Source organism: Streptacidiphilus sp. PAMC 29251 (assembly GCF_054208735.2).
Genome location: NZ_CM135725.2, coordinates 7,532,720 through 7,648,062 on the forward strand (window position 1 = coordinate 7,532,720; position 115,343 = coordinate 7,648,062).

Genomic DNA, 115,343 nt, shown 5'->3' on the forward strand with positions numbered 1-115,343 from the left:
CTCGGCGGCGCGGCCATCGCCCACGGCGGCGACATCGCCACCGAGGAGGGCGCGTCCAGCCTGGTCAGCGCTGCCCTGGAGACCTTCGGGCGACTGGACACCCTGGTCAACAACGCCGGCTTTCTGCGTGACCGGATGCTGGTGAACCTGTACGGCGACGACTGGGACGCGGTGATGCGGGTCCACCTCAAAGGCCACTTCCTGCCGCTGCGCCACGCCGCCGCGCACTGGCGGGCCGAGGCCAAGGCGGGCCGCCGGTGCGCGGCCAGGATCGTCAACACCAGCTCGGGCGCGGGCCTGCTGGGCAGCGTCGGGCAGGGCAACTACTCGGCCGCCAAGGCGGGCATCCTCGGCCTGACCTTTGTCGCCGCCGCCGAGCTCGCCGGCTACGGCGTCCAGGTCAATGCCATCGCTCCGGCGGCCAGGACCAGGATGACCGAAGGGGCGATCGCCGCCGCGCTGCCCGCCCCCGAGGATGTGTCCCCGCTGGTGGTCTGGCTGGGCAGCGACGCCAGCGCGGGCGTCACCGGCCAGGTGTTCGAGGCAGAGGGCGGCAGGATCACCGTGATGCAGGGCTGGCGCCCCGGTCCCACCGCCCACAGCCCCGCCCGCTGGACCCCGGCCGAGGCCGGCGACGCCACCCGGCAACTGCTCGCCCAGGCGGAGCCCCCGCTGCCCCCGTACGGGGCGCGGTGACGTCCGAATGACGCAATGTCAGTCCCGGCGCGCCGCGGTGAGCAGATGCCCGCCGGCGCCCAGCAGCGACGGCGCCGACTCGGTCCTGCGCATCGCGTCCAGCAGCAGGGCGCTGCGGGCCGGGTCGGCCATGGTCTCGGCCAGGTCGGCCATCCAGCCGAACGCACCCTCGACGGAGTACTGCCCGGTGACGGTCAGCCCCGCGTCCGCGCACTCGTCCAGGACCTCGGCCGGCTCGTGGAAGTAGGCCGTGGTGAAGTCCACGCCCGAACTGCGGTGCAGCCCGTCCGCCAGCACCGCGTGGATCAGGCTCCGGCGCTCGTCCGTGGCCTCGAAGTAGACGCCCTTCTGGACCATGTCGTGCAGCCCCGCGAAGCGGTTGATGGTCGCGGCCACCACCAGCCCCCCGGCACGGACCACCCGGCGGGCCTCGGCCAGCGCCCGGACCCGGTCCGCTACTTCGGGGAGATGGTAGAGCGGGCCCAGCAGCAGGACGACGTCGACCGATCCGTCCGCCGCGTCCAGGGCTCGGGCGTCGCCGAGCCGGGCGGTGACACCGGGCAGCCCGGACGCCTGGGCGATGTGCAGCGGCACCGGGTCGACCAGCTCGACCTGGTAGCCGTCCTGGGCCAGCCATCCGGCGTGGACGCCGCTGGCGCCGCCGACGTCCAGTACCCGGGCGGGCGCGGGCGGCAGCAGCCGGCGCAGCACGTCCTGGGTGCGCCGGAATTCCCACAGCCCCTTGCCGTCACGCAGTCGGCCGTCCTCCCGGCCCTGTTCGTAGAAGGCGAGGATGTCCTGACGAATCGTGCTCCCGGTCTCTGTCCCTGTCATCGGATACCTCCAAGGAAACCCCGGCCTTGAGGCCGGGGAGGAATTGGGTCGCCCGTGTAGCGGGTCGGTGGCAGTTGAATCGCCGTCAAGGCGATCCGGCGTAGCGGGAGGTGACTGTCGGTCAGGCAGTCACAAGGTATGGTGCTATCGTGTGATCTGTGGAGGCCATTCACGTGAAGCGGGCTTTTAAGTACCGCTTCTACCCGACGGATATGCAGGCGGCTGAGCTGTCGCGCACGTTCGGGTGCGTGCGGAAGGTCTACAACATGGCGCTGCACGCCCGGACCGAGGCGTGGTACCAGCGGCAGGAGCGGGTCACCTACAACGCCACGTCGGCGATGCTGACCGGGTGGAAGAAGACCGAGGAGCTGGCCTACCTGTCCGAGGTCTCGTCCGTCCCGTTGCAGCAGTCGCTTCGGCATCTGCAAGGGGCGTTCACCAACTTCTGGACCAAGCGGGCCAAGTACCCCACCTTCAAGTCCAAGCACAAGTCCCGCCGGTCCGCGGAGTACACCAGCTCCGCGTTCCGGTTCCGGGACGGCCAGATGACCTTGGCCAAGATGGCGGAGCCGCTTGCTGTCGTCTGGCACCGCCCACTGCCCGTGGACGCGGTGCCGTCCACGGTGACCGTCTCGCAGGACAGCGCGGGGCGCTGGTTCCTCTCTCTGCTGTGCGAGGACCGGCCCTCGATGCCCGCACCCGTCAACAAGGCCGTGGGAATCGACGCGGGCATCACCAGCCTGGTCACGCTCTCCACCGGGGAGAAGATCGCCAACCCGAAGTTCGAACGCGCCGACCGCCGACGCCTCGCCAAGGCCCAACGCGACCTTTCCCGCAAGGCCGAGGGCTCCAACAACCGGGCCAAGGCCCGGCTCAAGGTCGCCCGGGTGCACGCCCGGATCGCCGACCGGCGCAGAGACTTCCTGCACCAGCTCACCACTCGACTCGTCCGCGAAAACCAAACGGTCGTGATCGAGGACCTCACCGTCCGCAACATGCTGGGGAACCGCAAGCTCTCCCGAGCCATCTCGGACGCGAGCTGGACCCAGATGCGGTCCATGCTGGAGTACAAGGCCGGATGGTATGGTCGGGACCTGGTCGTGGTCGACCGTTGGTTCCCCTCCTCCAAGCGGTGCTCCACCTGCGGCACCTTGCACTCCAGGATGCCGCTGAGCGTCCGCGAGTGGACGTGCGGCTGCGGGGCGACCCACGACCGGGACGTCAACGCGGCCATCAACATCCTGGCCGCCGGACTGGCGGTCGCAGCCTGTGGAGACGGCGTAAGACCTCAACGGAGCACTCCGGGCGGGCAGTCGTCTGTGAAGCAGGAAGTAGTCCCACCGCAGCGCACACGCGCAGCGGCTCAGCCGCAAGGCTGAGGGGAAACCCTGTCCTTCAGGACGGGGAGAAGTCACGGTCAGACGATGCCCGCCCGGCCCGGACCCGGGCAACGGATTTTTGCGGTACCACGCACAAAGGCCCCGACGTTCCCGGTGGTCGGGAGCGGCAGGGCCTTCGTGGTGCTTCGGGCGATCCGGTGCGGGCTTCGGCGGTGAGGCCGAGTCAGGCTGAGGACGGCGGGTACATCTCCGCGGGCAGCTTGGCGGCTGCCGCGCGGTCCAGCAGCCACAGGGTGCGGTGCTGGCCGTAGGCGCCGGAGGCCGGCGCCTGGATCTCGCCCGGGCCGCTGAGGGCCAGGGCGACCGCCTCGGCCTTGTCCTCGCCCGCGGCGAGCAGCCAGACCTCGCGGGCCGCACGGATCGCCGGGAGGGTCAGCGAGACCCGGACCGGCGGCGGCTTGGGCGCTCCGCGCACACCGACGACGGTACGGGTGGTCTCCCGTACGCCGGGGTGCTCGGGGAACAGCGAGGCGACATGGGTGTCCGGGCCGACGCCGAGCAGCAGCACGTCGAAGGCCGGGACGCCCAGGTGGTCCTCCGGGCCGGCCGCCTTGGCCAGCTCGGCGGCGTAACGCTCCGCCGCCGCCTCGGGATTGTCGCCGTCCGCGCCGTCCGAGGCGGGCATGTAGTGCACCCGCGACGGATCCAGCGGCACCGAGTCGAGCAGCTCGTCCCTGGCCTGGGTGGCGTTGCGTTCCGGATCGCCGGCGGGCAGGAAGCGCTCGTCGCCCCACCAGAGGTCGAGCCTGGACCAGTCCACCGCGTCCCTGGCCGGGGACGTGGCGAGCGCCGCGAGCAGCGCGTTGCCGTTGCGGCCGCCGGTCAGCACCACCGAGGCGGCGCCGCGGGCGGACTGCGCGTCCACGATCCGGGTGATCAGCCGGGCCGCCGCGGCAAGGGCCATCAGGTCCTTGTCGCGGTGGACCACGAGTTGCGGCGCTGTCACTTCTGGGTCCGGCTCGCCGAGGCCGCGGTCCCGGGCTTCTTGGCGGTGGACGCCGCCTTGCCCTTGGCCGGAGCCGCCGCAGCACCCTTCGCGGAAGCCGAGCCGGGAGCCGCGACGCCGGCGCCGGCCGCGCCCTCCTCCGCCTTCTCCGACGCGGCCTGCCCGGCCGGAGTCCTGGCGTCGATGACCTCGTGCTTGGGACCGTCCGCGTGGAGCTTCTCCACGCCGTAGCGGACGGCTGACGCGTATATGTCGTCAGGGTCCAGCCGGCGCAGCTCCTCGGCGATCAGCTCGGACGTCTCGCGGCGCTTCAGCGCCACCATCCGGTCCGGCTGGTCGGGCATGGAGAGGGTGGCCAGCAGGCCGTCGGTGCGCTCCAGGGTGACGTCGCCGCCCGCGGTGCGCAGCCGTACCGCGGTCAGGCCGGGGCCGTCGGTGACGACCCGGTCGACCTTGATGTTCAGCCGGTCGGCGAGCCACAGCGCCAGCAGTTCCGCGCTGGGGTTGTAGGACTCGCCCTCGACCACGGCCGAGGTGACCTTGACCCGGCGCTGGTCCAGGGCCGCCGCGAGCATGGAGCGCCACGGGGTGATCCGGGTCCAGGCCAGGTCGGTGTCGCCGGGGGTGTACGAGGCGGCCCGGGTGGCGAGCTGCTCGACCGGGGACTCCGCCGAGGTGGCGTCGGTGATCCGGCGCTGGGCGAGCGCGCCCAGCGGATCCTTGGCCGCGTTCTCGGGGGCGTTCTCCGGCCACCAGACCACCACGGGGGCGTCCGGCAGCAGCAGTGGCAGCACCACCGACTGGGCCTGCGCGGCGAGTTCGCCGTGCAGCCGGAGCAGCACGGTCTCGCCGGTGCCGGCGTCGGAGCCGACCCGGATCTCGGCGTCCAGGCGGGCCTCGGCCCTGGCCCGGGGCGAGCGCCCGGGGCGGCGGATGACGGCCAGGATGCGCGAGGGGTGCTCGCGCGAGGCGTCGCCGGCCGCCTTGAGGGCGTCGTAGGCGCTGCCCTCGTCGGTGACGATGACGAGGGTGAGCACCATGCCGATCGCACCGGTGCCGATGGCCCTGCGGGCCTCGACCAGACCGGAGTTGATCTTGCTGGAGGTGGTGTCCGTAAGATCGATCTTCATGGCCGGCGCCAGCTCCTACCGTCTCGTGCGAGCATCTCGTCCGCCTCGGCCGGGCCCCAGGTGCCCGACTCGTAGGGGGCGGGCTTGCCGTGCTTGTTCCAGTACGCCTCGATCGGGTCCAGGATCTTCCAGGACTCCTCGACCTCCTGATGGCGGGGGAAGAGGTTGGCGTCGCCGAGCAGGACATCCAGGATCAGGCGCTCGTACGCCTCGGGGCTGGACTCGGTGAAGGACTCGCCGTAGGCGAAGTCCATGCTGACGTCGCGGACCTCCATCGAGGTCCCCGGCACCTTGGAGCCGAACCGCATGGTCACGCCCTCGTCCGGCTGCACCCGGATGACCAGGGCGTTCTGCCCCAGCTCCTCGGTGGCGCTGGAGTCGAACGGCAGGTACGGAGCGCGCTGGAAGACCACCGCGATCTCGGTCACCCGACGGCCGAGCCGCTTGCCGGTGCGCAGGTAGAACGGGACGCCCGCCCAGCGGCGGTTGTTGATCTCCAGCTTCACCGCGGCGAAGGTGTCGGTGGTGGACTTGGGGTCGATCCCCTCCTCCTCCAGGTAGCCGAGCACCTCCTCGCCGCCCTGCCAGCCGTGCGTGTACTGGCCGCGCACGGTGTGCCGGCCGAGATCCTTGGGGATCCGCACGGCCGAGAGCACCTTGAGCTTCTCGGCGACCAGGGCCTTCGGGTGGAAGGACGCCGGCTCCTCGATCGCGGTCAGCGCCAGCAGCTGCAGCAGGTGGTTCTGGATCACGTCACGGGCGGAGCCGATGCCGTCGTAGTAGCCCGCGCGGCCGCCGATGCCGATGTCCTCGGCCATGGTGATCTGCACGTGGTCCACGTACGAGCGGTTCCAGATCGGCTCGAACATCGAGTTGGCGAAACGCAGCGCCAGGATGTTCTGGACCGTCTCCTTGCCCAGGTAGTGGTCGATCCGGAAGACCTCGTCGCGCGGGAACACCGAGTGCACGACCGCGTTGAGCTCCTGAGCGCTCTTGAGGTCGTGGCCGAAGGGCTTCTCGATGACCGCGCGGCGCCAGGCGCCCTTGGGCGGGTCGGCCAGGCCGTGCGCCTTGAGCTGCTGCACCACCTGCGGGAAGAACTTCGGCGGCACGGAGAGGTAGAAGGCGAAGTTGCCGCCCGTCCCCTGCTCCTTGTCCAGCTCCTCGATGGTGACCCGGAGCTTCTCGAAGGCGTCGTCGTCGACGAACTCGCCCTGGACGAAGCGCATGCCCTTGGCGAGCTGCTGCCAGACCTCCTCGCGGAACGGCGTGCGCGCGTGCTCCTTGACGGAGTCGTGCACGACCTGGGCGAAGTCCTCGTCCTCCCAGTCGCGCCGGGCGAAGCCGATCAGCGAGAAGCCGGGCGGCAGCAGGCCGCGGTTGGCCAGGTCGTAGACGGCCGGCATCAGCTTCTTGCGGGAGAGGTCACCGGTGACACCGAAGATGACCAGACCGGAGGGGCCCGCGATGCGCGGCAGCCGGCGGTCGGCCGGGTCGCGCAGCGGGTTGATCCAGGCGTCGACGACGTCTGTCTCCTCCTCGAGTACCTCTGAGGCGTCCTCGCTCACTTGGCGGAGCCCCCCTTCGGGGTGAACTTCGCCAGCGAGGCGGAGACCGTGTCCAGCAGTTCCTTCCAGGACGCCTCGAACTTCTCGACGCCCTCGTCCTCCAGCACCTGCACCACGTCGTCGTAGGAGATGCCGAGCTGGGCCAGCGCGTCGATGGCGGCCTGGGCCGCGGCGTAGGAGCCGGTGACCGTGTCGCCGCGGACCACGCCGTGGTCGGCGACGGCGTTCAGGGTGGCCTCGGGCATGGTGTTGACGGTGCCGGGGGCGACCAGCTCGACCACGTAGAGGGTGTCGTCCAGGGCCGGGTCCTTGACGCCGGTCGAGGCCCAGAGCGGACGCTGCGGCTTGGCGCCCTCGGCGGCCAGGGCCTTCCAGCGGTCCGAGGAGAAGACCTTCTCGTAGGCCTGGTAGGCCAGCTGGGCGTTGGCGACGGCGGCCTTGCTCTTGGCGGCCTTGGCCTCCGGGGTGGCCAGCTTGTCGAGGCGCTTGTCGATCTCGGTGTCCACCCGGGACACGAAGAAGGAGGCGACCGACTCGATCGAGGAGAGGTCGTGGCCGTTGGCCTTGGCCTTCTCCAGGCCGCTGAGGAAGGCGTCCATCACGCCCTGGTAGCGCTCCAGCGAGAAGATCAGCGTGACGTTGACGCTGATGCCCTGCCCGATCACCTCGGTGATCGCGGGCAGCCCGGCCAGCGTCGCCGGGATCTTGATCAGCGTGTTGGGGCGGTCCACCAGCCAGGCCAGCTGCTTGGCCTCGGCGATGGTCGCCTCGGTGTTGTGGGCCAGCCGCGGGTCGACCTCGATGGAGACCCGGCCGTCCCGGCCGTTGCTGGCGTCGTAGACCCCGCGCAGCACGTCGGCGGCCTCGCGGACGTCGGCCGAGGTCATCATCCGCACGGCCTCCTCGACGGTGACGCCGCGGACCGCGAGGTCGCGCAGCTGCTCGTCGTAGGAGTCGTCGCTCCCGCCGATGGCCTTCTGGAAGATGGTGGGGTTGGTGGTGACCCCCACGACGTGCTTGTCACGGACCAGCTCGGCCAGGTTGCCGGAGGTCAGGCGCTTGCGGCTGAGGTCGTCCAGCCAGATCGCCACGCCTTCGTCGCTGAGGCGCTTCAGAGCGTCAGTCATGATCGTCTTCACTTCTCTCTACTGGTTCGTACGTGTCTCGACTGGTTCAGCGACCTGCGGCGACATCATCCAGCGACTTGTGCGCGGCGTTCACCACGGCGTCGTCGGTGAGGCCGAACTCCTTGTACAGCACCTTGTAGTCGGCCGAGGCGCCGAAGTGCTCCAGGCTGACGATGTGACCGGCGCCGCCGACGTAGCGGTGCCAGGTCAGGCCGATGCCGGCCTCGATCGCGACCCTGGCCCGGACCGAGGGCGGCAGCACGGCGTCGCGGTAGGCCTGGTCCTGCTCCTCGAACCACTCGACGCAGGGCATCGAGACGACCCGGGTCGGGATGCCCGCGGCCTGCAGGGTCTCCCGGGCGGCGACGGCGATCTGCACCTCGGAGCCGGTGCCGATCAGGATCACCTGGGCCTGCCCGCCCTCGGCCTCGAACAGCACGTAGCCGCCCTTGACCGCGTTCGGGTTGGCCTCGTACGTGGGGACGCCCTGGCGGGTCAGCGCCAGGCCGTGCGGGGCCGGCTTCGCGGCGTGGCGGCGGAGCACCTCGCCCCAGACGGCCGAGGTCTCGTTGGCGTCCGCCGGGCGGACGATGTTGAGGCCCGGGATGGCGCGCAGCGCGGCCAGGTGCTCGACCGGCTGGTGGGTCGGGCCGTCCTCGCCGAGGCCGATGGAGTCGTGCGTCCACACGTAGGTGACCGGCAGCTTCATCAGCGCGGCCAGGCGGACGGCGCCGCGCATGTAGTCCGAGAAGGTGAGGAAGGTGCCGCCGTAGATCCGGGTGTTGCCGTGCAGCGCGATGCCGTTCATGGCCGAGCCCATGGCGTGCTCGCGGATCCCGAAGTGGATCGTGCGGCCGTACGGGTCGGCGGACGGCAGCGGGTTGCCCTCGGGCAGGAACGAGGAGTTCGGGTCGATGGTGGTGAGGTTGGAGCCGGCCAGGTCGGCCGAGCCGCCCCAGAGCTCGGGCACGATCGCACCGACGGCCTTGAGCACCTCGCCGGACGCCTTGCGGGTGGCGACCTCCTTGCCGGCCGGGAAGGACGGCAGCGCCTTCTCCCAGCCGTCGGGCAGCTCGCCCGCGGCGATCCGGTCGCACTCGGCGGCGCGCGCCGGGTTGGCGGAGCGCCACTCCTCGTAGCCCTTGTTCCACTGGGCGTGCGCCTCGGCGCCGCGGTCGGCGACCTTGCGGGCGTGGGCCAGCACCTCGTCGGTGACCTCGAAGGACTTGGTCGGGTCGAAGCCGAGGACCCGCTTGGTGGCGGCGACCTCGTCCGCGCCCAGGGCGGAGCCGTGCGACTCCTCGGTGCCCTTGGCGTGCGGGGCCGGCCAGGCGATGATCGTGCGCATGGCGATGATCGAGGGGCGCCCGGTCTCGGCCTTGGCCTTGACCATGGCGGCGTGCAGCGCCTTCGGGTCCAGGTCGCCGCTCTCGGCCGGGGCGACCCGCTGGACGTGCCAGCCGTAGGCCTCGTAGCGCTTGAGGACGTCCTCGGAGAAGGCGGTCTCGGTGTCGCCCTCGATCGAGATGTGGTTGTCGTCGTACAGGAAGACCAGGTTGCCCAGCTTCTGGTGGCCGGCCAGCGAGGAGGCCTCGCCGGAGACGCCCTCCTCCAGGTCGCCGTCCGAGCAGATGCCCCAGATGGTGTGGTCGAACGGGGAGGTGCCCTCGGCCGCCTCCGGGTCGAACAGGCCGCGCTCGTAACGGGCCGCCATCGCCATGCCGACCGCGTTGCCCACCCCCTGGCCCAGCGGGCCGGTGGTGGTCTCGACGCCGGTGGTGTGGCCGTGCTCGGGGTGACCCGGAGTCAGCGAGCCCCAGACGCGGAAGGACTTGAGGTCCTCCAGGGTGAGCCCGTAGCCCGACAGGTAGAGCTGGATGTAGAGGGTGAGGCTGGTGTGCCCGGGGGACAGCACGAAGCGGTCGCGCCCGGTCCAGGCCGCGTCGGACGGGTCGTGCTGCAGGAACCGCTGGAAAATCAGGTAGGCAGCCGGGGCCAGGGACATAGCCGTGCCCGGGTGGCCGTTGCCGACCTTCTGCACGGCGTCCGCCGCCAGAACGCGCACGGTGTCCACCGTCCGCTGGTCGAGCTCGGTCCACTCAAAAGTGTTGCTCGGCGTCGTACTCACCCTGTATCAGGGCTCCTTCCGTATCGTCTTTCGACCCGGTGCCGGGGGACCGTCGACGGTGGCGGACCTGGTCACAGAGCGTTGACCCGCTGTACGGTGCGAGCCTACCGCTGATGCGTACGCCCGTTCCCGGCAGAGCCCAACAGGCGGTCATCACGGCGCATTCCCTCAGGCCAGTAGCCCATTCCTGTATGCCAGCCTGAGGGATCGTCCGGGGAACCGCCCGCTGAACGGCGCAACACGGTTACCTGAAGCAGGACCCCGCGACGAAGCAGCTATAGGCAACGTCTAAGGTGGCGTGGTACGCGCAGGGCTGCCGGGGCGGTTCACGTCCCGGTCCTGCGGATCTCCATCAACCAGGGGTGTTCGTGACCGCCGTCGAAACCCGCCCGGCCGGGCTGGTCAAGGCGAACCCCGGGCATCGGCCGTTTCCGGCCCGTGTCGGGGCATTCGTCGCACTGACCAAACCGCGGATCATCGAGCTGCTGCTGATCACCACCGTTCCGGTGATGTTCCTCGCGCAGCACGGTGTCCCGGACCTGCTGCTGGTGCTGTACGTCGTGGTCGGCGGATATTTGTCGGCCGGTGGCGCCAACGCCCTCAACATGTACATCGACCGCGACATCGACGCGCTGATGCACCGCACCGAGCGCCGCCCGCTGGTCACCGGCATGGTGTCCCCGCGCGAGTGCCTGGTGTTCGGCATCGCGCTGGCGATCGGCTCCACGGTCTGGCTGGCGCTGCTGGTCAATCCGCTGTCCTCGGCGCTGGCGCTGGCGGCACTGCTGTTCTATGTCTTTGTCTACACGCTCGGTCTGAAGCGCCGCACCTCGCAGAACATCGTCTGGGGCGGCATCGCCGGCTGCATGCCGGTCTTCATCGGCTGGGCGGCCGTCACCGGCTCGCTGAGCTGGGCCCCGGTGGTGCTGTTCCTGGTCATCTTCTTCTGGACGCCGCCGCACTACTGGCCGCTGTCGATGAAGGTCAAGGACGACTACGCCAATGCGGGCATCCCGATGCTGCCGGTGGTCGCCACCAACGAGGCCGTCGCCAAGCAGATCGTCGCCTACAGCTGGGTGATGGTCGCGGTGTCGCTGGCGCTGTGGCCGCTGGCCCACACCAGCCTGGTCTACCCGGTCTCGGCGGTGCTGCTGGGCGCGTTCTGGCTCAAGGAGGCGCACGGGCTGCTGGCCCGCGCCAGGAACGGCGTGGTGGGCGCGAAGCTCAAGGAGATGCGGCTGTTCCACTGGTCGATCACCTATCTGACCCTGCTCTTCGTCGAGATCGCACTCGACCCCTTCCTGAAGTAGCCAGGCTGAAGTAGCCGGGCTCACATAGGCAGGACTTCTACTGATGGGTAGCATCAGCCCCATGAGCGAAAAGTCTGACGAGCGCTGCGCGGCGCGTATCGCCAAGCACATCCGGACCTTCGCCGCCGCCCACGGCGGCAGCGCCGACGGGGTCGTCGAGTACGTCGGGGGGATCTCCACCCGGATCGTCCTGGTCGGCGCCGACGGCGCCTGGGGCGACCAGGTCGCGCCCAGCCCGGCGGTGGCCGCCCGCGCGGTGGAGCTGTCCGGGATCACCCTGCACGAGTCCTTCGAGGGCGAGCTGGGCCTGAAGGTCCGCACCAGCTCCTACGAGTGGAAGCGCATGGCCGGGCTGCAGCTCGGCGGCACCCAGGCCTGACGCAGGACAGCACAGCAGAGGGGCCGGTCCGCTTCGTGCGGACCGGCCCCTCTGCTGTGCTGTCCTGGTTGCTCAGACCGCGGCGAGGTCCGTCACGGTCTCGATGTTCGCGGGCCGCGGCAGCGCGCCGACCTCGGGGCGGGTGCGCAGCGAGAGGTGCAGCCGCAGCACGGCGATCCAGACCAGGGCCGCGCCGAGCAGGTGCACCCCGACCAGCAGCTCCGGCAGGTGGGTGAAGTACTGCACGAAGCCGATCACGGCCTGGGACATCAGCACCACGAAGAACTCCAGCGCCCGGCGCCGCGGCCCCTTCGGGGCGTCCACGGCCAGCAGCACGAACATCATCGCCAGCGAGAGCCCGATGGTGACCATCGCGAAGTCCGCGTGGAACTGGCTGATCTTCTCCCAGTCGAAGGGCATCCGCTTGACCTCGGTGCCGTCACCGGAGTGCGGCCCGGTGCCGGTCACCAGGGTGCCGGCCACGATCAGCGCCGCGGTCACCGCGATGGTCAACCGGGAGAGCTGGATCACCGGCCGGCCGACCGTCCGCACCGGCGCCCCGTCGCCCTCGCGGCTGCGCTGCCACATCGCCAGCGCGGTCAGGATCAGCACGGTCGAGGCGAGGAAGTGGCAGGAGACCACAAAGGGGTTGAGGTGGGTGAGCACGGTGATCCCGCCCAGCACGGCCTGCGACACGGTCACCCAGAACTGGGCCCAGCCGAGCCGGGTGAGGCTGCGCCGCCACGGCTTGGCGCAGCGGGCGGCGAGGATGGCGAGACCGATCACCCCGCACAGCACGTCGGTGAGCATCCGGTTGCCGAACTCGATGATGCCGTGGATGCCCATCGCCGGGGTGGTGGCGATGCTGCTGCCGGTGCAGGTCGGCCAGGTGGGGCAGCCGAGCCCGGAGCTGGTGAGGCGGACCGCGCCACCGGTCACCACCACCAGCACGCTCATCACCAGGGTCGCGAACGCCGTCCAGCGGACGACCCGGTCGGAGACCGTGACGCGCTCGGCGAGGAAGGAGAAGGGGGTACGCACCCGTTCATCGTAGATTGCGCCCCTGTGCGATCTTCGGACGGGGGGCGGCCCGTCAGTCCGCGCCGTCAGTCCGCGCCGTCAGTTCGCGGCGGCCGCCCAGGCGGCGAAGCAGCTGCGGATGGCGTCGGCGGCCGGGCGGCCGACCCAGGAGTCGGTGCGGTCGTGCAGCGGGTCGGCCGCCGCCGGATCCTGGTGCAGGTCGTAGCGCCACCAGTAGAGGCCGGCCATGTCCCGGCCGCGGGCGACCTGGCAGGCGGCCTTGAACCAGTTCTGCTGGACGGTCAGGTCGAGCCGGTCGGCGTTGTTCCCCCAGACGCCGGGGTGCTGGTAGGCCCCCTTCTCGGCCGGTGCGCCGACCTCGTAGAACAGGGAGTCGGGCAGCGGACCCGAGGTTTTGCGGTCCAGCCAGCTGTTCCAGCCGGCCACCAGTTGGGCGATGCCGGCGTTGTCGCCCAGCTTCTTCAGCGGGGGGTAGGCGTCGACGCCGATCCGGTCGACCGGGACGCCCACGGCGGTGTCCACATAGCTGTCCCAGTTGGCCGCGTAGGTCAACTCGCCCCGGTAGACGGCTCGGGCGCTGCGGACCAGTCCGGCCCAGCGCTTGTCGCCCTGCAGCGAGCTGAACTCGCTGCCGATCGCGAAGCTCTGCACCCCGTCCCGCTGGGCCAGCGCCAGATAGGGGGTCAGAAACCTGGTGTAGGAGGCGAACCAGGCGGTCCGGTCGGCGGGTTGCAGACTGCCGCGCCACTGGTTCGGCCCCGCCGCGACCAAGGTGGTCTCGTCCAGCAGCGGGCGCAGGGTGATCCGCAGCCCGGCCGCCTTGGCCCGCTGCACGACGATGTCCAGCCGCCTGGGGGAGGGGGTGTCGCTGCCGGCCGCGACGGTGTCGGCGTGGGGTCCCGGGGTGTGGAAGGGGAAGGAGAGGGAGATCGAGTTGGCGTCGAGCGAGGTCACATAGGCGATCATCCGGTCGGCCTTGAGCCGCAGCGTGCTGTCGCTGTCGGCGGAGCTGTCGCCCCAGTAGACCTGGATCCCGAGCTGCGGCCGCCCCTGCTTCCAGGGGGTCGCGACGGTGCTGGTCGGGGTGGGCGCGGCGGTCGGGCCGCTGTCCGCGTGCGCGTACTTGCCGAGCTGGGAGGAGCAGCCGGCGGCGGTCAGGGCCAGCAGCAGGACGGCGGCCAGGGCCCTGCTGAGCCGGCCGGGGGCGGCGGTCATGCGGGCTTCGCTATCACGACGAACTTGTTCTCCGTTCGGCGGAGGAACCGCAGCAGGCCGCGGAAGACCGCGATGCCCTCGTAGAGCGAGAAGAAGGGGATCAGCGCGACCACGGCGACCGGCTCCCACCACAGCCGGCGGCCGTTGGCGGAGGCGGTGGCGTTGATCTTCAGCCCCTCCCAGTACATCCACACCCCGGAGGCCACATTGAGCGCCCACAGCGGCAGGATCAGCGGACTGGCCGGCGAGGTGTTGAGGTCGCCGATCAGCGCGCCGAACGCGAGGATCACGCCGACGTGCTGGAACAGCCCCAGGGTCCAGGCGGAGACGTTGTAGAGCAGCAGCAGGCGGCTGCGCAGCGGGACGGTGGGGTTGAAGGCGAGCGCGATCAGGCCCCAGGCCCAGCGCTCGCGCTGCTTCATCAGGTCCCGCATGGTCGCCGGGGAGGCTCCGTAGCAGGAGCCGGAGAACCAGTCGCTGCGGCCCTTGTAGCGGGCGCTGAAGTTGAGGGCGAGCTGGGCGTCCTCGACGATCGCCTTGGGGCCGAAGTCCCAGCCGATGGTCGCCTCGACGGAGGACCGGATCAGCAGCAGCTCGCCGTGCAGGCCCGCGCGCGGGGTGCCGCGCCCGGTCATGGCGGCGAACAGGGTGATGTCGCAGGAGGGGCGCACCGCGTCGCACAGCCAGGTCATCCGGTTGACGGCGTACTCGCGCGGATAGGTGAGCACCCCCTGGGCCAGGTGCTTCGCCTGGTCCGGGCCGACCCGGCGCTGGGCGTTGATGAAGCGGGCCATGGACGCCCCGGTGTCGGGCCCCACCCCGGTGTCGTCGTCCATGTGCAGCACCCAGACGTCGTCGCGGTCCTCGTGGTGGGTGATCCGGAGTTCATGGGAGTAGTTGTTGGCGCGGGCCTTGAACCTGGTCCCGTTGGGCGTCCGATAGCTCTTCGGCACCACGACCACCCTGAGCGCCTGGTTCCTGGCGGCCAGGGCGTCGATCGAGGCCGCGGCCTCGCAGCCCTCCTCGACCACGATGTCGATCCGCAGGAAGGGGAAGTACTCGGGCAGGTACCTGGCGTAGCTGAGCACGGCGCGTTCCAGGGCCGGGTAGGTGTCGTGCCGCCCGATGGTGGGGACCACCACCACCAGCACGTCGTCCCAGGCGGGCGCGACCTCGCTCCAGCCGCGCTGGCGGCGTACCCGGCGCAGGGTCAGCAGGGCCCCGTACAGGCCGACGGCGGAGGCGGCGCTCGGCACCGTCCACAGCACGGTGGTGACCCAGCCGAGCAGGTGGGTCCGGTCGCTGTAGGTGACGACGGAGATGTACAGGCTGATCACAAAGGTGAACAGGAAGGGGAGGAACGAGGGGGTCCAGGCTGCTTGACGCTTCAACTGCTTGGCGTCCAGGCGGGTGAGGCTCAACCCTCGGCCCCTTTCCCTCGCGACCCTCGAAGTCGCTAACCGGAAGGGGTCGATCTCATTTAGCTGCTCGCCGATTGATATCACGCAAACGTTCGGCAAAGGCTTCCCGAGCCGGGAAAGCCCGGGACCGTTGGCGAACCGTGACCCTCGGCCCTGCCCCCTAGTGGAATCCGCTACTCCCAGCGGAAGAAGCGGGCCGCCGCCGCCAGCGCGAGCACGGCCCAGACAGCGAGGATGCCCAGGTCGCCCCAGGGCATCGCGGCCCCCTGCTGGAGCACCGTGCGCAGCCCGTCGGAGAGGGCGCTGATCGGCAGCGCCTCCAGCACCGGGCGGACCGCGCCTGGGAACTTCGAGAGCGGGACGATCACACCGCCGGCCAGCAGCAGCAGGATGAAGACCAGGTTGGCGGCGGCCAGGGTGGCCTCGGCCCGCAGCGTCCCCGCCATCAGCAGGCCGAGGCCGGAGAAGGCGGCGGTGCCGAGCAGCAGGAGCAGCAGCACCGACAGCGGGTTGCCGTGCGGATGCCAGCCCAGCGCGAAGGCGATCGCGGACAGCAGCGCCACCTGCAGCACCTCGGTGACCAGCACGCTTCCGGTCTTGGCGGTCATCAGCGCCCAGCGCGGCAGCGGGCTCGCGCCGAGCCGCTTGAGCACCCCGTACCGGCGTTCGAAGCCGGTGGCGATGGCCTGGCCGGTGAAGGCGGTGGACATCACCGCCAGCGCGAGCAGGCCGGGGGCGAGGAAGTCCACCCGGGCCCCGGGCCCGGTGGTGGTGACGATGTCGACGGCGCTGAACAGCACCAGCAGCACGCTGGGGATGATCACGGTGAGCAGCAGCTGCTCGCCGTTGCGCAGCAGCAGGCCGGTCTCCAGCGCGGTCTGCGCCCTGAGCATTCGGCCGATCGGCGCCGCGCCCGGGGCCGGTGTGTACATGGCGTCGCTACTGGCGTCGCTGCTCATCCGCGGAGGTCCTGTCCGGTCAGTTCGAGGAAGACGTCTTCGAGGGTGCGTCGGCCCACCGCGAGCTGCTCCGGCATGACACCGGACTGGGCGCACCAGCTGGTCAGGGTGGCCAGCAGCTGCGGATCCACGGTGCCTTCGACCAGGTAGCTGCCGGGGGTGGCCTCGGCCACGGCGGTGCCGTCCGGCAGGGCCTTGAGCAGCGAGCCCACGTCGAGTCCGGGTCGAGCCCGGAAGCGCACGGTGTTCTGGGCGTCGCTCCGGCAGAGTTCGGCGGGGCTGCCCTCGGCGATCACCCGGCCGCCGTGCACGATGGCGACCTGGTCGGCGAGCTGCTCGGCCTCGTCCATGTGGTGCGTGGTCAGCACCACGGTGACGCCGTCGGCGCGCAGGTCGCGGACCAGGTCCCAGGTGGCCCGGCGGGCGTGCGGGTCGAGCCCGGCGGTGGGCTCGTCCAGGAAGACCAGTTCGGGGCGGCCGACCACCGCCATGGCGAGGGCGAGCCGCTGCTGCTGGCCGCCGGAGAGGCGGCGGTATGCGGTGCGACCGCAGGAGTCCAGGCCGAGCCGGGCCGAAAGGGCGTCCACGTCCAGCGGATGGGCGTGCAGTTTCGCGGTGTGCCGCAGCATTTCCAGGGCGCGCACGCCGGGGTACACGCCCCCGGACTGCAGCATCACACCGATCCGTGGACGGAGTTTCGCGGCCTCGGCCGGAACGCCGGGATCGAGGCCGAGCACCCTGACCGTGCCGGCGTCGGCGCGGCGGTAGCCCTCGCAGGTCTCGATCGTCGTGGTCTTCCCCGCCCCGTTGGGACCGAGCACCGCGGTGACACTGCCGCGGGCGACGGTGAGGTCGAGGCCGTTCACCGCCGTCTTCTCGCCGTAGCGCTTGACCAGGCCGGTGACCGCGACGGCAGCCGCTTCGGATTGCATGGCGCTGAGTCTATTCAGGATCGAAATCCAAGGACAGGTTAGGCAAACCTAAGTGATTGATCAGACAGCCGGTGATCGCGGAGCGGGTTGTTTCGGTGGAATGAATTACGCAACAATGGAGTTGTGAAAAACATGCGAGAGCGTGAGGAGGGGCCCGCGGCAGTCGAATCGACGACTGCCCATGTCGGCGTGGCCGCCGTCTCCTCCCGTGATCGCGTGGCCCGCTCGATCCTGGACCACGGCCCCAGCAGTGCCGCCGACCTGGCCGAACGCCTCTGCCTGACCCAGGCAGCGGTCCGCCGCCACCTCGACGCGATGCTCGCCTCCGGCCTGGTCACCGGCCGCGAGCAGAAGGTCTACGGGCACCGCGGCCGCGGCCGTCCGGCCAAGGTCTTCCTGCTCACCGACTCCGGCCGGGACGCCTTCTACCAGGCCTACGACCAGTTGGCCGCCGACGCGCTGCGCTTCCTGGCCGAATCGGCCGGCGGCGGCGAGGCCGGCCAGGAAGCCCTGGCCGCCTTCGCCCGGGCCCGGCTGGCCCGGGACGCCGAGCGCTACCGCACGGCCCTCGGCGACGACGGCGAAGCCACTCCGACCGAGCTGCTTGCCGCCGCCCTGACCACCGACGGGTACGCTGCGACGGTGCGGCGCGCCCCGCTCGGAGAGCAGCTCTGCCAGCACCACTGCCCGGTCGCGCACATCGCCGAGCAGTTCCCGCAGTTCTGCGAGGCCGAGACCGAGGTCTTCTCGCAGGTGCTCGGCACCCATGTGCAGCGGCTGGCCACCATCGCCCACGGCGACGGGGTCTGCACCACCTTCGTCCCCGCCGCGGCCACGCCGGCCCCCATCGAAACGTCCGCACCCACCGAACCGCACGCCTCCGGGAGGAACCCCGTATGACCACCACCGCGCACCCGGAGCTCGAGGGCCTCGGCACGTACGAATTCGGCTGGTCCGACTCCGACACCGCAGGCGCCACCGCGAAGCGCGGCCTCTCCGAGGCTGTCGTCCGTGACATCTCGTCGAAGAAGTCCGAGCCGGAGTGGATGCTGAACCTGCGGCTCAAGGGGCTGAAGCTGTTCGGCAAGAAGCCCATGCCGACCTGGGGCTCCGACCTCACCGGCATCGACTTCGACAACATCAAGTACTTCGTCCGGTCGACCGAGAAGCAGGCGGAGTCCTGGGAGGACCTGCCGGCCGAGATCAAGAACACCTACGACCGGCTGGGCATCCCGGAGGCCGAGAAGCAGCGCCTCGTCGCCGGTGTCGCGGCCCAGTACGAGTCCGAGGTGGTCTACCACCAGATCAACGAGGAGCTCGAGGCGCAGGGTGTCATCTTCATGGACACCGACACCGCGCTGAAGGAGCACCCGGAGATGTTCCAGGAGTACTTCGGCACGGTCATCCCGGTCGGCGACAACAAGTTCGCCTCGCTGAACAGCGCGGTGTGGTCCGGCGGCTCCTTCATCTACGTGCCGAAGGGCGTGCACGTCGAGATCCCGCTGCAGGCCTACTTCCGGATCAACACCGAGAACATGGGCCAGTTCGAGCGGACGCTGATCATCGTCGACGAGGACGCCTACGTCCACTACGTCGAGGGCTGCACCGCCCCGATCTACTCCTCGGACTCGCTGCACAGCGCCGTGGTCGAGATCATCGTCAAGAAGGGCGGCCGCTGCCGCTACACGACCATCCAGAACTGGTCGAACAACGTCTACAACCTGGTCACCAAGCGGGCCGTGGCCTACGAGGGCGCGACCATGGAGTGGGTCGACGGCAACATCGGCTCCAAGGTCACCATGAAGTACCCGGCCGTCTACCTGATGGGCGAGCACGCCAAGGGCGAGACCCTGTCGATCGCCTTCGCCGGCGCCGGCCAGCACCAGGACGCCGGGGCCAAGATGGTCCACATGGCGCCCAACACCTCGTCCAACATCGTCTCCAAGTCGGTGGCCCGGGGCGGCGGCCGTACCAGCTACCGCGGTCTGATCGAGATCGGCGAGGGCTCCAAGGGCGCCAAGTCCAACGTGCTCTGCGACGCGCTGCTGGTGGACACCATCTCCCGCTCGGACACCTACCCCTACGTCGACGTCCGCGAGGACGACGTGTCGATGGGCCACGAGGCGACCGTCTCCAAGGTCAGCGAGGACCAGCTCTTCTACCTGATGAGCCGGGGCATGACCGAGTTCGAGGCGATGGCGATGATCGTCCGCGGCTTCGTGGAGCCGATCGCCAAGGAGCTCCCGATGGAGTACGCGCTGGAGCTCAACCGGCTGATCGAGCTGCAGATGGAGGGCTCGGTCGGCTGACCGGACCCGCCCCGGCACTGTCGTTTCCTACGCGCTTCCATACGAGAGAGAGCAGTTCTAGTAATGGCTGAGGCCACCAACACGCCCGGTGGGTCGACCACGGCGGGTTCCATCGAGGTCGGCACGGCCGGCCCCGGCGCGCAGCTGGCCGGTCCGGGGACCGGGCGCGACACCGTCGCCCAGCCGGTGGACGCCCGCCTGGACGCCGTCGCCTCCTACGACGTCGCGGACTTCGCGGTCCCGACCGGTCGCGAGGAGAACTGGCGGTTCACCCCGCTGAACCGGCTCCGCGGGCTGCACGACGGCAGCGCCAAGGCCGACCCGGACGCGGTCAAGGTCGACGTCAGCGCCCCGGCCGGGGTCCTCGTCGAGCTGGTCGACCGCACCGACCCCCGGGTCGGCAAGGCCGGCAAGCCGGTGGACCGGGTCGCCGCCCAGGCGTTCAGCGGCTTCGAGAAGGCCGGACTGGTCTCCGTGCCGCGCGACACCGTGCTGACCGAGCCGATCCGGATCTCGGTGCACGGCCAGGGAGGCACCGGCTACGGGCACCAGGTGATCGAGCTGGGCGCGTTCGCCGAGGCGCTGGTGGTCATCGAGCACACCGGTGACGCCGTGCTCGCCGCCAACGTCGAGTACCTGCTCGGCGACGGCGCCAAGCTCACCGTGGTCTCCATCCAGGACTGGGACGACACCGCGGTCCACGTCGCCCAGCACACCGCGCTGATCGGCCGGGACGCCTCGTTCAAGTCGGTGATCGTCAGCTTCGGCGGCGACCTGGTCCGGCTGCACCCGCGGGTGGTCTACGCCGGCCCCGGCGGCGAGGCCGACCTGTTCGGGCTGTACTTCGCCGACGCCGGCCAGCACCTGGAGCACCGCCTCTTCGTCGACCACGAGGCGCCGCACTGCCGCAGCAACGTCGTCTACAAGGGCGCGCTGCAGGGCAAGGACGCGCGCGCGGTGTGGATCGGCGACGTGCTGATCCGGGCCGCCGCCGAGGGCACCGACACCTACGAGCTCAACCGCAACCTGGTCCTCACCGACGGCGCGCGGGTCGACTCGGTCCCCAATCTGGAGATCGAGACCGGCGAGATCGTCGGTGCCGGACACGCCTCGGCGACCGGCCGCTTCGACGACGAGCAGCTGTTCTACCTGCAGTCCCGCGGGATCGCCGCCGACGAGGCGCGTCGTCTGGTGGTGCGCGGCTTCTTCGCCGAGCTGGTCCAGCAGATCGGGCTGCCCGAGCTGCAGGAGCGCCTGATCGCGACCATCGACACGGAGCTGGAGGGCTCGGTCGGATGAGTTTCGTGCGTGTCGCCGCGCTGAGCGAGCTCGAGGCGGACACCCCCAAGCGCGTCGTGGTGGAGGAGGTCCCGGTGTCGCTGGTGCGCACCGGGGGCGAGGTGTTCGCGATCAACGACATCTGCTCGCACGCCAATGTCTCCCTCTCCGAGGGCGAGGTCGACGACTGCTCCATCGAGTGCTGGCTGCACGGGTCGAGTTTCGACCTGCGGACCGGCAAGCCCTCCGGACTGCCCGCGACCCGGCCCGTCCCCGTGTACCCCGTAAAGATCGAAGGGGACGATGTGCTCGTCTCCGTCACCCAGGAGTCCTGAGCCCTATGGCAACCCTTGAAATCAACGACCTGCACGTCACCGTCGAGACGGAGAACGGTCCCCGCGAGATCCTCAGCGGCGTCGACCTGACCATCAAGCAGGGTGAGACGCACGCCATCATGGGCCCCAACGGCTCCGGCAAGTCCACCCTCGCCTACTCCCTGGCCGGCCACCCCAAGTACACCGTCACCCAGGGCACCGTCACCCTGGACGGCGAGGACGTGCTGGCGATGACCGTGGACGAGCGGGCCCGGGCCGGCCTCTTCCTGGCCATGCAGTACCCGGTGGAGATCCCCGGCGTCTCGGTCTCCAACTTCCTCCGCACCTCGGCCACCGCGATCCGCGGCGAGGCACCCAAGCTGCGCACCTGGGTGAAGGAGGTCAAGGCAGCCATGACCGAGCTGCAGATGGACCCGGCCTTCGCCGAGCGCAACGTCAACGAGGGCTTCTCCGGCGGCGAGAAGAAGCGCCACGAGATCCTCCAGATGGAGCTGCTCAAGCCGAAGATCGCGGTGCTGGACGAGACCGACTCCGGCCTGGACGTGGACGCGCTGCGGGTGGTCTCCGAGGGCGTCAACCGGGTCCGCGAGGCGGGCGAGGTCGGCACCCTGCTGATCACCCACTACACCCGGATCCTGCGCTACATCACCCCGACTACGTGCATGTCTTCGCGGCCGGCAAGATCGTCAAGTCGGGTGGCCCCGAGCTCGCCGACGAGCTGGAGAACGAGGGCTACGAGAAGTACGCGAAGGGTGGCGCGTCCGCGTGACCTCCTCTCCCCGCCCTGGTGGCGGCTTCGACGTCGAGGCGGTCCGCAAGGACTTCCCGATCCTGCAGCGGCAGCTCCACGACGGAAAGCCGCTGGTCTACCTGGACAGCGCGGCGACCTCGCAGAAGCCGCGCCAGGTGCTCGACGCCATGACCGAGTACTACGAGCAGCACAACGCCAACGTCCACCGCGGCGTGCACGTGCTCGCCGAGGAGGCCACGGCGCTGTACGAGGGCGCCCGTGACAAGGTCGCGGCCTTCATCAACGCGCCCAGCCGGGACGAGGTGATCTTCACCAAGAACGCCTCGGAGTCGCTCAACCTGGTCGCCAACATGCTGGGCTGGGCCGACGAGCCGTACCGGGTGGACGCCGAGTCCGAGATCGTCATCACCGAGATGGAGCACCACTCCAACATCGTGCCGTGGCAGCTGCTGTCGCAGCGGACCGGCGCCAAGCTGAAGTGGTTCGGGCTGACCGACGACGGCCGGCTCGACCTCTCCAACATCGACGAGATCATCACCGAGAAGACCAAGGTGGTCTCCTTCGTGCTGGTGTCCAACATCCTGGGCACCATCAACCCGGCCGAGGCGATCGTCCGGCGCGCGCAGGACGTCGGCGCGCTGGTCGTCATCGACGCCTCGCAGGCGGCCCCGCACATGCCGCTGGACGTGCAGGCGCTGGAGGCCGACTTCGTCGCCTTCACCGGGCACAAGATGCTGGCTCCGACCGGCATCGGCGTGCTCTGGGGCCGGCAGGAGCTGCTGGAGGACCTGCCGCCGTTCCTGGGCGGCGGCGAGATGATCGAGACCGTGTCGATGAGCTCGTCCACCTACGCCCCGGCGCCGCACAAGTTCGAGGCCGGCACCCCGCCGATCTCGCAGGCCATCGGCCTGGGCGCGGCGATCGACTACCTGACCGCGATCGGCATGGACAACATCGCCGCGCACGAGAAGGCGATCGTCGAGTACGCGGTCCGGCGGCTGCTTGAGGTCCCCGACCTGAAGATCATCGGCCCGGCCACGGCCGAGGACCGCGGGGCGGCGATCTCCTTCACCCTCGGCGACATCCACCCGCACGACGTGGGCCAGGTGCTGGACGAGCAGGGCATCGCGGTCCGGGTCGGGCACCACTGCGCCCGGCCGGTCTGCCTGCGCTACGGAATTCCGGCGACCACGCGGGCGTCGTTCTATCTGTACTCCACCGAGGCGGAGGTGGACGCCCTGATCGACGGGCTGCACCACGTCCGGAACTTCTTCGGCTGAAGGGAGGTAGGAAGACATGAAGATGGACTCGCTGTACCAGGACATCATCCTCGACCACTACAAGCACCCCCACGGCAAGGGCCTGCGCGACGGCGACGCCGAGGTGCACCACGTCAATCCCACCTGCGGTGACGAGATCACCCTGCGGGTGCGGCTGGACGGCGGCAAGGTCGCCGACATCTCGTACGAGTCGCAGGGCTGTTCGATCAGCCAGGCGAGCGCGTCGGTGCTGAACGACCTGCTGGTCGGGAAGCCGCTGGGGGAGGCGCGACAGATCCAGGAGGCCTTCCTGGAGCTGATGCAGAGCAAGGGGCAGTCCGAGGGCGACGAGGAGGTGCTGGAGGACGCCATCGCGTTCGCCGGTGTCTCCAAGTACCCGGCGCGGGTGAAGTGCGCGCTGCTCAGCTGGATGGCCTGGAAGGACGCCACCGCCCGGGCGCTGGCCGAGAACCCCGTGAAGGAGAGCGCATGAGCGACACCACTGAGACCTCACCGGCGGTCAACGCCGAGGCCGAGGCCGAGAGCCACTTCGTCGGGACGACCGCGGGCACCGTCGCCGTGGACGACCTGATGGAGGCACTGCTGGACGTGGTCGACCCCGAGCTGGGGATCGACGTCGTCAACCTGGGCCTGATCTACGGCGTCCACATCGACGAGTCCGATGTGTGCACCCTCGACATGACGCTCACCTCGGCGGCCTGCCCGCTGACCGACGTCATCGAGGACCAGGCCCGTTCCGCCACCGACGGCCTGGTCCAGGATCTGCGGATCAACTGGGTCTGGATGCCGCCGTGGGGCCCGGACAAGATCACCCCCGACGGCCGGGACCAGCTGCGGGCCCTGGGCTTCAACGTCTGAGCCCACCCGTGCTTGATGCGTGCCCCGCCGCGCGGTTCACCCCTTCTGGGGGATCGAACCGCGCGGCGGTCGTATATCCGCCCGTGCGCGGCCGCTGCGGCTAGTGTCAGCAGGGGCAGCGGCGGGCGGGTCCGCCGCGCCTCCATCCAATGGAGAGTGAGCGTCCGATCATGGCGGGTCCGAGCCGTAGGAAGAGTGACAAGGCATCCGAGGAGCAGGGCGGGGCGGCGGTGCCGCTCCCCTCGGAGATGGATCTGGAGACGCTCTACGGCGCGTCTGCTGTCGACAGCGTGTTCGGCCGAGGTGCGGATGAACTCGTCGACGTCGGTGACGGCGACGGGAGCGACGAGGAGCTCGACGACCAGCCGCTGTTCCCGCCGGTCCGGCTGCTGGAGCGGGAGGAGCTGGCCGAGGCCGCGCTGCGGGTGCCGCTGTTCGAGCGGGCGATCCGGCTGGCCCGCTGGGTCGGCCCGCAGCGCCCGGTGGACGAGTGGGGCGAGCTGGGCCCGGAGCTGGAGGCGCAGGCCGCCGCCGAGCTGGGCTTCGGCGAGGGCGACGAGGGCCTGGGCGCCGTGGTCAGGGCCTGGGTGCTGGCCGTCGACCTGGAGCTGATCGCGGTCGGCGACAGCCCGGAGGACGGCGGCGGCGAGGTGGCCGGCGTCACCACCGGGGTCGAGGCGCTGGAGCAGGGCGACCCGGAGACGGTGCTCTCGGCCTGGGAGTCCGCCGCCTCCATCGTCGCCGGGATCACCGTGGAGGCCGAGCTCGACCTCGGCGACCTGCCCGAGGGCGCCGACACCGAGGCCGTGGCCGGCAGCGGCGAGGAGGAGACCGAGGAGGAGTACGCCCAGCTGGAGGAGGCCCGCGAGCAGGCCGAGGGCCTGCTCGACGAGGCGCTGCAGGTGCTCTACGAGGCACGCGCGTTCGCCACCACCGAGAGCGAGGAGACCGTCCCGCTGGGCGTGCTCTCGGCGCTGCTGGTGGTCCCCGACGGCGAGGACCCGACCGAGGAGATGCTCGGCGACATCACCTCGGTGATGGTCGCGCTCGACCCGATGCTGCAGGATCTCGCCGACATCGGGATCCTCGACTACCGCCGGATCGACCCGAGCCTCTTCGACGAGTCCGAATCCGAGTCGGGTGCCCCGGAGCTGCCCACCGAGCCGTTCGACCCGGAGGCGCCGGTCGCGGAGACCGAGGCGGCCCGGTTCGGCCTGGCCCGGCTCACCGCGCTGGGCGTGCACCAGGTGCGGCAGTGGCTGCTGGAGGACGGCTACGACGCCCCGCTGATCGGCGCCCACGCCGGCGGCTCGGCGGAGGAACTGCTGACCGGCATCGCCGGCTCGGCTAATGTGCTGCCGGGGGAGGAGATCGCCGAGTGGCTGGTCGGCCGGGAGCCGCTGGCCGCGGCGGCCGAACTGCTGGCCGCGTCCCGGGGCAACGACCTGGTCGGGCCGATCCGCCGGCTGTTCTGCGCGCTGGCGCTGTCCCGGCTCGGCGAGGAGGCCGAGCCCTCGGTCCGCGAGGTGCTCGGCGACCCGCATCTGACCGGCCTGGCCACGGTCTGGCTGACCGAGCAGGGGGCCACGGACGTGGCGACCCCGGAGCGTCCGGTGGCGCTGTGGACCATGGTCGACTCGCTGGCCGCGCAGCTGATCGACCCGGGTCCCGAGGACGAGGTCTTCCTGGAGTCCGTGGTGGAGGCGGTCGAGGTCGAGTCGGCGACGGAGCTGCTCGCCGAGCTGTGGCGGGTCGACCACCCGTACACCACGGCGGTGCTGGAGGCGATCGGCGACCAGCACCCGGACCGGGGGACCGCGAAGGAGGCCCGCAAGGCCGCCTACAAGGCCCGGTCCCGGATGGGCTCGGCGAAGTAGAGCAGTGAAGGGGGGCGCACCGCCGATGCGGTGCGCCCCCCTTGCCTGCTGACGAGGTATCAGCCGGTGATGGTGAAGACCGTGCTGCGGGACTTCTCCCACTCCGGCTGGTCCAGGTCCTTGGCCTCGGTGCCGTCGCCGTAGAGGTCGGCGGAGCCGTTGTCGGCGATCAGCTGGGCGGTCGCCCCGGAGGTGGTGAGGTCGGGGACGTCCACCACGCCCTCCCAGCCGCCCTGGTTGCTGGTCGGCAGGTCGATCAGCTTGACCGGGGCGTCGGCGGCCACGCCGTCCCACTGGTACAGGGCGAACGGCAGGGTGTTGTCGCCGCTCCAGGAGCCGGCCACGATCAGGTACTGGTTCAGCGCGTTCTTGCGGATGTCACGGACGTTCAGGCCGCCCAGGTCCAGCTCGATCGGGGTGCCGAAGGTGGCGTGGGTCTTGGTGTTGGGCAGGCCCGAGGTGAGCTTGTCCATGTTGGTGACCGGCACCAGCAGCGCCTTGCCGCCGTTGGCCGGCGGGACCAGCGGGGCGCGGAAGCCGATGTAGGCGGTGGTGCTGCTGCCCGGGGCGAACTCCAGGCCCTCGACATTGAAGCCGTTGATCTCCTTGGGGATCTGGCCGGAGGCGGTGGCGGCGGCGAAGCCGTACTTGTTGCCGTTGGCCTTGTCCCAGGCGACCAGGTCCGCGCGCAGGCCGGAGTACTCGCCGGCCACGGACAGCGTGGTGGAGGCGCCGGAACCGCTGACCGTGGTGGTGAACAGGGTCGACCGCTCGGCCTTGATCTTGCCGTCCTTGTTGTTGCCCATCGAGCCGGTCCAGTAGATGGTGTTGCCGACCCTGGCCCCCGCCTCGATGTCGATCTCGTCACTGCTGTCCAGGCCCAGCGCGGAGCTGAAGTCCCAGCTCTTGACCGCGGCGCCGCCGTTGGCGCGGTCGTACATCCGGAGGGTGTTGCTCTCGTCGTCGGCGACCACCATGTAGCCGCCGCCGAGGTCCACCGCGGCGGAGCCGTCCGCGGCGCCGGTCAGGTAGCGGGTGGTCGCGGCGAACTGCACCGCGGGGGAGGCCGCGTAGTGCAGGGTCTTGGTGGCCGTCTTGCCGCCGAGCCCGGTGACCTTGAGGGTCAGGTCGGCGTACCCCTGGGCGTGCGCGGTGACCGCCACCGTGCGGGTGCCGCCGGTGCCGGTGACCGCCACATCGGTGAGGTTGGCCACCGAGGTCTTGCTGCTCTTGCTGGCCGCGACGGTCAGCGCCGAGGCGTCCGCGCCGCTCTGACTGATCGTCACGGTGACGGTCGGGTCGCCGGTGCTGCCGACGGCGCCGGAGAGGTAGGCGTCCGAGAGCGAGATGCTGGGCGTTCCGTACGAGGTCGCTGACGCCTGGCCGCCCAGCAGCGGCACCCCGAGGGCGAGCGCGGCGACGGCGGTGCCGGCGGCGACTGCGATCCTGCGGGGACGGCGCGACTGCTGGGCGGTGGTAGCGGCGGTGGCGGCGCTGGAGCGCATGTGGCAGGCCTTCCGGCTGGTGGCGGGGGGTGTCGCCGAAAGATTGGAGCACCAGTCGCAACGCGCGGCCACGGGCGGAGGGCTGAAAGGTGAACAGCTCTCGCACGAAGCGCGTCCACCGCCGCCGGGCGGGATCAGTGCACCGCGGGAGCGAGTTCGTCCAGGTGCCCGTGGTCGCTGTCGTGGTCGCGCATCCGCCGGTCGGGCCGGCGGGCCAGCAGATAGAGTCCGCCGGCCCCGGTGACCAGGCCGACCCCGAGCAGGGCGCCCCACACCTGGTACCAGGGGGCGCCGACCGGGGCCAGGATCGCCCGCGGCCAGCAGATGTTGACCACCTCGAAGCCGGTCCACAGCACCGCGAGGGCGTTCAGCAGGGTGCCGAAGCGCCCGTACGAGACCGCGCCGGAGGGGGTCCAGCGGCCGCGCAGCCTGGCGCTCAGCGCGACCGCGGTGAGCAGGAAGAACGGGACGAAGGTGGCCGCGCTGCCGAAGGTGATCAGGGTGCCCATGGCGGAGCTGTTCAGGCCGAGCGGCAGCGCGGCGCAGCTGACCGCGGTCGCCGCGACCAGGCCGCCGATCGGGGCCTTGTGCCGGTTGACCTTGCGCACCTGCCGGGAGAACGGGAAGACCTCGTCCCGGGCCAGCGAGTAGAGGCCGCGGGCGGCGCCGCCCTGGGAGGCCATCAGGCAGGCGGTGAAGCTGATCAGCACCACCACCACGAAGGGCTTCGCGGCCCAGCCGCCGAAGTTGCTGACCACGGCGGTGGTGACCGGGTCGAGGTCCTGCCCGGCGATGACCGCGGCGGGGTCGGGGTGGGCCAGTTCGACGGCGACGGCGTTGAGGATCACCACGGCGCCGACGCTGAGCAGCGCCCACCACATGGCCCGGGGCACCTGCCGGGCGGCGTCCTTGGTCTCCTCGGCGGTGGAGACGCAGGCGTCGAAGCCGATGAAGGCCCAGCCGCCGACCGCGATCACCGCGAGGAAGGCCTTGAGGTCGGTGCTGCCGAGCGCGGCGGGCGCGCCCAGGGTCTCGGTGAGCAGGGAGAAGCCGTGCTGCCGGAACACCAGCAGCAGCGCGAGCCCGACCAGGATCGAGGCGACCGCCTCGGCGGCGATGCCGAGCGAGACGAACCAGCGCAGGAAGTTGATGCCGTAGGCGTTGACCAGGGTGCAGAACAGCATGAAGCCGAGCGCCACCAGCACCAGGTCCCGCGGCGACGGGGTCGTACCGAACAGGGTGAACACCCAGGGCGCGGCCAGGTAGGCGACGGTGGTGTTGGCGAACATCACCGCGAACTGCCACATCCTGCCGCTGAGCCAGGCGAAGGCCGGGCTGGTGAGCCGGCGGCTCCACTGGTACGCGCCGCCGGCCAGCGGCCACTGCGAGGCCAGCTCGGAGTAGACGCAGACCACCAGGGCCTGGCCGAGCAGGCAGATCGGCAGCGCCCAGACCCAGGCCGGTCCGGCGATGCCCAGGCCGACCACGGCGACGGCGTAGAGGCCGACGACGGGGGAGACGACGGCGAAGCCCATGGAGATGTTGCCGAGGACGCTGAGGCTGCGGCGCAGCTCCTGGCGGTAGCCGAGGGCCTCTAGCCGGGCGGCGTCGCTGTGTTCGCTCATGGTCCACCTTGCCGTGGTCGAAAAACTAACTTTGTTAGTTAGCTGTGGTAGACAGGGACGATAGCCGCCAGGGGCCCTCCATGGAAGAGCCGAAACCAAGCGGTAACGTGGCGGCGGGCAGGACTCAGTGAAGGGGTGGACCGGGCCATGGGGCGACCGAGTCGTGCGCTGCTCAGCAGGCAGGTGATAGCGCGGGCCGCGCTGGAGGTGGTGGACCAGGCGGGGGCGGACGGGCTCACCATGCGCGCCCTGGCCGACCGGCTGGGGGTCAAGGCCGCCTCGCTCTACAACCATGTCACCGGCAAGGACGAACTGCTGGACGCGCTGGCCGAACTGGTCAACCAGGAGATCGACCTGGCACCGCTGGCCGAGCGGGAGGACGGCGACTGGCGCCTGGGCCTCGCCGCCTACGCCCGCGGCTACCGCGCCGTGTTCCTGCGCCACCCCAACACCATCGCGCTGCTGGCCCGCCGCCGGGTCGAGGCGGAAGGCCAGCTGCGCGGCTACGACACCCTGCTCGCCGCGCTGGCCAGGGCCGGACTCTCCGCCGCCGACGCGGCCGAGGCCGCCGCCGCACTGGACTACCTGGTGCTGGGATCCGCACTGGAGACCTTCACGGCCGGCTTCACCCGCGCCCCGGACGGCTACCGTCCGCACTACCCGGCCCTGGCCGACTCGCTGGAGGCAGCGTCCGGGAGGGGCGGCGGCCCGACCGGGCTGGACGAACGCGGCTTCGAGCTGGCGCTGCGGCTGCTGCTGGACGGCCTCGGCGCCAGGGCCACGGCCGCCGGAACCTCGGCAACTGGGACCTCGGCCGCCGGGACCTCGGCCACCGGGGCTACGGCTGCGCAGCCGGGGGCGTGACCGTGACGCTGAACGGGGTGTGGTGCACCCCGGCGCAGTCCCAGGGGTTGGCGATGGTCAGCTCCCCGCCGTCGAGGACCGTGCCGGGCTCGACCTGGGGGTCCAGGGTCAGGTTCGGCCACTGGGCCTCGTCCCGCCAGACCAGCGGTGAGCCCTGGTAGCCGCAGCTGAGCCGCAGCGAGGCCGGGTCGGCGGTGCAGCCGTAGGGCAGCGGCGCGGACCAGTGGGTGTGCCGCGGGGCGGTCATGGTGATCGCGGTGGTGCCCTGGTAGGCGTTGGACGGGCCCGCGTTGTGCTCCACCACGCCGAAGTTGACGGTCGCTCCGGGCGCGGCGGCGACCGGCTGGTAGGTGCGGATGCCGAGGCTCACCACCGGATCGCCGGTCACCACGTCGTAGGGCACGGTGGCGTGGTCGTTCCCGGTGAAGGAGGTCACGTCGCAGTGCTGGGTGGTGTTCGGCGGGTCCTCGGCGTGCACGTCCAGGGTCAGCACGGTGCCGGCGGTCGCGCCGGGGGCGAGTCCGGCCGGGACGGTGTAGGAGCCGCCGGTGCCGAACAGGGTGAGGTCGGTGCCCGGCTCCGCGCTGATCGAGTTGGGCGCTGGCAGGTGCACCACCACCAGGGTGGGATCGGTGGTCGGGGTGGCGCCGGTGTTGGTCACCCGGATCCCCAGGGCCGGTGTGCTGCCGGGCGCGACCGCCGCCGCCGACCAGTCCAGGGCCACCCGGACCGGTCCGGTCGCGCTCGCGCCCGCGGGCGGGACGCACTGGTCCGGGTCCGCGTCCGAGGGCGCGGCCTGCGCACGGGCGGGCAGCAGCAGGGCCGAGGCGGCGAGCAGGACGGCGGCGGTGCGCCGGGCACGTGTAGTCACGTCGTCACTGTCGGTATCATGGAGCTGTTCCTGCCAGTCGGGTGGTCCGGACGGGGTAGCAGTCGCTTTGCCCTGAGCGGGTCCAACCCACTGCCCGATGGGCATGAAGCTCCGTAGGCTTGAGTCGACGGCCTGGCGGACCTGGAGGGGGACTCGGCGTGCAGTTCAGGAGTGGCGGCAGCGGAGGCTTCGAAGGTCCACGCGACATCTGGCGGCAGATGGCCGAGGCGGACCTGCGCACCCTCGGCAGGCGGACCTTCCGGGTCTACGGCCCCTCCGCCCCGCTGCTCGACGCCCCCACCCTCGCCTCCTGGGAGCGGCACGACAGCAAACTGGTCAAGGTGGTCCTCTCGCACGGCAGCCTGTTCGACGCGGAGGGCCCGTACGTCGCGGTGCAGAGCACTCTGACCGACGCGGGCCACCGGCCGCGCCCGCTGCAGGACGTGATCGAGGACGAGCGCGACCGGCTGTTCGAGCACGCCGGGATCGACGAGGGCGACGGACCCGACCTGGCCGTGGAGTCCGAGCCCTGGTTCACCGTGGACGGCATCCCGATCCGGGCCGCGCTGCGCGGCGAGGGCCCGCTCTGGGCGGCCAGGTTCGATGTCGGCGGCCCCGACAGCCCGCTGCGGAACCGCGGCGGCGAACCGGTCACCATCACCGTGACCGGGCGCGGCATCGCCCCCGAACGGGTGGCGCTGCGCACCGTCGAGGACCTCCAGCCCTACGCCGTCGGCCGCCAGGAGCGGCTGAACGAGCTCTCCGAGCGCCGGCAGCGGGCCCATGCGGTGCCACCGGCCGCGGCCGCCCCGGAGCCGGCCGGTCTGGAGGCGCACCGGCGGCTGGTCGACTTCTCGGTGCAGCACGCGCTGCGGGTGGAGGCCGCGACCAGGGCCGGGCACCTGCCGCGCGAGCCGCGCGGCAACCGCACCGACCGGGGCGACCTCTGGGAGAGCGCGGTACGGCAGCAGATGCGGCTCGCCGGGGAGGACCGGGACGCCGCCAATGAAGCGGTGACCGCCCTGGTCAACCAGATGGTCCGGCTCGCCGAGAACGCCGCCTGGTTCCCCGGCACGGAGGACGGCCGCGCCGCCGTCGAGGAGAGCATCCGCTACACGGTCTTCGACAGCGAGGTGCCCAGCGTCGCCGCCCAGCGCGCCTGGCGCGCCGACTGGGTGCGGGAGCTGCGCTCGCGCGAGGACGCCCATGAGCGGGCCCTGGCCCGGGAGCGGATGGTGGGGTCCTGGCTGGAGCAGTGGCAGAGCTGGCTGATCGAACGCGCGGCGGCGCACAGCTGACGTAACGTCACTGCGATTGCTGTTGTTGCTGGTTCCGGGGCGGGAGCCGCAGCTGGAGCATCGCCAGCAGCCGCTGCTCCGGGCTGCGCAGGTCCAGGCCGGTCAGCTGCTCGGCCCGGCGGATCCGGTAGCGCACGGTGTTGGGGTGGACATGCAGTTCGTCGGCGGCCTCCCTGACGTCGCCGAGGTGGTCCAGCCAGGCCAGCACCGAGTCCGCCAACTGGCCGCCGTGCTTAGCGTCCTGGGCCACCAGCGCGGTCAGTCGGGGGTCGCGTATCTCGGGGTTGGCGGCCAGCAGCGCCAGCAGTTCCCCGAGCAGCACCTCCGCCCTCACGTCGGAGAGCGCGGCCACGGCGGCGGCGATCCGGCCGGAGGCCATGGCGTCCAGCACCCGGTCCGCCTCGGCGCGGGACGCGGGCGCGGCGGCCAGGGTCGGCACCACCCGTCCGACCGCACCCCGCAGCGGGGCGGCGAGATGGCCGCGGGCCGCGTCGGAGACGTCCTCGGCCCAGCCGCGCAGCAGGTCGGGGGAGATGTCGCGGGGCAGCTCCGCCAGCAGCACGTAGACCCGGTCGCCGACCGGGGCGACCAGCGCGCCGCGGTGCCGGGCGGCGGCGTGCACCGCGATCACATTGAGGGTGTCCGCCCTGGTCAGGCCGGTGCCGTGGGGGAGTGCGAAGCCCAGCACCGCGGCCGGGCGGCGGACGTCCAGGGCCAGGTGGCCGGCCAGCGACTGCGGCCCGGTCGCCCCGTCCAGCAGTCCGGCGAGCAGGGTGCGGGTGAGCCGGAGGTCGGCGCTGAGCTCGCTTCGGCGGCGGACCAGGTGCAGCGCGGCGACCCTGGCCGCGCCCAGCAGCGCCTGCTCGGCCCGCTCGGCCAGCGGATGCGACCCCTCCTGCACCCAGATGGTGCCCAACTGCCGTTCGCCGGAACGGATCCCGACCACCAGTCGGCGGCGCAGGCCCAGCTCGGGGTGGGCGTCGATGGCGACCACCGCGTCGGCGGTGCGCAACTGCTGGAACACGCCCCACTCGCGCAGCTTGGACAGGTACGGCTCGGGGCCCTGCCAGCCGAGGATGGTCAGCCGCCGCAGGTCGTCCGCCTCGTCGGAGTCCGCCGAGCGGGAGTAGGCCAGGATCCGGTTGGCGGTGTCCTCGATGCTGACGATGCCGCCGGTCAGCACGGCTGTGGTCTGGGCCAGGCCGAACAGGTCGCCGCCCTCCGACTCCGGGTCGGGCCGGGGCGGGGCGCCGGCCGCGAGGGCGGCCCGGACCAGCGCGTCCAGATGGCCCCAGTGCGCCTCGGGGCGGACCGACAGCAGCGCGACGCCGGCCTCCTCGGCGGCGGAGCTGAGGGATTCCAGGCTGTCCGAGGGGCTCGGCTTCAGCGCGACCGCCGCCGCCCGGTCCCGCCCCGCCGCGCGCAGCACCGGGAGCGCGGCCCGGCCGCGGACGCCCAGGGCCAGCACCAGGTCGCCGGGGCGGGCAGCGGGGGGCTCCTCCGGATCCAGCAGGGTGATCCCGCTGACCACGGCGTCCAGGTCGGGGGCGTACTGGAGTTCGGCCAGCGGCTCGCCGAGGGACATCAGCAGCTGGCGGAGCGAGATTCCGTCGGCGGTTCGCAACGTGTCCTCCCTTGTCCGGTCGGCCAAGCCTGGACCATGGATCCTATCCGTTCGTCCACATCGGTGGACCGCCGCACGGGCCTAGCCTGCTGCGTGACAGAAGTCGCTGCTCAGAGGAGAACGCGCGTGTTGGACGCTGTGACCAGGATTCCCGCGCCGGTCAACGAGCCGGTGCACAGCTACGCCCCCGGCAGCGCCGAGCGCGGCCGACTGGAGGCCGAGCTCAAGCGGCTCGGCGAGCAGGGTCCGATCGAGCTGACCATGGCCGTCGGCGGGGTCCGCCGACTGGGCCGGGGCGCGCCGGTCGACGTGGTCCAGCCGCATCGGCACGCGGCCGTCCTCGGCACCCTGCGCAACGCCACCGCCGAGGACGCCCAGGAGGCGGTGGACGCCGCGCTCAAGGCCGCCCCGGCCTGGCGGGCGCTGTCCTTCGACGACCGGGCCGCGATCTTCCTCAAGGCCGCCGACCTGCTGGCAGGACCCTGGCGGGAGACCCTGGCCGCGGCGACCATGCTGGGCCAGTCCAAGACCGCGCAGCAGGCCGAGATCGACTGCCCCTGTGAACTGGTCGACTTCTGGCGCTTCAACGTCCACTTCGCCCGGGAGATCCTGGCCGAGCAGCCGCAGTCCTCGCCGGGCGTCTGGAACCGCAGCGACCACCGGCCGCTGGAGGGCTTCGTCTACGCGATCACCCCCTTCAACTTCACCGCCATCGCCGGCAACCTGCCCACCGCGCCGGCGCTGATGGGCAACACCGTGGTCTGGAAGCCCTCGCCGACCCAGCAGTTCTCGGCGCACCTGCTGATGGACCTGCTGGAGGAGGCCGGACTGCCGGCCGGGGTGATCAACATGGTCACCGGCGACGGCCTCGCCGTCTCCGAGGTCGCGCTGACCCACCGCGACCTGGCCGGGATCCACTTCACCGGCTCCACCCCCACCTTCCAGCACCTCTGGGGACGGTCGGTGCCAACATCGGCAACTACCGGACCTACCCGCGGCTGGTCGGCGAGACCGGCGGCAAGGACTTCCTGGTCGCCCACCCCTCGGCCGACCCGGACGTGCTGCGCACCGCGATGACCCGCGGCGCCTTCGAGTACCAGGGGCAGAAGTGCTCGGCGCTGTCCCGCGCCTACGTCCCGGCCTCGCTCTGGGAGACGATCAAGGACGGCTTCCGGGACGAGGTGGAGCGGCTGAGCGTGGGCGACGTCACCGACCTCGGCAACTTCATGAGCGCGGTCATCGACGCCCGCTCCTTCGCCAAGAACCGGGCCGCGATCGACCGGGCGACGGCCGACCCGCAGGTCGAGATCCTGGCCGGCGGGACGTACGACGACTCGGTCGGCTACTTCGTCCGGCCGACCGTGCTGGTCTGCGCCGACCCGGCCGCGGAGTACTTCCGCGAGGAGTACTTCGGCCCGGTGCTGGCCGTCCACGTCTACCAGGACGCCGACTACGAGGCGGTGCTGGAGCAGCTGGACGCGGTCTCCTCCTACGCGCTGACCGGCGCCGTGGTCGCCCGTGACCGCGCCGCCATCGCGCTGACCATGGAGAAGCTCCGCTTCGCGGCCGGGAACTTCTACATCAACGACAAGCCGACCGGCGCCGTCGTCGGCCAGCAGCCCTTCGGCGGCGGGCGCGCCTCCGGCACCAACGACAAGGCCGGGGCCGCGCAGAACCTGCTGCGCTGGACCTCGACCCGCTCCATCAAGGAGACCTTCGCTCCGCCGACGGACTTCCGCTACCCGCACATGGGCTGACCCTCCCCCACTTCTCCTCCGCACTTCTCCTCGGCACTTCTCCTCCGCATTGGAGTCGGCATGCTCCGCACCCCCCTGCTCGCCGCCGCCCGCTCGCCGCGCACCCGTGCCCTGGTTGAGCAGCTGCCGCCCACCCGGGCCCTGGTCCAGCGCTTCGTCGCGGGCGACAGCCTGGACCAGGCCGTCGCCGTCACCGACGAACTCGTCGGCGCCGGCCGCCGGATCTCGCTGGACCACCTGGGCGAGGACACCCGCGACGCCGCCCAGGCCGCCGCCACCGCCACCGCGTACGAGCATCTGCTCGGCGCGCTGGAGGAGACCGGGCTGGCCGAACGGGCGGAGGTCTCGGTCAAGCTCTCCGCCGTCGGCCAGTCGCTCGCCCGGGACGGCGAGCGGATCGCCCTCGACAACGCCCGCCGCATCTGCGCGGCCGCGGCCGCGGCGGGCACCACGGTGACCCTGGACATGGAGGACCACACCACCACCGACTCCACCCTCGGCATCGCCCGCGAGCTGCGCGCCGACTTCCCCTGGGTCGGGGTGGTGCTGCAGGCCTATCTGCACCGCACCGAGGCCGACTGCGTGGACTTCGCCGGCCCCGGCTCGCGGGTCCGGCTCTGCAAGGGCGCGTACCAGGAGCCCGCCTCGGTGGCCCACCAGGCCAAGGGCGAGGTCGACCGGGCGTACGTCCGCTGCCTGAAGACCCTGATGCAGGGCGAGGGCTACCCCATGGTCGCCTCGCACGACCCGCGGCTGATCCGCATCGCCGGGCAGCTCGCGCACTGGCAGGACCGCAAGCTGGACACCTTCGAGTACCAGATGCTCTACGGCATCCGTCCGGAGGAGCAGCAGCGCATCGTCGACACCGGCGCCACCATGCGGATCTACCTCCCCTACGGCGGCGAGTGGTACGGCTACTTCATGCGGCGGCTGGCGGAGCGCCCGGCCAACCTCGCCTTCTTCCTCCGCGCGCTGGCCACCCGCGACTGACCGGCCTGCGTTCGGCCTGCTGCTTGGCCTGTGCTCGGGCCTGTGGTTGGGGCTCAGCCGCGCCTGCGGGCCCTCGCGGCGAGGATGATCGGGGTGGGGCTGCCGGTCTCGGCAAACTGTTCGAACGTCAGATCAGCGGCCAGGAAGGCGTTCAGCAGGGCGGGGAGCGGGAGGTGGGTGGCGCCCACCTTGTCGCGGACGCCCTGGGCGGTCCAGGACTTCTTGGTCCAGGCGCCGTCCAGGTAGCCGGGGCCGATGACCACGGCCTCCGGGTCGCCCCGGTCGGCGAAGCCCCCGCAGAAACAGGGGTGGACGCCGACATGGACGAACACCCCGCCGGGCCGCAGCACCCGCGCCGCCTCGCATAGCACCGCTGGGTAGGCGGGCATGTCGGTGTGCACCATCATCGCGATGGCGGCGGAGACCGACCCGTCCCGGAACGGCAGCCGGGCGGCGTCGGCGCGGGCGACCGGGAGCCGGCCGTCCGCGTGCCGCAGCATCCCGGCGGAGAGGTCGACCCCGACCGGGGTCCAGCCCAACTCCCTCACCTGGGCCGCGTGCACGCCGGTCCCGCAGCCGATCTCCAGGCAGCTGCCGCTGCCCGTGCCGAGGAGCTCGCGCAGCACAGGCCCGAGGCTGAGCGGGCTGCCGTCCCCGACCGGGCCGCCGAGGAACTCCTGCTCGTACCAGTCCGCGATCTCGTCGTACGCCGCCGCGGCCGCCGCCATGGCTCAGAGCGCCTTGGAGGCGGGCTTGACCATGCCCCGGGCGCTCTTGGCCTCGTGGTACTCCTCCAGCGCGGTCATCACCCACTCGCCGGACTGCATCTTCACCAGCTTGCACATCAGCACCCCGGTGCGGGGCTCGGCGTGGGTGAGGTCGAAGCGGACCAGTTCGGCGTTGGTGTTGCCGTCGAGCAGTCGGCAGTAGGCCTTGGCGACGTCGGTGAACTTCTGCCCCGAGAACGAGTTCACCATGAAGACCAGGCCGGTGACCTGCGGCGGAAGGTTCTGCAGATGGACGCTGATGACCTCGTCGTCGCCGGAGCCGTTGCCGGTGAGGTTGTCGCCGTGGTGCTGGATGGCGCCGTTGAAGGCCTGCAGGTGCATGAACCAGGCCTTCTCCAACTCCTTGCGGTGGCCGTCGAAGGCGATCACCGAGGCGTCCAGGTCGACCGCGCGGCCGCCGTAGGCGGGCTCCCAGCCCAGGCCCATCTTGACCGTGGAGAGGAACGGCCGGCCGTCCTTGACCAGGGAGACCGAGCCGCCCTTGGTGAGCGAGACCCGACCCTTGTCGAGGGTGACCTTGCCCCCGCCGGCGCCGGGGGCCGGGGCCTGGGCGGCGGGCGGGGCGTAGGCGGGGGGCGCCGGCTGGGCGTAGGCGGGCGGGGGCGGCGGGGCGTACGCGGGGGGCGGCGGAGGCGTGTAGGCCGGCGCGGCGGGCGGGGTGGGGGAGGCGAGGTGCCAGTCCTCCGGCTCGTGCGCGGTGAAGGGGTTCGGCGGGGGCTGGTTGTAGGTGGGCGGGGGCGCCTGGTAGGTGGGGGCCGGTGCGCTCGGGGCGGCGGCCTGCGCGGGCGGCTCCTCCTCGACGTCGATGCCGAAGTCGATGGCGATGCCGGCCAGGCCGTTGGCGTAGCCCTGGCCCACTGCGCGGAGCTTCCACTCCCCGGCGCGCCGGTACAGCTCGACCACGATCAGCGCGGTCTCGCTGGTCAGCCGGGGCGGGGTGAAGGTGGCCAGCACCGCGCCGCTGTTGAGGTCGGTGACGGTGGCGGTCGGCTCGGTCCCGGCGAAGGTGGCCCGGCGGTCGTCCAGGCTGGCGGTGATCACGATCTTCTCGATCCCGGCGGGCACGCCGCCGGTGTCGACCGTGATGCCGGCCTGGCTGTAGGTGACACCGGGGCCGTTGGGCGCGTTGAAGAAGATCAGGTCGTCGTCTGAGCGGACCTTCCCGGCTGCGGTGAGCAGCAGCGCGGACACGTCCAGCTGCTTCGCTGCGGCGACCGCGACGCTGACGCGTGCGCTGGTCAGCGGGGTATTGCCGCCGGGCGTGAGGACTGCGGTCACGGTCGATCTCCCAGGGACGCACGATGGCCGGATCTGCACCCGGACGCCTACGGGACCAACCGTAACCGCAGTGGACGTCGGAGAGGCGTCAACGTCTAGAAAGACTCCGGCTGCACCGTGGTGAAGGCGCCGCCCAGGTAGGTGTGCTCCGGCGTTCCGGGGACCAGCTCGCCGTGCTCGGCGACGACCTCGGCCGCGTACACCTCGGAGTCGTCCTGCGGCTCGAAGCCGAGCGCGCGGGCCGGGGCGAGGTCCCACCAGCCGCGGGTGTTGGCGGAGGTGCCGTAGACGATGCTGTGGTGCACGTCGGGGGCGGTGAGCGCGGCGTGCATCAGCCGGGCGCAGTCGGCCGGGCTGAGCCAGGTCTCCAGCATCCGGGTGTTCTTGGGCAGCGCGAAGCAGGAGCCGATCCGGATCGAGACCGTCTCCACGCCGTACTTGTCCGCGTAGAGCGAGGCCAGCGACTCGCCGAAGCACTTGGACACGCCGTAGAAGGTGTCGGGGCGGAACGTCGTCTCGACCGGGAGCAGGTACTTCTTCTCCTCCGGGTGCTCCGGGCGGGCCGCGAAGCCGACCACGTGGTTGCTGCTGGCGAACACCACCCGGCGGATGCCCTCGGCGCGGACGGCCTCGTAGAGGTTGTAGGCGCCCTCGATGTTGGCGGCGAGGATGTTGTCGAAGGTGTTCTCCAGCGAGAGCCCGCCGAGGTGGATCACCGCGTCCACGCCGCGGACGGCCTCCCGTACGGCGGCCCGGTCGCTGAGGTCCACGGCGAGCGCGTCCGGCGCGCCGTCGACCGGGACCAGGTCGCTGAGGCGCAGGGTGTAGCCGTACCCGGGGAGGCTCTCCTTGAGGAAGGTGCCGACCCCTCCGGCGGCACCGGTCAGCAGCACGTGCTTGGGGGTGGTCATCAGTGGCCTCCGGGCTCCGGCATGCAGAGAAGAAGATTGAACAAGAATGTGGATCGTATTCACATATATGGCTAGCCTAGGAGTCGCTGCATCATGCAGTCAACAACCTCAGCAGCCCACCAGGGAGAACGCCACATGCCGGACCGCGCCGCCCCGCCCCTCGCCGACCGGCTGAACGGCCTTCTCTTCTTCCCGGTGACCCCCTTCGCGCCGGACGGCTCGCTGGACCTGGACGCCCTTCGCACCCATGTCGCCACCGGTGTGGACGGCGGCGCGGGCGCGGTCTTCGCCGCCTGCGGCACTGGCGAATACCACGCCCTCGACCTGGACGAGTACGAGGCCGTGGTCGCCGCCGCGGTCGAGACCGCGGCCGGACGCGTCCCCGTCGTCGCCGGGGTCGGCCACGGCACGGCCCTCGCCAAGCACTTCGCCGTCCGCGCCCGCCGGGCCGGCGCGGACGGGCTGCTGGTGCTGCCGCCCTACCTGGTCAACGCGGACCAGGACGGCCTGCTGCGGCACTTCGCCGAGATCGCCGCCTCCACCGACCTCGACATGATCATCTACCAGCGCGACAACGCCGTGCTCACCCCGGAGTCGGTGGTCAGGCTGTCGGCGCTGAAGCAGGTGATCGGGATCAAGGACGGCTGCGGCGACCTCGACCTGATGCAGCGGATCATCAGCGCGATGCGCACCGAGGTCCCCGAGCGGCGGTTCCTCTACTTCAACGGCCTGCCGACGGCGGAACTCACCGGCCTCGCCTACCGGGGGATCGGCGTCACGCTCTACTCCTCCGCCGTCTACTGCTTCGCGCCGGACATCGCGCTGGCCTTCCACCGCGCGCTGCTGGGCGGGGACGACGCGGTGGTCAACGCGCTGCTCGACGGCTTCTACCGGCCGCTGGTGGAACTGCGCAACCTGGGCCGCGGGTATGCGGTGTCGCTGGTCAAGGCCGGGGTGCGGCTGGAGGGGCTGGACGTGGGTGGGGTCCGCCCCCCGCTGTCGGAGCCTGCCGCGCAGCACGTCAAGGACCTGGCCGAACTGATCGAACGCGGGCGGGCGGTGCTCGCCGGGAAGCCTGCGGGCAAGCCTGCCGGGGAACTCGTGGGGAAGCTCGCCGGGAAGCTCACTGCGGAGGGAGAGCGGTGATCTCGATTCGAAGCAGTGCTTTCCTCTACCCCTGGGACGTCCTCGGCGACCCGGACGCCTCGGCGCGGCTCGCCGACCTCGGCATCGACGGCGTCACCCTGGCCTCGGCCTACCACAGCACCCGCGCGCTGACGCCCCGTCACCCCCGCACCAGGATCGTCACTGCACCGTACGCCGCGGTCTACTATCCGCCGTCCGCCGCGCACTGGGCGGGCGCTGCGCTGCGCCCGCACCAGCAGCAGTGGCTCGACAGCCCCGACCCCTGGGGCGAAGCCGCCGAGCAGCTGCGGGCAGCCGGGCTCGAGGTCGCCACCTGGGTGGTGCTCGCGCACAACTCCCGCCTGGGCGGCGAGAACCCGGACAGCACGGTGCGGAACGCCTACGGCGACCGCTACCCCTGGGCGCTGTGCATCGCCCGCCCCGAGGTGGTCGCCTACTGCGCCGCGCTCGCCGCCGAGGCGGGGGTGCGGCCGGGCGCGGTGGGCACCGAGCTGGAGTCCTGCGGCTGGTACGGAATGGCCCATCTGCACGCCCACGACAAGATCGGCGGCGTGCCGCTGGACGGCGCGGCGCAGTACCTGATGTCGCTCTGCTTCTGCGACGTCTGCACGGCCGCTTATGCGGCGGCGGGTGTGGTCGACTTGGACGTCGCGGTACGGGCGGCGCTGGAACCGGTGTGGGCGGGGAAGGCTGAGCGGTTCGCGGAGGAATGGGCCGGGGTGGAGAAGCTGCTCGGCGTGGAGCTCGCCGGGTTCACGCTCCGCTATCGGCGGGAGCAGGCCCGGGTCGTGCAGGCGGGCTCTGTCGCGGCGGTACGGGCTGCGGCGGGAGCGGCTGGTGCGGGGGGCACCGGAGGCGCGGACTTCCGGATCCTGCTGCACGCGGACCCGGCCTCGCACCGGGTCGGCGCCAACGTCGGCGTCGAGGCGGAGTGGTTGCTGGGTGCGGCTTCTGTGGGCGGCGGGGACGGGGATGGCGGAGCTGCGGGCGGTGGGGGCGCGGACGGTTTGGTGCTGCCGTGCACTGGCTCGACCGCGACCCTGGACGCGGCCCCGCGGCTGCCGGGGCGGACCCTGGCGGCGAATCTGACGGTCGTCACCGGCATGGGCGGCGACCCCGCTGCCGCGGTCCCCGCCGGGGCGGACGAACTGCGGCTCTACCACGCGGGGTTGGCCTCGGACGCGGACCTGGCGGTGCTGCGGGGGCGGTTGCGGGGGACGCGGTAGAGAGCGGGAGGCAGGCGGGAGGCGGGAGCGGGGACGCCGTCGCGGGGGCGGGGCTGACGCGGTGGCGGGGTGCGGGTCTCTGTGGGCGGGCGCGGGGGGCGTCTGCGGCTGAGCCCCCGTCCCGGCGCCGTGCTCCCAGTGCGTGTTTGTGGACCGGGGCTTCGCCCCCGGTGCTCGCTGCCGCTCGCGGGCAACAGGCGAGCGGGGGCGGGCCCGGGGCCCGTCGCTGGCCTGCGGGGCAACGGCGGTCCGCCTGGCGGCCCCCCTCCGTCCGCGTTGTTGGCGCCTTGCGGCGAAGCCGCGAGACGGTGCAGGGGCGCCGCGCGGACAAGGCCGACCCCACGCAACGCGCGCCCCCGGCACCGCCCGTCGCCCGGCAACGGCGCCCCGCCCAGGCACCCCCTCCGCGTAGTTGGCCGCTTTGCGTCGGAGACGCGAGACGGCGCCGCCACCGCCCCGCCGACAAGGCCGACCCCACCCAAGGCGCGCCCCGCCCCCGCCCGGCGGTCCCCCCGGCTACAGGTGCCGGGTTGCCAGCGTCAGTCGGTCTCGGGCGTCGAAGAGGGCGTCGCGGATCATCTGTTCGCGGCCCGGGGTGAGGCGGGCGACGGGGACGGAGCAGCTGACGGCGTCGCGGGCCGGGGTGCGGTAGGGGATGGCGATGCCGAAGCAGCGCAGGCCCACCGTGTTCTCCTCGGCGTCGATGGAGTAGCCGCGTTCGCGGATCGCGTGCAGGTCCTCGATCAGCGCCTCGACGTCCGTGTGGCTCTGCTCGGTGAGCGGTTCCAGCTTGGCCGGGAGGAGCTTGCGCACCTCCTCGTCGCTGTAGGTGGCGAGCAGCGCCTTCCCCAGCGAGGTGGAGTGGGCCGGCAGCCGGCGGCCGACCCGGGTGAAGGGCCGCAGGTAGTGCTGGGACTGGCGGGTGGCCAGGTAGATGACGTCGGCGCCGTCGAGCCGGGCGAGGTGGATGGTCTCGGTGGTGTCGTCGGCGAGCCGGTCCAGGGTGGCCTTGGCGGCGGCGACGACCTCGTCGCCGTCGATGTAGGAGGTGCCGACCAGCAGCGCGCGGACGCCGATGCCGTACCGGGTGCCGGTGGACTCGGTCTCGACCCAGCCCAGCTCGACCAGGGTGCGCAGCAGCATGTAGAGGCTGCTCTTGGGGTAGCCCACGGCTTCCTGCACCTCGGCGAGGCTGTGCATGCCCGGCCGCCCCGCGAAGTACTCCAGCAGTTCGACGGTGCGGACAGCAGACTTGACCTGGGCGCCGCCGGCGTCCGCCGAGGCGCTGCGCTGGGGGGAGGGCTGGGGCATCGGGGTTGACCCCTTTTCTAGACGGGACGTATTGTCGAGATTGTTCAGCATACTGGACAGCGTTCAGCATATGGAATGCTTCTGTATGGAGCCCGCCGGTCATGGAGGCCACCCCAGATGAACACCACCCCAGTGTGGAGCGTCGACGCCCGTACCGGTGCCCGGACGGCGCAGGTGACGGTCGAAGCGAGCACGGAAGGTGTCGATGACGCGGTACGGGCGGCCCACGCCGCCCACCCCGCGCTGGCGGACCGTACCCTGCGGGCGGCCTTCCTCCGCGCCGCCGCGGACCGGCTCGAGGCACACGGCGAGGAGCTGATCGCCACCGCCGACGCGGAGACCGCGCTCGGCACCGGACGGCTGACCGGCGAGCTGGCCCGGACCACCTATCAGCTGCGGGCGTTCGCCGCGGTCGTCGACGAGGGCGCGTTCCTCGACGTGGTGATCGACCACGCGGACCCCGCCGCCGCGCCCGCGCCGCGTCCTGACCTGCGGCGCTGGAAGGTGCCGGTGGGCGTGGTCGCGGTGTTCGCGGCGAGCAACTTCCCCTTCGCCTTCAGCGTTCCCGGCGGCGACACGGCGAGTGCGCTGGCCGCGGGCTGCGCGGTCGTGGTCAAGGCGCACCCCGATCACCCCGCCACCAGCGAGCTCGCGGCCAAGGCGCTGCGGGAGGGCGCGGAGGCGGTCGGTCTTCCGGCCGACGTGGTCCGGCTGGTGCACGGGCGGCAGGCCGGGGTCGACCTGGTGCAGCACCCGCTGGTCAGCGCGGCCGGGTTCACCGGCTCCATCGCCGGCGGCCGGGCCCTGTACGACCTAGCCACCGCGCGGCCGACCCCGATCCCGTTCCACGGCGAGCTTGGCAGCCTCAACCCGGTCGTGGTGACCGAGGCGGCGGCGGACGCACGGGCCGAGGAGATCGGCGCGGGGCTGGCCGGGTCCTTCACGCTGGGCATGGGGCAGTTCTGCACCAAGCCCGGGCTGGTCCTGGTGCCGGCCGGCGAGGCCGGTGACCGACTGGAGAAGTCGCTCACTGCAGGGGCCGGGGACGCGGCCTCCGGGCGCTGCTGGACGCGCGGATGCGGGACGGCTTCCTGGCCGGCTTCGCCGCGCGGGCCGGGCTGCCCGGGGTCACCGCGCCGGTCCAGGCGGGGGAGGCCGGGTATGCGGTGCGGCCCGGGTACGTGACGGTTCCGGCCGCGCTGCTGGCCGGCGACGCGGGTGGGGCCGGCGACGCGCACGATGCCTATGAGCTGCTGCTCGAGGAGTGCTTCGGGCCGGTCACCGTCGTCGTCCGCTACAGCGACGCGGCGGAGGTGGCAGCGGTCCTCGGCAGGCTTCCCGGCAACCTCACCGCCACCCTGCACGCGGAGCCGGGGGAGCCCGGCGCGGCCGACCTGCTGGCCCGGCTCACCCCGCTGGCCGGACGGATCCTCTTCGGCGGCTGGCCGACCGGGGTCGCGGTCGCCCCCGCCATGCAGCACGGCGGCCCGTACCCGGCCACCACCGGCACCAGCACCTCGGTGGGCGGTACGGCGATCGAGCGCTGGCTGCGCCCGGTGGCGTACCAGAGCGTCCCGCAGGCCCTGCTGCCGGTGGAACTGCGCGACGGCGCCCCGGACACGGACGGACCCGGCGTCGTCGTCCCCCGCCGGGTGGACGGCGTACTGCAGCGCTGACGCCGTTGCCTGGGCTCCGTCCGCCCCCCGCCACCCCGCCTCAGGGCCTGCGGTGGGTGACGGGCGGGCCCGGGCAGTGGCAGCATGATCCCCATGCCTGCACTGACTCGCGCTGAAGCCGTCGAACGCCGCCGTCTGCTGGATGTCCGCAGCAGCACCGTCGATCTTGACCTCACCCGGGGGGACGAGGTCTTCGGATCGGTGACGGTGATCAAGTTCGCCTGCAGCAGCCCCGGCGTGAACAGCTTCGTCGACGTCAAGCCGCGCGCCCTGCTCCGGGCCGTGCTGAACGGGCAGCAGCTGGACCCGTCCGGGCTCGAGGACGGGCGGCTGCCGCTGGAGGGCCTCGCCGCCGAGAACGAGCTGCTGGTCGAGGCCGAGATGGCCTACTCGCACACCGGCGAGGGGATGCATCGCTTTGTCGACCCCGAGGACGGCGAGGCCTATGTCTACTCGCAGGCGTTCCTCGACGACGGCCCGCGCATCTTCGCGAGCTTCGACCAGCCCGATCTGAAGGCCGCCTTCGAGGTCAGCGTGACCGCCCCGGCCGAGTGGACCGTGGTCGGCAACAGCCTGCCGGTCCAGCAGGGGGACGGCCGGTGGGTGTTCGCGCCGACGCCGCCGATCAGCAACTCCCTGATCGCGGTCGTCGCCGGCCCGCTGCACAGCGTCCGCTCCGAGCACGACGGGATCCCCCTCGGCCTGCACTGCCGCCGCTCGCTCGGCAGCTACCTGGACGCCGACGCGGAGGAGATCCTCGACACCACCCGGCGCAGCTTCGACCACTACCACCGGATCTTCGACCAGCGGTTCCCGTTCGACTCCTACGACCAGTGCTTCGTCCCGGAGTTCAACGCCGGGGCGATGGAGAACCCCGGCTGCGTGACCTTCCGCGAGGAGTTCGTGTTCCGCTCGGCGGTCACCAGCACCGAGCGCGAGGAGCGGGCGATCGTCATCGCCCACGAGATGGCCCACATGTGGTTCGGCGACCTGGTCACCATGCGCTGGTGGGAGGACCTGTGGCTGAACGAGTCCTTCGCCGAGTACATGGCCTACCAGGTCGTCTCCGAGTCCACCCGCTGGACCGGCGCCTGGACCGGCTACACCGCCGGACGCAAGACCTGGGGCTGCGAGGCCGACCAGCGCCCGTCCACCCACCCGGTCGCCCCCGAGGTGGTGGACGACACCGCCGAGGCGCTGCAGAACTTCGACGGCATCAGCTACGTCAAGGGCGCGTCCGCGCTGCGCCAGCTGGTCGCCTGGCTCGGCGAGGAGTCCTTCTACAAGGGCGTCAACGCCCACTTCCAGCGGCACGCCTACGGCAACGCGACCCTCGCCGACCTGCTGGAGGCGCTGGGCGCGGCCAGCGGCCGGGATGTGCACAGCTGGTCCGACCGCTGGCTGCGCACCAGCGGGATGGACACCCTGCGGATCGAGGACGGACGGATCCTGCAGACCTCCGCCGACGGCCAGCTGCGTCCGCACCTGATCACCGCCGCCGCGTACGAGCGCTCGCCGCAGGGGCAGCTGGTGCTGCGCGGGCGGCGCTCCTACGACCTCCCGGCCGAGCCCGAGCACGAGTTCGAGCAGCCCGGCGCGGGCGACCCCGACCTGCTGCTGCTCAATGACACCGACCTGGGGTTCGTCAAGATCCGCTTCGATCCGCGCTCCTGGCAGACCGTCCGCGAGTCGCTGGGCGCGATCCCGGAGGAGCCGGCGAGAGCAGTGCTCTGGAGTGCGGCCAGGGATCTCGTCCGGGACGGCGAGCTGAGCCCGGTCGAGTACCTGCAGCTGGTCGCCCTGCACCTGCCGGGGGAGGAGTCGGTGCACCTGGTGCAGTCGGTGCTGGGCTTCGCCCGGGAGAGCGTGGCGGACCGGTTCCTGACGCCCGATCAGCGACCGGCCGCCCTGGCCCTGCTGGCCGGGGTCTGCCGCGACCTGCTGCGGCGCACCGAGGGCGGCGCGGACGAGACCGGGCTGCGGCTGGTCGCGGTCCGCACCCTGATCAGCGTCTCGTCCACCCCGGCCGAGCTGGCGGTGCTGGAGTCCTGGCGCGAGGAGGGCGGCGTCCCCGGCGGTCCGCTGCTCGACCCGGACCTGAGCTGGGCGCTGCTGCTGCGGCTCTGCGTCCTCGGCGCGGCCGGGGAGGACGAGATCGCCGCCGAGCTGGCCGGCGACCCCAGCGCCACCGGGCAGGAGGGCGCGGCCCGCTGCCGGGCCGCGCTGCCGGACCCGGCGGCCAAGGAGGCGGCCTGGGCGGTGCTGTTCGAGAGCGACCTCTCCAACTACCTGGTCCAGGCCACCGTGCAGGGCTTCTGGCAGCCGGAGCAGGCCGAGCTGCTGGGCGACCGCCCGCAGCGCTACTTCGCCGCGGTGGTCGCGGCGGCGGAACGGCGCGGGCCCGCGCTCGGCCGGGTGCTCGGCCGCTACGGCTTCCCGGCCTTCGCCGCCACCCCGGCGACGGTGACCGCTGCCGAGGACTGCCTGGCCAGGACGGACCTCACCGCGGCGCTGCGCCGCGCGCTCGCGGACCAGCTCGACGACCTGCGCCGCGCCGTCGCCGCGCGGCAGGCGGCGGAAGCCGCACCTGCGGCCGTGAGCGGGGGCGGCGCGGAGTGAGCGCGAGCACCGATGTGCTGCATCTGCGGGGGCGGATCCTGGTCGGGCCGGAGGAGGTGCGGGACGAGCTGTGGGTGGTCGGCGGCCGGATCAGCTACGACCGGCCCACCGGCGCTGCGGCCGCGCCCCCGGCCGAGGTCCGCACCGTCCGCGGCTGGGTGCTGCCGGGACTGGTGGACGCGCACTGCCACGTCGGCCTGGGCGCCGAGGGCGCGGTGGACCGCGACACCAGCGAGAAGCAGGCGCTGACCGACCGCGACACGGGCACCTTGCTGCTGCGGGACGCCGGCTCCCCGTCCGACACCCGGTGGGTGGACGACCGCGAGGACCTGCCCCGGATCATCCGGGCCGGACGCCATATCGCCCGCACCCGCCGCTACATCCGCAACTTCGCCCATGAGATCGAGCCCGGCGACCTCGCCGCGTACGTCCGGCAGGAGGCGCGGCGCGGGGACGGCTGGGTGAAGCTGGTCGGCGACTGGATCGACCGGGAGACCGGCGACCTGGCCCCCTGCTGGCCGCGCTGGGCGCTGGACGAGGCCATGGGCGCGGCGCACGCGGAGGGGGCCAGGGTCACCGCGCACGTCTTCGGCGAGGAGTCGCTGGCCGACCTGGCGGCGGCCGGGATCGACTGCGTGGAGCACGCCACCGGGCTCACCGAGGAGACCGTCCCGCTGTTCGCCGAGCGCGGCATCGCGGTGGTGCCGACCCTGGTCAACATCGCGACCTTCCCCTCGATCGCGGCCGGCGGGGAGGCCAAGTACCCCCGCTACGCCGAGCACATGAGGGACCTTCACGCCCGCCGCTACGCCACCGTCGGGGCGGCGTACGAGGCAGGCGTCCCGGTCTTTGTCGGCACCGACGCGGGCGGGTCGCTGCCGCACGGCCTGGTCGCGGCGGAGGTCGCCGAACTGGTCCGGGCCGGGCTGCCGCCGCTGGCCGCGCTGTCGGCCGCGAGCTGGGGGGCGCGGGAGTGGCTGGGCCGTCCCGGGCTGGACGAGGGAGCCCCGGCCGACCTGGTCGTCTACCCGGAGGATCCGCGCGCCGACGTCCGGGTGCTGGCCGACCCGCACTGCATCGTGCTGCGCGGAGTGGTGCGGGGGTAGGGGGACGGTGGCCCGGCTGCTCCGGTGCTGAGGCGATCCACTACTGTTCGGCCCGTCAGTCGGCCGCCAGGGCCGACCGGCTCACGGGGCCGATCGGGTGGGAGTTGCAGGATGCGGACAGGTGCCAGGATTGCGCAGACCGGGCTGGTGTTGATCGTGGTCGCCGGCTTCGTCGGAGGCGACCTGCTCGGCGGGGCAGTGGGCGGGGCGATCTGTGGGTTCCTCGCCGCCGTGCTGATCCAGCAGGTGGCGGCCTTCCTGCCGCTCTCGCTGCACCCGGCGGCCACGGACGGCGCCGAGCTGACCCAGGCGGTTCGGCGCACCTGGGCCGACCGGCTGTTGGGCCGACTGCACCTGGGCGGACCGGGGACGGCCGCCACGGATCTGGCGCGGCTGGACGCCGGCACCCGGCTGGCCCTGCTGTCCTATGGCAACCGTGACGGCAGCCAGGTGATGGGCCGTCTGCTGCTGCAGCGGCTCCCCGACGGCGCGGTCGCTGCGGCTTGGCAGAACCGGAAGAGCACGTCGATCGAGCCGATCGCCCCGCCGCTGGCCTTTGCCGTACACGAGGGCAGGGTGCAGCAGAACAAGGTGCAGGCCCGCGTCGGCATGACCAGCTCGGTGGAGCTGGGCGGCAGCTCCTACTGGGTCCGACCGATGGACGCCGAGCTGCTGCAGCTGGCCTTCGCCTCCGAGCCGACCGCATCCGCCGCGCCCGCCGTGCCCGCCGCGCCCGCAGTGCCCGCCCCGTCAGTGACCGCGTAGCGACCGCAGCCACACCGCCGGGTTCCACGGCGTGCCGCGCCCCCTGACCAGGGGGTAGCAGGCCAGGCCGAGGAGCGCGGCGGTGAAGTGGCCGACGTCGGTGAAGGTGCGGCCGTGGACCAGGGCGGAGCCGTACCAGAGCAGCAGGACGGCCAGGTAGAACCAGCGCCAGGGCGCCGCCAGCCGGTAGACCAGCACCGCCTGGATCCCGGCCAGTGCGTAACTCACGCCCACGTCAAGGGTGTTGACGGCGGAGGCCGGGGCGTTGCCGTGCCGGATGGCCCAGTACAGCACGCCCTCGCTGATGTAGGTGGCGCCCACGTGCGCGAAGGCGAGGACGCCGAGCCAGCGCCAGGTGCCGAGCCAGCGCTCGGCCGGCACATGGAAGAGGTTGTAGAGCAGGAAGTAGGCGGGCCAGCCGCCGCCGTCCAGCCAGAAGGCGCTGCCGATGAGCACCCGGATCGGCCTGGTCCCCAGTTCGTGCAGGTTGGTGGAGCGCTGGCGCAGGAACTCGTCGCGGAACTCCGGGCTGATCCGGTTGAGCAGGTGGGTGGTGACGGCCAGCGCCAGCAGCCACAGGAATGTCCCCGGCGCGCTCCGGACGTACCTCCACACGGCGGCCGCGGCACCGGCGACGACCTGTCGGGGTCGGCGGCCGGGTTTGGGTGCCGAGGAAGCGTCCATAGGATGATTCTGTCCCGGTTCAGGCGGAATGTCGCGGATGTGAGTGGGTCAGGACCGCGCGTGGATCGCCGGGGCTGTGAGCCGTTAGAGTGACGGACCATGGCTGCGCGTCCCTTGAACGAGATCGTTGAACCCGGCTGGGCGAAGGCCCTGGAGCCGGTCGCCGGGCAGGTCGCCGCGATGGGGGACTTCCTCCGGGCCGAGATCGGGGCCGGGCGGACCTACCTGCCGCCGGGGCCGCAGGTGCTGCGGGCGTTCCAGCAGCCGTTCGACGAGGTGCGGGTGCTGATCATGGGGCAGGACCCCTACCCCACGCCCGGGCACGCGGTGGGGCTGAGCTTCTCGGTCGCGCCCGAGGTGCGCCCGCTGCCGGGCAGCCTGGTCAACATCTTCCAGGAGTACCAGCAGGACCTCGGCCTGCCCGCGCCGACCAGCGGGGATCTGACGCCGTGGACCCAGCAGGGGGTGCTGCTGCTGAACCGGGCGCTGACCACCGCGCCGCGCCAGCCGGCCGCCCATCGCGGCAAGGGCTGGGAAGCGGTCACCGAGCAGGCGATCCGGGCCCTGGTGGCGCGGGGCCCGGCCCTGGTGGCGATCCTCTGGGGACGGGACGCCCGCAATCTACGTCCACTGCTGGGCCCCGCGCCCTGCCTGGAGGCGGCGCATCCCAGCCCGATGTCGGCGGACCGGGGCTTCTTCGGCTCCCGGCCGTTCAGCCGGGCCAATGAGCTGCTTCAGCAGCAGGGCGCGCAGCCGATTGACTGGCGCCTCTCCTGAGCTGGGCGTTGCTTAAGTGAACCCTGAGGTTCCGTCACTCTTTCGGGTGAACTGACTCTCTGTGCATCCAAAGTGACGCATGGTTCGCAAAGATGGGCTGCATCCGAGATCGCGTCCGGGCACTCCGTTACAGGGGGTGAGCGCCTGGCCGTTTCTTTCTACGCGCTACGCGTTCCTTCTTCGCGTTCAGCCTTTCGTGGGGGTTCCACCATGCTCGTTTTCCGCCGATCCGCCGCTGCCCTGGGGGCCCTGGCCGCCGTATCCCTGGTGGCCGCGACCGGTCAGCCCGCCGCCGCCGCTTCGGACGGACATCCGGCCGGTAGCGCCTCCGCCGTGACCGCGCGGATCAGTCTGGACGTCGCCCTGCTGAACAGCCTGGACGTCCCGGTCGACGTCAGCCTCAACTCCGTGCACGCGCCGCAGAGCGCCGACGGCAGTGTGCTCACCGCGACCGTGCAGGGGGCGGCCGGGGGGCCGCAGACCCTGGTCGACGCCAAGGTGGGCCACAGTTCGGCCGTCGTCGACAAGGACGGCGCGCGGGCCTCGGCCGACCTGGTCACGGCGGACGTCAAGGTCCCCGGGCTGCTGCTGCGGGACGTGGTGACGGTGGACGAGGTCAAGGCCAAGGCCGACTGCCCGGCGCACGGCAGGCCCACCGCCGAGGTCAACGTGCTGGGCGACGTCAGCGTGCTGGGCACCAAGGTCTCGTTGACCGCGGTCGGCCCGACCCATGTGGAGGCGCCCGGTATCGGCGTGGTCGATGTGCAGTTCTCCAAGAAGTCGGTGACCTCCAGGACGGCGGCGGCCACCGCCCTTGAGGTGAATGTCACGGTGAACCCCGGCAAGCTGAACGTGGTGAAGGTCAGCGGCAAGGTCGAACTGGCCTCGGTGCGCTGCGCGTTGGGCAAGGAGACCGGGGGCGGTGCGCCCGGCACACCCCCGGTCTCGGTCACGACCACCCCTGCCGCGCCGTCCAGCCCGGCCGGCCCGAGCAGCGCCCCGGCCGTGCCGGTGTCGGTGACGACCAGTCAGCCCGCCTCCGCCACAACGGCTCCGGCCCCGGCCCCGGCCAGGGTGGACCTGGCCGAGACCGGGGGCGGCAGCTCCACTCCGGTGATCACCGGGGCGGCGCTGGTGCTGCTCGGCGCCGGCACCGGAGCGGTCGTGCTCACCCGTCGGCGCCGCCGTTCGCACTGACCCCGCCAAAAAACCGATCAGCGGGACAGCCGGACCGTGCGGGAGGTGCCGGGGAGGCCCTGGGTGAGGTCCACGGTGATCACCGCGCTGCCCCCGCTCAGGCTCACCTTGACGCCGGGGTCGTCGCTGAATCCGCGGCGGTAGTGCGACCTGCTGCCCACGGTGACGGTCAGTGCGGTCTGGGTGCAGGTCGGGTCGCTGACGGCCAGGGTCAGCCGGTCGCCCTGCTCGGTGACCAGCACCGAGGCCGGGCCGCTCACGGCCAGGTCGGAGATCTGCAGCCCGGCCGCCGACCGACCGCCGGCGCCCACGGAGGGGAGGGCGCCGGCGGTGAAGAAGTTGGCGGCGGTGAGTCGGGCGTCGGCCGAGTGGATCGCCTGCAGGGCCGCGGTGTTGGCCAGGACGGTGACGTCCGGGTGCGCCGCCCGGTGGGCGGTGTCCCGGGCGTTGGCCCCCGGCAGCAGCAGATAGACGTAGCTGCCGCCGCTGGGGTCCACGCCGTGGTCCAGCCACAGCGTGGCGTAGGTCCTGGTGTAGGGGACGGTGGTGCCGCCGGTGCTGGCGCCGTTGTCGACGTCGGCCCAGGCGCCCGTGCGCTGCTCGCGCAGTGCGTGCAGGGTGGCCGCCCCGGCGGCGCCGGTCGGCAGGATGTAGCCGCCGACGCCCTCCAGGTGCGCCCAGCCCTTGGCCGCGAAGCTGCCGCTCCAGCCGGGGGTGGACGGCTGGGTCCGGCCGTTGACGGTGAGCCGGTTGCTGCCCGCGGCGTGCAGGTTGCGGTTCTCGAGGGTGGTCTCGATGGTGTGGCCGCTGCTGCCGGTGATCCCGGCGCCCAGCGCCACCACGGTGTCGTCCAGGCAGAACCAGGACTTCCGGGCCCGCAGCGGCGAGCCGAAGGGGACCAGGTCCAGGCCGACCGCGCCCCAGGTGCCTTCGAGCACCGCGCCGCCGGACCAGGTGGTCGGCGGCAGCGTCGCATTGCCTGCGGTGATCGCGGCGGGGACGGTGTCGGCGGTGACCCCGGGCAGCCGGGTGCTGTCCACGGTGGGCCAGTAGACGTCGGTGTAGTGCCCGTTGTCGCGGTTGTAGAGGTAGGTCGCGCCGTCGCCGGTGTGCCAGCCGCGCAGGTTCTCGCCGTTCAGCGACTCGAACCGGGCGACCCGGCTGCTGGACAGGGCGACCGTCCAGCCCCAGCCCTTGCGGCGGTGCACGGCGCGCTCGATCGAGGGCTGTCGGACGTGGTCCGGGCCCTGGGTGGAGGCATGGACCTTCTTGTCGTCCAGCACGGACTTCACCAGCACCATCCGGGCCGGGGTCGCGCTGGCCTTGATCCCGGCGAAGGTCTCCCGCTGGACCCAGCCCTTGACCAGGGCCTTCCAGCGCTTCTGCTGGGCCCGGGAGCCGACCGGGATCAGCCGCAGGATCGCCTCGGTGATGGCGTGGCCGGCGTCGTGGTCGGTCTCCAGCTGGCGGCCCAGGAAGCGTCCCCTGACCACGTCCATGACCAGGCCGTCGTACATGAACGGCGCGTAGGTGAGGTCCACCGCGTCCAGGATGACCTCGAAGTTGGGGTCGCTGACCGGCCAGCTGGAGCCGTTCAGCAGCAGCGAGAGCTGGCTGAGGTCGTTCAGCAAAACGTAGGAGTAGTGCCCGTTGTAGGCGATGTTGTTGTGCTGGATGTAACCGCCGTCCTGGTAGTAGCCGTCCGAGGTGGTGACGTAGGGGAAGATGTCGGACAGCTTGTCCCGGCCCAGCGCGATCAGGTCGCCGTCCTTGGCCAGGATGCCGCGCAGGATGGTGATCTGGCACATGTCGGAGCGGTTGGCCCCGGTGGTGAGCACGGTGCCGGTCTGCTGGTGCGTCGGGTCCGGGACGAAGTGCCCCACGGTGGCCAGGTAGGAGGCGAGGTCGGCGGGCGCGACCTGGCTGCCGAGCACGGCGCAGGCGTTGACCAGGGCCTGCGGGGCGCCGATCTCCCAGTGGTACCAGTTGCCGACCTCGGGCGAGGCCGGATTGTAGTACTTAGCGCCGATGAGCTGGAGGCCGGCCAGGATCTGCGCCAGCAGCGACGCGCTCTGGTAGTAGACCGAGCCGGGGGTGGCCCAGGCGATGGAGCTGTCCCTGAGCCGGTAGTAGGTACCGCTGCCGTTCTCGACATGGGTGAACGGCAGGTCGGTGTAGACGGCCGGCGGGTTGGCCGAGGTGTCGTAGAGCGCGATCGCGGCCGCGGCGATGGCGTCGATGGTGGCGATCGCCGCGGTGTAGTCCGAGTCGGTCGGATCGACGGCGCTGCCGCCGGTGAGGATGTCGGACCAGACTCCGCGCAGCTGGTCGAAGGCGTCGGGGGTGGCCGCCGCGTTGGTGGTTGTCGGCGTGGTGGCGGCGGTGGCGGTGCCTGCGGCGTCGGCGGGGCCGGCTCCGCCGATCCCGATCAGTGCGGCTCCGGTCACGGCTGCGCCCGCACCGAGGAAGTGGCGTCGGCGCAGGGGGGCGGCGAGGGGCGTGCTGTCGTCCATGGCTTTGCGTCCTCGTTGACGTCGGGTCAGGGTCTAGACATGACACGTCTAGACCACCACCCGAGTCAAGGGGGTGGACAAAGTTCAAGTATGTGAATCACGGGAAGTGAGGGAGGGTCAGAGCAGTAAGGCGGTCAGCGCCTCGCAGAAGGCGTCCAGGGTGGCCCGGCCGCGCACCGCGATCCGGAGCCAGTCAGGTCCCAGACCTGGGAAGGTGTCCCCGCGGCGGACCGCGAAGCCGGTGCCGCGCAGCCGCTCCCTGATCCCGGTCGCGTCCGGCATCCGGATGAGCACGAACGATGCGGCGGGCTGACCGTAGGTCAGGATGCTGGGCAGCTCGGCCAGTCGCGACAGCAGATAGGCGCGGTCCTCGGCGGTCGCCCGCGCGGCCGCCTCCGCCTCCGCCAGCGCCGCCGGGGAACTGCAGGCCTCGGCCGCGACCAGGGCCGGCGTGGACACCGGCCACAGCGGCTGCGCGGTCGAGAGCGCGGCGACCAGCGGCGGCGGCGCCAGCACATAGCCGATCCGCAGCCCGGCCAGCCCCCAGGTCTTGGTCAGGCTGCGCAGCACCACCAGCCCCGGCAGGTCGCTGCGCCCGGCCAGGCTCTCCGCCTCCCCGGGGACGGTGTCGGCGAAGGCCTCGTCCACCACCAGCACCCGGCCCGGACGGGCCAGCGCGGCCAGGTCGGCGGCCGGGTGCAGCACCGAGGTCGGGTTGGTCGGGTTGCCGACCACCACCAGGTCCGCGTCCTCCGGGACGGCGGCCGGGTCGAGCCGGAAGCCGTCCTCGGGGCGCAGGATCAGCCGCTCCACGGTGTGCCCGGCGTCGAGCAGCGCCGCCTCCGGCTCGGTGAACTGCGGGTGCACCACCACCGCGCGGCGCGGCCGCAGGGTCCGCGCCAGCAGCACGAAGGCCTCGGCCGCACCCGCGGTGAGCAGCACCTCCTCGACCGGGCGGCGGTGCCGCCGGGCGACGGCCGCGCGGGCGGCGCGTCCGTCCGGGTAGGCGGCGAGGTTGGTGAGGGCGGTCGCCAGCAGCGAGCGCAGCCACGGTGGGGGCGTGCCCGCCCGTACGTTCACGGCCAGGTCGGTCAGACCGCCGCCGACCTCGGTGTCGCCGTGATGGCGCAGGTCGTGCCGGGCGTGCAGGTCGTGTGAACCACGCAGGTCACGCGGGCCGTGCAGGTCGTGCCGGCCGTCAGTGGACATGCGAGTGCGGGCCGTGACTGTGAGCTGGATCGTCAGGGTGGTGATGGGGGCGCTGTTCCGCGCCGACGCGGTCCTCGAATCCAGGCATGGCGACACGATAGACGCAGGTGTCGCAGTTCATCCGCACATCTCCGGCGAGAGCCTCCCGGTAGCGGGTCAGCACCAGCTCGGCGAGCTCGTCGGTGGCGCCCATCACGGCGGCCTGGCGCAGGTCCAGATCCTGGTGCCCGGCGGCCCAGTCGGCGGCCTGCCGCTCGACCCGCTCCGGCAGGATCCCGGTGAACAGGAAGTAGGGCAGCACCACGATCCGCTTCGCGCCCAGCAGCCGGCAGCGCTCCAGCCCGGACGGGACGTCGGGCGCGGCCAGCGAGACGAACGCGGTCTCCACGCCGGCCAGCCCGCGGCCCTCCCAGAGCAGCCGGGCGACCTTGACCACCTCGGCGTTGGCGTCCGGGTCGGTGGAGCCCCGGCCGACCAGCAGCACCGTGGTCTCCGCCCGCAGCTCGCGCGGCAGCACCTCGTCGAGACGGCGCTCCAGCACGGTCAGCAGCGAGGGGTGCGGGCCGAGCGGGCGCCCGTAGGCGAAGGAGGTGCCGGCGTGCCGCTCGCGCTCGCGGACCAGCGCGGCCGGGATGTCGCCCTTGGCGTGCCCGGCCGAGACCAGCACCAGCGGGACGGCGGCGAACCGGCGGGAGCCCGCCGCGACCAGTCCGGCCACGGCGTCGGCCAGCGGCGGCGGCGACAGCTCGATGAAGCCGCCGCCGACCGGGGTGTCCGGCAACCGGTCCTGCAGGCCGGCGACAAAGGAGCGGAAGGCCTCCGCACCGGCCTCGTCGCGGGTGCCGTGGCCGACGATGAGCAGGGCTGGGGGCTTCACAGGTGGGGCTCCTCGTACAGGTCGGGGTAGAGCAGGGCGTTGACGGCGGCGGCGGCGACTGCCGAACCGCCCTTCTCGGAGACATTGCTGACGGCGGGCAGCCCCGAGGCGCGCAGCGCGGCCTTGGACTCGGCCGCGCCGACGAATCCCACCGGCAGGCCGATCACCAGCGCCGGACGGGCGTCCAGCAGCAGCAGTTCCTCCAGTGCGGTCGGGGCGCAGCCGATCACCCAGACCGCCCCGGGGCCGACCTCGGCCAGCGCCATCCGCACGGCGGCGGCGGAGCGGGTGAGCCCGGTGGCCGGATCGCCCTTGGCCTCGCGGACCCGGCACAGCGCCCGCCGTGCGGTGATCCCGGCGGCGACCATCTCCACGTCCGCGACCAGCGGCGCTCCGGCTGCCAGCGCCTCGGCGGCGGTGCGCAGCACGGCCTCGTCGGCGATCACCAGATCGTCGAGGTAGGAGAGGTCGGCGCTGGAGTGGATCACCCGCTCGGCCACCGCCCGGGTCAGCGGCGGCAGGTGAGCGGTGTCCAGCCGGGAGCGCAGCCGGCGGTAGGACTCGCGCTCGATCGGGTGCACCTGACGGGCGCTCATGCCTGCCACCGGTAACCGCGCGGGGTGACCATGCGTCCGGCGACTTCGCGGCTGGCGGTGTTGCCGACCACCACCACGGTCGTCATGTCGACCGTGGTGACGTCCAGTTCGGCCAGCGAGGTGACGGTGTGCCACTCGTCCGGACGGGAGATCGCGTGCGCGACGCCGACCGGGGTGGACGGCTCGCGGTGCTCGGCCAGCAGGCTGAGCGCCTTGGGCAGCTGCCAGTCGCGGCCCCGGCTGCGCGGGTTGTAGAAGGTGACCACCAGATCGGCCTCGGCGGCGGCCCGGACCCGGCGCTCGATCACCTCCCAGGGGGTGTGCAGGTCGGACAGGCTGATCGACACATGGTCGTGGCCCAGCGGCGCGCCCAGCAGCGAGGAGGCCGCCAGTGCGGCGGTGACGCCGGGGACGCCGACCACGTCGATGTCGGGGCCCGCCTCGGCCAGCGCCGGGGAGGCCATCGCGTAGACGCCGGCGTCGCCACTGCCGATCAGCGCCACCGCGTGCCCCTGCTCGGCGAGTTGGACCGCGCTACGGGCCCTGGCCTCCTCCGCGCCGAGGCCGGTCTCCTCGATCCTGGTGCCAGGCCGCAGCAGATCGCGGATCTGGTCAACGTACTGGTCCAGGCCGACGATGATCGAGGCCCGGCGCAGTTCCTCGCTGGCCCGCGGGGTGAGCAGATCGCGCGCCCCCGGGCCCAGGCCGACCACGGCCAGCCGCCCGCGCGGCGCCCTGCGGACGATCGCCACGGTGGCCATCGCGGCCCGGCCCTCCGGCGCCGACTTGCGCTTGGGGACCAGGAGTTCGCCGCCGCCCGCCAGCGCCGCCGCCTCGGCCACGCTCGCGGTGCCGACGGCGGCCATGGGCGCTGGGGAGGGGTTGGGCACGGTGATCGCGGCCAACTGCTCGGCCGGGTAGGCGACCAGCTCGACACCCAGCGCGAGGGCGGCTGCCAGCAGCCCGGGCTCCTCGGCCTTGGCATCCACCGTGGCCAGGTAGTTGACGGAGTGTCGGCTGAGCCCGGCGTCGGCCAGCGCTGCCTCGATCAGGCCGATGACTTCCTCGGCCGACGCACCCCGGCTCGCACCGACGCCGACCACCAGGTTGCGCGGACGCAGGGTCACCGTGGGGGAGGCCTGCTCGCCCTGGACGCGGTCGCTGATGACGACCGCGGGTGCGTCCGCCGGTGCGTCCGCGCTGAGGTTCCGCGGCAGCGCGGGCAGCGGGTAGGTCGCGTCCGCGACCAGTCGGACCGGCTCGCCGTCCAGCAGGGCCCGGCTGACGGCGGCGACCTCGCCCTCCGTGTGCCAGCCCAGGGTGTCCAGGCCCGGCACGCCGGTGGCGTCCGTCGCGGTGGTCACCACCGGGACGGCCCCCAGCGCCGCGCCGACCGCCGCGGCCAGCGCGTTGGCGCCGCCGCCGTGGCCGCCGAGCAGCCCGACCGCGAAGCGGCGTCCCTCGTCCACGCAGACCACGCCGGGGTCGTTGCGCTTGTCCGCCAGCAGCGGGGCCACCAGGCGCACGGTCGCACCCGTGGCGAGGAAGCAGACCAACTGCCCGCACTCCTCCCAGGCGCGATCGATCGAGGCCGCGACCGACCCCTCCTCGTAGAGGACGCAGCCCCCGAGGGCTTCGGCGAGGTCGACGGCGGCCCGGCGGCCGGCGGCGGTGGCGGCGATCAGGCCGATCACGTGAGTGCTCCTGACGTTGGGTCAACTCCGGTGCCCAGATTGATTCTGGTGCCCCAGAGCACAAAAACGGGGTTGATGGCGGCCAGTCGGGAGATCTCGCCCGGCAGCGGGGCCAGCCGGGACACCTGGAGCTGCACGCCCTCGGCGCTGAAGCCGGCCGCGAGCAGCGCCGCCCGCACGCCGGGCACCCGGTCCAGGGCGACCAGGGTCACCACCACCGTCCGCCGGGCCCGCTCGGCGCAGGCGGTGACGATGGCGGGCAGATCGGCTCCGCCGCCGACGAAGACGGCGTCAGGGTCCGGCAGACCGTCCAGCGCCTGCGGGGCGCTGCCGTGGACCACGGCCACGTCCACCCCGTGCGCGGCGGCGTTGGCGCGGACCCGGTCGGCGCCGTCCTCGGCCCGCTCCACGGCGACCACGGCGGCGCCCAGCCGGGCGCACTCCACGGCCACCGAGCCGCTGCCGGCGCCGATGTCCCAGACCAGTTCGCCCGGTCGGGGCCCGAGCCTGGCCAGGGCCAGGGCGCGGATCTCGGCCTTGGTGACCAGCGAGTCGCGGTGGTCGAAGGCGTCCTCGGGCAGGCCCCAGCCGCTCTCGGCGGGCCGGGCGGGTCCGGCCAGCGACCGCATCGGGCCGAGGGCTGCGCCCGGGCCCAGGCAGAGCACCACCTGCACTCCCGGCCAGTCCCGGGCGGCGGCCTGAGCCGGGGTCACCTGCTGCACCGACTCACCGGCGCCGCCCAGGTCGGTGGCGACCACCAGTCGCCGCTCCACCCCCGGCATCGCCAGCAGCGCCGCGCCGATCTCGGCCGGACCCGCGCCGGGCGCGGTCAGCACGGCGACCTTGCGCTGCGCCCGGCAGACATTGAACGCGGTCCGCGGGTCGCGGCCGTGGGCGCTGACGACCACGGCGTCGTCCCAGGGCAGCCCGAGCCTGGCGAAGGCCTCGGCGATGCTGCTCACCCCCGGCCGCACGTCCAGGGCGTCGGGGCCGAAGCGCTCGGCGAGGGCCCGGACGATGCCGAAGAACCCGGGGTCGCCGGAGGCCAGCACCAGCACCCGGCCGGTCGCCGCGGCCACCCGGTCCAGCGCGGGGGCCAGCGGTCCCAGCACCACCGCGCGCTCGTCCTTCACCCCCGCGGTATCCAGATGCCGCTGCGCGCCCAGCACCAGCGCGGCCCCGTCGACCAGCGCGCGATGGTCCGGAGCCAGTGCCGCACCCAGCACAATGATCCGTGCGCCGGACGTCACTGCGCCGGACGTCACTGCGGCGTGCCGCGCAGGGCGCGCCGCGCGGCCGGGTCCGCGCGGCGGAAGCCGTGGAAGTGGCCGGGGTGGTAGAGGTGCGAGCGGGTGCCGGTCGCGGCGAGCGCCGGGCCGACCAGGAACAGGGTGTGCTTCCACAGCCGGTGCTCCTTGACGGTGGCCTCCAGCGTCTCCAGCGTCCCTTCCAGCACCAGCTCGTCCGGCCAGGTGGCCTGGTAGGCGATGATCACCGGGGTTTCCGGCGGATAGCCGCCCGCCGTCAGCTCCTCGACCAACTGCTTGCTCCTGGCGGCGGAGAGGAAGATCGCCATGGTGGTGCCGTGCCGGGCGAAGTCCCGCACCTCCTCGCCGGGCGGCATCGGCGTCTTGCCGCCGCCGAGCCGGGTCAGGATGACGCTCTGGGCCACCTCGGGAATGGTCAGCTCCCGCTGCGCGATGGCGGCGACGGCGGCGAACGAGGAGACCCCGGGGACGATCTCGGTGTCCAGGCCCAGCTCCCGGCAGCGGTCCAACTGCTCCTGCACCGCGCCCCAGAGCGAGGGGTCGCCGGAGTGGATCCTGGCGACCTTCCGGCCCTCCGCGGCGGCCCGGACGTAGACCGCGAGCACGTCCTCCATCGGGATCAGCGAGGAGTCCAGGATCTCGGCGTCCGCGCGGGCGTGCTCCAGCACCTCGGCCTGGACCAGGCTGGCGGCCCAGATCACCGTGTCGGCCTCGGCGATCGCCCGGGCCGCACGGAACGTCAGCAGGTCGGCGGCGCCGGGCCCGGCGCCCACGAAGGTCACTTTGCCGACAGGTCGATCGCTCACAGCTTGCCTCCACGGCGGGTACGGGTCGCGGGTGCGATCAGGGTCGAGAGGTAGGGGAGCGGGCCGTCCAGCGGATGCCCGGCCGGGCGGATCCGCTCGTCCGGCAGGCCCAGCGCGGAGCCCCAGACCGCGCTGCCGTCCCGGCCGGTCTCCCGCAGCGCCTCGGTGACCTGCGCCGCCAGCCGTCCGAACTTGTAGGCGACGACCGTGCCGGGCCCGGCCAGGGCGTCCCGCAGCACGTCGGAGCCCGCGGTGACCGGGACCAGGGTGAGCGGCTCGGTGCCCTCGGCCAGCACGGTGCCGCTGCGCGCGGCCAGGTCCTGCATGGCGGTGATGCCGGGGACGGTCTCCACCACCAGCCCCGGCAGCAGCGGGACCAGGGTCTGCGCGAGGTAGGTGAAGGTGGAGTAGACATTGGGGTCGCCGATGGTCGCGAAGGCGACGCTGCCGTGCTCCCGCAGCAGCTCGGCGACGCGGGCGCCGGCGGCGTCCCAGGCGGCCTCGCGCCTGGCCGTGTCCTGGCGCTCGTTGAGGGCGAAGACGATCCGCTCGACCTTGGCGCCGGGCTCGGTGTGCTGCAGCACGGTGGCCTCGGCCCGCCCGGTCTCCCCGGTGTCCAGCACCGGGACGACGATCACCGCGGCCTCGCGCAGGATCCGCACCGCCTTGACGGTGACCAGCTCGGGGTCACCCGGGCCCATGCCCACCCCGACCAGACGCAACGCGTCCATGGGCGGCGTCATCGGACGGCGCGCAGGCAGAAGGGCACAACGGCGCGGCAGCGCATGGGGGCAGTCCTCACTCGGGGTCCGCGCCCCGTGTCGTGGTGACGGCGGCCAGAGTTCCTGGCTCGCGGACGACCGCGCCCGATGCGGTGGGCGCGCCGCCCGGTGACAGTGGCGGGACCGCGCCGGATTCGCACCGGACTTCCTCATCATTGCCGCCGTATCAGGCCTCGAAATCCCACCATGCCCGCTGGTGGCCAGTCAACCGGGAGCGGGCCCGGCGGCCTGTGGGATGACCCACGTCACTCCGGTCCCCGCGGAACTGTTCTTGCTGATCACCGGCGCGGAGCGGGACAGTCCCGATACGATCGGAACGGTGAGTACCGGCGATGCGTGTGAGGTGGGCATGACCTTAGGCGTCCAGGGCAGGCGGGCCGGCGATCTCCCGGCCGAGGTCACCAGCTTTGTCGGACGCGGGGTCGAACTGGCATCCGTGGAAAGGCTGCTGGTACAGGCGCGGATGGTCACCCTGACCGGCCCCGGCGGCGTCGGCAAGACCCGGATAGCGCTGCGCACCGCGGCCCGGCTGCGCGAGCGGCACCAGGACCGTTACCACGACGGGGTGTTCCTGGTCGAGCTCTCCGGCCTCAAGGACGCCGAGCTGCTGCCCCGGGCGGTGTGTGTGGCGCTCGGCCTCATCGACCAGACGGTCCGGCCGCCGCTGGACTTCCTCACCGACTACCTGGCCGACCGCTCGATCCTGCTGCTGCTGGACACCTGCGAGCACCTGGTCGACGCCTGCGCCATGCTCGCCGACCTGCTGCTCCGGGACGCGCCCGGAGTGAGCATCCTCAGCACCAGCCGTCAGCCGCTGGACGTCCCGGGCGAGCACACCCTGGTGATCCCACCGCTGCCGGTCGAGCCGGAGGAGGCCGACGGCGGGGGAGCGGTGGCCCTGTTCGCCCAGCGCGCGGCGGCCGTCCTGCCCGGATTCCGGCTCACCGGGGACAACCGCGACGATGTGCTGGCGCTCTGCCGCCGACTGGACGGGATCCCGCTGGCGATCGAGCTGGCGACGGTGCGGCTGCGGGCGATCCCGCTGGAGCAGCTGGCGGCGCGGCTGGAGGACCGCTTCCGGCTGCTGACCGGCGGTCGGCGCGCGCTGCTGCCCCGGCACCAGACGCTAAGGACCACCATCGGCTGGAGCCATGAGCTGTGCACGCCCGAGGAGCGGCTGCTCTGGGCCCGGCTCTCGGTCTTCGCCGGGAGCTTCGACCTCGCCGCGGTGGAGCAGGTCTGCGCGGGCGGGGAGCTGCGCTCCGAGGCGGTGGTGGAGCACCTGATCGGACTTGTCGACAAGTCGGTGGTGCTACGAGTCGACGAATCGTCCGGCGGCACCCGTTACCGCCTGCTGGACACCATCCGCGAGTACGGCGGCGAGTGGCTGGCGAAGGCCGGCGAGGAGTGCGCGGTCCGGGCCCGGCACCTGGACCACTACCGCAGGGCGGTCCGGGACTTCCGGGCGGACTTTCTGACTGATGATCAACTGCCCTTTTTCCGTGGGCTGCTGATGGAGATCGAGAACCTCCGTGCGGCCGTGGACTTCTGCATCGCCAACAGCGCCGAGGCCCCCGACAGCGCCCTGGCCCTCACCACCGAGCTGTGGGAGTTCTGGGTCTGCTCCGGGCTGCTCGCCGAGGGCCGGCTCTGGCTGGACCGCGCCCTCGCCGTCCAGCCCGAGCCCACGGCGGCCCGCTCGCTGGCGCTCAGCTGGGGTGCCAATCTCTCCCTCTTCCGGGGCGACCACGACACCGCCCTGGCCGGCCTCAACGAGGCACTGGCGATCGCCGAGGCGCTGGACGACAACCGGCTGCGCACCCACGCCCACCACTTCCTGGCGCAGTCGGCCGGCTGGCGCGGCGACCATGACGCGGTCCAGTACCACTCCCAGCAGATCGCCGCCCACATCGAGTTCGGCACGGATCCCACCGCCGAGGCGCTGATGATGATGCACCTCGGCCTCAGCCGGCTGCTCGCCGGGAAGTGGAGCGCGGCCACCGCCGCCTACGACCAGCAGTTGGCCGCCCTGGCCGACGCCCCGGCCGAGTGCTGGATGCGGGGCTATCTGCTGGTGGGGCGGGCCCTTAGTCTCTACAACGAGGGCGAGAGCACCGACTGCGCCGTGAGCGCGAGGGAAGCCCTGGCCGCCAAGGCCGAGTTGGGGGAGCCCACCGGCATCGCCTACGCCCTGGAGGTGCTCGGCTGGCTCGCGGTGCGGTCCGGGCGGCACGGCAGGGGCGCCTGGCTGCTGGGTGCGGCCCAGACCTGCTGGAAGCGCTCGGGCCTGCCGCTCAGCGGCGTCCGGGAGATGCGCGGGGTGCACCAGGTGGTCGAGCAGAGCGCGCGGGACGCCGTGGGCGACGAGGAGTTCGAGGCAGGGGTCCGGCTGGGCGCCGGAGTCGACCTGGAGCTGGTGATCGAGTCGGCCCTCACCGACGCCGACCTGCTGCTGCCCGCGCCCCGTCAGGAACAGCCCCCGACCGGTGCGGACATGCTCACCCGCCGCGAGCGGGAGGTCGCCCACCTGGTCGCGAAGGGGCTGTCGAACCGCGAGGTCGCCGAGCTGCTGGTGATCTCCAAGCGTACCGCCGACGCCCATGTCGAGCACATCCTGGCCAAGCTCGGCGCCTCCTCGCGCGCCGAGATCACCGCGGTGGTCGCCCGCTCCCAGCGCAACGCCTGAGTCGTCATTTCGACAGCACAGCGGGCACGTTGTAGGTACGTACCTTCGCAGAACTAGGTATACCCGAATCGTTCCGTTACCGATGCCGGGCCCCCTGTCGCAGGGCGAGTCTGAGATCACGCCAGGCCGCACCGACGCCGTACAGCAGGGAGTCCGCAAGGGTTTCTGGTCACGGTAACGGGGGGCGGCCCAAGCGTCCGCCGCGGCATCCGCAGTTTCAGCAGGGGCTCCCCCGGTTCCACTGGAAGCATGAGGGTGCCGCGGCCGGCCCCATCGACTCCGACCAGCGCCAGGACGCCGCCCATGAGCATCGAAGCAGTCGTCCCCTCCGAAGCCTGCCCCACCGATGACGCCCTGCTCGGCCGAGGGCGTGAACTCGCCGCGCTGAGCCGTGCCCTGTTCGGGCAGCGGCTGGTCGCGCTGACCGGCCCGGCCGGGGTCGGCAAGTCCCGGCTCGCCGCCGCGGCCGCCGCCGTCGCCCCGGCGCTGCGCCCGTGCCGGGTGAGCACCGTCGACCTCAGCGGTCTGCTCGCCCCCGAACTCTTCGCCAGCACTCTCGGCTATGTCCTGGACGTGCACGTCAGGGACGGCGGATCCGAGCTCGGCTCGCTCGCCCAGCACCTGGCCACCGAGCCCACCCTGCTGGTCCTGGACGGCTGCGAACGGCTCCAGGGCCGGGGCGCCGCGATCATCGAGTACCTCATCGACACCTGCCCCGAGCTGGTGGTGCTCGCGGTCGGCCGCACCACCACCGGCTCCCGCTACGAGCGGATCCAGCGCCTGGAGCCGCTCGCCGAGGGCCCGGCCACCGCCCTGCTCTGCACCCGGGCCCGCCAGTTCGGCGCCCCGGCCTTCGCCCGCAGCGGGTTGGAGCACCTGGACGCGCTGCCGCTGTGCCACCTGCTGGACCGCAACCCGCTGGCCATCGAACTCGCCGCCGGACGTCTCACCGAGCTGAGCCCGCGTCAGCTGATGTCCGAGGTGTCCCGCCCGGCCGGGCTGCTGGCGCTGGGCCCGGTGCCGCTTCCCCCGGACCGGGCCGCCAGCAGCGGCCGCTATCTGCCGCACCGCACCCTGCGCGCGGCCGCCGAGTGGAGCCACGATCTGTGCACGGACGCCGAACGGCTGCTCTGGGCCCGGCTCTCCTCGGTCCCGGTCGGCTTCGACCTGGCCGAGGCGCAGCAGGCCTGCGCCGACCCCGACCTCGCCGCGTACGCGCTGGAGCAGGCCTGGGTCGGCCTGATCCGCAGCTCGGTGCTGGTGCCCTACGGCGCCGGGGCGCAGCGCTACCGGCTGCCGTTCCTGCTGCGCGCCCACGGCCGCGAGCAGCTCCGCCGGATCAACCGCTGAGCTGTCGCAGGAGTCGGGTGGCGATCTGCGGTGCGCCGGCCCAGTGCAGATGCAGGTACGAGGCGTGCAGGCCGGGGGCGGTGAAGCCCTCGGTGCTGGGTCCGGACGGGCCGCGCCAGCCCCAGGCAGCCGCAGAGCCCGCGCCGGGGTCGATCACCGTGCGGTGGAACTCATGCCCGTTCAGCCGGGTCCCGGCGACGGCGAGCGGGCTGTCGGACAGCGCCACCGCCTCGCGGTAGCCCAGCGTCAGTCGCTCGGTCATCCGGGCCTCCGCGTCCAGCACCCCGCACATCGGCGCCCCGTCCAGGGAGCGCGCGAGGTAGAGCAGACCGGCGCACTCCGCCAGCAGCGGCGCGCCGGAGGCGGCGAGCGCCCGTACCGACTCCCGCAGCGCGCCGTTGGCGGAGAGCTGCGCCGCATACACCTCCGGGAAGCCGCCGCCGATGACCAGCGCGGATGTGCCCTCCGGCAGCTTCTCGTCGCGCAGCGGGTCGAACGGCGCGACCTCGGCCCCGGCGGCGGCCAGCAGTTCGGCGTTCTCGGCATAGGAGAACGAGAACGCGGCCCCCGACGCCAGCGCCACCACCGGACGGCCGCCCACCGGGCCGCCGTGTGCGGCGAATCTCGGCCGCGGGATCCCACGGGGCGTCAGCCAGCGGAGGGGCGCTGCGGGCCAGCGCCAGCAGCGCGTCCAGGTCCACCCCGGCTCGCACCAGCTCGCCCATCTCCCGCACCGCGCGCACGGCTTCGGCGTCACGTTCGACGGCGGGGATCAGTCCGAGGTGCCGGCTCGGTGTCGCCACCGCCGGCTGCCGTCGGATCGCGCCCAGCACCGGCACCCCGCCGCCCTGCTCCAGGGCCTCTCGCAGCATCTCCTCGTGCCGGTCCGAGCCCACCCGGTTGAGGATCACCCCGCCGAGCCGCACCTCCGGATCCCAGGAGGCGAAGCCGTGCACCAGTGCCGCCACCGAGCGGCTCTGCGAGGAGGCGTCCACCACCAGTACCACCGGCGCCCGCAGCAGCTTCGCCACATGCGCGGTGGACGCGAACTCTCCGCGCCCGGCGGCCCCGTCGAACAGCCCCATCACCCCTTCGACCACGGCGATGTCCGCCCCGGCCGCCCCGTGCAGCAGCAGCGGCGCCAGCCGCTCCTCCCCGCACAGGAAGGGGTCCAGGTTCCGCCCAGGACGCCCGGTGGCCAGCGCGTGGTAGCCGGGGTCGATGTAGTCGGGTCCGACCTTGTGCGGCGACACGGCCAGCCCCCGCGCGCTGAGCGCGGCCATCAGCCCGGTGGCCACGGTGGTCTTGCCGCTGCCGGAGGAGGGCGCGGCGAGGACCACCCGGGGGAGCGGCGTCATCCCGCTACCACTCGATCCCGCGCTGGCCCTTGCGGCCCGCGTCCATCGGGTGCTTGACCTTGGTCATCTCGGTGACCAGGTCGGCCGCTTGCACCAGCGCCTCGGGCGCGTTGCGGCCGGTGATCACCACATGCTGGTTGCCGGGCCGGTCCTTCATCACCGCCAGCACCTCGTCGGTGTCGATCCAGCCCCAGTGCAGCGGGTAGGTGAACTCGTCCAGCACGTAGAAGCGGTAGGTCTCCGCGGCGAGGTCGCGCTTGACCTGCTCCCAGCCCTCGCGGGCGGCCTCCTCGCTGTCCGCGATGTCCCGCTGGACCCAGGACCAGCCCTCGCCCATCTTGTGCCAGGCCACCGTCCCGCCCTCGCCGGTGCCGCCGAGCACCCGCAGCGCGTGCTCCTCGCCGACCTTCCACTTCGCCGACTTGACGAACTGGAACACCCCGATCGGCCAGCCCTGGTTCCAGGCCCGCAGCGCCAGCCCGAAGGCCGCGGTGGACTTGCCCTTGCCGGGGCCGGTGTGGACGGCCAGCACGGGCTGGGTACGGCGCTGACGGGTGGTCAGCCCGTCGTCGGGAACGGTGGTCGGCTGTCCCTGCGGCATGGTTAGGCCGCCTCCCTCTGAATCGTGCGGATCATTCCGGTCATGCTGTCGGCGGCCAGCTCATCCAGCCGGATCGCCTCCCCGCCCAGGTGGGTGGCCAGTTCGGCGGCGAGCCCCAGCCGGACCGGACCGCTCTCGCAGTCCACCACCACGGCCGCGGTGCCCTGCGCGGCCAGCAGTTGGGCGGCCCGGCGGGCGTCCGGCAGCGCGTTGGGACCGCCGGTGGCCCGCCCGTCGGTGACCAGGACCAGCAGCGGACGGCGCCGCGGGTCGCGCAGCCGTTCCAGCCGCAGCGTCTCGTGCGCCCGCAAGAGGCCCGCCGCCAGCGGCGTACGGCCCCCCGTCGGCAGCTGCTCGAGCCGGGCCGCGCCCACCTCCACCGAGGAGGTCGGCGGCAGCGCCAGCACCGCCTCCGAGCCCCGGAAGGTGATCATGCCGACCTTGTCCCGCCGCTGATAGGCGTCCATCAGCAGCGAGAGCACTGCTCCCTTGACCGCCGACATCCGCTGCCGCGCCGCCATCGACCCGGAGGCGTCCACCACGAACAGCACCAGATTGGACTCGCGCCCCTCCCGCACCTGCTCCCGGAAGTCGTCCCGGCGCAGCTTCAGCGCCCGGCTGTCACGCCCCCGCGCCAGCTGGTGCGGGGCGGCGGCCTGGATGGTCGCGGCCAGGTGCAGCCGCTGCAGCGCCCCGGTCGGCCGGGCGGCGCGGACGGTGTGGCCTCCGGTGTCGGTACGGGCCCGCGAGCGCCGCCCGCCGGCCCCCTCGCCGGTGCCGGGCACGGTCAGCAGCCTGGTCCGGTACGGGGAGGCAGCGGGCGCGGCGGGCTGCGGCGGCAGTGGCGCGCTGCGCGGCTGCTCGGCCTCGGCGGGGGAGTCGCCGGCCTGGTCGGCCGGGGTCCCGCTGTCGCCGTCGGACGGCGCGTCCTGGCCGCCGCCGGACGGTCCGTCAGGACCGCCGCCACCGTCATTGTCAGGACCGTCCGGGTCCGGCTCCGGGTCCTCGCCGGCCGACTGCTCCAGCGTCTGCTCCAGCTTTTCGTCGTCCAACCCGGGCGCGTCGAAGGGATTGCGCCGACGCCGGTGCGGCAGCGCCAGCCGCGCCGCCGTGCGGACGTCCTCGGCCAGGACCTCCGTACGTCCCGACCAGGCGGCCAGGGCGACCGCGGTGCGGGCCATCACGATGTCCGCGCGTAGTCCGTCCACCTCGAAGGCCGCGCAGACGGCGGTGATCTGCCGCAGCGCGCCGTCGCCCAGCACCACGGAGGGCAGCAGCTCGCGCGCGGTGGTGATCTGTCCTGCGAGCTCCTTCTCCTGCTGGGTCCAGCGCTCGGCGAAGCCGTCCGGGTCGGCGTCGTAGGCCAGCCGGCGGCGGACCACCTCGGCCCGCTCGGTCGGCTCGCGGGTCGCGGCGACCTCGACGGTCAGCCCGAACCGGTCCAGCAGCTGCGGCCGCAGCTCGCCCTCCTCCGGGTTCATCGTCCCGACCAGCAGGAACCGGGCCGCGTGCCGGACCGAGACGCCCTCGCGCTCGACATAGGACTGCCCCATCGCGGCGGCGTCCAGCAGCAGGTCGACCAGGTGGTCGTTGAGCAGGTTCACCTCGTCGATGTAGAGCACGCCCCGGTGCGCCGCCGCCAGCAGCCCCGGCTCATAGGCCTTGACGCCTTCCGAGAGCGCCCGCTCAAGGTCCAATGATCCGACGATTCGGTCCTCGGAAACCCCGACCGGCAGCTCCACCAGCCGGGTCGGCCGCTCCTGGACCACCGACAGGTCGTGCGGCCCGTCCGGGCACTGCGCGTCGGGTCCGGCCGGGTCGCAGGCGAACCTGCAGCCCTCGACCACGGCGATGGACGGCAGCAGCCCGGCCAGGGCCCGCACCATGGTCGACTTCGCGGTGCCCTTCTCGCCGCGCACCAGCACCCCGCCGACCTGCGGTGACACTGAGTTCAGCAGCAGTGCCAGCCGTAGGTCGTCCATGCCGACGATCGCGGAAAACGGGTAGTGGGCGCTCATGAGTTCCCCTCCAGGTCGCCTTCGAGCTCCAGGTAGGTGGCGCGGAGCTGGTCCAGGGTGTCCTGGTTCGGCTCGGCCCACAGCTGCCGTTCGGCGGCCTCCAGCAGCCGCTCGGTCACCCCGCGCAGCGCCCAGGGGTTGGACTGCTTCATGAACTCGCGGTTCTCCGGGTTGAAGACGTACTCCGACGCGAGCTTCTCGTACATCCAGTCGTCGACGACACCCGCCGTGGCGTCGTAGCCGAAGAGGTAGTCCACGGTCGCGGCCATCTCGAAGGCGCCCTTGTAGCCGTGCCGGCGCATCGCCGCCATCCAGCGCGGGTTGACCACCCGGGCCCGGAAGACCCGGTGCGTCTCCTCGCCCAGGGTGCGGGTCTTGACCTGGTCGGGCGTGGCGCTGTCGCCGACATAGGCCTCGGGCGAGGCGCCGGTCAGGTGCCGGACCATCGCCACCATTCCGCCGTGGTACTGGAAGTAGTCGTCGGCGTCGACAATGTCGTGCTCCCGGGTGTCGACGTTCTTCGCCGCCACCGAGATCCGCCGGAACGCCTGCTCCATGTCCCCGCGCGCCGCGCGCCCGTCCAGGCCGCGGCCGTAGGCGTAGCCGCCCCAGACCGCGTAGACCTCGGCCAGGTCCGCGTCCGAGCGCCAGTTGCGGGCGTCGATCAGCGGCAGCAGGCCCGCGCCGTAGGCGCCCGGCTTGGAACCGAAGATCCGTGCGGTGGCCCGGCGCCGGTCGCCGTGCTCGGCGGCGTCCGCCTCCACATGGGCCCGGACGTAGTTGACGTCCTCGGGCTCGTCCAGCGCCGCGACCGCCTGCACCGCGTCGTCCAGCAGCGCCACCACATGCGGGAAGGCGTCCCGGAAGAACCCGGAGATACGGACCGTCACATCCACCCGGGGGCGGCCGAGTTCGTCCGCCGGGACCACCTCGAAGCCGGTCACCCGGCGCGAGGCGTCGTCCCAGACCGGACGGCAGCCCAGCAGCGCCAGGATCTCGGCGATGTCGTCGCCCTGGGTGCGCATGCAGGAGGTGCCCCACACGGTCAGGCCACCGAGCGCGGGTAGGCGCCGGTGTCGGCCAGGTAGCGGGCCACCAGCGAGTCCGCCAGCGCCTGCCCGACCTCCCAACTCAGCCGGGAGGGAATGGCCTTGGGGTCGACCGAGTAGAAGTTCCGTCCGGTCGGCAGCACGTTCACCAGCCCGCGGGTGGGCGACCCGGAGGGCCCGGCCGGGACGTAACCGCCGCGCAGCGCACGGAGGATGTGGGTCAGCTCGTCCGTGGTCCGGGCCAGCCGGGGCACCACCTCCTCGGCGGCGAACCTCAACACGGCCACCGCGTCCGGGTTGTGACGCCCCAACACCTCGGCCACCAGCGGCTTTGCCGCCGCCGCGGACCAGCCTGCCGCCTCCATGCCCTCGGCCAGCCGGCGGCACAGCTGCTCCAGCAGGTCCACCGCGTCGGCCGCGCTCCGGGCCGGCCCGTTCACCAGCGCGGTCAGCTCCACCGGCACCTTCAGCGGGGCGCCGGGCTCGCTCAGCAGCTCCTTCTCGACCAGCCCGAACTCCGCTGCCAGCGCGGCCCGCAGGCCCGGCAGGGCGTCGGCCTTACCGCCCCAGATCTGCGCCGCCCGCAGCACTGCCAGCACCAGGTTGACCCGGGCCTCGTCCACCGGGCCGCCGCCGAGGATGTGCAGTCCGTCGCGGATCTGCACGTCCTTGATCTCGCAGAGGTAGCCGTCGATGTGCATCACGAACTCGTCGAAGGCCTCCTCGTCCGGCTGGTCGTCGACGTGCAGGTCATGGTGCAGCTCGGCGGCCTTGACCAGGGTCCAGATCTGGGCCCGGACGGCCGGGGACTTGGTCGGGTCCAGGTCCTTGACCAGGGCGTACTCGTCCAGCAGCTGTTCCAGCTTGGCCAGGTCGCCATAGGTGTCGGCGCGGGCCATCGGCGGCACCAGGTGGTCCACGATGGTCGCGTGTCCGCGCCGCTTGGCCTGGGTGCCCTCGCCCGGGTCGTTGACGATGAACGGGTAGACCAGCGGCAGTTCGCCCAGCACCGCGTCCGGGGCGCAGCCTGCCGACAGGCCCAGGCCCTTGCCGGGCAGCCACTCCATCGTCCCGTGCTTGCCCAGGTGGACCACGGCGTCGGCGCCCCAGGACTGCTCCAGCCAGCGGTAGGCGGCCAGGTAGTGGTGCGAGGGCGGCAGGTCGGGGTCGTGGTAGATGGCGATCGGGTTCTCGCCGAAGCCGCGCGGCGGCTGGATCATCAGCATGACGTGGCCGAACTGCAGCGCCGCCAGCACGATGTCGCCGTTGTCGACATACAGGCTGCCGGGCGGCTCACCCCAGTGCTGCAGGATGCCGTCCCGCAACTCCGGCTCCAGCGTGGCGAACCACTGCTGGTAGTCGGCCAGCGGCACCCGCGCGGGCGCGGCCCGCAACTGCTCCTCGGTCAGCCACTCGACGTCATGGCCGCCCGCGGCGATGAGTCGATGAATCAGTTCATCGCCACCTGACGGATAGTCGGAGACCGCGTAGCCGGCCTCGCGCAGCGAGTCCAGCAGCCGCACCGCCGAGGCGGGCGTGTCCAGACCGACCGCGTTGCCGACCCTGGAGTGCTTGGTGGGGTAGGCGGTGAAGACGATGGCGATCTTCTTCTCGGCATTGGGCTTGTGCTTTCAGCGCCGCATGCCGCAGTGCGATTCCAGCCACCCGGCCGGCCCGCTCCGGGTCGGCGGCGTAGACCGGGATGCCGTCCGCGCCCAGCTCCTTGAAGGAGAAGGGCACGGTGATCAGCCGCCCGTCGAACTCCGGGATCGCCACCTGCATCGCCGCGTCCATCGGCGACAGCGCCGCGTCGGACGCCTCCCAGGCGGCCCTGGTCGAGGTCAGGCACAGCCCCTGCAGCACCGGGACGTCCAACTCGGCCAGCGCGCCGATGTCCCAGGCCTCCTCGGCCCCTCCGGCCGAGGCATCGGCCGCGACCGTCCCGCCGGAGGCCAGCACCGTGGCCACCACCGTGTCGCAGCGCCCCAACAGCGCGAACAACTCGGCGTCGGCCCCGCGCAGCGAGCCGCAGAAGACCGGCAGCGCATTGCCGCCGCGGGCCTCGATCGCCTCGCACAGCGTGTCGACAAAGGCGGTGTTCCCGGACAGTTCGTGCGCCCGGTAGAACAGCACCCCCACGGTCGGCCGTCCGGCCTCGAACGCCCGTGCCCCGCTGACTCCGTACTGCGGCATCGGCGTGGCGGCGGCGAAGCCCGCGCCGTTCATCAGCACCGTGTCGGAGAGGAAGTTGGCCAGCTCGGCCAGGTTCGCCGAACCGCCCTCCACCAGGTAGGTCAGCGCCTCGGCGACCACCCCGGCCGGGACCGAGGACATCCCCATCAGCTCCGCGTCCGGCACCGACTCACCGCCGAGCAGCACGGTCGGCACCCCGGAGGCGGCGATCTGCGCCAGCCCGTCCTCCCAGGCGCGCCGCCCGCCGAGCAGGCGCACGACCACCACGTCCGCGCCGTCGACAAGTCCGCGAAGCTCTTCGCCGACCTCGACCCGGGTCGGGTTGCCGATCCGGTAGTCCGCGCCCGAGGCGCGGGCCGCGAGCAGATCGGTGTCGGCGGTGGACAGCAGCAGCACCGTCGCCGCCTCGGACTGTGTTGCGTCGTCCATGGGGACGGGCCCTCCAGAAGTAGTGTCGGATGCAGAGATGTTCATGTCGTCGCTCATGGCGCACCCGGTGGTACGAACGGCAGCCCGGCCGGCACGCCGCCCTCGATCAGCCGCAGCAGCGCCGCGGTGTCCGCGTGTTCCTCGATCAGATCCCCCAGCCGGTCAAGACGTTCCTCCCGCGCGGCGGCGAAGCAGGTCTCGGCCGCGGGGACGAAGTCCCGCCCGGCCAGCCCGGCCACCTCGCGCAGGAAGGCCCGCCGAAAGCCGTCGTTCTCCAGCGCCCCGTGCCAGGTCGTCCCCCAGACCGCCCCCTCCCGGCACCCGTCAAGGAAGCTCTGCCCACCCTCCACGGTCGCCACGCCGTGGTGGATCTCATAGCCGGCCACGGTCTCCCCGTAGGCCGAACCCACCGGCCGCGCCAGCGTCTTGGCCAGCGCGAACTCCACCCGCACCGGCAGCAGCCCGAGCCCGGCCACCGTGCCCGCCCGCGACTCCACCTCGTCGGTGATGCTCCGGGCCAGCATCTGGTAGCCGCCGCAGACCCCCAGCACCGGGCGCCCCTCGGCGGCCCGCCGGGCCAGCGCCGCGTCCAGCCCGCGCTCCCGGAGCCAGGCCAGGTCGGCCACGGTGGCCCTGGTCCCCGGCAGGACGACCAGGTCGGCGTCCGCCAGCTCCTCCGGACGGGTCGCCCAGCGCACCAGCACACCGGGTTCCTGCGCCAGCGCGTCGATATCGGTGAAGTTGGACAGCCGCGGCAGCCGCACCACCGACACCCGCAGCACCTCGCCGCCGACCGCGGCCCCGCTCGGGGCCCGGTCCACCAGACCGGCCAGGTCCAGCGAATCCTCGGCGTCCAGCCACAGCCCCTGCAGCATCGGCAGCACCCCCAGCGACGGACGGTGCGTCAGCTGCTCCAGCATGTCCAGACCCGGCTTCAGCAGCCGGACGTCGCCACGGAACTTATTGACGATCCAGCCGGAGAGGTGGCGCTGGTCCTCGGCCGACAGCAGCGCCAGCGTCCCGTACATGGCGGCGAAGACGCCGCCGCGGTCGATGTCGCCGACCACCACCACCGGCAGTGAAGCCGCCACCGCCAGGCCCATGTTGGCGATGTCCCGGTCGCGCAGGTTGATCTCGGCGGGGGAGCCGGCCCCCTCGCAGACCACCACGTCATAGCGTTCGCGCAGGTCGGCCAGGCAGTCCAGGGCGATCCGCAGCAGCGCGGGCTTGCGCTCGCGATAGTCCAGCGCGCCGACCTCGGCCACCGCCTGCCCCAGCACCACCACCTGACTGCGGCCGTCCGCCCCCGGCTTGAGCAGCACCGGGTTCATCGCCGCCGCGGGCTCCACCCCGGCCGCCGCCGCCTGCATGGCCTGCGCCCGGCCGATCTCGGCGCCGTCGGTGGTGACGAAGGAGTTCAGCGACATGTTCTGCGCCTTGAACGGTGCGACGGCGACCCCCTGCCGGGCCAGCCAGCGGCAGATCCCGGCGGTGACCACGCTCTTTCCGGCGTCCGAGGTGGTCCCCGCGACCAGCAGCGACCCCCGCAGCGACCCCCGCAGTGCGCCCTTCATCGCCGTCCCCTTCGCAGTAGCAGGCTCAGCCCGGCCGTGGCGACGACCGCCGACAACCCGACCCGCCGCGACAGTACGCACGCCCGTTCGATGTCCCCCACTGCCACCGGACGCAACTCCGCCCCCAGCACCGCCCGGTGCTGCACCTGGGTGCCATAGCGAAGGGTTCCCCCCAGCCGCACCCCCAGCGCCCCCGCGAAGGCCGCCTCGGCCTGCCCCGCGTTGGGGCTCGGGTGGGCGGGAGCGTCCCGCCGCCACACCCGCCAGGCGTCGCCGCTCCGCCGCCCCCCGGCGGCGGCCGCGGCGACGGTCAGCAGCGCGGTCAGCCGCGCGCCGGGCCAGCCGGCCACGTCGTCCAGCCGGGCCGAGGCCCAGCCGAAGCGCAGATAACGCGGCGAGCGGTGGCCGACCATGGCGTCCAGGGTGTTCACCGCACGGAAGACCAGCAGCCCGGGCACGCCCGCGACCGCGCCCCAGACCAGGGCGTTCACCACCGCGTCCGCCGTGTTCTCGGCCACCGACTCGACCACCGCGCGGGCGACCTCCTGCTCGGTCAGCTCACGCGGATCACGCCCGCAGAGATACGGCAACCGCTCCCGGGCTGCCGCCAGGTCCCCGCCCTCCAGCGAGGCGCCGATGGTGCGGGCCTCGCGCACCAGCGAGGCGCCGCCGAGCACGGTCCAGGTCGCGGCGGCGGTGAGCAGCAGCCGCCCGGTGCCGGAGCGGGCGGCAGTACGGTCGGCCACGGTCGCGGCGGCGGCCACCGTCCCCACGCAGAGCGCGGTGAACAGTGCCCCGGCGTCCCGGCGGTCCCGCCAGAGCAGCCGCTCCGCGGCGCCCGCCGAACGTCCGAATCCAGCCACCGGATGCCCGCGCCGGGGATCGCCGAAGGCGGCGTCGGCGGCGTGGCCGAGAACCAGACCGAGTGCTGTGGCGCCTGCGCCCGCGCTTGCGCGCACGGCGGTCAGCGGGGTGGCTGCGCAGGGAAGGGGACGGCACCGGGAGGTGGTGGCGGCAGGGCAGCGCGCATGGCGTGGATGTCCTCACTCAGGGTCCGCGCCCTGGATCGACGAACCGGGGGCGAGAGTCTCCTGGCTCCCGGATCGACGCGTCCCCGGCGCTCTGATTCCTCAGAACGCCGGGGACGCTCCCCGGTGACAGTGGCGGGACCGCGCCGGACTAGGAGGGTGCTCCCTCCGTCACCGGACTTCCTCTCGATGCCTCCGAACAGCTTTGCGCTCGATCCCACCACGCCGCCGGACCGACCGTCAACACAGCTCAGGGCAGCCGGGCCGGACCTGCTCAGGCTGCGGAGTCGTTGCTCTGCGGCAGCGCGGGCGGGGAGGCGGCGGCAGGGAGCTGCAGCGGAGCGCGGACGACCCGCAGCAGTTCCACCGACTTCTCGTGTCGCACCACCCGGTCGGCCGGGCTGGTGGGCGGGCGCAGGACATGGTCCTCGAACCAGGACATGCCGAGCAGGACGGCGAGGCCGAGTGGAGCGGTGATCAGGCACAGAAGGACAGGCATGGGCACCCCAAGGTGTCGAGTGCTGCGGTCTTCCGAATACCGGCTTCCCCCCGGCTTCCAGCGTCCGCCAAAGCTGCCTGATCCGCATCTCGGAGCGTCCCGGGCCGACTCCGCAGAGTCAGTGCCGCCCCGCAGCACCCGCCTCAGTGCCGCCCGGAGATCACATCCGCGACCTTGGCGATCGGCGAGGCGCCGGCCCGCCCGCCCCGCTCCTGCCGGTCCGCCGCGTAGTAGGCGGCGTACATGCCGTGGACGCCGATCCAGCGCAGCGGCTCGGGCTCCCAGGCCCGGACCCGGTGCCCGACCCAGGGCAGCCCGGTCAGTTCGGTGTCACCGCCGCTGCCCAGCTCCCGCAGCACCAGGTCGCGCAGGGTCCGCGCGGCCAGGTTGGTGGTGGTGACGCCGCTGCCGACATAGCCGCCGGCCAGGCCGAGCCCGGTGGTCCGGTCCAGGTCCACGGTCGAACACCAGTCCCTGGGCACCCCGAGCACCCCGGACCAGGCGTGGTCGATCCGCACGTCACCAGCCAGGGACCCCGCCGCCGGGAAGAAGTCCATGACGATCTGCCGCAGCTGGTCGACGGTCTGCTGCGGCGTCGTCCCGTCGTTGTCGGTCCGCGACCCGAAGCGGTACGGGACGCCGCGCCCGCCCAGCGCGATCCGGTCGTCCGCGGTCCGCTGCGCGTACATGTAGGCATGCGCCATGTCGCCCAGGGTTTCCCGCCCGTCCCAGCCCACCGCCTCCCAGAACGCGGGCGGCAGCGGCTCGGTGACCACCATCGAGGAGTTCATCGGCAGCCAGGACCGCTTCTCGCCGCGCAGCGCCGCGGTGAAGCCCTCGGTGGCCCGCAGCACGAACCGGGCCGACACGGTGCCCCGCGCGGTCACCGCCTTGGCCGGCGCCCCCGAGCCGCCCGGCACGATCTCGGTGACCGTGGTGCCCTCGTGGACGGTGACCCCCATCGCCTCGACCACCCGGGCCAGCCCGCGGACCAGCTTGGCCGGCTGGATCCTGGCCCCGTGCGGGGTCCAGCTGCCGCCGAGGGTCCCCGCCACCGTGATCCGCTCGGCCGCCTCGGCCGGGCTCAGCAGCAGCTGGTCGGTCTCGCCGAAGGAGTGCTCGTTCTCGACGTAGGCCTTGAGCCGCTCCAGCTGGGCCGGGGTCCTGGCGACCTCCATCACTCCGCCCTTGACGATGTCCGCGTCGATGCCCTCGGCCGCGCAGACCGCGATCACCTCGTCCACCGAGCCGTTCATCGCCTGCTGCATCGCGATCGCGCCCGGCTTCCCGTAGCTGCGGGCGAAGGCCCCGCGCCCGGCGAAGCCGTTGTAGAGCCAGCCGCCGTTGCGGCCGGACGCGCCGTAGCCGCAGAAGCGCTGCTCCAGGACGGTGACCCGGAGCCCGGGGTCGGCCTGCTTCAGGTAGTACGCGGTCCACAGACCGGTGTAGCCGCCGCCGACGATGCAGACGTCGGCCTCGGCCGAGCCGTCCAGAGCGGGGCGTGGGGTGGGGAGTCCGATGGCCGAGTACCAGAACGAGACACTGCCGTTGGCGGTGGCGGTCGTGCCCACGGGGACCTGCTTCCGAGCCGGGAATGGTGCCCGGCACGCTACCCACGCCCCGGACCAGCGGCAATGCCCACTGTGTCAGGTGCGGCCGGCCGAGTCGTACACCCCGTCCGGATGGCCGCGCACCACTGGCGCACCGGCCCCGGCGGCATTGGGATGGGGTGGAGCGGGCAGTGGCCTGGTGTGGGAGCAACCGTGGGGAGCGACATGGGCTGGGGAAGAAGCGCGACCGCCGCCGCCGTGGGGGCCGGCGCCCTCGCCGTGGGGACCGGCGCGGCGGCCCTGGTCGCCGGACGGGTGGTCTCCGACTACTCGGTGCGCCCCGGCGGCGCCGCGCCCGCCGCGGCGGGCGGCCTGCGGGTGCACGCGGTCGCCGCGGACCGGGTCGAGCTGACCCGCTCCCGGGAGACCCAGAACCCCGGCCGCTACGGCCTGGAGTGGGCCGGCGGGCACGCCGTCGTCGGCGAGGTGCTCGGCACCACCGCGCAGACCGTCACCCGCCGCCTGGAAGCCGCCGCACCGGGGTCCACCGGGACCGCCGGCGACACCCGGCCGGCGGTCGGCACCAGCGTCCGGATCACCCCGCAACTGCTCACCGGAGACCCGCTCACCGCCCTCGGCCTGCCGTTCTCCGAGATCGACATCGCCGGGGAGCTCGGCCCGATGCCGGCCTGGTTCCTGCCCGGCGCCCGCAGCCTGTGCGTGATCGCGGTCCACGGCAGCCTGGACCGCCGCCAGGTGCTGCCGCTGCTGCCGCTGCTGGACCGGCTGAAGGTCCCGGTGCTGGCGGTGACCTACCGCAACGACGAGGGCGCCCCGCGCTCGCCGGACGGCCTCAGCCACCTCGGCGACAGCGAATGGCGCGACGTCGAGGCGGCGATCGGGTTCGCCGAGGAGGGCGGCGCCCGGCGGATCGTGCTGCTCGGCTGGTCCGTCGGCGCGACCATGGCGCTGCGGGCCGCCACCCGCTCCGCGCACCGGGCGGCCATCTCCGGTCTGGTGCTGGACTCCCCGGTGCTGGACTGGCGCGGGACGGTCCGCCGCAGGGCCACCCGGCGGGGCGTGCCGGCCCTGCTGGCCGAGCTGGGCGTGCGGGCGGCCCAGGGCCGCTCCGGGGTCGACCCGGCCGAGCCGGACCGGATCGCGCTCGGCGCGGACCTCCGCGCCCCGGTGCTGCTGCTCCACAGCGCCGAGGACACCGTCGCCCCGGTCGGCCCCGCGCGCCGGCTCGCCCGGAGCCGTGATGATCTCGTGACCTACGAGGAATTCGGCGACGCCGAGCACGAGGCGCTCTGGAACGCCGACCCGGGCCGCTACGAGGAAAGCCTGCGCAGGTTCCTCACCCCCCTCCTGTGACCCTCCCGTCACCATTCCGGGACCTCGGCGAGGCCGCCGCGCCTGAGGATGTGACAAGTGCCCTGCGGACGGGGAAGACTGCACGGCGTGACGTCCCGGAATTCGCGTGACCGTACTGGCCGATCCGAGATTTCTGGCCGACCCGACCCTGTCGGGGTCGGCCAACCTGGCCCTGATGGCCGACCGCAGGGTGCGCCCGCACGGGTCACCCGGCTGCCCTCGGCCGCACGCCCGCCGCAGCCGCGTACGGCTGCGCCGGGCACTCCGCAGCGCCCCGGCGCTCCGGCCCGCAGGACGCCCCCCGCGGGCTTCCCCGGGCCTGCCCAGCTCGCCCCGCTCGCCCGGCGGCTGCTCGCCGACGCGGTGCGGATCGCCCGCTGGGCCGGGGAGCTCCCCAATGTCGACCGCAGGGGCGACCTGCTGGAGGGCGACGCCGTCGACGCCGGGCACGCCCTGGCGATGACCCGTGACGCCACCGTCGCCTCCTGGGAACGGGCCAGGCTGACCGGCCTGGTAGAGCTGCGCGGCAGCGGCGCGGGCCCCGGCTGGCGGCTGCATGCCTGGGAGCACGAGGACGAGGCGGTGCTGCGCGGCTGGGCGGCCCTGTTCGACGCCTGGACGCTGCTGGTCCCGGTCCCCGACCGGGCGCTGACCTCGCTGGCCGGGCTCGCCGTCGACCACGCCCCGCAACTCCTGTCCTTCCTGCACCTGGTGGACGGCCCGGTGCCGCTCACCGAGCTGCTGGAACTGCTCCGCCGCGGCCTGGAGGAGCAGTGGCACGGCGGCGTGCACCCCGCGCTGGGCGCCCCCGTCCCGCACGCCGCCTGGGCGGTCTCCGCGGTGCGCGGCGACAGCGCCCTGTCGCTCACGCTCACCCCCGGCACGGTCGAGGTCGCCGAGGTGCTGGACTGGATGCTGGAGGGCTTCGCCGCCGTCGGCGCCCTGGTCCGCCGGGACGTGGGCCTGGAGCAGGAGGTCTGCGCCGAGCTCACCCCGCTCGGGCACTGGGCGGTCCGGGCCAAGCTGGAGGAGATCTGCACGGTCGCGCAGACCGCGGCAGGCCACATCGAGCAGTCCGCGCTGGAGCTGCTGACCGCCTGCGCCCAGTACTCCCCGGGCCCGGCCCGGGCCGAGTACCGGGCCTGGCTGGCCGCCCGTCAGGCCGAGAGCGCCGTGGCCGACCTGCTCGAGGTCGCCCGCGGCGAGGACGCCCTGCTCCGCGGCCTGGCCTTCGAGGCGCTGCGGGTCGCCGGGCACCCGGCCGAGCCCGCCGTCCGCGACTGCACCGAGGAGCAGATGCTGCGCCCCTACGCGCTGCTGTGGCTCGCCGAGCAGAACGACGAGGGGGTGCTGCCCTCGGACGTGCTGGACCGGGACGACGCCGCCTGGCTCTGGGTGGACACCGGCGCGGCCGTGCTCGAACACGGGGACACCGCGATGCTGGTCCGCCACGTCCAGGGCGCCGCGGACGGCGACCCCAACCGGCTGTTCGCGCTGGCCCGCCGGATCGGCCACCCCAGGGCGGGCCAGGTCCTCGCCGCCGTCGCCTCGGCGCACCCCGACCCCGGCGTCGCCCGCGCGGCCCGCCGCAGCGCCTTCAGCGTCCACGAGGGCGGCCGCTGAGGGGGCGGCGGGTACCGTGGGTGGCAGGGCTGAGGAGGACACGACATGGCGGCGGTTGAGCACCGGCGGATCGAGACCGCGGCCGATGTGGTGGCCGACGGGCGGATCCAGGGGTTCGGGGTGGTGCTGACCGCGGCCAGTCGGCTGGAACGGCTGCTGGGCGCGGTGATGGAGCGGGAGAGCGGGATCAGCCACCCGATGTTCGAGGTGCTGCTGCTGCTCGCGGCCAAGCCGGAGGGCGCGCCGATGGGCGACCTCTCCCGGCGGCTGGTGCTGACCAGCGGCGGCGCGACCCGGCTGATCGACCGCATGATCGAGGCGGGGCTGGTCCGGCGGGCCCGCTCGCAGGAGGACAAACGGGTCCAGGTGGTCACCCTCACCGAGGCCGGCGCGGCCAAGCTGGTCGAGGCCGCCCGCCGGCACGCGGAGGAGCTGGACCGGCATGTCTACGGGGTGCTGGCCCCGGACCGCGCCGCCGCCCTGTTCGAGAGCCTGGACCAGCTCAGCCTCCACGCCCGCGAGGCACTGCCCCGCTGGGCTAGCGGCCCCGGCAGGCTAGGGCTTGCCTGCCCGGGTCGGCGCCGACGGCAGGGACGCGGCGGCCTTCACCCGGCGCAGGACCGGCGCCGTCTCCACCTGCCGGACCGCGTCCAGCGCGGCGATCCTGGTGGTGAGGTAGGCGTACAGGGACGGGATGTCCGAGCAGATCACCACGGCGTGCAGATTGGTCGGCCCGGTGGTGGCGCAGACATAGGCCACCTCGGGATGATCCGCCAGCGCCTGCCCGGTCTCCGCCAGCTGGGACGGCGAGACCGAGAGCCACAGCATCACCGCGTTGTCCAGGTCGAAGATCTGCCGCTCGAAGTCGATGTCGAAGTACAGCACCCCGCCCGCCTGCAGATCGGCCATCCGCCGCCGCACCGAGCTCTGCGAGCGCCCGCTGGCGGCGGCCAGCTCGGCCAGCCCGGTCCTGCCGTCCCGCTGGAGCAGGGCCAGCATCCGGTGGTCCGCCTCGTCCAGCACCCCCGCCGACCCTTCGGCCGCTGTCGCCACGGGCAGCTGGTCGGGTCCTGGACGCAGCTGGCCGATCTGCTCGGGGGTGAGCGTGTCCGACTTGTTGACCAGGCTCATCGCCCCGCCGAAGTAGGTGTGCAGGACGCAGTAGGCGGTCACCCCGACCACGCTCGGGGTCCGCGGCAGCCGTTGCAGCAGCAGGGAGTTGCCGGTGTGGCTGCTCGGGGCCCGGGTCACGCAGTTGATCTCGGTGCCGCCGGAGGTGAGGCTCACCCAGGCGGTGTCGTCGCGCCGGGCCAGCGCCTCGGCCACCGAGGAGGCCGCGTCCGGGGTGCACTGCACCCGGATGATCCACTGCACCTCGCCCAGCGCCGCCGGATTGGTCAGCCCCAGCACCTGCAGCGCGCCCTCGCCGCGGAGCCGGCTGTAGCGGCGGGCGACGGTCTGGTCGGAGACGCCGAGGGCCTGCGCGACCCGGCTGAACGGGGCCCGTCCGTCCAGTTGGAGGGCGTGCACCAGCTGCCGGTCGAGGGAGTCGTACACGCGGGATTTCACCAGCCCAGGCTAGGCGATGTCGGAATGCACCGGATCAGGGGCGCCGGCTGCGAGGAAACAGCCCGGCGGAGGGAGGATCAGGGTGAGGAAGCACCCGTCCATCAGAAAGACCCCTCCTGTGACTACTCCTGCCGCGGCACCACCAGTAGGTGGCATGCGTAAGTGGATACCTCTGATTGCCATCTGTCTCGGCACCTTCATGCTGCTGGTGGACGTCAGCATCGTGAATGTGGCCCTCCCGCAGATGGCCGCCGACCTGCACTCCTCGTTCACCTCCCTGCAGTGGGTGGTGGACATGTACGCGCTGGTCCTGGCCGCCCTGCTGATGGTGGTCGGCGCGCTCGGCGACCGGCTCGGACACCGTCGGCTGTACCTGTTCGGCCTGGTCGTCTTCGCCCTCGCCTCGCTGGCCTGCGGCCTCGCCCCCAACGCCGGGACGCTGATCGCCGCCCGCGCCGCGCAGGGCATCGGCGGCGCGGCCATGCTGACCTCCACCACCTCGCTGCTCAACGCGGCCTACCAGGGCCGCGACCGCGGCACCGCCTTCGGCATCTGGGGCGCGGTCAGCGGCGGCGCGGCGGCGGTGGGACCGGTCCTCGGCGGACTGCTCACCGACCAGATCGACTGGCGTGCGATCTTCTTCGTCAACCTGCCGATCGCGGCGGCCGCGCTCTGGATGACCGTCCGCTACCTCAGGGCCGAGCAGGGCCGCGCCACCGGACGGCTCGACTACCCCGGTGCGGTCACCTTCACGGTCTTCTCCGGCGCGCTGGTCTACGGCCTGATCGAGAGCGCCGACAAGGGCTGGGGCAGCGCCACCGTGCTGGTCTCGCTCGGCCTGGCGGTGGTCGCCCTGCTGGCCTTCGTGCTGGCGGAGCTGCGCAGCGCGAACCCGCTGCTGGACCTGGGCCTGCTGCGCAACCGCAGCTTCGTCGGCCTGACCGCCTCCGCGCTGCTGCTCAACGCCGCCGCCTTCGCCCATCTGACCTACACCTCGATCTGGCTGCAGTCGGTGCTCGACCTCAGCCCGATCCAGGCCGGTCTGGCCTGCTGCCCGCTGGCCCTGGCCGCCTTCGTGGTGGCTGGAAACAGCGGTCGGCTGTTCGGAAAGTCGGCCCCGCAGGTCCCGATCGGCATCGGCCTGGTGCTGATCGGCGCCGGGGTGCTGCTGATGACCATGGTCTCGGCCGACTCCTCCTGGACCGCGGTGCTGCCGGGCATGATCGTCAGCGGCCTCGGCGTCGGCATGGCCACCCCGGTGATGATGTCGGCGGCCCTGGCCACCGTCCCCCGGGAGCGGGTCGGCATGGCCAGCGGCGCGGTCAACACCGGCCGCCAGCTCGGCTACGCCCTGGGCATCGCCGTCCTCGGCACGGTGTTCGCCAACCGGGTCCAGGACTACGTGGCGGGCAACAGCCACCTGGCCGACCCACACGGCGTCTCCTCCGCCCTCAGCGGCGGCCGGGCCCAGGCCGTGCTGGGCGCCGTCCCCGCCGACCAGCAGGCGGCCGTGCACCAGCTGGTGCACGGGGCCTTCGCGGCCGGTCTGGACCGGGTCTACCTGATCGCCGGGGTCACCGGCGTGGTGGCCGGGCTGATCGTCTTCGCGCTGGTCCGCCGCGGCGAGCCGGCGCCCTGGGAGAAGCCGGCCGCCCCGGCCCCGTCGTCGGCCTCGGCCGCCCCGGAGACCTCGGCGGCGCACTGACCGGCCCCGGCTACGACGAAGCCCCCGCGACCTCGATCAGGTCACGGGGGCTTCGTCCTACGTTCAACCGGTTTCAGCTCGCGCGGGACTCCGCGCGCCGGGCGCGGACGTCGCCGACCTTGCGGCGGAGCACCATCAGCGGCGCCATCAGCGCCAGGGTGACCTGCAGGGTCGCGCCGACCTTCAGCAGCATCGCCCCGCCGGGCACGCCGGTCGCCCAGGCGGCGAGGCAGCCCATGCTGACCACGATCCAGCAGAGCGTCGCCGTGGCGAGCGCACCGTGCGGCTTGGGGTACTCGACCCGGCTCACCATGAGCGCGGCGACCAGGACGATGCCGACCACGGCGAGCACGAAGGGCGGGTTGAGCAGCACGATGGAGATCACCGTGAGGGCGCCCATCGGGCAGGGCATGCCCTGGAACACGCCGGGGCGCATCGTGGTGCAGGAGAAGCGCGCGAGCCGCAGCACGACCGCGAGCAGCACCATGATCGCGATTCCGGCCGCCACCTGCTGGTGGGTGCCGCCCGCGACCATGCCCCAGACCACGACGAAGTAGGCCGGGGCGATGCCGAAGCTGATCAGGTCGGCGAGGTTGTCCAGCTCGGCGCCCAGCGCGGAGGAGCGCAGCTTGCGCGCCACCAGGCCGTCGAACAGGTCGAACATCGAGCCGATGAGCAGCAGCGTGACCGCGGTCGCGGCACTGCGCCGGTCGCCGTTGGTGGCGACCCCGGTGAGGTGCGGGATCAGCACCCCGGTGGTGGTGCAGTAGATCGCCAGGAAGCCGCAGATGGCGTTGCCCAGCGTGAACATGTCCGCGGTGGACAGCTGCTGCGGCGAACGGGGGGAGCGCATCTCGCGGTCGCGCGCCCAGCGCAGCCGACGGGCGCTGCCGTCCCGGTCGTCCTCGTCCTCCTGCACGGTCTCAGGATCAGTCACGGTCAAGACGAGTCACCCCAGCCGTGGTCTTCTGACCGACCTCCACGCCGGGCTCGACGCCCGCGGGGAGGTAGGTGTCGACCCGCGAACCGAAGCGGATCAGGCCGATCCGCTCACCCTGCTCGACCTTGGTGCCCTCGGGCAGGTACGGGATGATGCGGCGCGCGACGGCCCCGGCGATCTGGACCATCTCGATGTCGCCGAGCTCGGTGTCGAAGTGCCACACCACCCGCTCGTTGCGGTCGCTGTCCTTGTTGAAGGCCGGCACGAAGCCGCCCGACACATGCTCGACCGAGGTGACCGTGCCGGGCAGCGGGGCCCGGTTCACGTGCACATTGAGCGGGCTCATGAAGATCGCCACCCGGGTACGGCCGTCGGGCCAGGCGTCGATGCTCTGCACCACGCCGTCGGCGGGGGAGATCACCCGCCCCTCGCCCACGGTCCGCTCGGGGTCGCGGAAGAACCAGAGCATCCCCGCGCTCAGCGCGGTGGCGGGCACCGCCGCCAGGGCCCACTTGCCGCTGCGCCGGGTGAGGGCGGAACAGGCGGCCGCGGTGAGCACCGTGGGAACAAGCCAGGGCGAGGCTCCGCGTGCCAAGGTGACACGGGGACGGCTCGCGGATTGGTGGGACGGACTGAGGGGCATCGAAGACCTTTGTCGCGGGGGCCCGGGAACGGTTGACGCCGAGGGTACCGGCGTAAGTGACCGCGCGAGGGGCCGCGTGATCGAGGGGTTCGGGGACGTAGCTGTCCACCGGGATGCTATCGGCAGCGGACGGTCACTAGGCAACCTCCGGGTAACCGGAAGTGGGCCCTCGGCCGTGCCCCCTCCTACGAACGTAGAGCCGTCGACCCCCTGCGGCCAAGGGTTTCGGCATAACGGTGACAACACTCTCAGGTGTGGTCAGAGGCTTGGAAAGGGTCTGCGGGAGGACTGAAGGGGCGCTCGGGGCTTGGAATGCGCTGGTTTTGCAGCACGATGTTCCGTAGCCCGTCGGGAAAATGCGAAAAACGGCCGAAACTTATCGCTTCGGCCGAATCTCGCTGGTGGGGCGCTTCCGCAGGGTTTGCGAAGTTCTTACCTCGGTCACTCGCCGAGGCGGTAGTCCTGGAGCAGTCGCCGGCCGATGATCATCTTTTGGATCTCGGCGGTGCCCTCGCCGATCAGCAGCATCGGGGCCTCCCGGTAGAGCCGCTCGATCTCGTACTCCTTGGAGAAGCCGTAGCCGCCGTGGATCCGGAAGGAGTCCTCGACGACCTCCTTGCAGTACTCGGCGGCGAGGTACTTGGCCATCCCCGCCTCCAGGTCGTTGCGCTGGCCCGAGTCCTTCTTGCGGGCGGCCATCACCATCATCTGGTGCGCGGCCTCGACCTTGGTGGCCATCTCGGACAGCTTGAACTGGATCGCCTGGTGCTCCGCGATCTTCTTGCCGAAGGTGCTCCGCTGCTGGGCGTAGCGGATGCCCAGCTCGAACGCCCGGTGCGCGACCCCGCAGCCGCGGGCCGCCACGTTCACCCGGCCCACCTCGACGCCGTCCATCATGTGCTTGAAGCCGAGGCCGCTGGTGCCGCCCAGCACCATGTCCGCCGGGATCCGGACGTCCTCCAGGATCATCTCGGTGGTGTCGACGCCCTTGTAGCCCATCTTCTCGATCTTGCCGGGGATGGTCAGCCCCGGCACGGTCGGGTTGGGGCCGAAACCGGGGGTCTTCTCGATCAGGAAGGTCGTCATCGACCGGTGCGCCGGCGCGTCCTCGGGCTGGCCCTCGTCGGTCTTGCAGAGCACCGCGACCAGGGTGGAGGTGCCGCCGTTGGTCAGCCACATCTTCTGGCCGTTGATGACGTAGTCCTCGCCGTCCCTGACCGCCTTGGTGCGGATCGCGGACACGTCCGAGCCGAGGCCCGGCTCGGACATCGAGAACGCGCCACGGACCTCGCCGGTGGCCATCCGCGGCAGGAAGTGGTCCTTCTGCGCCTGGGTCCCGTGCTGGGCGATCATGTAGGCCACGATGAAGTGGGTGTTGACGATGCCGGACACCGACATCCAGCCACGGGCGATCTCCTCCACCACCAGGGCGTAGGTCAGCAGCGACTCGCCGAGACCGCCGTACTCCTCCGGGATCATGAGCCCGAACAGGCCCATCTCCTTCATCCCCTCGACGATGTCGGCGGGGTACTCGTCCTTGTGCTCGAGCTCGGTGGCGACCGGAATGATCTCCTTGTCGACAAAGCTCCGAACCGTGGCGAGGATGTCCTGCTGGATCTCGGTGAGGCCGTCGGTCTGGGCGAGGCGTCCCATGGCTGGCTCCTGAAGTATCTGAGGGCCTGAATTATTTAAGGGGAGGAAGGTGCCCCGCGGCTGTGGCAGTAGCCGCAGGGCACCTGGTACGAGGGGGCACGGAACGCCCAGCGGGTCAGCTCAGGGGCTCGGGCCGGCCCGGCTGCTCCCCGCCCCGTTCCTTGATGTAGGTCTCGGTCGGGACCATCACCTTGCGCCGGAAGACACACACGACCGTGCCGTCCTGCTTGTAGCCCTTGGTCTCGACGTGGACGATCCCCCGGTCCGACTTGGACTTCGACGGCGTCTTGCCCAGCACCAGGGTCTCGCCGTAGATGGTGTCGCCGTGGAACGTCGGCGCGATGTGCTTCAGCGACTCGACCTCCAGGTTGGCGATGGCCTTGCCGGAGACGTCCGGCACGGACATCCCCAGCAGCAGCGAGTAGATGTAGTTGCCGACCACCACGTTCTGCCCGAAGTCCGTGGTCTTCCCGGCGTAGTTGCTGTCGAGGTGCAGCGGGTGGTGGTTTCATGGTCAGCAGGCAGAAGAGGTGGTCGTCGTACTCGGTGACCGTCTTTCCGGGCCAGTGCTTGTAGACCGCGCCGACCTCGAACTCCTCATAGGTGCGTCCGAACTGCATCTGAATCACGCCTCCGGGATCTCGAACTTCGAAGTCCGCTGCAGCCCCGCCGCGCGGCCCTTCCCGGAGACGACCAGCGCCATCTTCCGGCTGGCCTCGTCGATCATCTCGTCGCCGAGCATCGCCGAGCCCTTGCGGCCGCCGGCCTCGGAGGTGCAGTAGTCGTACGCGTCCAGGATCAGCTCGGCGTGGTCGTAGTCCTCCTGGCTGGGGGAGTAGACCTCGTTGGCGGCGTCGACCTGGCCGGGGTGCAGCACCCACTTGCCGTCGAAGCCCAGCGCCGCCGAGCGCCCGGCGACCTCGCGGTAGCCGTCGACGTTGCGGATCTGCAGGTACGGGCCGTCGATCGCCTGCAGGTCGTGCATCCGGGCGGCCATCAGGATGCGCATCAGGATGTAGTGGTACGCGTCCGCACCGTAGCCGGGCGGCTGCTCGCCGACGACCAGGGTCTTCATGTTGATGGAGGCCATGAAGTCGGCCGGCCCGAAGACGATGGTCTCCATGCGGGGCGAGGCGCCGGCGATGGCGTCCACGTTGACCAGGCCCTTGGCGTTCTCGATCTGCGCCTCGATGCCGATCTTTCCGACCTCGAAGCCCATGGTCTTCTCGATCTGGGTGAGCAGCAGGTCCAGCGCGACGATCTGCTGGGCGTCCTGGACCTTGGGCAGCATGATGCAGTCCAGGTTCTGGCCGGCGCCCTCGACGACGGTGACCACGTCGCGGTAGGTCCAGTGGGTGGTCCAGTCGTTGACCCGGACCACCCGGGTCTTGCCGGACCAGTCGCCCTGGTTCAGCGCGTCCACGATGGTGTGCCGGGCCCCCTCCTTGGCGAGCGGGGCGCAGGCGTCCTCCAGGTCCAGGAACACCTGGTCGGCGGGCAGTCCCTGGGCCTTCTCCAGGAAGCGCGGGTTGCTTCCGGGTACGGCGAGGCAGGAGCGGCGGGGGCGGAGCCGGCCGGCGGTCGAGTCGTTGGCAGTCATGAAGCGGGGGTCTCTTCCTTGAGGTCCGGGCTGTAGTCCGGGGTGCGGTCCGAGAAGGGCGGCAGTCCGTGCGCGCGACGGATCTCGTCGACGATACGGCCGATGATGTGGGTGATGCCGAAGTCCTTGGGAGTGAACACGGCCGCGACGCCCTGCGCCAGCAGCTCCTGCTCGTCCGCCGCCGGGATGATCCCGCCGACGATCACCGGCACGTCCTCGACCCCGGCCCGGCGCAGCCGCCGCAGCACGTCGGGGACCAGCTCGGCGTGCGCGCCGGAGAGGATGGACAGGCCGACGCAGTGCACGTCCTCGGCCACGGCCGCAGAGGTGATCTGCTCGGGGGTGAGCCTGATGCCCTGGTAGACCACCTCGAACCCGGCGTCGCGGGCCCGTACCGCGATCTGCTCGGCGCCGTTGGAAATGGCCGTCCAGGCCGGGCTTGCCGACCAGCAGCCGCAGCTTGCCGGCGCCGATCTCCTCGGCGGTGCCGCTGACGGCCCGGCGGACGGCGAGCAGCTCCGCGCCGCTCTCGCCCTCCAGGGTGCCGGTGATCGGCGCGCCGCCGACCCCGGTCGGGGCCCGGTACTCGCCGAACACGTCGCGCAGGGCGAAGGACCACTCCCCGGTGGTGACCCCGGCCCGGACGCAGTCCAGGGTGGCCGGCATCAGGTTGGCCTCGGTGGCCGCCTGGCGCTTGAGCTCGGCGATCGCCGCCTGCGCGGCGTCCTCGTCCCGCTCCTTGCGCCAGTCGGCGAAGGCGTCCACGACGGCCCGCTCCGAGTCCGGGTCCACCTGCATGATCGCGGTGTCCAGGTCGGCGGTGAGCGGGCTGGGCTCGGTGGTCTCGAAGCAGTTGACCCCGATCACCTTGTCCTCGCCGGACTCGATCCGGGCCCGGCGCTCGGCGTGCGAGCCGACCAGGGCGGCCTTGAGGTACCCGGTCTCCACGGCGGGGGTGACCCCGCCCATCCCGAGCACCTTCTCGATCTCCGCCTCGGCCCCGGCCACCAGCTCCTGCACCTTGGCCTCGACCACATGGCTGCCGTCGAACAGGTCGCCGTACTCCAGCAGGTCCGACTCGTAGGCCAGCACCTGCTGGATCCGCAGCGACCACTGCTGGTCCCAGGGCCGGGGCAGCCCCAGCGCCTCGTTCCAGGCCGGCAGTTTGCACCGCGCGGGCCCGGGCGTCCTTGGAGAGGGTGACCGCCAGCATCTCCAGCACGATCCGCTGGACGTTGTTCTCCGGCTGCGCCTCGGTCAGCCCCAGCGAGTTGACCTGGACGCCGTAGCGGAACCGTCGCTGCTTGGCGTCCGTGATGCCGTAGCGCTCGCGGGTGACGGTGTCCCAGATCCGGCCGAAGGCCCGGAGCTTGCACATCTCCTCGACGAAGCGGACGCCGGCGTTGACGAAGAAGGAGATCCGGGCGACGACCTCGCCCATCTGCTCCGGCGCCACCTGCCCGCCGTCGCGCACCGCGTCCAGCACCGCTATCGCGGTGCACATCGCGAAGGCCAGCTCCTGTACCGGGGTGGCCCCGGCCTCCTGCAGGTGGTAGCTGCAGATGTTGATCGGGTTCCACTTGGGGATGTTCGCCACGGTGTAGGCGATCATGTCCGTGGTCAGCCGGATGCTGGGCCCGGGCGGGAAGACGTGCGTCCCGCGGGACAGGTACTCCTTGATGATGTCGTTCTGGGTGGTGCCGGTGAGCTTGGCGATGTCCGCACCCTGCTCCTCCGCGACGACCTGGTACATCGCCAGCAGCCACATGGCCGTGGCGTTGATCGTCATGGAGGTGTTGGTGCGCTCCAGCGGGATGCCGTCGAACAGGGCCCGCATGTCGCCGAGGTGGCTGACCGGGACGCCGACCCGGCCGACCTCGCCCTTGGCCAGCACGTGGTCGGGGTCGTAGCCGGTCTGCGTCGGCAGGTCGAAGGCGACCGAGAGGCCGGTCTGGCCCTTGGCCAGGTTCTTCCGGTAGAGCGCGTTGGACGCGGTGGCGGACGAGTGTCCGGCGTACGTCCGCATCAGCCAGGGGCGGTCTCGCTGGGTCATGGTGTCTACTCGCCCCGGTTCTGCTCGATCGAACTGAAGCGGTTGATGGCGAGCAGGTGCTTCGCCCGGAGCTCGTGGTCGCGGACGCCCAGGCCCTCGGTGGGGGCAAGGCAGAGCACGCCGACCTTGCCCTGGTGCAGGTTGTGGTGCACGTCCAGCGCGGCCTGGCCGGACTCCTCCAGGCGGTACGTCTTCGACAGGGTGGGGTGGATCTTCCCCTTGGCGATCAGCCGGTTCGCCTCCCACGCCTCGCGGTAGTTGGCGAAGTGCGAGCCGACGATGCGCTTCAGCGACATCCAGAGGTAGCGGTTGTCGTACTGGTGCATGTAGCCGCTGGTCGAGGCACAGGTGACGATGGTGCCGCCCTTGCGGGTGACGTAGACGCTGGCGCCGAAGGTCTCCCGGCCCGGGTGCTCGAAGACGATGTCGACGTCCTCGCCGCCGGTCAGCTCGCGGATCCGGCCGCCGAGCCGCTTCCACTCGCGCGGGTCCTGGTTGTTCTCGTCCTTCCAGAACTTGTAGCCCTCGGCGCTGCGGTCGATGATCGCCTCGGCGCCCATCGCCCGGCAGATGTCGGCCTTGGCGTCGTTGGAGACCACACAGATCGGCGTCGCACCGCCGGCCAGCGCGTACTGGGTCGCGTACGAGCCGAGGCCGCCGCTGGCGCCCCAGATCAGCACGTTGTCGCCCTGCTTCATGCCGGCCCCGTTGCGGGAGACCAGCTGCCGGTAGGCGGTGGAGTTCACCAGCCCCGGCGAGGCGGCCTCCTCCCAGGTGAGGTGGGCCGGCTTGGGCATCAGCTGGTTGGACTTGACCAGGGCGATCTCGGCCAGGCCGCCGAAGTTGGTCTCGAAGCCCCAGATCCGCTGCTCCGGGTCCATCATCGTGTCGTTGTGGCCGTCCGAGCTCTCCAGCTCCACGCTCAGGCAGTGCGCGACGACCTCGTCGCCGGGCTTCCAGGCGTGCACCCCGGGGCCGGTCCGCAGGACCACGCCGGCCAGGTCCGAACCCAGCACGTGGTACGGCAGGTTGTGCCGCGCGGACTCCGGCGACAGCTTCCCGTAGCGCTCCAGGAACGAGAAGGTCGAGACCGGCTCGTAGATCGAGCTCCACACGGTGTTGTAGTTGACCGCGCTGGCCATCACCGCGACCAGGGCCTCGCCCGGACCGAGTTCCGGCACGGCGACCTCGTCCAGGTGCAGCGACTTGCGGGGGTCCTTGTCACGACTGTCCAGGCCGGCGAACATCTGCTCTTCGTCCTTGTGGAGCGTGACCGCCCGGTAGGACTCGGGGACGGGGAGCGCGGCGAAATCGGCCGGGCTCGCCTCCCCGCTGGTGATCGCTTCGAGGATGCTCTTCATCGCTGGGGCCTTCATGGCTGCCTCCGACGGCTTCCCCGCTGAGGGGTGCGGGGATGTCTGATGGGGGGCACCGGGCACGGACACCGGTGTGTGGACGGGAAGGGGGGTGGCGCTTCAGTCGCATGGAGTAATGCGGGGCCGAACCGCTCGCGCAGGGGTGTCGCGCGGGCCCTGGGCATGGCGCGCCAGGGTGGGGAGCCGCGGCGCCGCGACCAGTGGGTAACAACGTACTGGCACGCCGTGCCACTCGTAAAGACACTGCGTGCCATGATTTTCGCCGGGAGACACGTGAGCGTCATCACGTCGCAACATCTACCCCGAGAAGCACGCAGGCCCACCCCGACGCGCCGGGATGGGCCTGTCTGTTCGCCTTTGGCTGTGCTCTTGACCAGTGTTTACGCCGCTAGCGGGCGCCCAGGGCGAGCTTGATGCTCTGCAGCACCTCGTCCAGCGGGGCGTCGGTACGGGCCACGGTGATCAGCACCTCACCCGAGGGAGTGGCACTCACGGCGCTCTCGACGGCACTGCCGAGGGTTTCCGCCGAGCCCTTGATGGCACTGCGTGCCACCTGGGGTGCCTGCCGCTGGGTTTGGGTCTGGGCCTGGGGCTGGGCCTGGGAGGCGCCGCCCCAGAAGGTCCGCCGGATCACCTCGAAGGCATGGTCCAGCTGGGGCTCCACATCGCCCCCGCCGCCCGAGCGCAGCCAGCGCCGCAGCACGTGGTTGTGCGCCGCGACCACGGCCGCCGCGGACACCTCCGCCAGCATCGCGTCGTCGCCGACGCCCCGCTCCCAGCCGCCCGAGCTCTGCCCGGCCGTGTCGAACCGGCCCAGCAGATAGCGGGTGAACAGCCGCTCGTACCGGGCCACCACCGCGATCTCGCGCTCGCGCAGCGTCGGCACCTGCCGGATCAGCCGGTAGCGGGCCACCGAGACGCCGGGGGTGGCCGCGTACATCCGCAGCACCTCCTTGATCCCCTGGCACACCACGTCCAGCGGGTGCTCGGCCGGATCCGCCCCGGCCAGCAGGTCCGCCACCCGGATCAGGGTGTCGTCGTGGTCCGGGAAGATCGCCTCCTCCTTGGACCGGAAGTAGCGGAAGAAGGTACGCCGGGCCACGCCCGCTGCCGCGGCGATCTGATCGACCGTCGTCTCCTCGTAGCCCTGGTTGGCGAACAGCTCCATCGCCGCCGCCGCCAGGTCCTGGCGCATCTGCTGCCGCTGCGCCGTGACCTTGCGCGGACTCCCGTTGGCCTGCTCGGCCGGTACCGCTGGTGTGGCCTGTGTGTCTGCCCCGCTCATGACGCGAACGCTACACGCCGACCGGGGCCGTACGGGCGCGGTCACCTGCGTGCGTGGTCGCGGAAGCCACGTCCGGTCTTGCGACCCAGGCAGCCGGCCGCCACCAGGTGCTCCAGCAGCGGGGCCGGAGCCAGCCCCGGCTCGCGGAACTCGCCGTGCAGCACCTTCTCGATGGTCAGCGACACATCCAGGCCGACCACGTCCAGCAGTGCGAACGGGCCCATCGGGTAGCCGCAGCCCAGCCGCATCGCGGTGTCCACGTCGTCGACCGAGGCGTAGTGCTCCTCGACCATCCGCACCGCGTCGTTGAGGTAGGGGAACAGCAGCGCGTTGACGATGAACCCGGCCCGGTCGCCGCACTCCACCGGGTGCTTGCGCACCTTGGCACAGACCTCCAGCACCGTCGCCGTGACGTCCTCGCCGGTCAGCACCGTGCTGACCACCTCGACCAGCCGCATCGCCGGCGCCGGGTTGAAGAAGTGCATCCCGACCACGTCGCGCGGCCGGCCGGTCGCCGTCGCGCACTGGATCACCGGCAGGCTGGACGTGGTGGTCGCCAGCACCGCGCCGGGGCGGCAGATCTTGTCCAGCGTCGCGAACAGCTCGCGCTTCACCGCCAGATCCTCGGCCACCGCCTCCAGCACCAGATCCGCGTCCGCCAGCGCCTCCAGCGAGCCGGACGGGGTGACCCGCGCCAGCGCCGCGTCCCGGTCCGCCCCGCTCAGCCGGCCCTTGTCGACCATGCGGGCCAGCGACTTCGCCAGCCCGGCCAGGGCCCGGTCCGCCTTCTCCTGGCTACGGGCGACCAGGGTGACCTGGTAGCCGGCCTTGGCGAACACCTCGGCGATGCCGGTCGCCATCGTCCCCGAGCCGCACACCCCGACGCTGCGGACGTCCCGTCCGACCGGCCCGGGCCGCGTGACCTGCTGCTCCGCGACGACCTGCGAGGAACCCGGGGCCGCGTAGGTGTAGAAGCCGCGCCCGGTCTTGCGTCCCAGCAGCCCGGCCGCCGCGAGCTGCCCCAGGATCGGGGCCGGGGCGTGCAGCCGGTCGTGCGACTGCTCGTACATCGCCTCCAGGACGGTCTTCGCGGTGTCCACGCCGATCAGGTCCAGCAGCGCCAGCGGTCCCATCGGCAGCCCGCAGCCGAACCGCATCGCCGCGTCGATGTCCTCGCGGGTGGCATAGCGCGACTCGAACATCGCGGCGGCCTGGTTGAGGTAGGCGAACAGCAGCCCGTTCACGATGAAGCCGGCCCGGTCGCCCGCCAGCACCGGCGACTTGCCCAGGCTGCGACTGAACCCGGCGGCGGCCTCGGCCACATCGGTGCTGGTCAGCACCGTGCGGACGACCTCGACCAGCTCCATCACCGGGGCCGGGTTGAAGAAGTGCAGCCCGACCACCCGCTCCGGGCGCTGGGTCGCCGCCGCGATCCTGGTCACCGACAGCGCGGTGGTGCCGGTGGCCAGGACGGTTCCGGCCGGGCAGATCCGGTCCAGCTCGGCGAACAGCTCCCGCTTCAGCTCCAGCTGCTCCGGGATCTCCTCGATCACCAGCTGCGCCTCGGCGGCGGCGGCCAGGTCGTGGGTGACGTAATCGATCCGCGCCAGCAGCGCGGTGCGCTCCTCGGCGGTGATCCTGGCCCGCTCGACGGAGTGCGCGGTCGACTCCTCGATCCGCCGCAGGGCCGCTTCGGCGGCGGCGGCGTCCAGCTCGATGCCGATCACCCGGCGTCCGCTGCGCGCGGTGATCTCGGCGATACCGGCGCCCATGGTGCCCAGGCCGACCACGGCGACGACGGGGAAGGGGGAGGTGGGGGCGTCGGGGGCGGGTTCTGTGGCAGGGGTTTGCTCAGTCTGATCGTTCACGGAGGAACTCCTCGGGGAGCGCCGCGCCCGTCACTGTGCTCGGACGGTCACGCGGCAGATGAGATGAGGGGAGTGACACGGCGCGACTGAGGTCACCGTGTGAAACGTACGCCTCGGCAGGGTGGACGATGCGTCGCCAGGCCAGTGGCAAAAGGGGGGAACAAAACCAACCCGTCGCTGCGGCTCCCGACGCGGACTGGGTGGTTGGGTCACCATACCCGCCCTACCCGCAGGTAGGAAGGGGGGTCGGAGGGAGTGTCGGAGGGAGTGTCGGAAGGGGCGCCGGAAATCCACGGGCTTTTTGAGCCCGACCGGTACTACGTTCGATCACATGTCGACAACAGGGGCCTTCCTGCCCGGCCTGGAACTCTGCGGACTCTTCTACACCGAGGCGGTCCGGCCGCTGCTGGACGCCGAGTACCCAGGCCTGCCGCACACCGCGGCCCGGATCGGCGGCGGGTCGGAGGTGCTGGGCTTCGACACCGAGCGCTCGCCCGACCACGAGTGGGGCCCGCAGCTCCAGCTCTTCCTCGGCGCGGAGGATCTGGCCCGGCACGGCGCGGCCATCAGTGCGCTGCTCTCCGCGCGGCTGCCCACCTCGGTCCGCGGCTGGCCCACCCACTTCGCCCCGCCGGGGGCGCGGGTCCGGGTGATGACGCCGACCACGGCAGGACCAGTGGACCACCGGGTCGCCATCGCCGAGACGGGGGACTGGCTCACCGGCTGCCTCGGCTTCGACCCCGGGGCCGGGGCGGGGACCGGGGCTGGGGTCGGGGTCACTGCTGGGGTCGGCCTGCTCGACTGGCTCGCCACTCCCGGCCAGCGGCTGCTCGAAGCCACCGCGGGCGCCGTCTACCACGACGGCCTCGGCCGGCTCACTGCCGCGCGGACGGCCCTCGCCTGGTATCCGGACGACGTCTGGCGCTACCTCCTCGCCGCGCAGTGGCTGCGGATCGCCCAGGAGGAGGCCTTCGTCGGCCGCACCGCCGAGGTCGGCGACGATCTCGGCAGCCGGGTGGTCGCCGCGCGGCTCGCCCGCGAGGTCATCCGGCTCTGCCTGCTGCTGGCCCGCCGCTACGCCCCGTACAGCAAGTGGCTCGGCACGGCCTTGGCCCGGCTTCCGGAGGCGGAGTTCCCGGAGGCGGCCCCGATCGCCGAAGCGCTGGGCGCTGCGCTTGCCGCGGACGGCGCGGCGGACCGGCAGCTGGGCGTGGTGGAGGCCTGCAGCCTGGCCGGCGAGTGGCAGAACCGGCTGGAGATCTGCGCGCCGGTCGACCCCTCGATGCGCCCCTACTTCGACCGCCCGTTCCCCGTGGTCGACGCCAACCGCTTCACGGTCGCCCTGGCCTCAGCCATCACCGACCCGGCGGTCGGCGCGCTCCCGCGCTTGGGCGCGGTCGACCAGTTCGCCGACGGGACGGACGCCTTGGCCGACGTCGCACGCTGCCGGGCGCTGGTCGCGGCGGCGCTGGGGGTTCGGGGGGTGTAGCCGCGGGGGGGGTGTGCTGGCGCGGCGTGCCTGGGTGGGGTCGGCCTTGTCAGCGGGGCGGCTCCGCGCCGTCTCGCGTCTCCGACGCAAAGCGGCCAACTACGCGGGCGGAGGGGGCGCGGGGCGGGGCGTCGGCGGAGCCACCGCTCAGCCGTCGGCCAGCGACGGGCCCCGGGCCCGCCACCGGGGGCGAAGCCCCGGTCCACAAACGCGCACGGGGAGCACGGGATCGGGACGGGGGCTCAGCCGCAGACCCGCCCCGCACCCGCCCGCGGAGTCGCCCCCGTCAGCCGACAGGCCCGCTCCGCCAAAGAGTGAGCCGGCGCCACGCGGCGAGCCCGTCCGGCACCCAGTCCCAGTCCTGCAGACGTTCAGTCACCTGATCGACCGTCAGGAAGTCGTGCCAGGCGACCTCCTCGACCTGCGGGTTGACCTTGCCGCTGACCCGGGCCTCGTAGACGGCGGACCACCAGGTGTGGTCGGGGGAGTCGTAGAGGAAGCGGAACAGCGGGGTCGGGGCCAGGCCGCTGACGCCCAACTCCTCCTCGGCCTCGCGCTTCGCCGCCTCGTCGTAGCTCTCGCCCGCGCCGACGACGCCGCCCACGAACATGTCGTGCAGGGAGGGGAAGACCAGCTTCTCCGCGGTGCGGCGGTGGACGAAGATCCGGTCCTCGGCGTCCCTGGCCAGGATGAAGACGCAGCGGTGCCGCATCCTTCGCGCGGTGGCCTCGCCGCGCAGGGCCTGGCCGACCACATTGTCCTCGGCGTCCACGATGTCGAGGAGTTCGTCCGCGCTGCGGCCGGAGGAGTGCTGCTGCTGGTCCATCAGACGCACTCCCCAACGGAGTTGGTGGCGCTGGCGAGGACGGCCACCGCGGGGAGGGCCACCAGCCGGGTGCTCCCCGGTTCCGCATAGGGCGCGACCAGCCGGTCGTAGCGCCGCTTGATCGCGGCGGTCGTGGTGGGGCCCTGGCGGGCGATGAGCGAGCCGGTCAACGGGGTGCCGGCGACGACGGAGGCCCACCAGCTGTCGGGGTCGACGCGGTGCAGCCACTCGACGCGCGCGGCGGAGACCCCGTCCAGGCCCGTGTCCCGCAGCAGCGCGGCGAACGCCGCCGTCCGGTCCTCGGCGTCGGCGAGGAAGAGGCCCGAGGAGGGCAGGTCAGGCGGGTAGGGGATGCCGGCCGCGGCGATCGCCTCGCCGAAGACGGCGGTGGCCCGCATCGGGATCCGCTCCCAGCAGGTCAGCGCCAGCCGTCCGCCGGGACGCAGCACCCGGCGCAGCTCGGTCACCCCGGCTGCCGGGTTGCCGAGGTGGTTGATCACGAAGTTGCCCACCACCGCGTCGAACGAGGCGTCCGGGAAGGGCAGTTCGGGCAGTACGGCGACCTGGACGTCCGCGCCGGGGCAGGCCTCCGCCGCGTGGGCGGCCATCTCCGGGGAGGCGTCCACGGCGGTCACCCGTGCGCCGCGCGCCAGCGCGGCGGCGGCGACCACGCCGGGGCCGGTGCCGACGTCGAGGACGGTGCTCCCGGCGGTGACCCCCGCCGCGTCCAGCAGCGGGGCGACGGTGTGGGCGGTCAACCGGGCGAAGCCCGCCTGGTAGGCGTCGCTGCGTCCGGTCCAGCCCCTGCGTTCGAATGCGTCGAAGGTGGTGGCGTCCCAGGTCGTGGTCATGGGGGACATCCTTGCAGAGCCCCCGGGACCCCGGTTTGGTCGGTGCGGCTGCCGGTGGTTGGCTTGGCGCTACGAAAGTGAACGCACGTCGATCAGGAGGAGTACGACCATGGGCCAGGTTTACGCGGTCACCGAGCGGGTCTTCGACGCCCCGCCGGAGCAGGTCTTCGACGCGCTGGCCGACTACCAGAACACCCGTGCGGGGCTGCTGCCCCCGCAGTACAGCGAGTACGAGGTGCGCGAGGGCGGCAAGGGCGCGGGCACGGTCGTCCACTGGAAGCTGCAGGCCACCGAGAAGCGGGTGCGCGACTGCCTGTTCACGGTGACCGAGCCGTCGCCGGGCCGACTGGTGGAGACGGACGCCAACTCCAGCCTGGTGATCACCTGGACGGTGACCCCGGCCGGCGAGGGCAGGTCCAAGGCCCTGGTCGAGGCGACCTGGACGGGTGCCACCGGCATCGGCGGCTTCTTCGAGCGCACGTTCGCGCCGAAGGGGTACAGCAGGATCCACGACCAGGTGCTGGAGAAGCTGGCCGCGACGGTCTGATCCCCCAGCGGTCAGGTATGACGGGTACTACCCGTGGCCTCCGAGCAGCCGCGCGGCTTCCGCCGCCAGCTGCTCGGGGGGCGGGCCGACGTCCAGGACGGTGCCGTGCTCGTCCGGGGCGAGCGGTTCCAGCGCGGCGTACTGGGAGTCCAGCAGTGACGGCGGCATGAAGTGGCCGCTGCGCCCGGCGATCCGGGCGGCGACCAGCTCATGGCTGCCGGACAGGTGCAGGAAGTGGATGTCCGGGCAGGCCGCGCGCAGCGTGTCGCGGTGCCGTCGGGCGAGTGCGGAGCAGGTGATCACGCCGCCGCTGCCGTCCTTGGCCCGTTCGGCGAGCCACTCGCCTAGGGCCCGCAGCCAGGGCAGCCGGTCGGCGTCGTCCAGCGGCGTCCCGGCCCGCATCTTGGCGATGTTGGCGGCCGAGTGGAAGTCGTCGGCCTCGGCGTAGGGCAGGCCGAGGCGTTCGGCGAGCAGGACGGCCACGGTGGTCTTGCCGACCCCGGACACCCCCATCACCACGATGCAGAGCGGTTCGGTGAGCTGTTCGGCCAGCGGTTCGTTCATGCGATGCGGTCCCAGGCGTCCGGACGGATCGGGTCGAGGAAGGGTATCCCCTCGGTCCAGCGTTCCAGCTCGTCCAGGGCGAAGTCGGCCATCCGCCGCAGCTCGTTGCCCATGGAGCCGGCGATGTGCGGGGTGAGCAGCACGTTCGGCAGGTCGTAGAGCGGGGACGCGGCGGGCAGCACCTCGGGGGAGGTGACGTCCAGGACCGCGTCCAGGCGGCCGGAGACCAACTCCTGCTCCAGCGCTGCCTGGTCGACCAGCGCGCCCCTGGCTGTGTTGATCAGCGTCGCCCGGTCCGGCATGGACGCCAGCAGGGCGCGCGAGACCAGGCCCTCGGTGCTGGGCAGCCAGGGCGCGTGCACGCTGACCACGTGGCTGCTGCGGAACAGCTCCGGCAGCGGGGTGAGCCGGGCGCCGAGCGCGGTGGCCTGGTCGGCGTCCAGGAACGGGTCGCTGACCAGGACCTCCAGGTCGAACGGCTGGAGCAGTTCGATCACCCGGCGGCCGATCCTGGAGGCGCCGATGATGCCCGCTCGGCGGCGGTAGTTACCCGCGTCGGCGAGCCGGGCGTGCCAGTCGGCGGCGCCGTCGCGGATCCTGCGGTAACTGTCCCTGGCGGGCAGAACCCGTTTGTTGGCGAAGAGGATCGCGGCCAGGGTGTACTCGGCGACCGGGACGGCGTTGGCGGCGGCGGCCGAGGTGACCTGGATGCCGCGCTGCCAGCAGGCCTCGGTGACATGGCCCTTGACCGATCCCGCGGTGTGGATGACGGCCCGCAGCCGGGGCGCGGCCTGCAGCGCCCGCTCGTCGAGCGGCGGGCAGCCCCAGCCGCTGACCAGCACCTCGGCGTCGGCGAGGGCGGCCCGGGCGGCGGGGGTGGCGAAGTCCTCCAGGACCAGCCCGGGGTCGATGTCGACCAGCTCGGTGAGCCGGCGGCGGCCCTCGGCGTCGAAGATCGAGGCGGCGACGGCGGGACGCATGGCCAGCACCGCGCGGGTCACCGGGTCACCGCGGCGGCGGTGGCTGCGGCGCGGGCGACGCTGGCGGCGGTGCCGACCGCGGTGGAGGACCGGATCAGCAGCCTCGGCTGCAGCACGGTCTGCCGGACCGGCAGGTCGCCGAAGCCGCCGAGGCGGTCGAGCAGGGCCGACGCGGCGGTCTGGCCCAGCTCGAACTTCGGCGGCGACACCGCGGTCAGCGGCACCTCGGCGAACGCGGCGACCTCGTCGTCGTAGGCGATCACGGACAGGTCCTCGGGGATCCGGACGCCGTGCGCGCGCAGCCGCTGCAGCAGCAGGATCGCCACCTGGTCGGAGTGGACCAGGACGGCCGTGGTGCCGGAGGCGCGGCAGGAGTGGACGAAGGCGTCGATCGCGGCGTTCCGGTCCGCGTCGTGCTCGTAGCCGAGCACCGGGTCGGAGCGGGAGAGGCCGAGCAGCCGGATCGCCTCGGCATGACCCTCCGTCACCGCGACCGCGGTGGGACTGAACGAGGCGAACAGGGCGACCCCGTCGTGGCCGAGGCCGGCCAGGTACTCGACCGCGCGGTAGGCGCCCTGGCGGTGGTCGCTGAGGACGCACTCGGCGTGGTCGAAGGCGGCCGCCGAGCGCCGCTCGACCAGCACGTACGGCAGGCCGCAGGCGTCCAGCTGCCGACGTACCGGGGCCGGGATCACCGGGCCCTCGGCGGTGGTGACCAGCAGGCCGTCGCAGCCGGAGCTGATCAGGTCGCGCAGCTGGCCGGGGTCGCGGTCGGTGTCGTAGTCGCTGACGCCGAGGATCAGCCGGGCCCCGGCGCGGGTGGCGGCGGTCTGCGCCCCCCGGATCACCTCGGGGAAGTAGTACGTGGTCGAGGGCACCAGCATGCCGATGACGGCGCCCTCGGCCGAGGCCGCGCCGGCCGCGGACGCCGCCGGCGAGCCGGGCGGCAGGACGGCGCCGCCGCGGACCCTGGTCAGCTGCCCCTGCTGCTCCAGCAGCTCCAGATCCCGGCGCACGGTGCCGTCGGAGACCCCGAGCCCGGCGACCACATCGGTCGATCTGACCGCCCCATGGGCGCGCAGCTGTTCCAGTAGGTAGTCATGCCGTTGTTGGGCGAGCACGGTTCCTCCGATCCACTGTCTACTGCGGAAAATAGCAGGTTTCTGAGGTTTCTGTCTGAAGTTGTTGACTGCCTGCGGATTTCTCGGCACGCTGATCGCATTCCGAGCGAGGAGCAGATGTGCCGCACCGCCATCCGGCCGAGGACCGCGAGCTTTCCCCGTACACCGGGTGGACCAGGGCCCACTGGGAAGGCCTCGCCGACCGGATGCTGACCGCGGTCCGCCCGTACGCGACGCCGCGGCACGCGCTGATCCAGCTGCCCGGGCCGGTCAGCGTCTCCGGCCGGCACAGCGACGGCCTGGAGGGCTATGCCCGCACCTTCCTGCTGGCGGCCTTCCGCATCGCCGGTGCTCGGGGCGGCGGCGGCACCGAGGCACTGGTCGAGCGCTACGCCTCCGGGCTGGCCGCGGGCACGGATCCGGCGTCGCCGGAGCGCTGGCCGCTGATGTCGGAGTGCCACCAGGCCAAGGTGGAGGCCGCCTCCATCGCGCTGGGCCTGCACGAGACCCGGCCCTGGATCTGGGACCGGCTCGACGACAGCGTCCAGCAGCGGGTGGTCGACTGGCTCTCCGAGATGATCGGCGCCGACGTCCCGGACAACAACTGGGTCTGGTTCCAGGCCATCGTCGAGGCCTTCCTGCGCTCGGTCGGCGGCCCCTGGAAGCCGGCCGACCTGGCGCACACCATCGCCCGCACCGAGAGCTGGTACGTCGGCGGCGGCTGGTACGCGGACGGCGCAGGGACCCCGCCGCCGTACCGCAACTTCGACCACTACAGCGGCTGGGCGATGCACCTCTACCCGCTCTGGTACTGCCGGATCTCCGGGGAGGACGCCGAGGCCGGGCTCGCCGACCGCTACCGCGACCGGCTGCGGGACTACCTGACGGACCTGCAGTACCTGGTCGGCGCCGACGGCGCGCCGCTCTACCAGGGCCGCTCGCTCACCTACCGCAACGCCGTCGCGGCACCGTTCTGGGCCGGGGAGATATTCGGCGCCGGCGCGCTGGCCCCCGGTCTGACCCGGCGCATCGGCAGCGGGATGGCCAGGCACTTCACCGACCGCGACGGCCTCGACGACCGTGATCTGCTGTCGCTCGGCTGGTACCGGCCGCATCCGCCGATCCGGCAGAACTACTCGGGACCGGCCTCGCCGTACTGGGCCAGCAAGGGCTTCGCCGGGCTGCTGCTCCCCGCCGACCACCCGACCTGGACCGCCGTAGAGGAGCCGCTGCCGGTCGATCTCGGCGACTTCGTCCGCACCCTGCACGCCCCCGGCTGGGTGGCCAGTGGAACCCGTGCCGACGGCATCGTCCGGATCGCCAACCACGGCGCGGACCACGCGGACGAGGGCCAGGTGAGCCGCGCCGCCTACGACCCGTTCTACTGCCGCTGGGCCTACTCCACCGCGAGCGGTCCCGAGCTCGGCGGCCCGGGGCCGGTCGAGGACGCGGACGGGGTGGTCCAGCCGTCCACGCCGGATCTGGACCTGCCCGGCAGCGGCCCGCTGGACTCGCATGTCGCCCTGGTCGACGCCGAGGGGCGGCCCTCGCACCGCCGCCCGCTGCACCGGCTCGCCGTGGACGGGCCAGGGGCGGAGGCCTCGGCGGCCTCCCGGCACCGGGCCCGTTGGCCGCAGCAGGGGCGGGACGCCACCGACGGGCCGTGGCTGACCACGGCGTCGGTGCTGCACGGGGCCTGGGAGGTCAGGGTGGTCCGGGTGGACGGCGACCCGGCCGGGGCGCGGCTGCGGATCGGCGGCTGGGCGGTGGCCGACGACCTGCCGCCGACCGTGGAGACCGCCGCCGACCGGGCCGCCGTCCACCGCCCGGACGGGCTGCAGGGCGTGGTGGTCGCCCTGCGCGGGCCGTTCCGCGCGGGCGTCCGCGGCTCCACCGGGCTGACCTCGCACGGCCGGCACGCGGCGGTCGGCTACCTGGAGACGCCGGAACCGGCCCAGGAGGGCGGACTCCACGTCGCGGCGATCGCGCTCGGCCGGGAGGTGGGGGAGGCACCGGAGCTGGTCCAGCTCCAGGTCCAGGCGCAGGCGCAGGAAGAGCTGTGGATCCGCTGGTCGGACGGACACCGGGACCGGCTCCCGTTCGGGGCGAACGTTTCTCCGAGGGAATTCCCGCAGGGGTGAACTTTGCCCGCCCGTTGCCGAAGTGTGTTTCGCCATTTATCGACTTGGCGTCACATTCTCGCTGGTAACAGCAATATGTCGATCCATAAGTCGATTTGTGTTCGCTCGAAACGATGGTATGACCAGTTCGAGTGAAGTGCGTGTGCACTGCAATGATCCCTGCCATGTCCGTGACCCAGACGGGCCGCCCGGCCCCGGCAGCATCCGCACCCACCGCCACCGCCTCCACCACCGCCTCCACCACCGCCTCCACCGCCGCAGCCCCCGCCGCACCCGCGGTCCCGGCCGAGGAGGGCGGGCTGACTCCACGTCAGCTCCGGTTGGTGTTCGCCGGGCTGATGACCGCCCTGCTGCTGGCCGCCCTCGACCAGACCATCGTCGCCACCGCGCTCCCGCGCATCGTCGGCGAACTGCACGGCCTGCAGCACATGTCCTGGGTGGTCACCGCCTATCTGCTGGCCTCCACCGTCGGCCTGCCCGTCTACGGCAAGCTCGGTGACCTGTTCGGCCGCAAGTCGGTGTTCCAGTTCGCCATCGTGGTCTTCCTGATCGGCTCGGTGCTCTCCGGCTGGGCGCACAGCATGACCGAGCTGATCGCCTACCGCGCCGTGCAGGGCATCGGCGGCGGCGGGCTGATGATCGGGGTCCAGGCGATCATCGGCGACGTGGTGTCGCCCCGGGCCCGCGGCCGCTACATGGGCCTGATCAGCGCGGTGTTCGGGCTCTCCTCGGTGGCCGGTCCGCTGCTCGGCGGCTGGCTCACCGACGGCCCCGGCTGGCGCTGGTGCTTCTACGTCAACCTCCCGGTCGGCCTGGTCGCCCTGGTCCTCACCGCGGTCGCGCTCAAGCAGCCCGCCCGCGCGGCCGGGGCGGGCCGGCCCAAGCCGAAGCTGGACCTCCTCGGCGCGCTGCTGCTGGCCGCGATCGGCACCTGCCTGGTGCTGGCCACGAGTTGGGGCGGCAGCCAGTACGCCTGGGGCTCCCCGATGATCATCGGGCTGCTGGCCGGCACCCTGCTGGCGCTGGTGCTGTTCCCCTTCGCCGAGCGCCGGGCCAGCGAGCCGGTGATCCCGCTCAGGCTTTTCCGCGACCCGGTGTTCAACGTCAGCGGCGGCATCGGCATCGTGGTCGGCATCGCCCTGTTCGGCGCCGCCAGCTACCTGCCGAGCTTTCTGCAGATGGTCGACGGGGCCAGTGCCACCGCCTCCGGGCTGAAGCTGCTGCCGATGATGGGCGGCATCGTCGTCGCCTCGATCGGCTCGGGCCAGCTGATCAGCCGCACCGGGCGCTACAAGGTCTTCCCCGTGGTCGGCGGGGCGCTCTCCACGGTCGGGATGGGCCTGCTCGGGCTGCTCGACGCGCACAGCTCCTACCTGGTGCAGAGCGTCGCGATGGCGGTGCTCGGACTCGGTGTCGGGCTGGCCCTGCCGGTGCTGGTGCTGGCGGTGCAGAACTCGGTCGCCCCGGCCGACCTGGGCGCCGCCACCTCGGCCAGCAACTACCTGCGCCAGATCGGCGGCTCGGTCGGCGCGGCGGTCTTTGGCACCCTGTTCAGCTCCCGGCTCACCCATGAACTCCAGCACCGGCTCCCGGCCGTGACCAGGGGAACGGGGGCGGGGCCGGCCGCCCCGCCGACCAACTCGATCACCCCGGAGCTGGTCCGCGCGCTGCCGACCCCGCTGCGGCTGGCCTATGTCGACTCCTACGCGGCGGCCATGCCGCGGGTGTTCCTCTACCTGGCGCCGGTCCTGGCGCTGGGCTTCCTGCTCGCCTTCCTGCTCAAGGAGAAACCCTTGGTCACCCACGCGGCCTCCCAGCCCGGCGCCGGCACCGGCGTCGACAGTGCCTTCGCCGACGACCTGCTCACCGACCGTCCGACCACCCGCCTCACCGACAGCCGTCTCACCGACGCCCGCTCCACCGACGCCCGCCTCACCGACCGCCCGATCGGAGACCTCGCCATGGAGGACACCGCAGGTCTGCCGCACCAGTCCGCCCCGCACCTGTCCGCCGCCCCGCACCTGGACACCGCGGGCCTGCCCGGCGCGCCGGGCACCCCGGTCAGCGGCGCGGTCCTCGAGCCGGACCGCACCGGCGTCCCCCGCGCCGTGCTCACCCTGATCGACATGGACGGCCGCCAGGTCGCCCGGGCCGGCAGCGGGCAGGACGGCCGCTGGGCCCTGGCCGCGCCGCGCGGCGGCAACTATGTGCTGATCGCCGCCGCCCCGGGCCACCAGCCGCAGGCGGTGACCGTCACCGTCGGCGGCCGCCCGGTGGATCTGGACGTGGTGCTCGGCGGCACCGGCCGGCTCTCCGGGGCGGTCCGCAGCGCCGAGGGCGCGCCGGTCGCCGACGCCACGGTCACCCTCACCGACGCCCGCGGCGAGGTCGCCGCGACCACCCACGCCGACTCGGACGGGGCGTACCACTTCCGCGACCTGGTCTGCGGCCGCTACACCCTGGCCGTCAGCGCCCGCGCCTACCGCCCGGCCGCGCTCGCGGTGGACGTCGCCGCCAGCGGGGAGACCCGCCAGGACGTGGCGATGGCCGGCAGCGGCACGCTCCGCGGCACCGTCCGGACCAGCGGCGGCCACGCCGTGGTCGACGCCAGGGTGACCCTGCTCGACTCCACCGGCACGGTCGTCGCCGCCGCGACCACCAGCGTGGACGGCCAGTTCCGCTTCACCGACCTGGAACCGGGCGAGTACACCGTGATCGCCAGCGGCTACCCGCCGGTGGCCACCGCGCTGCGGATCGAGGACGGCCACACCGAGCGGGACCTCCACCTCTCGCACCGCCTCGACGACTGAGCGCGGTTCAAGACCGGCCCGCAGAGGGCTATTCGCGCAGAGTTACGGTACGAACTCCAGCGTCACCCGCGCGAGTGGAGTTGCTCCTTCCTGCGGGTGAAGGCGTGCCGCGCGACCGGGTCGGGCACCGTAGGTTGCCCGTCGTGCCCCTGACGATTCTTCATGTGTCCCAACCCGTCGACGGCGGGGTCGCCCGGGTGGTCGTCGACCTGCTGCGGGCGCAGGCCGTGGACGGCCACCGGGTGCTGCTGGCCTGCCCGGCCGGCAGCCCGCTGGCCGCCGCCGCCACGGCGGTCGGCGCCACCGTGCTGCCCTGGGCGGCGGTGCGGTCGCCCGGCGCCGGGCTGCCCGGTGAGGTCACCGCGCTGCGCCGGCTGGTCGCGGAGAGCCGTCCTGACCTGGTCCATCTGCACAGCGCCAAGGCCGGTTTGGCCGGACGGCTGGCGCTGCGCGGGATGCTCCCGACCGTGTTCCAGCCGCACGCCTGGTCCTTCGCCGCGGTCAACGGGCCGATGGCGGTGCTGTCCCGGGTCTGGGAGCGGCAGGCCGTGCGCTGGACCCATCGGCTGCTCTGCGTCAGCGAGGTGGAGCGCTCCGAGGGTGAAGCCGCCGGACTGAGCGGGAGTTGGGCGCTGGCGCCCAACGGCGTCGACCTGGGCCGCTTCGACCCGGCCGGGCTGCCGGCCCGGGGCCGGGCCAGGGAGCTGCTGGGGATCCGCCCCGAGGGCCCGGTCGCGGTCTGCGTCGGCCGGCTCTGCCGGCAGAAGGGCCAGGACGTGCTGCTCCGGGCCTGGGCCGGGGTCTCCGCGGCCGTCCCCGACGCCCGGTTGGTGCTGGTCGGCGACGGTCCTGACCGGGCGGCGCTGGAGGCTCTCGCGGCCGGACTGCCGCGCCCGGGGAGCGTGGTGTTCGCCGGTGCGGTGGAGGATCCCCGCGAGTGGTACGCCGCCGCCGACCTGCTGGTGCTGCCCTCCCGCTGGGAGGGGATGGCGCTGGTCCCGCTGGAGGCGATGGCCTGCGGCAGACCGGTGCTGCTCACCGAGGTGGCCGGTGCCCGTGAGTGCCTGGAGCAGGGTGAGCGGCTCGTCCCGGTGGACGATCCGGTCGCCCTGCGCGAGGCGCTCACGGCCAGGCTCGCCGATCCGGCCGGCTGCGAGGCGGCGGGGGTCAGGGCGCGGGCCCGGATGGTGCGGCAGCACGACGTCAGGGACACCGTCGCCACGGTCGCCGCGATGTATCACGCGGTGCTCGAAGAACGCCGTGTTCCGCGGCCCGCAGCGTCGACATCACCTCAGAGAATGATGTCCGGAAAATCTGACTAATGGTCATCAGTGTGAATGGGCACGTCGGCTGAGAAATCGCCTGCGAGAATTCTGTACTGTCGTATTTGCCTGCTTCATTCCTTTTGCCGCAATTCGACAGGATGATCGGTTTCGGCGGCAGGTGCTACCTCGACCGAGCCGAGGCTTCGGGAGGGATCCGGACCACCGGCACACAGCAGAGGAGTACGTGCGCGGATGACCACCATCGACAACGACGAACTGCCGCGCCCGAGCACCACCAGCGGTCTCGGAACCACGGGCCTGGTCGCGCTGCCGCCCCCGGCCCGGCCCATGGACGCCCTCGCGTCGCCCGGGCCGTTGGCGCGCCGCCGCCGTCCGGACAGCCGCGTCCCCTCCGCGCTGCTGGCCGTGGACGCGCTCGCCGCGCTCGCCGCCCTGGCCGCGGTGGGCTGCGGCAGCCCGTACCGGGTGCTGCTGGCGGCCTGCGGCATCGTCCCGCTGCTGGTGCTGCTGAATTCCGCGGGCGGCCTCTACCGGCTGCGGCTGGCCCCCTCGGTGCTGGACGAGCTGCCCTCGCTGGCCGCCCGCGCCGTCGTCGCCGTCTCCATCGCGCTGACCCTCGACCGCTGCCTGCACGGGCTCTGGCTCTCGGCCGTCCCGGTCGACATCGGGCTGCTCTGCACGCTGATGCTGTGCCACCTCGGCCTGGACGTGCTCGGCCGCGCCTCGCTCTACAGCCTGCTCCGCCGCCGGCGCCGCCGGAACCCCCGGCCCACCCTGGTCGCCGGGGCCGGACACATGGGCCAGCGGGCCGCCGCCGCGCTGCTGGACCACCCCGAGTACGGGCTGCGCCCGGTCGGCTTCATCGACCCCGAGCCGATCTTCCTGCCGGCCGACTCCACGGTCCGGGTCCTCGGCGGCCCCGCCGTGCTCGACCTGGAGATCCCGGCCCAGGGCATCCGCGACGTCATCCTCACCTCCGGCGGGGCGGACGACGCCGAGGTCGCCCAGATCCTGCGGACCAGCGCGCGGCACGGCTGCGAGGTCTGGTTCGTCCCCGGCTTCCCGGAGTTCGGGGCCTTCGAGTACGGGAACCGGCGCACCACGGCGGGGGACCACCTCTGGGGCTTCCCCTTCCTGCGGCTCGGCCCCAGCGCCATGGACCGGCCCTCCTGGGCGGTCAAGCGCGCCAGCGACGCGGTGCTGGCCGGGGCCGGGCTGCTGATGCTCTCGCCGATCCTGGCCGGCTGCGCCCTCGCGGTGCGGATCGACGGCGGGCCCGGGGTGATCTTCCGTCAGGAGCGGGTCGGCCTGGACGGCCGGATCTTCACCGTGCTGAAGTTCCGCAGCCTGCGCCCGGTCAACGAGCAGGAGTCGGCCACCCGCTGGAACATCTCCCAGGACCACCGGATGAGCGGCATCGGCCGCTTCCTGCGTCGCACCTCGCTGGACGAGCTGCCGCAGCTGTGGAACGTGCTGCGCGGGGAGATGAGCCTGGTCGGTCCGCGCCCGGAGCGGCCGTTCTTCGTCACCCGCTTCGCCCAGGCCTACCCGCAGTACCGCGACCGGCACCGGGTGCCGGTCGGCATCACCGGATTTGCCCAGGTCAACGGCCTGCGCGGGGACACCTCGATCGAGGACAGGACCCGCTTCGACAACTACTACATCGAGAGCTGGAGCCTCTGGCAGGACGTCAAGATCCTGTTGCGGACCGTCGCCTCGGTGCTCCAGTCCGACGGGAGCTGATACCGGTGACCCTCCTAGAATCACCCCAGGCCACACAGTCGGCGCAGGCCGCAGAGCCGACGCAGGCACCACTGTCGGCGCCCCCGCAGCCGCGGGCCGCCGCAAGCCCCGCCCGCCGCCCCCGCTGGGTCGCCCTGCGCGCCCTGCTGCGGCGGCCCAGCGGGCTGGCCGCCCTGGTGGTGCTGCTGGTCTGCGTCCCGCCGGGCAACCAGGACGTCTCCGCCGCGGTCCATGTCACTCCGGCCGACGTGGCCTCGCTCGGCCTGGTCGCGCTCTGCGGCTGGCGCGCCGCGGCCGACGTGGCCCGGGGCCGGGTCGGACTGCTGCCGGGCCGGGCCGCCCTGCTGTTCGGGGGCATCCTGGTCGGGGTGGCCGCCGCGGCGATCGCCTCGCAGGACCCGTCCGAGAGCCTCTCCGGGTTCATCCGGATCACCCAGGTCTTCGTCCTGGTCCCGATCGCCCTGATGCTCAGTCTGCGGGACCGCCGCGATCTGGGGCTGGTCCTCGGCGCGCTGCTCACCGCGGCGCTGTTCGAGGGCGGCTTCGGGGTCGAGCAGTACCTCACCGGCACCGGCGCCTCCTACGAGGGCGGCAACATCCGCGCGGTCGGCACCTTCGGCGCCTCGGACGTGATGGCGATGTCCGCCGTCTGCAGCTACGGCCTGCTGGCCGCCCTCGGCCTGGCCCTGGAGGCCCGCGCCGCCGGACGCCGCCGGGCCGCGCTGCTCTACGGGCTGGCGGCGGGGGCCCTGGTGCTGCCGCTCGCGGTGTCCTTCAGCCGGGGCAGCTGGATCGCCACCGGCGTCGCGGTGACCGTCGCGCTGCTGCTCACCGACGTGCGGCTGGCGCTGCGCGGGGCGCTCTACACCACGGCCGCCGCGGTGCTGCTGGTCGGCGGCTTCGGCCTCGGCGGCGCCAGTGTGACCGCCCGGCTGAGCAGTATCACCACCGTGGCCGGGGCCCCGGACCACTCCGTCAGCGACCGCTACGACCTGTGGACCACCGCCGGCCGGATCTGGCGGGACCACCCGGTCACCGGGGTCGGCCCCAAGGAGTTCCCGCAGTTCCGGGACGCCCACGCACCGCTGCGGCTCTCCTCGGGCAGTGACACGGCCGGCGCCGGCGCCGGCTTCGCCCGTGAGCCGCTGCTCTCCCCGCACAACATGTATCTGCTGGTGCTCAGCGAGCAGGGCCTGGTCGGGCTCACCGCCTTCGCCGCGCTGTTCCTGGCGCTGCTGCTCGGCACCGGGCGGCTGGCCCTGCGCGAGCGGCACGGCCCGGGCCGCCGGGCCGGCCTGGGGGCGGCCCTGATCGGGCTGCTGACCTGGCAGCTGGTCGACTTCCTCTACGCCGACATCGGCGGCACCACCACCGTCCTGGTGTCGGTGGTGCTCGGCCTGGCCGCCTGCGGTGCTTTCGCTGCGGAGGCTGCCGCACCGTGACGCTCACCACCCCCCGCCCCACCCATGCGCGCCGCCCGGCGCGCTCCGTCCTCGCGCGCGCGTTCGGGATCACCGCGCTGCTCAGCGCCGGCGGCTCGCTGCTGGGCCTGCTCCGGGATCTGCTGCTGGCCCGCTACTTCGGCGCCGACCAGGGCACCGACGCCTTCCTGGTCTCCTGGACGGTCCCGGAGACGGCCGCGTCGGTGCTGATCGAGGACGCGATGGCGTTCCTGATGGTCCCGGCGTTCAGCCTGGCCATCGCCGCCGCCGCGGCGCCGCGGGTGCCCAACCAGGGGGCCGCGAACCAGACGGCGGCGAACCAGACGGCGCCGAACCAGGACGTGGCGACCCCGGAGGCCGCAGCGGACGCCGCCGAGCGCAGCCGGTTCACCCCGGTCGCCAATCCGGTCGCCGACCTGCTGGCCGCGACCCTCCCACCGCTGGCCGCGCTGCTCGCGGCGATCTCCGCCGCCACCCTGCTCGGCGCCCCGCTGCTGGTCCACCTGCTGGCGCCCGGCCTGGCCGACCCCGGCCTGGCCGTGGTCTGCACCCGGCTGACCGCGCTGACCATCCTGCCGTTCGGGCTGACCGGCTACCTCAGCGCGGGCCTTCGGGCGCACCAGCGCTTCACCGGGCCCGGCGCGGTCTACATCGCCTACAACACCGGCATCCTCGCGGTGATGATGCTGCTGCACGGCAGCCTCGGTGTGCGCGCAGCGGCCGGCGGCGTCGCCCTGGGCAGTGTGCTGATGACCGCGGTGCTGTTGCCGCCGTTCTCCCGGCACTGCGCCCGGCTGCGGCCGCGCCGCCGGACCGCGCGGGGGATCGCGACGCTGGCGGTGAGCCCGTGGGCGCTGCTGCCGATCGCGCTGTTCACCCTCACCCGGCAGTCCCAGGTCTTCATCGAGCGCTACCTCGCCTCCTCGCTGACCCCCGGCACCATCTCCCACCTCAACTACGCGGAGAAGGTCGCCCAGATGGCGATGACCCTGGGCGTGATGGTCTGCACCGTCACCTTCCCGGTGGTCGCCCGGGCGCTCGCCGACGGCGACTTCGAGGCGGCCAGGATCCGGGTGGAGAAGGACCTCGCCGTGGTCGGCGCGGTGGTCCTGGCCGGTACGGCGGTGCTGCTCGCCTGTGCGCCGCAGATCGTCGCGCTGCTGTTCCAGCGCGGAGCGTTCACCGCTCAGGACACCGCCGCCACCGCCTCGGTGATGCGGGTCTACAGCCTGGGGCTGCTCGGCCAGGCGATGGTCGGCACCCTGATCCGGCCCTTCTTCTCGACCCGGCCCGCGGTGGCCTTCGGCGGCGGGACGGCCAGGACCAGGGACCGCAGCGACTGGTTCCCGCTCACCGCGATGGGCCTGGGGCTGCTGGTCACCGGCCTGCTCGGGGTGCTCACCGCGCACCGCTACGGCGCGCTCGGCCTGGCCGCGGCGAACGCCGCCGGGATCACCCTCACCGCGGTGCTGCTGCTGGTGGGGATCAGGGCCAGGGGAGTGGCGCTGCATCTGCGCCCGGTGCTGCTCGGCCAGGCCAGGCTGCTGTTCGCGGCGGCCGTCGCGGCCGTCGCGGCGTACGGGGCCGCGTCGCTGGTCGGCTCGATCCCGGTGGCCGCGGTGCTGCTGGGCGGGCTGACCGCCCCGGTCGTCTTCGTGCTCGCCGCCGCGGCGGTGGGGGAGCCCGCGGTGGCCGCACCGCTGGCAGCGCTCGTCGCCCGGTCGCGGACCCGCGGCCGGCCGGACCAAGGGGAGGGACGGCATGGCCGCTGAACCACTGCAACGGGAGCGCGGGGCCACCCGGAGGGCGCGCGGGGGCCGGCTCCGGCACCACGATCCGCTCGGCGGTCCCGAGGTCTTCGCCGAGCAGGCGCCCTGGACCCTGATGTACCACTCGGTGGACCGCTACCGGGAGGACCCCTACCAGGTCACGGTCACGCCGGAGCGCTTCGCCCAGCAGATGGCCTGGCTCCGCCGGCACGGCCTGCGCGGGGTGGCGCTGGACGAGCTGCTGCGCGCGCACGCGGTGGGCCGCGGCGCCGGTCTGGTCGGGCTGACCTTCGACGACGGCTACGCCGACCTGGCCCGGCACGCGCTGCCGGTGCTGCGGCGGAACGGCTTCACCGCGACCGCGTTCGTGGTGGCGGGGCGGCTCGGCGACCACAACGTCTGGGACAAGGGCCCGCGGAAGCGGCTGCTGAACCGGGACCAGGTCCGCCGGCTCGCCGACGGCGGGGTCGAGATCGGTTCGCACGGCCTGCTGCACCGCTCGCTGCCCGGCCTTCCGGCCGCCGAGCTGATCCAGGAGACCAGGAGCAGCCGCGAGCAGATCGAGGACATCGTCGGCCGCCGGGTCAGCGGTTTCTGCTACCCGTACGGGGCGGTGGACCGGCGGGTCGTCGAGGCGGTCAGGGAGAGCGGCTACACCTACGCCACCGCCATCGCGCACAGTCCGCTGACCGGCCGCTGGGCGCTGCCGCGCTCCTACGTCGGCGAGCGGGACAACGGCTGGCGGCTGCGTGCCAAGCAGGTCAGACACCGGATGCGCGGCCTTCGCGCCCGGTCGGACGAGGAGAGTGCCCGATGAGGATCCTGCATGTCATCACCGGCCTTGCGGCCGGCGGGGCGGAGCAGCAGCTACGGCTGACGCTGCGTCATCTGCCGAAGCGTCAGCACTGCGACGTGGTGACCCTGGAGAACCCGGGCTCGGTGGCCGACGGCCTGCGCGCGGACGGGGTCCGGGTCTTCGACCTGGGCATGCAGGGCAACCGCGACCTGTCCGCGCTGCCCCGGCTGAGCGGTCTGATCCGGCACGGCAACTACGACCTGGTGCACTGCCACCTCTACCGCGCCTGCGTCTACGGGCGGATCGCGGCCCGGCTGGCCGGGGTGCGGACGGTGGTCGCCACCGAGCACTCGCTGCTGGACCACTCCATCGAGGGCCGCCGGATCACCCCGGGCGTCCGCGGCCTCTACCTGGCCACCGAGAAGCTGGGCCGCAGCACCGTGGCCGTGTCCGACTCGGTGGCCGGCCGGCTGGCCGGCTGGGGCATCCCGGCGAACCGGGTCCGGCTGATCCCGAACGGGGTGGACGCCGCCCGCTATTCCCAGCCCGCGCCGGTCCGCGCCGCCACCCGGCAGCACCTGCGCGCCCAACTGGGTCTGCCGCAGGACGCCATGGTGGTCGGCGGCCTGGGCCGACTGGTCCCCGGCAAGCGCTTCGACGTGCTGATCGACGCCCTCGCGCTGCTGCCCGAGGCCGCGGCGAAGGGCCGTGCGGCCTGGCTGCTGCTGGTCGGCGAGGGCAGCGAGCGGGCGGCGCTGGAGCAGCGGGCCCGCGCGGTGGGCGTGGCCCACCGGGTGGTCTTCGCGGGCGAGCGCGACGACGTCCCCGACCTGCTCACGGCCATGGACGTGCTGTGCGCGCCGTCCACGGTGGAGACCTTCGGGCTGGCCCTGCTGGAGGGGCTGGCGGCGGGCCTGCCGGTGCGCTGGTCCTCGGGGCCGGCCCTGACCGAGCTGCCGCCCGAGGCCGCCCCCGGCGCGAGCTGGACCCGCTCCGAACCGGCCGACTACGCCGAGGAGCTGCGCGCGCTCAGCCGCTCCCGGCTCAGCCCGCTGCCGCAGCCGCCGGTGGTCCGGCACTACGACATCGCCCGGCTGGCCGGGGAGCTGGCCACGCTCTACGACGAGCTGGCCGGCGGCTCGCTGGCCCGGCCGCCCGCCCAGCGCTCCGCGTCCACCGCGGTCCCGGTCCCCGTCAACGAACCCGTTCCTGTCAACGAACCCGTCTCAACGAAGGAATCCCGCCATGCCCGACAGTAGCCGCACCGCCGTAGGCAGCCTCCTCCGTCGTTGTTGGCCGCTGGTGGCGGCCGTCCCGCTCGGCGCGGTCTGCGGCGGGGTGTACGCGCTGGTCGCCCCGGTGCAGTACCAGGCCAACGCCTATGTGATGGTCGTCCCGGAGACCACCGGCGACAACT

Annotated in this window: 85 protein-coding genes, 8 pseudogenes and 2 riboswitches (2 of these 95 running past the window's edge); of the genes and pseudogenes, 42 read left to right on the forward strand and 51 right to left on the reverse strand. The window is 72.7% G+C overall.

From position 1 onward, the window contains the following. On the forward strand, positions 1-696 hold the 3' portion of the coding sequence (locus tag ACXKR8_RS35690) for an SDR family oxidoreductase (RefSeq protein ID WP_458268682.1). It extends 186 nt beyond the left edge of the window; the window shows 696 of its 882 coding nt (coding positions 187-882); its start codon lies beyond the left edge, outside the window; the stop codon is at positions 694-696. A gap of 18 nt (positions 697-714) precedes the next feature. On the opposite strand, the gene ACXKR8_RS35695 is transcribed toward ACXKR8_RS35690, so the two are convergent. Continuing rightward, on the reverse strand, positions 715-1,530 hold the full coding sequence (locus ACXKR8_RS35695) for a class I SAM-dependent methyltransferase (RefSeq protein WP_458268683.1): 816 nt from the start codon (positions 1,528-1,530) through the stop codon (positions 715-717). Positions 1,531-1,688: 158 nt separating this feature from the next. Here ACXKR8_RS35695 and ACXKR8_RS35700 point away from each other — a divergent pair, with 158 nt between their 5' ends. Next, positions 1,689-2,909 carry an RNA-guided endonuclease InsQ/TnpB family protein gene (locus tag ACXKR8_RS35700; protein ID WP_458268684.1) on the forward strand — a complete coding sequence of 407 codons (1,221 nt, stop codon included), beginning with the start codon at positions 1,689-1,691 and terminating at the stop codon, positions 2,907-2,909. Positions 2,910-3,093: 184 nt separating this feature from the next. Here ACXKR8_RS35700 and pgl read toward each other — a convergent pair whose 3' ends face one another. Genes pgl through tkt form a run of 5 tightly spaced genes read right to left on the reverse strand, consistent with a single transcriptional unit; the run spans position 3,094 to position 9,829 of the window. After that, complete coding sequence (pgl, locus tag ACXKR8_RS35705; protein ID WP_458268685.1) at positions 3,094-3,876, reverse strand: 6-phosphogluconolactonase; 783 nt, start codon at positions 3,874-3,876, stop codon at positions 3,094-3,096. Beyond that, positions 3,873-5,006: a glucose-6-phosphate dehydrogenase assembly protein OpcA gene (opcA, locus tag ACXKR8_RS35710; protein ID WP_458268686.1), complete on the reverse strand. Its 1,134-nt coding sequence runs from the start codon at positions 5,004-5,006 to the stop codon at positions 3,873-3,875. The genes pgl and opcA overlap by 4 nt, the downstream gene beginning before the upstream one ends. Beyond that, positions 5,003-6,574, reverse strand: a complete 1,572-nt coding sequence (zwf, locus tag ACXKR8_RS35715) for a glucose-6-phosphate dehydrogenase (protein WP_458268687.1) — start codon at positions 6,572-6,574, stop codon at positions 5,003-5,005. The genes opcA and zwf overlap by 4 nt, the downstream gene beginning before the upstream one ends. Then, positions 6,571-7,701: a transaldolase gene (gene tal, locus ACXKR8_RS35720; protein WP_458268688.1), complete on the reverse strand. Its 1,131-nt coding sequence runs from the start codon at positions 7,699-7,701 to the stop codon at positions 6,571-6,573. The genes zwf and tal overlap by 4 nt, the downstream gene beginning before the upstream one ends. A gap of 46 nt (positions 7,702-7,747) precedes the next feature. Further along, positions 7,748-9,829 carry a transketolase gene (gene tkt / locus ACXKR8_RS35725; RefSeq protein WP_458268689.1) on the reverse strand — a complete coding sequence of 694 codons (2,082 nt, stop codon included), beginning with the start codon at positions 9,827-9,829 and terminating at the stop codon, positions 7,748-7,750. Between the two features lie 368 nt (positions 9,830-10,197). On the opposite strand from tkt, the gene ACXKR8_RS35730 reads away from it, so the two are divergent. Then, a complete protein-coding gene (locus ACXKR8_RS35730) occupies positions 10,198-11,139 on the forward strand; it encodes a heme o synthase (protein WP_458268690.1) in 942 nt (313 codons plus the stop codon). Positions 11,140-11,200: 61 nt separating this feature from the next. Next, a complete protein-coding gene (locus ACXKR8_RS35735; protein WP_458268691.1) occupies positions 11,201-11,518 on the forward strand; it encodes a hypothetical protein in 318 nt (105 codons plus the stop codon). Between the two features lie 72 nt (positions 11,519-11,590). On the opposite strand, the gene ACXKR8_RS35740 is transcribed toward ACXKR8_RS35735, so the two are convergent. From ACXKR8_RS35740 to ACXKR8_RS35760, 5 genes are all read right to left on the reverse strand, one after another. After that, positions 11,591-12,559 (reverse strand): COX15/CtaA family protein, encoded by a 969-nt coding sequence (locus ACXKR8_RS35740; RefSeq protein ID WP_458268692.1) that lies wholly within the window; start codon positions 12,557-12,559, stop codon positions 11,591-11,593. A 78-nt stretch (positions 12,560-12,637) separates the two neighbouring features. Beyond that, a complete protein-coding gene (locus tag ACXKR8_RS35745; RefSeq protein ID WP_458268693.1) occupies positions 12,638-13,774 on the reverse strand; it encodes a glycoside hydrolase family 113 in 1,137 nt (378 codons plus the stop codon). Further along, complete coding sequence (locus ACXKR8_RS35750) at positions 13,771-15,195, reverse strand: glycosyltransferase family 2 protein (protein ID WP_458268694.1); 1,425 nt, start codon at positions 15,193-15,195, stop codon at positions 13,771-13,773. Before ACXKR8_RS35750 ends, ACXKR8_RS35745 begins: the two co-directional genes overlap by 4 nt. A gap of 173 nt (positions 15,196-15,368) precedes the next feature. Beyond that, entirely contained in the window at positions 15,369-16,154 is a 786-nt protein-coding gene (locus ACXKR8_RS35755; protein ID WP_458268695.1) for an ABC transporter permease, read from the reverse strand. Beyond that, positions 16,151-17,086: an ABC transporter ATP-binding protein gene (locus ACXKR8_RS35760; protein ID WP_458268696.1), complete on the reverse strand. Its 936-nt coding sequence runs from the start codon at positions 17,084-17,086 to the stop codon at positions 16,151-16,153. Before ACXKR8_RS35760 ends, ACXKR8_RS35755 begins: the two co-directional genes overlap by 4 nt. A gap of 132 nt (positions 17,087-17,218) precedes the next feature. On the opposite strand from ACXKR8_RS35760, the gene ACXKR8_RS35765 reads away from it, so the two are divergent. The 9 genes and pseudogenes from ACXKR8_RS35765 to ACXKR8_RS35805 all read left to right on the forward strand — a co-directional run bounded on the left by ACXKR8_RS35765 (position 17,219) and on the right by ACXKR8_RS35805 (position 25,774). Continuing rightward, positions 17,219-17,986 (forward strand): helix-turn-helix transcriptional regulator, encoded by a 768-nt coding sequence (locus ACXKR8_RS35765; protein WP_458268697.1) that lies wholly within the window; start codon positions 17,219-17,221, stop codon positions 17,984-17,986. Then, the gene (sufB, locus tag ACXKR8_RS35770; RefSeq protein WP_458268698.1) at positions 17,983-19,395 is read left to right on the forward strand and encodes a Fe-S cluster assembly protein SufB; all 1,413 of its coding nucleotides are present in this window, start codon (positions 17,983-17,985) and stop codon (positions 19,393-19,395) included. The genes ACXKR8_RS35765 and sufB overlap by 4 nt, the downstream gene beginning before the upstream one ends. 63 nt (positions 19,396-19,458) lie before the next feature. Next, positions 19,459-20,694 carry a Fe-S cluster assembly protein SufD gene (sufD, locus tag ACXKR8_RS35775; protein ID WP_458268699.1) on the forward strand — a complete coding sequence of 412 codons (1,236 nt, stop codon included), beginning with the start codon at positions 19,459-19,461 and terminating at the stop codon, positions 20,692-20,694. Further along, a complete protein-coding gene (locus ACXKR8_RS35780; RefSeq protein ID WP_458268700.1) occupies positions 20,691-21,008 on the forward strand; it encodes a non-heme iron oxygenase ferredoxin subunit in 318 nt (105 codons plus the stop codon). The genes sufD and ACXKR8_RS35780 overlap by 4 nt, the downstream gene beginning before the upstream one ends. Positions 21,009-21,013: 5 nt before the next feature. Next, positions 21,014-21,777 (forward strand): annotated as a pseudogene (gene sufC / locus ACXKR8_RS35785) (Fe-S cluster assembly ATPase SufC). Continuing rightward, positions 21,774-23,039: a cysteine desulfurase gene (locus tag ACXKR8_RS35790; protein WP_458268702.1), complete on the forward strand. Its 1,266-nt coding sequence runs from the start codon at positions 21,774-21,776 to the stop codon at positions 23,037-23,039. Before sufC ends, ACXKR8_RS35790 begins: the two are co-directional and overlap by 4 nt. A 16-nt stretch (positions 23,040-23,055) precedes the next feature. Then, positions 23,056-23,511 (forward strand): Fe-S cluster assembly sulfur transfer protein SufU, encoded by a 456-nt coding sequence (sufU, locus tag ACXKR8_RS35795; protein ID WP_458268703.1) that lies wholly within the window; start codon positions 23,056-23,058, stop codon positions 23,509-23,511. A 98-nt stretch (positions 23,512-23,609) separates the two neighbouring features. Then, positions 23,610-23,897: a metal-sulfur cluster assembly factor gene (locus ACXKR8_RS35800; protein WP_458275175.1), complete on the forward strand. Its 288-nt coding sequence runs from the start codon at positions 23,610-23,612 to the stop codon at positions 23,895-23,897. A gap of 170 nt (positions 23,898-24,067) precedes the next feature. After that, positions 24,068-25,774 (forward strand): hypothetical protein, encoded by a 1,707-nt coding sequence (locus ACXKR8_RS35805; RefSeq protein ID WP_458268704.1) that lies wholly within the window; start codon positions 24,068-24,070, stop codon positions 25,772-25,774. Positions 25,775-25,833: 59 nt separating this feature from the next. On the opposite strand, the gene ACXKR8_RS35810 is transcribed toward ACXKR8_RS35805, so the two are convergent. Beyond that, complete coding sequence (locus ACXKR8_RS35810; RefSeq protein WP_458268705.1) at positions 25,834-27,279, reverse strand: DUF3616 domain-containing protein; 1,446 nt, start codon at positions 27,277-27,279, stop codon at positions 25,834-25,836. A 134-nt stretch (positions 27,280-27,413) separates the two neighbouring features. Further along, positions 27,414-28,904 (reverse strand): APC family permease, encoded by a 1,491-nt coding sequence (locus ACXKR8_RS35815; protein ID WP_458268706.1) that lies wholly within the window; start codon positions 28,902-28,904, stop codon positions 27,414-27,416. Between the two features lie 147 nt (positions 28,905-29,051). Here ACXKR8_RS35815 and ACXKR8_RS35820 point away from each other — a divergent pair, with 147 nt between their 5' ends. Beyond that, on the forward strand, positions 29,052-29,768 hold the full coding sequence (locus ACXKR8_RS35820) for a TetR/AcrR family transcriptional regulator (RefSeq protein WP_458268707.1): 717 nt from the start codon (positions 29,052-29,054) through the stop codon (positions 29,766-29,768). On the opposite strand, the gene ACXKR8_RS35825 is transcribed toward ACXKR8_RS35820, so the two are convergent. Then, entirely contained in the window at positions 29,743-30,639 is an 897-nt protein-coding gene (locus ACXKR8_RS35825) for a hypothetical protein (protein ID WP_458268708.1), read from the reverse strand. The two genes, ACXKR8_RS35820 and ACXKR8_RS35825, sit on opposite strands and share 26 nt — an antisense overlap. A gap of 158 nt (positions 30,640-30,797) precedes the next feature. Here ACXKR8_RS35825 and ACXKR8_RS35830 point away from each other — a divergent pair, with 158 nt between their 5' ends. Beyond that, on the forward strand, positions 30,798-31,937 hold the full coding sequence (locus ACXKR8_RS35830) for a hypothetical protein (RefSeq protein ID WP_458268709.1): 1,140 nt from the start codon (positions 30,798-30,800) through the stop codon (positions 31,935-31,937). A gap of 7 nt (positions 31,938-31,944) precedes the next feature. Here the strand turns inward: ACXKR8_RS35830 and ACXKR8_RS35835 are convergent, their stop codons facing one another. Next, entirely contained in the window at positions 31,945-33,561 is a 1,617-nt protein-coding gene (locus ACXKR8_RS35835; RefSeq protein ID WP_458268710.1) for a PucR family transcriptional regulator, read from the reverse strand. Positions 33,562-33,690: 129 nt separating this feature from the next. Here ACXKR8_RS35835 and pruA point away from each other — a divergent pair. Both pruA and ACXKR8_RS35845 read left to right on the forward strand, forming a co-directional pair. Then, positions 33,691-35,318, forward strand: a pseudogene (pruA, locus tag ACXKR8_RS35840) (L-glutamate gamma-semialdehyde dehydrogenase). A gap of 60 nt (positions 35,319-35,378) precedes the next feature. Beyond that, complete coding sequence (locus ACXKR8_RS35845) at positions 35,379-36,308, forward strand: proline dehydrogenase family protein (RefSeq protein ID WP_458268711.1); 930 nt, start codon at positions 35,379-35,381, stop codon at positions 36,306-36,308. A 53-nt stretch (positions 36,309-36,361) separates the two neighbouring features. Here ACXKR8_RS35845 and ACXKR8_RS35850 read toward each other — a convergent pair whose 3' ends face one another. From ACXKR8_RS35850 to ACXKR8_RS35860, 3 genes are all read right to left on the reverse strand, one after another. After that, on the reverse strand, positions 36,362-37,036 hold the full coding sequence (locus ACXKR8_RS35850; protein ID WP_458268712.1) for a class I SAM-dependent methyltransferase: 675 nt from the start codon (positions 37,034-37,036) through the stop codon (positions 36,362-36,364). 3 nt (positions 37,037-37,039) lie between these two features. Then, positions 37,040-38,374: a TerD family protein gene (locus ACXKR8_RS35855; protein WP_458268713.1), complete on the reverse strand. Its 1,335-nt coding sequence runs from the start codon at positions 38,372-38,374 to the stop codon at positions 37,040-37,042. 95 nt (positions 38,375-38,469) lie between these two features. Further along, the gene (locus ACXKR8_RS35860) at positions 38,470-39,285 is read right to left on the reverse strand and encodes an NAD-dependent epimerase/dehydratase family protein (RefSeq protein ID WP_458268714.1); all 816 of its coding nucleotides are present in this window, start codon (positions 39,283-39,285) and stop codon (positions 38,470-38,472) included. Between the two features lie 135 nt (positions 39,286-39,420). Here ACXKR8_RS35860 and ACXKR8_RS35865 point away from each other — a divergent pair, with 135 nt between their 5' ends. Together ACXKR8_RS35865 and ACXKR8_RS35870 are read left to right on the forward strand one after the other, a co-directional pair. Then, positions 39,421-40,431 (forward strand): 5-dehydro-4-deoxyglucarate dehydratase, encoded by a 1,011-nt coding sequence (locus ACXKR8_RS35865; protein WP_458268715.1) that lies wholly within the window; start codon positions 39,421-39,423, stop codon positions 40,429-40,431. A 5-nt stretch (positions 40,432-40,436) separates the two neighbouring features. Continuing rightward, complete coding sequence (locus tag ACXKR8_RS35870; protein WP_458275177.1) at positions 40,437-41,657, forward strand: hypothetical protein; 1,221 nt, start codon at positions 40,437-40,439, stop codon at positions 41,655-41,657. A gap of 516 nt (positions 41,658-42,173) precedes the next feature. Here the strand turns inward: ACXKR8_RS35870 and ACXKR8_RS35875 are convergent. Continuing rightward, entirely contained in the window at positions 42,174-42,968 is a 795-nt protein-coding gene (locus tag ACXKR8_RS35875) for an IclR family transcriptional regulator (RefSeq protein ID WP_458268716.1), read from the reverse strand. 117 nt (positions 42,969-43,085) lie between these two features. On the opposite strand from ACXKR8_RS35875, the pseudogene ACXKR8_RS35880 reads away from it, so the two are divergent. The 4 genes and pseudogenes from ACXKR8_RS35880 to ACXKR8_RS35895 all read left to right on the forward strand — a co-directional run bounded on the left by ACXKR8_RS35880 (position 43,086) and on the right by ACXKR8_RS35895 (position 49,134). Beyond that, positions 43,086-44,644: pseudogene (locus ACXKR8_RS35880) on the forward strand (aldehyde dehydrogenase (NADP(+))). Positions 44,645-44,737: 93 nt separating this feature from the next. Then, on the forward strand, positions 44,738-47,263 hold the full coding sequence (pepN, locus tag ACXKR8_RS35885; RefSeq protein WP_458268718.1) for an aminopeptidase N: 2,526 nt from the start codon (positions 44,738-44,740) through the stop codon (positions 47,261-47,263). Further along, complete coding sequence (locus tag ACXKR8_RS35890; RefSeq protein ID WP_458268719.1) at positions 47,260-48,369, forward strand: amidohydrolase family protein; 1,110 nt, start codon at positions 47,260-47,262, stop codon at positions 48,367-48,369. Before pepN ends, ACXKR8_RS35890 begins: the two co-directional genes overlap by 4 nt. 111 nt (positions 48,370-48,480) lie before the next feature. After that, positions 48,481-49,134, forward strand: coding sequence for a hypothetical protein (locus tag ACXKR8_RS35895; protein ID WP_458268720.1), 654 nt, complete (start codon positions 48,481-48,483; stop codon positions 49,132-49,134). Here ACXKR8_RS35895 and ACXKR8_RS35900 read toward each other — a convergent pair. After that, positions 49,120-49,818, reverse strand: a complete 699-nt coding sequence (locus ACXKR8_RS35900) for a rhomboid-like protein (RefSeq protein WP_458268721.1) — start codon at positions 49,816-49,818, stop codon at positions 49,120-49,122. The two genes, ACXKR8_RS35895 and ACXKR8_RS35900, sit on opposite strands and share 15 nt — an antisense overlap. 99 nt (positions 49,819-49,917) lie before the next feature. Between ACXKR8_RS35900 and ACXKR8_RS35905 the strand changes: the two genes are divergently transcribed. Both ACXKR8_RS35905 and ACXKR8_RS35910 read left to right on the forward strand, forming a co-directional pair. Next, positions 49,918-50,595, forward strand: coding sequence for a uracil-DNA glycosylase (locus ACXKR8_RS35905; protein WP_458268722.1), 678 nt, complete (start codon positions 49,918-49,920; stop codon positions 50,593-50,595). Between the two features lie 210 nt (positions 50,596-50,805). After that, entirely contained in the window at positions 50,806-51,792 is a 987-nt protein-coding gene (locus ACXKR8_RS35910) for an SCO1860 family LAETG-anchored protein (protein ID WP_458268723.1), read from the forward strand. Positions 51,793-51,809: 17 nt separating this feature from the next. On the opposite strand, the gene ACXKR8_RS35915 is transcribed toward ACXKR8_RS35910, so the two are convergent. The 8 genes from ACXKR8_RS35915 to cobI all read right to left on the reverse strand — a co-directional run bounded on the left by ACXKR8_RS35915 (position 51,810) and on the right by cobI (position 61,486). Next, positions 51,810-54,305, reverse strand: a complete 2,496-nt coding sequence (locus ACXKR8_RS35915; protein ID WP_458268724.1) for a polysaccharide lyase 8 family protein — start codon at positions 54,303-54,305, stop codon at positions 51,810-51,812. Positions 54,306-54,422: 117 nt separating this feature from the next. Next, the gene (cobC, locus tag ACXKR8_RS35920) at positions 54,423-55,514 is read right to left on the reverse strand and encodes an Rv2231c family pyridoxal phosphate-dependent protein CobC (protein WP_458268725.1); all 1,092 of its coding nucleotides are present in this window, start codon (positions 55,512-55,514) and stop codon (positions 54,423-54,425) included. Then, positions 55,504-56,391, reverse strand: coding sequence for a sirohydrochlorin chelatase (locus tag ACXKR8_RS35925; protein ID WP_458268726.1), 888 nt, complete (start codon positions 56,389-56,391; stop codon positions 55,504-55,506). The genes cobC and ACXKR8_RS35925 overlap by 11 nt, the downstream gene beginning before the upstream one ends. Then, on the reverse strand, positions 56,388-56,987 hold the full coding sequence (locus ACXKR8_RS35930) for a precorrin-8X methylmutase (RefSeq protein ID WP_458268727.1): 600 nt from the start codon (positions 56,985-56,987) through the stop codon (positions 56,388-56,390). Before ACXKR8_RS35930 ends, ACXKR8_RS35925 begins: the two co-directional genes overlap by 4 nt. Next, a complete protein-coding gene (gene cobJ, locus ACXKR8_RS35935; protein WP_458268728.1) occupies positions 56,984-58,681 on the reverse strand; it encodes a precorrin-3B C(17)-methyltransferase in 1,698 nt (565 codons plus the stop codon). Before cobJ ends, ACXKR8_RS35930 begins: the two co-directional genes overlap by 4 nt. Beyond that, positions 58,678-59,931: a precorrin-6y C5,15-methyltransferase (decarboxylating) subunit CbiE gene (gene cbiE / locus ACXKR8_RS35940; protein ID WP_462099962.1), complete on the reverse strand. Its 1,254-nt coding sequence runs from the start codon at positions 59,929-59,931 to the stop codon at positions 58,678-58,680. Before cbiE ends, cobJ begins: the two co-directional genes overlap by 4 nt. Positions 59,932-59,942: 11 nt before the next feature. Continuing rightward, entirely contained in the window at positions 59,943-60,755 is an 813-nt protein-coding gene (cobM, locus tag ACXKR8_RS35945) for a precorrin-4 C(11)-methyltransferase (protein WP_458268730.1), read from the reverse strand. After that, positions 60,752-61,486, reverse strand: a complete 735-nt coding sequence (gene cobI / locus ACXKR8_RS35950) for a precorrin-2 C(20)-methyltransferase (RefSeq protein ID WP_458268731.1) — start codon at positions 61,484-61,486, stop codon at positions 60,752-60,754. The genes cobM and cobI overlap by 4 nt, the downstream gene beginning before the upstream one ends. 86 nt (positions 61,487-61,572) lie before the next feature. Next, positions 61,573-61,715: riboswitch (cobalamin riboswitch) on the reverse strand. 171 nt (positions 61,716-61,886) lie between these two features. On the opposite strand from cobI, the gene ACXKR8_RS35955 reads away from it, so the two are divergent. After that, positions 61,887-64,223 carry an ATP-binding protein gene (locus ACXKR8_RS35955; RefSeq protein ID WP_458268732.1) on the forward strand — a complete coding sequence of 779 codons (2,337 nt, stop codon included), beginning with the start codon at positions 61,887-61,889 and terminating at the stop codon, positions 64,221-64,223. 303 nt (positions 64,224-64,526) lie between these two features. Then, positions 64,527-65,573: a hypothetical protein gene (locus tag ACXKR8_RS35960; protein ID WP_458268733.1), complete on the forward strand. Its 1,047-nt coding sequence runs from the start codon at positions 64,527-64,529 to the stop codon at positions 65,571-65,573. Here ACXKR8_RS35960 and ACXKR8_RS35965 read toward each other — a convergent pair. From ACXKR8_RS35965 to ACXKR8_RS36000, 8 genes and pseudogenes are all read right to left on the reverse strand, one after another. Further along, positions 65,563-66,931 (reverse strand): annotated as a pseudogene (locus ACXKR8_RS35965) (cobyrinate a,c-diamide synthase). The gene ACXKR8_RS35960 and the pseudogene ACXKR8_RS35965 overlap by 11 nt on opposite strands. A gap of 4 nt (positions 66,932-66,935) precedes the next feature. After that, complete coding sequence (cobO, locus tag ACXKR8_RS35970) at positions 66,936-67,532, reverse strand: cob(I)yrinic acid a,c-diamide adenosyltransferase (RefSeq protein ID WP_458268735.1); 597 nt, start codon at positions 67,530-67,532, stop codon at positions 66,936-66,938. A gap of 2 nt (positions 67,533-67,534) precedes the next feature. Continuing rightward, entirely contained in the window at positions 67,535-69,550 is a 2,016-nt protein-coding gene (locus ACXKR8_RS35975; RefSeq protein ID WP_458268736.1) for a putative cobaltochelatase, read from the reverse strand. Continuing rightward, positions 69,547-73,221 (reverse strand): annotated as a pseudogene (gene cobN / locus ACXKR8_RS35980) (cobaltochelatase subunit CobN). Before cobN ends, ACXKR8_RS35975 begins: the two are co-directional and overlap by 4 nt. A gap of 53 nt (positions 73,222-73,274) precedes the next feature. After that, complete coding sequence (locus tag ACXKR8_RS35985; protein ID WP_458268738.1) at positions 73,275-74,795, reverse strand: cobyric acid synthase; 1,521 nt, start codon at positions 74,793-74,795, stop codon at positions 73,275-73,277. Then, complete coding sequence (locus tag ACXKR8_RS35990) at positions 74,792-75,754, reverse strand: cobalamin biosynthesis protein (protein WP_458268739.1); 963 nt, start codon at positions 75,752-75,754, stop codon at positions 74,792-74,794. The genes ACXKR8_RS35985 and ACXKR8_RS35990 overlap by 4 nt, the downstream gene beginning before the upstream one ends. A gap of 125 nt (positions 75,755-75,879) precedes the next feature. Then, positions 75,880-76,009: riboswitch (cobalamin riboswitch) on the reverse strand. 88 nt (positions 76,010-76,097) lie between these two features. Beyond that, positions 76,098-76,322: a hypothetical protein gene (locus ACXKR8_RS35995; protein WP_458268740.1), complete on the reverse strand. Its 225-nt coding sequence runs from the start codon at positions 76,320-76,322 to the stop codon at positions 76,098-76,100. 143 nt (positions 76,323-76,465) lie between these two features. Continuing rightward, complete coding sequence (locus tag ACXKR8_RS36000) at positions 76,466-77,893, reverse strand: NAD(P)/FAD-dependent oxidoreductase (RefSeq protein WP_458268741.1); 1,428 nt, start codon at positions 77,891-77,893, stop codon at positions 76,466-76,468. Between the two features lie 204 nt (positions 77,894-78,097). Here ACXKR8_RS36000 and ACXKR8_RS36005 point away from each other — a divergent pair, with 204 nt between their 5' ends. The 3 genes and pseudogenes from ACXKR8_RS36005 to ACXKR8_RS36015 all read left to right on the forward strand — a co-directional run. After that, positions 78,098-79,246, forward strand: a complete 1,149-nt coding sequence (locus tag ACXKR8_RS36005) for an alpha/beta hydrolase family protein (protein ID WP_458275178.1) — start codon at positions 78,098-78,100, stop codon at positions 79,244-79,246. Positions 79,247-79,333: 87 nt separating this feature from the next. Further along, entirely contained in the window at positions 79,334-80,869 is a 1,536-nt protein-coding gene (locus tag ACXKR8_RS36010) for a hypothetical protein (protein WP_458268742.1), read from the forward strand. Positions 80,870-81,037: 168 nt separating this feature from the next. Then, a pseudogene (locus ACXKR8_RS36015) lies at positions 81,038-81,220 on the forward strand (MarR family winged helix-turn-helix transcriptional regulator); the annotation flags it as partial. A gap of 204 nt (positions 81,221-81,424) precedes the next feature. On the opposite strand, the gene ACXKR8_RS36020 reads toward ACXKR8_RS36015, so the two are convergent. After that, positions 81,425-82,438, reverse strand: coding sequence for an Lrp/AsnC family transcriptional regulator (locus ACXKR8_RS36020; RefSeq protein ID WP_458268744.1), 1,014 nt, complete (start codon positions 82,436-82,438; stop codon positions 81,425-81,427). A gap of 199 nt (positions 82,439-82,637) precedes the next feature. On the opposite strand from ACXKR8_RS36020, the gene ACXKR8_RS36025 reads away from it, so the two are divergent. Continuing rightward, complete coding sequence (locus ACXKR8_RS36025) at positions 82,638-84,143, forward strand: MFS transporter (protein WP_462100712.1); 1,506 nt, start codon at positions 82,638-82,640, stop codon at positions 84,141-84,143. Between the two features lie 73 nt (positions 84,144-84,216). Here ACXKR8_RS36025 and pssA read toward each other — a convergent pair whose 3' ends face one another. The 9 genes and pseudogenes from pssA to ACXKR8_RS36070 form a co-directional block, all read right to left on the reverse strand. Then, complete coding sequence (gene pssA / locus ACXKR8_RS36030; protein ID WP_458268746.1) at positions 84,217-85,086, reverse strand: CDP-diacylglycerol--serine O-phosphatidyltransferase; 870 nt, start codon at positions 85,084-85,086, stop codon at positions 84,217-84,219. Then, positions 85,073-85,726 carry a phosphatidylserine decarboxylase gene (locus ACXKR8_RS36035; protein WP_458268747.1) on the reverse strand — a complete coding sequence of 218 codons (654 nt, stop codon included), beginning with the start codon at positions 85,724-85,726 and terminating at the stop codon, positions 85,073-85,075. The genes pssA and ACXKR8_RS36035 overlap by 14 nt, the downstream gene beginning before the upstream one ends. Before the next feature lie 441 nt (positions 85,727-86,167). Then, positions 86,168-87,379: an acyl-CoA dehydrogenase family protein gene (locus ACXKR8_RS36040; protein ID WP_458268748.1), complete on the reverse strand. Its 1,212-nt coding sequence runs from the start codon at positions 87,377-87,379 to the stop codon at positions 86,168-86,170. Between the two features lie 115 nt (positions 87,380-87,494). Further along, positions 87,495-87,999: pseudogene (locus ACXKR8_RS36045) on the reverse strand (MaoC family dehydratase). 5 nt (positions 88,000-88,004) lie between these two features. Then, on the reverse strand, positions 88,005-88,979 hold the full coding sequence (locus ACXKR8_RS36050) for an HpcH/HpaI aldolase/citrate lyase family protein (RefSeq protein WP_458268750.1): 975 nt from the start codon (positions 88,977-88,979) through the stop codon (positions 88,005-88,007). Next, positions 88,976-91,032 (reverse strand): annotated as a pseudogene (locus ACXKR8_RS36055) (protein meaA). Before ACXKR8_RS36055 ends, ACXKR8_RS36050 begins: the two are co-directional and overlap by 4 nt. Positions 91,033-91,037: 5 nt before the next feature. Beyond that, positions 91,038-92,393, reverse strand: coding sequence for a crotonyl-CoA carboxylase/reductase (ccrA, locus tag ACXKR8_RS36060; protein ID WP_458275179.1), 1,356 nt, complete (start codon positions 92,391-92,393; stop codon positions 91,038-91,040). Positions 92,394-92,796: 403 nt separating this feature from the next. Then, complete coding sequence (locus ACXKR8_RS36065) at positions 92,797-93,693, reverse strand: TetR family transcriptional regulator (protein WP_458268752.1); 897 nt, start codon at positions 93,691-93,693, stop codon at positions 92,797-92,799. Positions 93,694-93,734: 41 nt separating this feature from the next. Then, positions 93,735-95,561 carry a 3-hydroxyacyl-CoA dehydrogenase family protein gene (locus ACXKR8_RS36070; RefSeq protein ID WP_462099963.1) on the reverse strand — a complete coding sequence of 609 codons (1,827 nt, stop codon included), beginning with the start codon at positions 95,559-95,561 and terminating at the stop codon, positions 93,735-93,737. Between the two features lie 331 nt (positions 95,562-95,892). On the opposite strand from ACXKR8_RS36070, the gene ACXKR8_RS36075 reads away from it, so the two are divergent. Then, the gene (locus ACXKR8_RS36075) at positions 95,893-97,050 is read left to right on the forward strand and encodes a DUF4037 domain-containing protein (RefSeq protein ID WP_458268754.1); all 1,158 of its coding nucleotides are present in this window, start codon (positions 95,893-95,895) and stop codon (positions 97,048-97,050) included. A gap of 286 nt (positions 97,051-97,336) precedes the next feature. On the opposite strand, the gene ACXKR8_RS36080 is transcribed toward ACXKR8_RS36075, so the two are convergent. Together ACXKR8_RS36080 and ACXKR8_RS36085 are read right to left on the reverse strand one after the other, a co-directional pair. Beyond that, complete coding sequence (locus ACXKR8_RS36080) at positions 97,337-97,876, reverse strand: NUDIX hydrolase (protein WP_458268755.1); 540 nt, start codon at positions 97,874-97,876, stop codon at positions 97,337-97,339. Continuing rightward, a complete protein-coding gene (locus ACXKR8_RS36085; RefSeq protein ID WP_458268756.1) occupies positions 97,876-98,727 on the reverse strand; it encodes a class I SAM-dependent methyltransferase in 852 nt (283 codons plus the stop codon). Before ACXKR8_RS36085 ends, ACXKR8_RS36080 begins: the two co-directional genes overlap by 1 nt. Positions 98,728-98,836: 109 nt before the next feature. On the opposite strand from ACXKR8_RS36085, the gene ACXKR8_RS36090 reads away from it, so the two are divergent. Further along, positions 98,837-99,274 (forward strand): SRPBCC family protein, encoded by a 438-nt coding sequence (locus ACXKR8_RS36090; RefSeq protein ID WP_458268757.1) that lies wholly within the window; start codon positions 98,837-98,839, stop codon positions 99,272-99,274. 27 nt (positions 99,275-99,301) lie between these two features. Here ACXKR8_RS36090 and ACXKR8_RS36095 read toward each other — a convergent pair whose 3' ends face one another. Genes ACXKR8_RS36095 through ACXKR8_RS36105 form a run of 3 tightly spaced genes read right to left on the reverse strand, consistent with a single transcriptional unit; the run spans position 99,302 to position 101,939 of the window. Further along, positions 99,302-99,838: a gluconokinase gene (locus ACXKR8_RS36095; RefSeq protein ID WP_458268758.1), complete on the reverse strand. Its 537-nt coding sequence runs from the start codon at positions 99,836-99,838 to the stop codon at positions 99,302-99,304. Continuing rightward, entirely contained in the window at positions 99,835-100,818 is a 984-nt protein-coding gene (locus ACXKR8_RS36100; protein ID WP_458275180.1) for a hydroxyacid dehydrogenase, read from the reverse strand. The genes ACXKR8_RS36095 and ACXKR8_RS36100 overlap by 4 nt, the downstream gene beginning before the upstream one ends. Positions 100,819-100,835: 17 nt before the next feature. After that, a complete protein-coding gene (locus ACXKR8_RS36105; protein ID WP_458268759.1) occupies positions 100,836-101,939 on the reverse strand; it encodes a substrate-binding domain-containing protein in 1,104 nt (367 codons plus the stop codon). A 119-nt stretch (positions 101,940-102,058) separates the two neighbouring features. On the opposite strand from ACXKR8_RS36105, the gene ACXKR8_RS36110 reads away from it, so the two are divergent. From ACXKR8_RS36110 to ACXKR8_RS36150, 9 genes are all read left to right on the forward strand, one after another. After that, positions 102,059-104,080: a DUF2264 domain-containing protein gene (locus tag ACXKR8_RS36110; RefSeq protein WP_458268760.1), complete on the forward strand. Its 2,022-nt coding sequence runs from the start codon at positions 102,059-102,061 to the stop codon at positions 104,078-104,080. A gap of 164 nt (positions 104,081-104,244) precedes the next feature. Further along, entirely contained in the window at positions 104,245-106,890 is a 2,646-nt protein-coding gene (locus ACXKR8_RS36115) for an MFS transporter (RefSeq protein WP_458268761.1), read from the forward strand. Positions 106,891-107,045: 155 nt separating this feature from the next. Next, positions 107,046-108,212, forward strand: coding sequence for a glycosyltransferase (locus ACXKR8_RS36120; protein WP_458275181.1), 1,167 nt, complete (start codon positions 107,046-107,048; stop codon positions 108,210-108,212). A 195-nt stretch (positions 108,213-108,407) separates the two neighbouring features. Beyond that, on the forward strand, positions 108,408-109,919 hold the full coding sequence (locus ACXKR8_RS36125; RefSeq protein WP_458268762.1) for a sugar transferase: 1,512 nt from the start codon (positions 108,408-108,410) through the stop codon (positions 109,917-109,919). A gap of 5 nt (positions 109,920-109,924) precedes the next feature. Next, positions 109,925-111,361, forward strand: a complete 1,437-nt coding sequence (locus tag ACXKR8_RS36130) for an O-antigen ligase family protein (protein ID WP_458268763.1) — start codon at positions 109,925-109,927, stop codon at positions 111,359-111,361. Next, on the forward strand, positions 111,358-113,133 hold the full coding sequence (locus tag ACXKR8_RS36135) for a lipid II flippase MurJ (RefSeq protein WP_458268764.1): 1,776 nt from the start codon (positions 111,358-111,360) through the stop codon (positions 113,131-113,133). The genes ACXKR8_RS36130 and ACXKR8_RS36135 overlap by 4 nt, the downstream gene beginning before the upstream one ends. After that, positions 113,123-113,947: a polysaccharide deacetylase family protein gene (locus tag ACXKR8_RS36140; RefSeq protein ID WP_458268765.1), complete on the forward strand. Its 825-nt coding sequence runs from the start codon at positions 113,123-113,125 to the stop codon at positions 113,945-113,947. Before ACXKR8_RS36135 ends, ACXKR8_RS36140 begins: the two co-directional genes overlap by 11 nt. Further along, entirely contained in the window at positions 113,944-115,185 is a 1,242-nt protein-coding gene (locus ACXKR8_RS36145) for a glycosyltransferase (RefSeq protein ID WP_458268766.1), read from the forward strand. Before ACXKR8_RS36140 ends, ACXKR8_RS36145 begins: the two co-directional genes overlap by 4 nt. Next, positions 115,172-115,343, forward strand: partial view of a YveK family protein gene (locus ACXKR8_RS36150; RefSeq protein ID WP_458268767.1) — the 5' end (the start) only. It continues 572 nt past the right edge of the window; only the first 172 of its 744 coding nucleotides appear in the window; it begins with the start codon at positions 115,172-115,174; its stop codon lies off the right edge, out of view. Before ACXKR8_RS36145 ends, ACXKR8_RS36150 begins: the two co-directional genes overlap by 14 nt.

Excerpts from the sequence above, each read along its gene's own strand:
- ACXKR8_RS35695 (WP_458268683.1), bottom strand. The coding sequence starts at position 1,530 with ATGACAGGGACAGAGACCGGGAGCACGATTCGTCAGGACATCCTCGCC.
- opcA (WP_458268686.1), bottom strand. The coding sequence starts at position 5,006 with ATGAAGATCGATCTTACGGACACCACCTCCAGCAAGATCAACTCCGGT.
- tal (WP_458268688.1), bottom strand. The coding sequence starts at position 7,701 with ATGACTGACGCTCTGAAGCGCCTCAGCGACGAAGGCGTGGCGATCTGG.
- ACXKR8_RS35735 (WP_458268691.1), top strand. The coding sequence starts at position 11,201 with ATGAGCGAAAAGTCTGACGAGCGCTGCGCGGCGCGTATCGCCAAGCAC.
- ACXKR8_RS35745 (WP_458268693.1), bottom strand. The coding sequence starts at position 13,774 with ATGACCGCCGCCCCCGGCCGGCTCAGCAGGGCCCTGGCCGCCGTCCTG.
- ACXKR8_RS35755 (WP_458268695.1), bottom strand. The coding sequence starts at position 16,154 with ATGAGCAGCGACGCCAGTAGCGACGCCATGTACACACCGGCCCCGGGC.
- ACXKR8_RS35760 (WP_458268696.1), bottom strand. The coding sequence starts at position 17,086 with ATGCAATCCGAAGCGGCTGCCGTCGCGGTCACCGGCCTGGTCAAGCGC.
- ACXKR8_RS35765 (WP_458268697.1), top strand. The coding sequence starts at position 17,219 with ATGCGAGAGCGTGAGGAGGGGCCCGCGGCAGTCGAATCGACGACTGCC.
- sufB (WP_458268698.1), top strand. The coding sequence starts at position 17,983 with ATGACCACCACCGCGCACCCGGAGCTCGAGGGCCTCGGCACGTACGAA.
- sufD (WP_458268699.1), top strand. The coding sequence starts at position 19,459 with ATGGCTGAGGCCACCAACACGCCCGGTGGGTCGACCACGGCGGGTTCC.
- ACXKR8_RS35780 (WP_458268700.1), top strand. The coding sequence starts at position 20,691 with ATGAGTTTCGTGCGTGTCGCCGCGCTGAGCGAGCTCGAGGCGGACACC.
- sufU (WP_458268703.1), top strand. The coding sequence starts at position 23,056 with ATGAAGATGGACTCGCTGTACCAGGACATCATCCTCGACCACTACAAG.
- ACXKR8_RS35800 (WP_458275175.1), top strand. The coding sequence starts at position 23,610 with ATGGAGGCACTGCTGGACGTGGTCGACCCCGAGCTGGGGATCGACGTC.
- ACXKR8_RS35805 (WP_458268704.1), top strand. The coding sequence starts at position 24,068 with ATGGCGGGTCCGAGCCGTAGGAAGAGTGACAAGGCATCCGAGGAGCAG.
- ACXKR8_RS35810 (WP_458268705.1), bottom strand. The coding sequence starts at position 27,279 with ATGCGCTCCAGCGCCGCCACCGCCGCTACCACCGCCCAGCAGTCGCGC.
- ACXKR8_RS35815 (WP_458268706.1), bottom strand. The coding sequence starts at position 28,904 with ATGAGCGAACACAGCGACGCCGCCCGGCTAGAGGCCCTCGGCTACCGC.
- ACXKR8_RS35820 (WP_458268707.1), top strand. The coding sequence starts at position 29,052 with ATGGGGCGACCGAGTCGTGCGCTGCTCAGCAGGCAGGTGATAGCGCGG.
- ACXKR8_RS35845 (WP_458268711.1), top strand. The coding sequence starts at position 35,379 with ATGCTCCGCACCCCCCTGCTCGCCGCCGCCCGCTCGCCGCGCACCCGT.
- ACXKR8_RS35850 (WP_458268712.1), bottom strand. The coding sequence starts at position 37,036 with ATGGCGGCGGCCGCGGCGGCGTACGACGAGATCGCGGACTGGTACGAG.
- ACXKR8_RS35860 (WP_458268714.1), bottom strand. The coding sequence starts at position 39,285 with ATGACCACCCCCAAGCACGTGCTGCTGACCGGTGCCGCCGGAGGGGTC.
- ACXKR8_RS35865 (WP_458268715.1), top strand. The coding sequence starts at position 39,421 with ATGCCGGACCGCGCCGCCCCGCCCCTCGCCGACCGGCTGAACGGCCTT.
- ACXKR8_RS35875 (WP_458268716.1), bottom strand. The coding sequence starts at position 42,968 with ATGCCCCAGCCCTCCCCCCAGCGCAGCGCCTCGGCGGACGCCGGCGGC.
- pepN (WP_458268718.1), top strand. The coding sequence starts at position 44,738 with ATGCCTGCACTGACTCGCGCTGAAGCCGTCGAACGCCGCCGTCTGCTG.
- ACXKR8_RS35895 (WP_458268720.1), top strand. The coding sequence starts at position 48,481 with ATGCGGACAGGTGCCAGGATTGCGCAGACCGGGCTGGTGTTGATCGTG.
- ACXKR8_RS35900 (WP_458268721.1), bottom strand. The coding sequence starts at position 49,818 with ATGGACGCTTCCTCGGCACCCAAACCCGGCCGCCGACCCCGACAGGTC.
- ACXKR8_RS35905 (WP_458268722.1), top strand. The coding sequence starts at position 49,918 with ATGGCTGCGCGTCCCTTGAACGAGATCGTTGAACCCGGCTGGGCGAAG.
- ACXKR8_RS35910 (WP_458268723.1), top strand. The coding sequence starts at position 50,806 with ATGCTCGTTTTCCGCCGATCCGCCGCTGCCCTGGGGGCCCTGGCCGCC.
- ACXKR8_RS35915 (WP_458268724.1), bottom strand. The coding sequence starts at position 54,305 with ATGGACGACAGCACGCCCCTCGCCGCCCCCCTGCGCCGACGCCACTTC.
- cobC (WP_458268725.1), bottom strand. The coding sequence starts at position 55,514 with ATGTCCACTGACGGCCGGCACGACCTGCACGGCCCGCGTGACCTGCGT.
- ACXKR8_RS35930 (WP_458268727.1), bottom strand. The coding sequence starts at position 56,987 with ATGAGCGCCCGTCAGGTGCACCCGATCGAGCGCGAGTCCTACCGCCGG.
- cobI (WP_458268731.1), bottom strand. The coding sequence starts at position 61,486 with ATGGACGCGTTGCGTCTGGTCGGGGTGGGCATGGGCCCGGGTGACCCC.
- ACXKR8_RS35955 (WP_458268732.1), top strand. The coding sequence starts at position 61,887 with ATGACCTTAGGCGTCCAGGGCAGGCGGGCCGGCGATCTCCCGGCCGAG.
- ACXKR8_RS35960 (WP_458268733.1), top strand. The coding sequence starts at position 64,527 with ATGAGCATCGAAGCAGTCGTCCCCTCCGAAGCCTGCCCCACCGATGAC.
- cobO (WP_458268735.1), bottom strand. The coding sequence starts at position 67,532 with ATGCCGCAGGGACAGCCGACCACCGTTCCCGACGACGGGCTGACCACC.
- ACXKR8_RS35975 (WP_458268736.1), bottom strand. The coding sequence starts at position 69,550 with ATGAGCGCCCACTACCCGTTTTCCGCGATCGTCGGCATGGACGACCTA.
- ACXKR8_RS35985 (WP_458268738.1), bottom strand. The coding sequence starts at position 74,795 with ATGAAGGGCGCACTGCGGGGGTCGCTGCGGGGGTCGCTGCTGGTCGCG.
- ACXKR8_RS35995 (WP_458268740.1), bottom strand. The coding sequence starts at position 76,322 with ATGCCTGTCCTTCTGTGCCTGATCACCGCTCCACTCGGCCTCGCCGTC.
- ACXKR8_RS36005 (WP_458275178.1), top strand. The coding sequence starts at position 78,098 with ATGGGCTGGGGAAGAAGCGCGACCGCCGCCGCCGTGGGGGCCGGCGCC.
- ACXKR8_RS36025 (WP_462100712.1), top strand. The coding sequence starts at position 82,638 with ATGCTGCTGGTGGACGTCAGCATCGTGAATGTGGCCCTCCCGCAGATG.
- ACXKR8_RS36035 (WP_458268747.1), bottom strand. The coding sequence starts at position 85,726 with ATGCCCCTCAGTCCGTCCCACCAATCCGCGAGCCGTCCCCGTGTCACC.
- ACXKR8_RS36040 (WP_458268748.1), bottom strand. The coding sequence starts at position 87,379 with ATGGGACGCCTCGCCCAGACCGACGGCCTCACCGAGATCCAGCAGGAC.
- ACXKR8_RS36050 (WP_458268750.1), bottom strand. The coding sequence starts at position 88,979 with ATGACTGCCAACGACTCGACCGCCGGCCGGCTCCGCCCCCGCCGCTCC.
- ccrA (WP_458275179.1), bottom strand. The coding sequence starts at position 92,393 with ATGAAGAGCATCCTCGAAGCGATCACCAGCGGGGAGGCGAGCCCGGCC.
- ACXKR8_RS36065 (WP_458268752.1), bottom strand. The coding sequence starts at position 93,693 with ATGAGCGGGGCAGACACACAGGCCACACCAGCGGTACCGGCCGAGCAG.
- ACXKR8_RS36075 (WP_458268754.1), top strand. The coding sequence starts at position 95,893 with ATGTCGACAACAGGGGCCTTCCTGCCCGGCCTGGAACTCTGCGGACTC.
- ACXKR8_RS36080 (WP_458268755.1), bottom strand. The coding sequence starts at position 97,876 with ATGGACCAGCAGCAGCACTCCTCCGGCCGCAGCGCGGACGAACTCCTC.
- ACXKR8_RS36085 (WP_458268756.1), bottom strand. The coding sequence starts at position 98,727 with ATGACCACGACCTGGGACGCCACCACCTTCGACGCATTCGAACGCAGG.
- ACXKR8_RS36090 (WP_458268757.1), top strand. The coding sequence starts at position 98,837 with ATGGGCCAGGTTTACGCGGTCACCGAGCGGGTCTTCGACGCCCCGCCG.
- ACXKR8_RS36095 (WP_458268758.1), bottom strand. The coding sequence starts at position 99,838 with ATGAACGAACCGCTGGCCGAACAGCTCACCGAACCGCTCTGCATCGTG.
- ACXKR8_RS36100 (WP_458275180.1), bottom strand. The coding sequence starts at position 100,818 with ATGCGTCCCGCCGTCGCCGCCTCGATCTTCGACGCCGAGGGCCGCCGC.
- ACXKR8_RS36115 (WP_458268761.1), top strand. The coding sequence starts at position 104,245 with ATGTCCGTGACCCAGACGGGCCGCCCGGCCCCGGCAGCATCCGCACCC.
- ACXKR8_RS36125 (WP_458268762.1), top strand. The coding sequence starts at position 108,408 with ATGACCACCATCGACAACGACGAACTGCCGCGCCCGAGCACCACCAGC.
- ACXKR8_RS36140 (WP_458268765.1), top strand. The coding sequence starts at position 113,123 with ATGGCCGCTGAACCACTGCAACGGGAGCGCGGGGCCACCCGGAGGGCG.
- ACXKR8_RS36145 (WP_458268766.1), top strand. The coding sequence starts at position 113,944 with ATGAGGATCCTGCATGTCATCACCGGCCTTGCGGCCGGCGGGGCGGAG.